The 113810-nt window shown below is 73.5% G+C and carries 108 protein-coding genes, 1 tRNA gene and 2 pseudogenes (2 of these 111 running past the window's edge); 37 read left to right on the top strand and 74 right to left on the bottom strand.

Going from position 1 to position 113810, the window contains the following annotated elements; genetic code table 11:
* From pstS to ACIG47_RS17615, 3 genes are all read right to left on the bottom strand, one after another.
* Positions 1–31, bottom strand: partial view of a phosphate ABC transporter substrate-binding protein PstS gene (pstS, locus tag ACIG47_RS17625; RefSeq protein ID WP_397432289.1) — the start only. The gene continues 1103 nt to the left of window position 1, outside the view; 31 of the gene's 1134 nt are visible here — the first part of the coding sequence; the start codon lies at positions 29–31; its stop codon lies off the left edge, out of view.
* Positions 32–149: 118 nt separating this feature from the next.
* On the bottom strand, positions 150–848 hold the full coding sequence (locus ACIG47_RS17620; RefSeq protein WP_397432288.1) for a response regulator transcription factor: 699 nt from the start codon (positions 846–848) through the stop codon (positions 150–152).
* Positions 845–2092: a sensor histidine kinase gene (locus ACIG47_RS17615; protein WP_397432287.1), complete on the bottom strand. Its 1248-nt coding sequence runs from the start codon at positions 2090–2092 to the stop codon at positions 845–847. Before ACIG47_RS17615 ends, ACIG47_RS17620 begins: the two co-directional genes overlap by 4 nt.
* A gap of 275 nt (positions 2093–2367) precedes the next feature.
* Between ACIG47_RS17615 and phoU the strand changes: the two genes are divergently transcribed.
* Entirely contained in the window at positions 2368–3015 is a 648-nt protein-coding gene (gene phoU, locus ACIG47_RS17610; protein WP_397432285.1) for a phosphate signaling complex protein PhoU, read from the top strand.
* A 76-nt stretch (positions 3016–3091) separates the two neighbouring features.
* Here the strand turns inward: phoU and ACIG47_RS17605 are convergent, their stop codons facing one another.
* From ACIG47_RS17605 to ACIG47_RS17565, 9 genes are all read right to left on the bottom strand, one after another.
* Complete coding sequence (locus tag ACIG47_RS17605; RefSeq protein ID WP_397432284.1) at positions 3092–3832, bottom strand: phosphoglyceromutase; 741 nt, start codon at positions 3830–3832, stop codon at positions 3092–3094.
* Between the two features lie 63 nt (positions 3833–3895).
* On the bottom strand, positions 3896–5212 hold the full coding sequence (mshA, locus tag ACIG47_RS17600) for a D-inositol-3-phosphate glycosyltransferase (protein ID WP_397432282.1): 1317 nt from the start codon (positions 5210–5212) through the stop codon (positions 3896–3898).
* Positions 5212–6312 (bottom strand): lactonase family protein, encoded by a 1101-nt coding sequence (locus tag ACIG47_RS17595; protein ID WP_397432280.1) that lies wholly within the window; start codon positions 6310–6312, stop codon positions 5212–5214. The genes mshA and ACIG47_RS17595 overlap by 1 nt, the downstream gene beginning before the upstream one ends.
* A 125-nt stretch (positions 6313–6437) precedes the next feature.
* The gene (locus ACIG47_RS17590; RefSeq protein WP_397432279.1) at positions 6438–6770 is read right to left on the bottom strand and encodes an Lsr2 family protein; all 333 of its coding nucleotides are present in this window, start codon (positions 6768–6770) and stop codon (positions 6438–6440) included.
* Positions 6771–6943: 173 nt separating this feature from the next.
* Complete coding sequence (locus ACIG47_RS17585; protein ID WP_397413343.1) at positions 6944–7129, bottom strand: hypothetical protein; 186 nt, start codon at positions 7127–7129, stop codon at positions 6944–6946.
* A gap of 39 nt (positions 7130–7168) precedes the next feature.
* On the bottom strand, positions 7169–8695 hold the full coding sequence (lysS, locus tag ACIG47_RS17580; protein ID WP_397432278.1) for a lysine--tRNA ligase: 1527 nt from the start codon (positions 8693–8695) through the stop codon (positions 7169–7171).
* 43 nt (positions 8696–8738) lie between these two features.
* Positions 8739–9674: a carboxylating nicotinate-nucleotide diphosphorylase gene (gene nadC, locus ACIG47_RS17575; protein ID WP_397432277.1), complete on the bottom strand. Its 936-nt coding sequence runs from the start codon at positions 9672–9674 to the stop codon at positions 8739–8741.
* Positions 9671–10339 carry a GntR family transcriptional regulator gene (locus ACIG47_RS17570; protein WP_397432276.1) on the bottom strand — a complete coding sequence of 223 codons (669 nt, stop codon included), beginning with the start codon at positions 10337–10339 and terminating at the stop codon, positions 9671–9673. The genes nadC and ACIG47_RS17570 overlap by 4 nt, the downstream gene beginning before the upstream one ends.
* 86 nt (positions 10340–10425) lie before the next feature.
* A complete protein-coding gene (locus ACIG47_RS17565; RefSeq protein ID WP_397413339.1) occupies positions 10426–11964 on the bottom strand; it encodes a hypothetical protein in 1539 nt (512 codons plus the stop codon).
* A gap of 214 nt (positions 11965–12178) precedes the next feature.
* Between ACIG47_RS17565 and ACIG47_RS17560 the strand changes: the two genes are divergently transcribed.
* Genes ACIG47_RS17560 through ACIG47_RS17545 form a run of 4 tightly spaced genes read left to right on the top strand, consistent with a single transcriptional unit; the run spans position 12179 to position 17962 of the window.
* Positions 12179–13456: an NRAMP family divalent metal transporter gene (locus ACIG47_RS17560; RefSeq protein ID WP_397432275.1), complete on the top strand. Its 1278-nt coding sequence runs from the start codon at positions 12179–12181 to the stop codon at positions 13454–13456.
* Between the two features lie 35 nt (positions 13457–13491).
* The gene (locus ACIG47_RS17555; protein WP_397432273.1) at positions 13492–14274 is read left to right on the top strand and encodes a LamB/YcsF family protein; all 783 of its coding nucleotides are present in this window, start codon (positions 13492–13494) and stop codon (positions 14272–14274) included.
* The gene (locus ACIG47_RS17550; RefSeq protein WP_397432318.1) at positions 14274–16142 is read left to right on the top strand and encodes a carboxyltransferase domain-containing protein; all 1869 of its coding nucleotides are present in this window, start codon (positions 14274–14276) and stop codon (positions 16140–16142) included. Before ACIG47_RS17555 ends, ACIG47_RS17550 begins: the two co-directional genes overlap by 1 nt.
* Positions 16139–17962 (top strand): acetyl/propionyl/methylcrotonyl-CoA carboxylase subunit alpha, encoded by a 1824-nt coding sequence (locus ACIG47_RS17545; protein WP_397432271.1) that lies wholly within the window; start codon positions 16139–16141, stop codon positions 17960–17962. The genes ACIG47_RS17550 and ACIG47_RS17545 overlap by 4 nt, the downstream gene beginning before the upstream one ends.
* Before the next feature lie 137 nt (positions 17963–18099).
* Here the strand turns inward: ACIG47_RS17545 and ACIG47_RS17540 are convergent, their stop codons facing one another.
* The 17 genes and pseudogenes from ACIG47_RS17540 to dacB all read right to left on the bottom strand — a co-directional run bounded on the left by ACIG47_RS17540 (position 18100) and on the right by dacB (position 36773).
* Positions 18100–19857 carry an L-aspartate oxidase gene (locus ACIG47_RS17540; protein ID WP_397432269.1) on the bottom strand — a complete coding sequence of 586 codons (1758 nt, stop codon included), beginning with the start codon at positions 19855–19857 and terminating at the stop codon, positions 18100–18102.
* Complete coding sequence (gene panD / locus ACIG47_RS17535) at positions 19854–20360, bottom strand: aspartate 1-decarboxylase (RefSeq protein ID WP_397413332.1); 507 nt, start codon at positions 20358–20360, stop codon at positions 19854–19856. Before panD ends, ACIG47_RS17540 begins: the two co-directional genes overlap by 4 nt.
* A 4-nt stretch (positions 20361–20364) precedes the next feature.
* The gene (gene panC / locus ACIG47_RS17530; RefSeq protein WP_397432316.1) at positions 20365–21219 is read right to left on the bottom strand and encodes a pantoate--beta-alanine ligase; all 855 of its coding nucleotides are present in this window, start codon (positions 21217–21219) and stop codon (positions 20365–20367) included.
* Positions 21220–21326: 107 nt separating this feature from the next.
* Complete coding sequence (locus ACIG47_RS17525; RefSeq protein ID WP_397413331.1) at positions 21327–22301, bottom strand: Rossmann-like and DUF2520 domain-containing protein; 975 nt, start codon at positions 22299–22301, stop codon at positions 21327–21329.
* A gap of 3 nt (positions 22302–22304) precedes the next feature.
* Positions 22305–23885 (bottom strand): PH domain-containing protein, encoded by a 1581-nt coding sequence (locus ACIG47_RS17520; protein ID WP_397432267.1) that lies wholly within the window; start codon positions 23883–23885, stop codon positions 22305–22307.
* The gene (locus tag ACIG47_RS17515) at positions 23882–24364 is read right to left on the bottom strand and encodes a PH domain-containing protein (protein WP_397413329.1); all 483 of its coding nucleotides are present in this window, start codon (positions 24362–24364) and stop codon (positions 23882–23884) included. Before ACIG47_RS17515 ends, ACIG47_RS17520 begins: the two co-directional genes overlap by 4 nt.
* A gap of 55 nt (positions 24365–24419) precedes the next feature.
* A complete protein-coding gene (locus ACIG47_RS17510) occupies positions 24420–24905 on the bottom strand; it encodes a DUF3180 domain-containing protein (RefSeq protein WP_397432265.1) in 486 nt (161 codons plus the stop codon).
* Position 24906: 1 nt separating this feature from the next.
* Positions 24907–27675, bottom strand: coding sequence for a 2-amino-4-hydroxy-6-hydroxymethyldihydropteridine diphosphokinase (gene folK, locus ACIG47_RS17505; protein WP_397432263.1), 2769 nt, complete (start codon positions 27673–27675; stop codon positions 24907–24909).
* Positions 27672–28631: a dihydropteroate synthase gene (folP, locus tag ACIG47_RS17500; protein WP_397432314.1), complete on the bottom strand. Its 960-nt coding sequence runs from the start codon at positions 28629–28631 to the stop codon at positions 27672–27674. Before folP ends, folK begins: the two co-directional genes overlap by 4 nt.
* Positions 28632–28717: 86 nt before the next feature.
* The gene (gene folE, locus ACIG47_RS17495; protein WP_397413326.1) at positions 28718–29341 is read right to left on the bottom strand and encodes a GTP cyclohydrolase I FolE; all 624 of its coding nucleotides are present in this window, start codon (positions 29339–29341) and stop codon (positions 28718–28720) included.
* A gap of 26 nt (positions 29342–29367) precedes the next feature.
* Positions 29368–31404, bottom strand: coding sequence for an ATP-dependent zinc metalloprotease FtsH (gene ftsH, locus ACIG47_RS17490; protein WP_397413325.1), 2037 nt, complete (start codon positions 31402–31404; stop codon positions 29368–29370).
* Positions 31405–31587: 183 nt separating this feature from the next.
* Positions 31588–32142, bottom strand: a complete 555-nt coding sequence (hpt, locus tag ACIG47_RS17485) for a hypoxanthine phosphoribosyltransferase (protein ID WP_397413324.1) — start codon at positions 32140–32142, stop codon at positions 31588–31590.
* 3 nt (positions 32143–32145) lie between these two features.
* The gene (locus tag ACIG47_RS17480; protein ID WP_397432313.1) at positions 32146–32526 is read right to left on the bottom strand and encodes a TilS substrate-binding domain-containing protein; all 381 of its coding nucleotides are present in this window, start codon (positions 32524–32526) and stop codon (positions 32146–32148) included.
* Between the two features lie 597 nt (positions 32527–33123).
* Positions 33124–33927: pseudogene (locus ACIG47_RS17475) on the bottom strand (ATP-binding protein); the annotation flags it as partial.
* Between the two features lies 1 nt (position 33928).
* Positions 33929–34183: a hypothetical protein gene (locus ACIG47_RS17470; RefSeq protein WP_397432261.1), complete on the bottom strand. Its 255-nt coding sequence runs from the start codon at positions 34181–34183 to the stop codon at positions 33929–33931.
* Between the two features lie 13 nt (positions 34184–34196).
* Complete coding sequence (locus ACIG47_RS17465) at positions 34197–35276, bottom strand: zinc-dependent metalloprotease (RefSeq protein ID WP_397432260.1); 1080 nt, start codon at positions 35274–35276, stop codon at positions 34197–34199.
* A gap of 33 nt (positions 35277–35309) precedes the next feature.
* Entirely contained in the window at positions 35310–36773 is a 1464-nt protein-coding gene (dacB, locus tag ACIG47_RS17460) for a D-alanyl-D-alanine carboxypeptidase/D-alanyl-D-alanine-endopeptidase (protein ID WP_397413320.1), read from the bottom strand.
* A 257-nt stretch (positions 36774–37030) separates the two neighbouring features.
* Between dacB and ACIG47_RS17455 the strand changes: the two genes are divergently transcribed.
* Positions 37031–37531, top strand: a complete 501-nt coding sequence (locus ACIG47_RS17455) for an inorganic diphosphatase (protein ID WP_119141774.1) — start codon at positions 37031–37033, stop codon at positions 37529–37531.
* 158 nt (positions 37532–37689) lie between these two features.
* Here the strand turns inward: ACIG47_RS17455 and ACIG47_RS17450 are convergent, their stop codons facing one another.
* Positions 37690–39105, bottom strand: coding sequence for a C40 family peptidase (locus tag ACIG47_RS17450; RefSeq protein WP_397432259.1), 1416 nt, complete (start codon positions 39103–39105; stop codon positions 37690–37692).
* A gap of 433 nt (positions 39106–39538) precedes the next feature.
* Between ACIG47_RS17450 and ACIG47_RS17445 the strand changes: the two genes are divergently transcribed.
* The 7 genes from ACIG47_RS17445 to ACIG47_RS17415 all read left to right on the top strand — a co-directional run bounded on the left by ACIG47_RS17445 (position 39539) and on the right by ACIG47_RS17415 (position 48005).
* Positions 39539–40873 (top strand): bifunctional o-acetylhomoserine/o-acetylserine sulfhydrylase, encoded by a 1335-nt coding sequence (locus tag ACIG47_RS17445; RefSeq protein WP_397432258.1) that lies wholly within the window; start codon positions 39539–39541, stop codon positions 40871–40873.
* Between the two features lie 137 nt (positions 40874–41010).
* Positions 41011–42309 (top strand): homoserine O-acetyltransferase, encoded by a 1299-nt coding sequence (locus ACIG47_RS17440; RefSeq protein WP_397413314.1) that lies wholly within the window; start codon positions 41011–41013, stop codon positions 42307–42309.
* A 40-nt stretch (positions 42310–42349) separates the two neighbouring features.
* On the top strand, positions 42350–42787 hold the full coding sequence (locus ACIG47_RS17435) for a VOC family protein (protein ID WP_397432257.1): 438 nt from the start codon (positions 42350–42352) through the stop codon (positions 42785–42787).
* A 79-nt stretch (positions 42788–42866) separates the two neighbouring features.
* Positions 42867–44099: a YncE family protein gene (locus ACIG47_RS17430; RefSeq protein ID WP_397432256.1), complete on the top strand. Its 1233-nt coding sequence runs from the start codon at positions 42867–42869 to the stop codon at positions 44097–44099.
* Between the two features lie 9 nt (positions 44100–44108).
* Positions 44109–45068, top strand: coding sequence for a zinc-binding dehydrogenase (locus tag ACIG47_RS17425; RefSeq protein ID WP_397413310.1), 960 nt, complete (start codon positions 44109–44111; stop codon positions 45066–45068).
* 135 nt (positions 45069–45203) lie between these two features.
* Positions 45204–46886, top strand: coding sequence for a discoidin domain-containing protein (locus tag ACIG47_RS17420; protein ID WP_397432254.1), 1683 nt, complete (start codon positions 45204–45206; stop codon positions 46884–46886).
* Between the two features lie 114 nt (positions 46887–47000).
* Positions 47001–48005 carry a LacI family DNA-binding transcriptional regulator gene (locus ACIG47_RS17415; RefSeq protein WP_397432253.1) on the top strand — a complete coding sequence of 335 codons (1005 nt, stop codon included), beginning with the start codon at positions 47001–47003 and terminating at the stop codon, positions 48003–48005.
* Between the two features lie 21 nt (positions 48006–48026).
* Here ACIG47_RS17415 and ACIG47_RS17410 read toward each other — a convergent pair whose 3' ends face one another.
* Both ACIG47_RS17410 and ACIG47_RS17405 read right to left on the bottom strand, forming a co-directional pair.
* Entirely contained in the window at positions 48027–50102 is a 2076-nt protein-coding gene (locus ACIG47_RS17410; RefSeq protein ID WP_397432252.1) for a hypothetical protein, read from the bottom strand.
* Positions 50103–50228: 126 nt separating this feature from the next.
* The gene (locus tag ACIG47_RS17405) at positions 50229–50552 is read right to left on the bottom strand and encodes an MTH1187 family thiamine-binding protein (protein WP_397413305.1); all 324 of its coding nucleotides are present in this window, start codon (positions 50550–50552) and stop codon (positions 50229–50231) included.
* A gap of 48 nt (positions 50553–50600) precedes the next feature.
* Here ACIG47_RS17405 and cofD point away from each other — a divergent pair, with 48 nt between their 5' ends.
* From cofD to ACIG47_RS17390, 3 genes are all read left to right on the top strand, one after another.
* Positions 50601–51554, top strand: a complete 954-nt coding sequence (gene cofD, locus ACIG47_RS17400) for a 2-phospho-L-lactate transferase (protein WP_397432251.1) — start codon at positions 50601–50603, stop codon at positions 51552–51554.
* Positions 51551–52210: a 2-phospho-L-lactate guanylyltransferase gene (gene cofC / locus ACIG47_RS17395; protein ID WP_397432250.1), complete on the top strand. Its 660-nt coding sequence runs from the start codon at positions 51551–51553 to the stop codon at positions 52208–52210. The genes cofD and cofC overlap by 4 nt, the downstream gene beginning before the upstream one ends.
* A 68-nt stretch (positions 52211–52278) precedes the next feature.
* Positions 52279–53421, top strand: a complete 1143-nt coding sequence (locus tag ACIG47_RS17390; protein ID WP_397432249.1) for an FAD-dependent monooxygenase — start codon at positions 52279–52281, stop codon at positions 53419–53421.
* A 4-nt stretch (positions 53422–53425) separates the two neighbouring features.
* Here ACIG47_RS17390 and ACIG47_RS17385 read toward each other — a convergent pair whose 3' ends face one another.
* Entirely contained in the window at positions 53426–54979 is a 1554-nt protein-coding gene (locus ACIG47_RS17385) for a PLP-dependent aminotransferase family protein (RefSeq protein WP_397432248.1), read from the bottom strand.
* Positions 54980–55069: 90 nt separating this feature from the next.
* Between ACIG47_RS17385 and ACIG47_RS17380 the strand changes: the two genes are divergently transcribed.
* On the top strand, positions 55070–56053 hold the full coding sequence (locus ACIG47_RS17380; RefSeq protein WP_397432247.1) for an aldo/keto reductase: 984 nt from the start codon (positions 55070–55072) through the stop codon (positions 56051–56053).
* A gap of 55 nt (positions 56054–56108) precedes the next feature.
* On the opposite strand, the gene ACIG47_RS17375 is transcribed toward ACIG47_RS17380, so the two are convergent.
* From ACIG47_RS17375 to ACIG47_RS17345, 7 genes are all read right to left on the bottom strand, one after another.
* Entirely contained in the window at positions 56109–56714 is a 606-nt protein-coding gene (locus tag ACIG47_RS17375; RefSeq protein ID WP_397432246.1) for a nitroreductase family protein, read from the bottom strand.
* Between the two features lie 58 nt (positions 56715–56772).
* Positions 56773–58080: a serine hydrolase domain-containing protein gene (locus ACIG47_RS17370; protein WP_397432245.1), complete on the bottom strand. Its 1308-nt coding sequence runs from the start codon at positions 58078–58080 to the stop codon at positions 56773–56775.
* 108 nt (positions 58081–58188) lie between these two features.
* Positions 58189–61359, bottom strand: a complete 3171-nt coding sequence (locus tag ACIG47_RS17365) for an FAD-binding and (Fe-S)-binding domain-containing protein (protein WP_397432312.1) — start codon at positions 61357–61359, stop codon at positions 58189–58191.
* 184 nt (positions 61360–61543) lie between these two features.
* Positions 61544–61987 (bottom strand): OsmC family peroxiredoxin, encoded by a 444-nt coding sequence (locus tag ACIG47_RS17360; protein ID WP_397413295.1) that lies wholly within the window; start codon positions 61985–61987, stop codon positions 61544–61546.
* A 78-nt stretch (positions 61988–62065) separates the two neighbouring features.
* Complete coding sequence (locus tag ACIG47_RS17355) at positions 62066–63064, bottom strand: hypothetical protein (RefSeq protein ID WP_397432244.1); 999 nt, start codon at positions 63062–63064, stop codon at positions 62066–62068.
* Positions 63065–63131: 67 nt separating this feature from the next.
* Positions 63132–63671 carry an RNA polymerase sigma factor gene (locus ACIG47_RS17350; RefSeq protein WP_397432243.1) on the bottom strand — a complete coding sequence of 180 codons (540 nt, stop codon included), beginning with the start codon at positions 63669–63671 and terminating at the stop codon, positions 63132–63134.
* Positions 63672–63768: 97 nt separating this feature from the next.
* A complete protein-coding gene (locus tag ACIG47_RS17345; protein ID WP_397432242.1) occupies positions 63769–65460 on the bottom strand; it encodes a glycosyl hydrolase family 18 protein in 1692 nt (563 codons plus the stop codon).
* A gap of 331 nt (positions 65461–65791) precedes the next feature.
* Here ACIG47_RS17345 and ACIG47_RS17340 point away from each other — a divergent pair, with 331 nt between their 5' ends.
* On the top strand, positions 65792–67996 hold the full coding sequence (locus ACIG47_RS17340; RefSeq protein WP_397432240.1) for a LuxR C-terminal-related transcriptional regulator: 2205 nt from the start codon (positions 65792–65794) through the stop codon (positions 67994–67996).
* 10 nt (positions 67997–68006) lie between these two features.
* Here ACIG47_RS17340 and dtd read toward each other — a convergent pair whose 3' ends face one another.
* From dtd to ACIG47_RS17305, 7 genes are all read right to left on the bottom strand, one after another.
* Positions 68007–68432, bottom strand: coding sequence for a D-aminoacyl-tRNA deacylase (gene dtd / locus ACIG47_RS17335; protein ID WP_182619549.1), 426 nt, complete (start codon positions 68430–68432; stop codon positions 68007–68009).
* Positions 68429–69490 (bottom strand): asparaginase, encoded by a 1062-nt coding sequence (locus ACIG47_RS17330; protein ID WP_397432311.1) that lies wholly within the window; start codon positions 69488–69490, stop codon positions 68429–68431. The genes dtd and ACIG47_RS17330 overlap by 4 nt, the downstream gene beginning before the upstream one ends.
* Positions 69491–69513: 23 nt before the next feature.
* Entirely contained in the window at positions 69514–69840 is a 327-nt protein-coding gene (locus ACIG47_RS17325; protein ID WP_397413289.1) for a DUF2516 family protein, read from the bottom strand.
* Positions 69841–69849: 9 nt separating this feature from the next.
* Positions 69850–69990, bottom strand: coding sequence for a hypothetical protein (locus ACIG47_RS17320; protein ID WP_397432239.1), 141 nt, complete (start codon positions 69988–69990; stop codon positions 69850–69852).
* Positions 69991–70042: 52 nt separating this feature from the next.
* The gene (locus ACIG47_RS17315) at positions 70043–71158 is read right to left on the bottom strand and encodes an aromatic acid exporter family protein (protein WP_397413287.1); all 1116 of its coding nucleotides are present in this window, start codon (positions 71156–71158) and stop codon (positions 70043–70045) included.
* Between the two features lie 103 nt (positions 71159–71261).
* Positions 71262–72422: a YgfZ/GcvT domain-containing protein gene (locus ACIG47_RS17310; RefSeq protein ID WP_397432238.1), complete on the bottom strand. Its 1161-nt coding sequence runs from the start codon at positions 72420–72422 to the stop codon at positions 71262–71264.
* 54 nt (positions 72423–72476) lie between these two features.
* The gene (locus ACIG47_RS17305; RefSeq protein ID WP_397413285.1) at positions 72477–73097 is read right to left on the bottom strand and encodes an FABP family protein; all 621 of its coding nucleotides are present in this window, start codon (positions 73095–73097) and stop codon (positions 72477–72479) included.
* A gap of 152 nt (positions 73098–73249) precedes the next feature.
* Between ACIG47_RS17305 and ACIG47_RS17300 the strand changes: the two genes are divergently transcribed.
* Complete coding sequence (locus tag ACIG47_RS17300; RefSeq protein WP_397413284.1) at positions 73250–73609, top strand: DsrE family protein; 360 nt, start codon at positions 73250–73252, stop codon at positions 73607–73609.
* Positions 73610–73634: 25 nt separating this feature from the next.
* On the opposite strand, the gene ACIG47_RS17295 is transcribed toward ACIG47_RS17300, so the two are convergent.
* Positions 73635–74078 (bottom strand): DUF4395 domain-containing protein, encoded by a 444-nt coding sequence (locus tag ACIG47_RS17295; RefSeq protein WP_397413283.1) that lies wholly within the window; start codon positions 74076–74078, stop codon positions 73635–73637.
* A complete protein-coding gene (locus tag ACIG47_RS17290) occupies positions 74075–74524 on the bottom strand; it encodes a thioredoxin family protein (RefSeq protein ID WP_397413282.1) in 450 nt (149 codons plus the stop codon). Before ACIG47_RS17290 ends, ACIG47_RS17295 begins: the two co-directional genes overlap by 4 nt.
* A 273-nt stretch (positions 74525–74797) precedes the next feature.
* On the opposite strand from ACIG47_RS17290, the gene ACIG47_RS17285 reads away from it, so the two are divergent.
* Complete coding sequence (locus ACIG47_RS17285; protein ID WP_397432237.1) at positions 74798–75403, top strand: YceI family protein; 606 nt, start codon at positions 74798–74800, stop codon at positions 75401–75403.
* A 50-nt stretch (positions 75404–75453) separates the two neighbouring features.
* Here ACIG47_RS17285 and ACIG47_RS17280 read toward each other — a convergent pair whose 3' ends face one another.
* Complete coding sequence (locus ACIG47_RS17280; protein WP_397413280.1) at positions 75454–76200, bottom strand: hypothetical protein; 747 nt, start codon at positions 76198–76200, stop codon at positions 75454–75456.
* Positions 76201–76481: 281 nt separating this feature from the next.
* On the opposite strand from ACIG47_RS17280, the pseudogene ACIG47_RS17275 reads away from it, so the two are divergent.
* Both ACIG47_RS17275 and ACIG47_RS17270 read left to right on the top strand, forming a co-directional pair.
* A pseudogene (locus ACIG47_RS17275) lies at positions 76482–77189 on the top strand (winged-helix domain-containing protein); the annotation flags it as partial.
* A gap of 235 nt (positions 77190–77424) precedes the next feature.
* Entirely contained in the window at positions 77425–78384 is a 960-nt protein-coding gene (locus tag ACIG47_RS17270) for an alpha/beta fold hydrolase (RefSeq protein ID WP_397432236.1), read from the top strand.
* On the opposite strand, the gene nth is transcribed toward ACIG47_RS17270, so the two are convergent.
* Positions 78365–79144, bottom strand: a complete 780-nt coding sequence (gene nth, locus ACIG47_RS17265) for an endonuclease III (protein WP_397432235.1) — start codon at positions 79142–79144, stop codon at positions 78365–78367. The two genes, ACIG47_RS17270 and nth, sit on opposite strands and share 20 nt — an antisense overlap.
* A gap of 158 nt (positions 79145–79302) precedes the next feature.
* Between nth and ACIG47_RS17260 the strand changes: the two genes are divergently transcribed.
* The 4 genes from ACIG47_RS17260 (at position 79303) to ACIG47_RS17245 (ending at position 83808) form a co-directional block, all read left to right on the top strand.
* Positions 79303–80835, top strand: coding sequence for an MmgE/PrpD family protein (locus ACIG47_RS17260; protein ID WP_397432234.1), 1533 nt, complete (start codon positions 79303–79305; stop codon positions 80833–80835).
* The gene (gene prpB, locus ACIG47_RS17255; RefSeq protein ID WP_397413276.1) at positions 80835–81740 is read left to right on the top strand and encodes a methylisocitrate lyase; all 906 of its coding nucleotides are present in this window, start codon (positions 80835–80837) and stop codon (positions 81738–81740) included. Before ACIG47_RS17260 ends, prpB begins: the two co-directional genes overlap by 1 nt.
* Before the next feature lie 31 nt (positions 81741–81771).
* Positions 81772–82887 carry a bifunctional 2-methylcitrate synthase/citrate synthase gene (locus ACIG47_RS17250; RefSeq protein ID WP_397432232.1) on the top strand — a complete coding sequence of 372 codons (1116 nt, stop codon included), beginning with the start codon at positions 81772–81774 and terminating at the stop codon, positions 82885–82887.
* Positions 82888–83130: 243 nt separating this feature from the next.
* On the top strand, positions 83131–83808 hold the full coding sequence (locus tag ACIG47_RS17245; protein ID WP_397413274.1) for a Crp/Fnr family transcriptional regulator: 678 nt from the start codon (positions 83131–83133) through the stop codon (positions 83806–83808).
* 122 nt (positions 83809–83930) lie between these two features.
* Here the strand turns inward: ACIG47_RS17245 and ACIG47_RS17240 are convergent, their stop codons facing one another.
* Positions 83931–84869, bottom strand: coding sequence for a metallophosphoesterase (locus ACIG47_RS17240; RefSeq protein WP_397432230.1), 939 nt, complete (start codon positions 84867–84869; stop codon positions 83931–83933).
* A 5-nt stretch (positions 84870–84874) separates the two neighbouring features.
* Positions 84875–87250: a transglycosylase domain-containing protein gene (locus tag ACIG47_RS17235; RefSeq protein WP_397432228.1), complete on the bottom strand. Its 2376-nt coding sequence runs from the start codon at positions 87248–87250 to the stop codon at positions 84875–84877.
* Positions 87251–87358: 108 nt separating this feature from the next.
* On the opposite strand from ACIG47_RS17235, the gene ACIG47_RS17230 reads away from it, so the two are divergent.
* The 6 genes from ACIG47_RS17230 to ACIG47_RS17205 all read left to right on the top strand — a co-directional run bounded on the left by ACIG47_RS17230 (position 87359) and on the right by ACIG47_RS17205 (position 91299).
* Complete coding sequence (locus ACIG47_RS17230) at positions 87359–87526, top strand: DUF4177 domain-containing protein (protein ID WP_020017885.1); 168 nt, start codon at positions 87359–87361, stop codon at positions 87524–87526.
* Positions 87523–87990: a RidA family protein gene (locus ACIG47_RS17225; RefSeq protein ID WP_397413264.1), complete on the top strand. Its 468-nt coding sequence runs from the start codon at positions 87523–87525 to the stop codon at positions 87988–87990. The genes ACIG47_RS17230 and ACIG47_RS17225 overlap by 4 nt, the downstream gene beginning before the upstream one ends.
* 133 nt (positions 87991–88123) lie before the next feature.
* Positions 88124–88200: transfer RNA gene (locus ACIG47_RS17220), tRNA-Pro, on the top strand.
* 115 nt (positions 88201–88315) lie between these two features.
* Positions 88316–88660: a DUF4333 domain-containing protein gene (locus ACIG47_RS17215; protein ID WP_397432227.1), complete on the top strand. Its 345-nt coding sequence runs from the start codon at positions 88316–88318 to the stop codon at positions 88658–88660.
* A gap of 65 nt (positions 88661–88725) precedes the next feature.
* The gene (locus ACIG47_RS17210) at positions 88726–89961 is read left to right on the top strand and encodes an NAD(P)/FAD-dependent oxidoreductase (RefSeq protein ID WP_397432226.1); all 1236 of its coding nucleotides are present in this window, start codon (positions 88726–88728) and stop codon (positions 89959–89961) included.
* Positions 89962–90048: 87 nt separating this feature from the next.
* Complete coding sequence (locus tag ACIG47_RS17205) at positions 90049–91299, top strand: ATP-binding protein (protein ID WP_397432224.1); 1251 nt, start codon at positions 90049–90051, stop codon at positions 91297–91299.
* Positions 91300–91358: 59 nt separating this feature from the next.
* Here ACIG47_RS17205 and ACIG47_RS17200 read toward each other — a convergent pair whose 3' ends face one another.
* The 11 genes from ACIG47_RS17200 to ACIG47_RS17150 form a co-directional block, all read right to left on the bottom strand.
* On the bottom strand, positions 91359–92468 hold the full coding sequence (locus tag ACIG47_RS17200; protein ID WP_397432222.1) for a 3-deoxy-7-phosphoheptulonate synthase: 1110 nt from the start codon (positions 92466–92468) through the stop codon (positions 91359–91361).
* Between the two features lie 284 nt (positions 92469–92752).
* Entirely contained in the window at positions 92753–93484 is a 732-nt protein-coding gene (locus ACIG47_RS17195) for a glutamine amidotransferase (protein WP_397413258.1), read from the bottom strand.
* Between the two features lie 19 nt (positions 93485–93503).
* The gene (locus ACIG47_RS17190) at positions 93504–94436 is read right to left on the bottom strand and encodes a bile acid:sodium symporter family protein (RefSeq protein ID WP_397413256.1); all 933 of its coding nucleotides are present in this window, start codon (positions 94434–94436) and stop codon (positions 93504–93506) included.
* An 84-nt stretch (positions 94437–94520) separates the two neighbouring features.
* Positions 94521–95327, bottom strand: coding sequence for an ABC transporter permease (locus tag ACIG47_RS17185; protein WP_397432221.1), 807 nt, complete (start codon positions 95325–95327; stop codon positions 94521–94523).
* Positions 95324–96307 carry an ABC transporter ATP-binding protein gene (locus ACIG47_RS17180; protein ID WP_397432219.1) on the bottom strand — a complete coding sequence of 328 codons (984 nt, stop codon included), beginning with the start codon at positions 96305–96307 and terminating at the stop codon, positions 95324–95326. The genes ACIG47_RS17185 and ACIG47_RS17180 overlap by 4 nt, the downstream gene beginning before the upstream one ends.
* Before the next feature lie 41 nt (positions 96308–96348).
* Positions 96349–97203: a hypothetical protein gene (locus tag ACIG47_RS17175; protein ID WP_397432218.1), complete on the bottom strand. Its 855-nt coding sequence runs from the start codon at positions 97201–97203 to the stop codon at positions 96349–96351.
* Between the two features lie 12 nt (positions 97204–97215).
* A complete protein-coding gene (locus tag ACIG47_RS17170) occupies positions 97216–98013 on the bottom strand; it encodes a hypothetical protein (RefSeq protein ID WP_397432216.1) in 798 nt (265 codons plus the stop codon).
* The gene (locus tag ACIG47_RS17165) at positions 98013–98960 is read right to left on the bottom strand and encodes an ATP-binding cassette domain-containing protein (protein ID WP_397432215.1); all 948 of its coding nucleotides are present in this window, start codon (positions 98958–98960) and stop codon (positions 98013–98015) included. Before ACIG47_RS17165 ends, ACIG47_RS17170 begins: the two co-directional genes overlap by 1 nt.
* Positions 98957–99340 (bottom strand): GntR family transcriptional regulator, encoded by a 384-nt coding sequence (locus ACIG47_RS17160; RefSeq protein WP_397413244.1) that lies wholly within the window; start codon positions 99338–99340, stop codon positions 98957–98959. The genes ACIG47_RS17165 and ACIG47_RS17160 overlap by 4 nt, the downstream gene beginning before the upstream one ends.
* A gap of 144 nt (positions 99341–99484) precedes the next feature.
* A complete protein-coding gene (locus ACIG47_RS17155) occupies positions 99485–100591 on the bottom strand; it encodes an aspartate-semialdehyde dehydrogenase (protein WP_397432213.1) in 1107 nt (368 codons plus the stop codon).
* Position 100592: 1 nt separating this feature from the next.
* Positions 100593–101870, bottom strand: coding sequence for an aspartate kinase (locus tag ACIG47_RS17150; RefSeq protein ID WP_397432211.1), 1278 nt, complete (start codon positions 101868–101870; stop codon positions 100593–100595).
* Positions 101871–102114: 244 nt separating this feature from the next.
* Between ACIG47_RS17150 and ACIG47_RS17145 the strand changes: the two genes are divergently transcribed.
* Entirely contained in the window at positions 102115–102867 is a 753-nt protein-coding gene (locus ACIG47_RS17145; protein WP_397432210.1) for an SDR family NAD(P)-dependent oxidoreductase, read from the top strand.
* 31 nt (positions 102868–102898) lie between these two features.
* Here the strand turns inward: ACIG47_RS17145 and ACIG47_RS17140 are convergent, their stop codons facing one another.
* Entirely contained in the window at positions 102899–103678 is a 780-nt protein-coding gene (locus ACIG47_RS17140) for a sulfite exporter TauE/SafE family protein (RefSeq protein WP_397413236.1), read from the bottom strand.
* A 138-nt stretch (positions 103679–103816) separates the two neighbouring features.
* Positions 103817–104566 (bottom strand): YqjF family protein, encoded by a 750-nt coding sequence (locus ACIG47_RS17135; protein WP_397432209.1) that lies wholly within the window; start codon positions 104564–104566, stop codon positions 103817–103819.
* Between the two features lie 54 nt (positions 104567–104620).
* Between ACIG47_RS17135 and recR the strand changes: the two genes are divergently transcribed.
* Complete coding sequence (recR, locus tag ACIG47_RS17130) at positions 104621–105226, top strand: recombination mediator RecR (RefSeq protein ID WP_397413232.1); 606 nt, start codon at positions 104621–104623, stop codon at positions 105224–105226.
* A gap of 12 nt (positions 105227–105238) precedes the next feature.
* Positions 105239–105808, top strand: coding sequence for a DUF5063 domain-containing protein (locus tag ACIG47_RS17125; protein ID WP_397432310.1), 570 nt, complete (start codon positions 105239–105241; stop codon positions 105806–105808).
* A 3-nt stretch (positions 105809–105811) separates the two neighbouring features.
* Here ACIG47_RS17125 and ACIG47_RS17120 read toward each other — a convergent pair whose 3' ends face one another.
* Together ACIG47_RS17120 and ACIG47_RS17115 are read right to left on the bottom strand one after the other, a co-directional pair.
* Positions 105812–106936 (bottom strand): ABC transporter permease, encoded by a 1125-nt coding sequence (locus ACIG47_RS17120; protein WP_397432207.1) that lies wholly within the window; start codon positions 106934–106936, stop codon positions 105812–105814.
* Positions 106933–107853 (bottom strand): ABC transporter ATP-binding protein, encoded by a 921-nt coding sequence (locus tag ACIG47_RS17115; RefSeq protein ID WP_397432205.1) that lies wholly within the window; start codon positions 107851–107853, stop codon positions 106933–106935. Before ACIG47_RS17115 ends, ACIG47_RS17120 begins: the two co-directional genes overlap by 4 nt.
* Positions 107854–107964: 111 nt before the next feature.
* On the opposite strand from ACIG47_RS17115, the gene ACIG47_RS17110 reads away from it, so the two are divergent.
* Positions 107965–108438: a nitroreductase family deazaflavin-dependent oxidoreductase gene (locus ACIG47_RS17110; protein ID WP_397432203.1), complete on the top strand. Its 474-nt coding sequence runs from the start codon at positions 107965–107967 to the stop codon at positions 108436–108438.
* 21 nt (positions 108439–108459) lie between these two features.
* Here ACIG47_RS17110 and ACIG47_RS17105 read toward each other — a convergent pair whose 3' ends face one another.
* From ACIG47_RS17105 to ACIG47_RS17090, 4 genes are all read right to left on the bottom strand, one after another.
* Positions 108460–109890 (bottom strand): serine hydrolase domain-containing protein, encoded by a 1431-nt coding sequence (locus ACIG47_RS17105; RefSeq protein WP_397432202.1) that lies wholly within the window; start codon positions 109888–109890, stop codon positions 108460–108462.
* A 107-nt stretch (positions 109891–109997) separates the two neighbouring features.
* A complete protein-coding gene (locus ACIG47_RS17100) occupies positions 109998–110576 on the bottom strand; it encodes an NADAR family protein (protein ID WP_397432200.1) in 579 nt (192 codons plus the stop codon).
* A gap of 118 nt (positions 110577–110694) precedes the next feature.
* On the bottom strand, positions 110695–111099 hold the full coding sequence (locus tag ACIG47_RS17095; RefSeq protein WP_397432199.1) for a VOC family protein: 405 nt from the start codon (positions 111097–111099) through the stop codon (positions 110695–110697).
* On the bottom strand, positions 111096–111569 hold the full coding sequence (locus ACIG47_RS17090; protein ID WP_397432309.1) for a MarR family winged helix-turn-helix transcriptional regulator: 474 nt from the start codon (positions 111567–111569) through the stop codon (positions 111096–111098). Before ACIG47_RS17090 ends, ACIG47_RS17095 begins: the two co-directional genes overlap by 4 nt.
* A 170-nt stretch (positions 111570–111739) precedes the next feature.
* On the opposite strand from ACIG47_RS17090, the gene ACIG47_RS17085 reads away from it, so the two are divergent.
* Positions 111740–111916: a hypothetical protein gene (locus ACIG47_RS17085; RefSeq protein ID WP_397413218.1), complete on the top strand. Its 177-nt coding sequence runs from the start codon at positions 111740–111742 to the stop codon at positions 111914–111916.
* 5 nt (positions 111917–111921) lie between these two features.
* Here ACIG47_RS17085 and ACIG47_RS17080 read toward each other — a convergent pair whose 3' ends face one another.
* Positions 111922–112338, bottom strand: coding sequence for an NUDIX domain-containing protein (locus ACIG47_RS17080; RefSeq protein WP_397432198.1), 417 nt, complete (start codon positions 112336–112338; stop codon positions 111922–111924).
* On the bottom strand, positions 112335–113810 hold the 3' portion of the coding sequence (locus ACIG47_RS17075; RefSeq protein ID WP_397432196.1) for a DNA polymerase III subunit gamma and tau. Its footprint extends 1290 nt past the window's final position; the window shows 1476 of its 2766 coding nt (coding positions 1291–2766); its start codon lies beyond the right edge, outside the window; it ends in the stop codon at positions 112335–112337. Before ACIG47_RS17075 ends, ACIG47_RS17080 begins: the two co-directional genes overlap by 4 nt.

Below are 113810 nucleotides of genomic sequence, written 5' to 3'. Positions count from 1 at the left end.
CAGCGACGAGACGGGTGTAGTGGGTGCTCACGGTTCGCGAAACTACTCACGGGCGCCGTCTCGCGAGCAAACTCCAGGTGAACGGAAGGTGACCGCCCGCGCGCCCCGCCCGTGACGTGCGACACGCGGGCGGGCGCGCCGGAGTCGGGTCAGCCCTCGTCGTCGGCCAGCTTGTAGCCCAGGCCACGCACCGTGAGCAGGTACTTCGGTGTGCCCGGGTCCGGCTCGATCTTCGAGCGGATGCGCTTGACGTGGACGTCGAGCGTCTTGGTGTCGCCCACGTAGTCGGCGCCCCAGACCCGGTCGATGAGCTGGCCGCGGGTCAGCACCCGCCCCGCGTTGCGCATCAGTAGCTCCAGGAGGTCGAACTCCTTGAGCGGCAGGGCCACGTTCTGGCCCGACACCGCGACGGTGTGCCGCTCCACGTCCATCCGGACGGGGCCCACCTCCAGGACGCCGTCCTCGTCGTTCTCCGCCGGGTCGCTGGGCTGGCGCCGGCGCAGCACCGCCCGCACGCGGGCGAGCAGCTCGCGGTAGGAGTACGGCTTGGTCACGTAGTCGTCGGCGCCGAGCTCCAGGCCCACGACCTTGTCGATCTCGGAGTCCTTGGCGGTCAGCATGATGACCGGCACGTCACCGCGGGCCCGCAGCTCCCGGCACACCTCCGTGCCCGAGAGCCCGGGCAGCATCAGGTCGAGCAGCACCAGGTCGGCCCCCTCGGCGTCGTACGCGGCGAGCGCCGAGTTGCCGTCGGCCGCCTCCACCACCTCGAAGCCCTCGCGGGTGAGCTGGTACGTCAGCGGGTCCCGGTACGACTCCTCGTCCTCGACCACCAGGATGCGCGTCACGCACCTACCTCCTCGTTCCTCGTGGCCCCGTCGTGCGCGGCCGTGTGCTGGTCCTGCTCCCCCGCCTCGGCGGCCGGGACGTCGTCCCGGGCCGCGCGGTCGGCGCCGTCGGGCCGGTCCGCGGACGGGATGCGCAGGGTGAAGGTGGAGCCCCGCCCGGGTTCGGACCACATCGTGACGTCGCCCCCGTGGTCGGCGGCGACGTGCTTGACGATGCTCAGGCCCAGCCCGGTGCCCCCAGTGTCGCGCGAGCGTGCCGGATCCACCCGGTAGAACCGCTCGAAGACGCGGTCCTGCGCGTCCTCCGCGATGCCCACGCCCTGGTCGACGACGGCGATCTCGACGAGGCCGGCCCGCTCGTTCACCCCGACGCCCACCCGGCTGGCGGGCCCGGAGTACGCGACGGCGTTGTCCACCAGGTTGCGGACCGCGGTGACCAGGAGGTTGTGGTCGCCGTAGACCTCGGTGTCGAGGTCGCCGCCCATGGTGATCGCGATGTTCTTGGCCTGCGCCGTGGTGCGGGCCCGGTCGACCGCCTCCTCCACGACGTCGCGGATCGGGACGGGGGTGAGCTTCGGCACGGCGCCCGCGCCCTGCAGGCGCGAGAGCTCGATGATCTCCTGCACCAGCGCGGACAGCCGGACGGCCTCGCGCTGCATGCGTTCGGTGAACCGGCGGACGGCGACCGGGTCGTCCGCGGCGTCGGCCACGGTCTCGGCCAGCAGGGCCAGTGCGCCGACGGGCGTCTTCAGCTCGTGCGACACGTTGACCACGAAGTCGCGGCGGATCGCCTCGACGCGCCGGGCCTCCGTGCGGTCCTCGGCGAGCACCAGCACCCGGTCCAGGCCCAGCGGGGCCACGCGCACCTGCAGCAGCACCGTGCCCTGGCCCACCGGGCCGCGCGGCAGCTCCAGCTCCTGCTCGCGGATCACGCCGTCGCGCCGCACGAGGGCCACGAGGTCCGTGATCGCGGCGTGCACGAGCGCGTCGTTGCGCACCACGCCCAGGGCGTAGGCGGGCGGCGAGGCCCGCACCACCTCGTCCTCGCCGTCCAGCACGACGGCGGCGGAGCGCAGCACGGAGAGCACACGGACGAGGCCCGCGTCGAGCTCGTCGGGTTCGGTCTGAGGAAGGGCGTGCTGCTGCCGCTCGGAGACGCGGAACGCCAGGGTGGCGACCACGCCGACGATCACGCCGAAGATTCCGGCGACCAGCACCGGTACCCCGGAGATGATTCCGTCCACGCCTCCAGGGTAGGTCGATGTTTCAACCGCTGATCGACGTCGGTAGGCGCTCCGACCATCGCGTCGCCTAGTGTTCATGTCGGGGAGGAAGAGCGTTAACCTCCCGGTACACCGCGCCGTCGAGCCTTGGCGGGTGCGGGCGGTAGCTGTGCCGCGCGCCGTTCCGGGACGTGTCCGGACGGCGGGCCCGGCCGTGCGTCGGCCCGCCCCGCCCCCGCGGCGGCGCGACAGCGGACGCGAAGCCGTCCGTGCGCCCCGAGTGCGAGAGGAAACCGATGCGACAGATCTTCGAAGCTGAGCTCCAGCAGGTCGGCGAGGACCTGACCGAGATGAGCAGGCTCGTGGAGTCCGCCATCACCCGAGCCGGTACGGCACTGCTGGAGGCTGACCTCCAGCTCGCACAGGAGGTGATCGCCTCCGACAAGACCATCGACTCGATCGAGGACTCGCTCGACGAGCGGTGCGTGCACCTGCTCGCGCAGCAGGCCCCGGTCGCCACCGACCTGCGCGTGGTGGTCAGCGCACTGCGGATGAGCGCCTCCCTGGAGCGCATGGGCGACCTCGCCCGGCACATCGCGCAGGTGGCGCGCGGCCGCTACCCGGCGCAGGCGATCGTGCCGGAGGCGCGGGAGACGTTCGCGCAGATGCACGACGCGGCCGTCCGCGTGGCCCAGCGCACCACCCGGCTGCTCGCGTCGCGCGACCTGGAGGTGGCGGAGGCCATCGAGCGCGACGACGACCTGCTCGACGAGCTGCACCAGCAGACCTTCAACACGCTCCTGGCGCCCGAGTGGCAGGGCACGGTCCAGGAGGCCGTCGACGTGACGCTCGTGGGCCGCTACTACGAGCGCTTCGGCGACCACGGCGTCTCGGTGGCCCGCCGCGTCACGTTCCTGGTCACGGGCGACTTCCCGGAGGACTAACCGCGACCGTCGCTGAGTGCTGGATGTTCGCCCTCCCGACACACGGGAGAGGGCGAACATCCAGCACTCACGTGTTTCAGCGGCCCTGGTTCGCCACCGCGGCGATCGCGTCCTTCGCCGCCTCCGGGTCCAGGTACGTGCCGCCAGGCTTCACCGGCGCGAGGGTCTCCTCGTCCAGCTCGTACACCAGCGGGATGCCCGTGGGGATGTTCAGCCCGGCGATCGCCTCGTCGGAGATGCCGTCCAGGTGCTTCACCAGGGCGCGCAGCGAGTTGCCGTGCGCGGCGACCAGCACGGTCTTGCCGGCCTTGAGGTCCGGGACGATCTCGCTCTCCCAGTACGGCAGCGCGCGCTCCAGCACCAGCTTGAGGGCCTCCGTGCGGACGACGGGGGCGTCGGCGTAGCGCGGGTCGGCGTCCTGGCTGAACTCCGAGCCCAGCTCGATCTCGGGCGGCGGCACGTCGTACGAGCGGCGCCAGAGCATGAACTGCTCCTCGCCGAACTCCTCCAGCGTCTGCTTCTTGTCCTTGCCCTGCAGGGCGCCGTAGTGGCGCTCGTTGAGGCGCCAGCTCCGCTTGACCGGGATCCAGTGCCGGTCGGCGACGTCGAGCGCCAGGTTCGCGGTCATGATCGCGCGGCGCAGCAGCGACGTGTGCAGGATGTCCGGGTTCACCCCGGCCTCCTTGAGGAGGGCGCCACCGCGCTTGGCCTCCTCGACGCCCTTCTCGGAGAGGGCGACGTCCACCCAGCCGGTGAACAGGTTCTTCGCGTTCCACTCGCTCTCGCCGTGGCGGAGCAGCACGAGGGTGTAGGTCATGCCCCCCATCCTGCCCCAGTTTCCGCCGCGCGCCGACGGCGGTCCGGCGTGCGGGCGACGCCGCTACCGTGCGGCGTGACGCTTGCGCGCCCGCTCGTAGACGTCCAGCGTCTCCTCCGCGGTGCGGTCCCACCCGAAGCGGGCGGCGGACGCACGGGCGCCGGCCGCCAGCCGCTCCCGCACCGCGTCGTCGTCGAGCAGGGTCTTGAGGGCCAGGGCCCAGCTCCCGGGCTCGTGGTCGGGCACCAGGACGCCGGAGACGCCGTCCTGGACCACCGTGCGCAGGCCACCGACCGCCGCCGCGACCACCGGCGTCCCGGCCGCCTGGGCCTCCGCCGCGACCAGGCCGAACGACTCGTTGTGGGACGGTACCGCCACCAGGTCCACGGCGCGGAAGTAGTCGGCGAGGATCCCCTGCGGCACCGGCGGCCGGACCCGCACGTGCCGGGCGACTCCCTCCTGGTAGGCGAGTGCCTCCAGCTCGCGCACCGCCGTCGGGCGGCCGGAGGCACCACCCAGCACCACGAGCAGCGGCGGCCGGCCGTCCCACACGCGCTCCCCGAGCGCGCGGACCAGCACGTCGGGGCCCTTGAGCAGCTGCACCCGGCCGGCGAACAGCACGATCCTGCGGTCGGTGGGCAGGGCGAGGCGCTCGCGCAATTCGTCGCGCGCACGGTCCCGTCCGGCCGGGTCGCCCTCCGTGCCCCCGGGCAGCGGCGAGAACACCCCGAGGTCCACGCCCGGCTGCACCACGTGCACCCGGGCGGGGTCGGCGTGGTAGTCGCGCACCAGGTCGGTGGCCTCCTCGTCCGTGTTGGCGACCAGGGCGTCCGCCTCGGCGACCACCTGTTCCTCGCCGATCACGCGACCGTGCGGCTCGGGCGAGTCGCCCGGCGCGAGGGCCGCGTTCTTGACGCGCGCCATCGTGTGCATGGTGTGCACCAGCGGCACGTCCCAGCGCTCGGCCGCCAGCCAGCCCACCTGGCCCGACAGCCAGTAGTGGGTGTGCAGCACGTCGTACCAGCCCTCCGGGCGGTGCGCCTCGGCGCGCAGCACGCCCGCCGCGAACGCGCAGAGCTGTCCGGGCAGGTCGTTCTTGTCCAGGCCCTCGTACGGCCCAGCCGCCACGTGGACCACGCAGATCCCGGGCTCCGGGTTCGTCACCTTCGGCTGGGCCGACGACGTGGCCCGCGTGTAGATCTCGACCTGCGCCCCGCGGCGGGCCAGCGCCCGGGAGAGCTCCAGGACGTACACGTTCATGCCGCCCGCGTCGCCCGTGCCCGGCTGCTCCAGCGGAGAGGTGTGCACGGAGACCATCGCGATCCGCAGCGGGCGCGTCTCACCCGGGTCCGCGAGGTCGGGCGGCAGGCTGTCGCGCATCACGCCACCAGGACGCACGCGGGCGCGGGCAGCTCCAGCCGGCCGGTGATCTCCCCCTTGCCCGACGCACCGTCGAGACGCACCGCGATCAGCTCGTCCGTGTTCTGGGCGGCCACGACCACCACCTCGCCGTCGGCCAGGACCGCGTGGTGCCGCGGCCAGGCACCCGCGCCCAGGTCGACGTCGGCCACGTTCTCGATCGTGAGGTGCCCGGCCTCCTGCGCTCCCCGCGCGGGCCCGGACGCGGGCGCGGACGGCGTCTCGGCCGCCCCCGCCTCGCGTACCCGGAGCACGGACAGGACGTCGGGCCCGCGCACGCCCACGTGCACCAGGTCGCCGGCGACGGTGATGTGCGAGGGGTACCCGGCGGCGCCGTCGGGCAGCGTGCGGGTGGTGATCGCCACGGAGCCGGCGTGCTCCAGGCGGCCGGGGCCGGCGGGGACCAGCACGTGCAGCCGGCAGTCCAGCTCCCCCGCGACCAGGATCGTGCCGTCGGCGAGCTCGACGAGATGGCGCGGGCCCGCCCCGGGCGGCAGCACGGCAGCGACGGTGCCCTCCGCCGGGCCGGAGCCGTCGAGCGGGTAGGAGCGCAGCTCGTCGGTGCCGAGGTCGCAGACCAGCACCCGGTCGCCCCACGGGTGCACGAAGTGCGCGTGCGCGGCCTCCTGCCGGTCCGGCACCGGTCCCGACCCGGCGTGCGGGTGGGTGCGCGCCGCGCCGAGCTCGCCGTCCGGGCCCAGCGACAGGCGCGCGGCCACGCCGTCGCCGTAGTTCGCCACCCAGGCGGCGGCGCCGGTCGCGACCACGTGGCACGGGCTCGCCCCGCCCGAGGGGCCGCTCGCCGCGCGGGTCAGCGCGCCGGCGTCGGACACGTGGAAGGTGGTGACGGTGCCCGGTTCCGTCTCCGTGACCGCGACGAGCGTGCGGCCGGAGGGGTCCAGCGCGAGGAACGAGGGGGCCGCGACCGGGGCCACGAGCTCGGCGCCGGTGAACGTCCCGCTCGGGTCGAGGCCCGCGCGCCAGATTCCCTCACCGGAGCCCGGGGCCGCGCCCGTCGTCGGATAGGTGCCGATCCACAGGGCGGCGGTGGGGATGCTCATGCCGCCAGCCTAGTTCCGCGTGGCGCGTGCTCCGGCCGGGGCGGGCGTTCCGGCCCGGGACGCGCGACGCCCCGGTTCCCCAGGACGGGGAACCGGGGCGCGACATACCTCGTGCCGCGCTCGCGTCAGCCGTTGGCCTTCGCGTAGGCGTCCTGGACCTCCGCCGAGATACGACCGCGGTCGCTCACGGTGTAGCCGTTGGCCTTGGCCCATTCACGGATCGCCGCGGTGTCGCTGCCGGACCGCGAACGGCGCGTGGTGGTGGTACCACGGACGACAGGCGACTTCACCTTGCGCGCGTGGCCGACCCACGAGGCGAGCGCGTCCCGAAGCTGGGTCGCGTGCTCGGCATTGAGGTCGATCTCGTAGGAGACGCCGTCGAGGCCGAAGTTCACGGTCTCGTTGGCGGCACCGCCGTCGATGTCATCTTCGAGAACGAGCTGAACCTTCTGAACCATACGGGTACTTCCCTTCCGCGCCACAAATTCCGGGGTTAGTTCGTGAGCATGCCTCACCCAATATTGACATGTCAATAATGGGCATGTGACCCCGATCACCAAAACTTCACCCGGCGCGGTGAAGACGCGGATTTGATCTGCCGGACCCGCGGGGATAACCTCAGCGGCGCTGATCAGCGCGAAGGGGAATTCTCTGCCTTTTTCGCTGCCGCAGCGATGGCGGCCTCACGATCCATTCGGTCCAGCGCCTCACGTTCGTGCCGGTCCGCGCGAAGGATCTTGCGCATCGCAAACCAGAACAGCAGGCCGACACCCACCGAGGGCGTGAGCCCGGCAAGCACCGCAAGCGTCGTATCCATCACAAGATCCTCACAAGCTCGTCCACGCGGTTCATTTCCTCAGGCCTGCGGCTTCACCAGCGGGAAAAGGATGGTCTCGCGGATGCCCTGACCCGTCAGCGCCATGAGCAGGCGGTCGATGCCCATGCCCATTCCGCCCGAAGGCGGCATCGCGAATTCCATCGCCGTCAGGAAGTCCTCGTCCAGCAGCATGGCCTCGTCGTCGCCCGCCGCGGCCATCCTGGCCTGCGCCGCGAAGCGCTCGCGCTGGATCACCGGGTCGACCAGCTCGGAATAGCCCGTGGCCAGCTCGAACCCGCGGACGTACAGGTCCCACTTCTCAACCTGCCCCTTTTCCGTGCGGTGGTCACGCGTGAGCGGTGACGTCTCCACCGGAAAGTCCCGCACGAACGTCGGCGCCGTCAGGTGGTCGCCCACCCGGTGCTCCCAGAGCGTCTCGACGAGCTTTCCATGGTTGAGGATCTTCTTGTTGCCCACCTCGACGTCGAGCCGGGCCGCGATCTTCTCGAGCTCCTCGACCGAGGTTCCCGCGGTGATCTCCTCGCCCAGGCTTTCCGAGAGCGAGGTGTACATGCGCAGGTTTGTCCATTCCCCGCCCAGGTCGTACTCGGAACCGTCCGCGAGAGTAACGAGCGTGGTACCAAGAACGTCCTGCGCGGCGGTCTGCACCAGGTCCTGGGTGAGTGCGCCGATGGTGTTGTAATCCCCGTAGGCCTCGTAGGCCTCCAGCATCGCGAACTCCGGGGAGTGCGACGAGTCGGCACCCTCGTTCCGGAAGTTCCGGTTGATCTCGAAGACCTTCTCGACGCCGCCGACGACGGCCTTCTTGAGGAAGATCTCGGGCGCGATGCGCAGGAACAGCTCCAGGTCGTACGCATTCATGTGCGTCGAGAAAGGACGTGCCGCCGCACCCGACGCAATGGTCTGCAGCATCGGCGTCTCGACCTCGAGAAAGCTGCGGCGGTGGAAGTTCTCGCGCAGCGAGCGCACCACGCCGGCACGCAGGCGCACCATGTCCCGGGCCGCGGGACGCGCGATGAGGTCCACGTAACGCTGGCGCACGCGGGCCTCCTCGGACAGGTCCTTGTGCAGCACCGGCAGGGGTCGCAGCGACTTCGCCGCGATCTGCCACCCGTCGGCGAACACGCTCAGCTCGCCGCGGCGGGAGGAGCCCACCCGGCCGTGCAGGAAGAGGTGGTCGCCCAGGTCCACGTCGGTCTTGAAGGCCGCGAGCGCCTCCTCGCCGACCTCGGCGAGGCTCAGCATGCCCTGGAGACGGTTGCCCTCGCCGTCCTGCAGCGTGACGAAGCACAGCTTGCCGCCGATGCGCACGAAGACGACCCGCCCGGCGACGCCGACGACGTCGCCCGTCTCCTGGCCCGCCTCGAGGTGCCCGTAGGCCGCGCGGACCTCCGCGATCGTGCTGGTGACCGGCACGGTGACCGGGTAGGCCTCGACCCCGGCGGCCAGCAGCCGCTCGCGCTTCTCGCGCCGGACCCGCAGCTGCTCGGGCAGGTCGTCGGTCGGCGGGGCAGCGGGATTCTCGGCTGCGGGGTTCTCGGTCACGAGGGCGATTCTATCGGGGCCGCACGACCTGATATCCCCGGGCTCATTTCCCCGGGCGGAGGTCCAGGGCCAGATCGAGGATGGGGGCGCTGTGGGTCAGGGCCCCCACCGAGAGGTAGTCCACACCCGTGGCGGCGACCTCTCGCGCCACCGGCAGCGTGAGGTTGCCCGTGGCCTCCAGCTCGACGTGGGCGGGTACGCCGTCGCGCCCCTCGCGCGCGCGGACGGCGGCGACCGTCTCGGCCAGCAGGCCGGGCTCCATGTTGTCGAGCAGCAGGAAGTCCGCTCCCGCGGCGAGGGCCTCCAGCGCCTGGCCAGTGGTGTCGGCCTCGACCTGGACCGGTACGTCCGGGAACCGCTCGCGGACGGCGCGGACCGCCGCGGCGACCGACCCGGCGGCGACCACGTGGTTGTCCTTGACCATGGCGACGTCGTACAGCCCCATGCGCTTGTTGGTGCCGCCACCGGCACGCACGGCGTACTTCTGCAGGGCGCGCAGGCCCGGTGTCGTCTTGCGGGTGTCGAGCACCTGCGCGCCCGTGCCCGCCAGCTCGCGGGCGAAGGCGCGGGTCGCGGTGGCGACGCCGGAGGCCCGGCTCGCGAGGTTGAGCAGCGTGCGCTCGGCCACGAGCAGCACCTGGGTACGACCCTCCAGCGCGGCGAGCACCTGGCCGCGGGTCACGGCGTCGCCGTCCTGCGCGTGGAAGGTGACGGCCGGGGCGGGCAGGCCCAGGCGGGCCGCGACCCGGTCCAGGACCTCGCGCACCACGACGAGGCCCGCGACGACGCCGTCCTCACGCGCCACGAGGTCCGCCACGCCGGTCGCGGACGGCGGGATGGTGGCCTGCGAGGTGACGTCCCGGCCGGGCGCGGGGCCCAGGTCCTCGTCGAGGGCCACCTCGACGGTACGGGCCACCCAGGCCGGGTCGAGGGCCGGGCTGACCGTGGTGGGGGTGGTGAAGACGGGGAGGGTGCTCACGGGCTCACCGTATCCGGCGCACCCGCCGCACCGGCGCGGTCCACCATGTCCTGGAGCATGCGCTCGGAGTCGGTGAGGTACCGGTTCAGGTCGTCGGCGGCGCCGGCGGCGTCACCCGCGAGGAAGCGGCGCAGGAGGCCCGCGTTGCGGTCCACGAAGCCGTCGAAGAACGCGCCGTTGTCGCCGAGCAGGCCGAACGACAGGCGCAGCTCGGCGGAGAGGTTGGCGTGCACGCGGTCGAGGCGCGGGCTGCCCGCCAGCGCCACGATCCCCGCATGGAAGCGCATGTTGGCGGCGGCGATGTCGCGCCAGTCGCCGCCGAGGCGGGCGGCGAGGGCGGCGTCGACGGCGTCCCGCATGGTGCGCGCGCCCGGGTGCGCGGGGTCGCCCGCGGCGAGGACGGGCACCTCGATGAGGCGGCGGACGCGGTAGATGTCGACGACGTCGGCGAACGTGGGTCGCGCGACTGCGACGCCCGCGTTGGGCCGGCGGACCAGGAGGCCCTCGTGCACCAGGATCCGGAAGGCCTCGCGCAGGGTGTTGCGGGAGACGTCGAGGGTCTCGCTCACGGACTGCTCGGAGAGCCGCTGCCCGGGGGCCAGCCGGCCGCTGACGATGAGCTCGCGGATGGCGTCGGCGCTCCGCTCCGCTCGATCGACTGTCACTCCCCCATCCTACGGACGGGTCGTCGAGTGCTGGATATCTGCCCTTCTCAGCGTGCGAGGAGGGCAGATGTCCAGCACTCGACGGGTCAGTCGACCGTGTCCAGGACCGCGTGGACCAGGTTGCGGGTCTGGGCGGCGATCGAGGTGCGCCAGGCGTCGAACGTCGGGTCGCTCACGCCGAAGTCCGTCTCGAAGTGCTGCATGTCCGGGGTGTGGATGTGCCCGGCCGGGATGTCGAGCCCGGCGCGGTCCCGCAGCAGCGTGTTGCGGTAGGCGCTCTCGTTCGACAGGTAGTTGCCACCGCCGCCGCTGTACGAGCAGGAGCCCTCGGCCGGCGGCACCGGCGGCGTGGCCGGCGGGTAGGTGACGGACGGCGGGCTGTTGAAGGTCGTCAGCGCGGGCGAGGTGCAGTCGGTGAACTGCGTGTAGCTCGTGTTCCAGACCACCCCGAAGGCCACGGACGGGTCGGGCCAGGTGTCGCCCGGCGGGCGGGGCACGTCGGCGCCGGTGTCGGCGGCGATCATCTCGGCGACGGGCAGGCTGGCCGAGGTCCACTGCGGCGGGTCGGTGAGGCCGTCACCACCGCCCCAGCGGTCGACCACCTGGGAGTTGCAGCCCGGGTTGTCGAGGGCGAGCTGCGGCACGCCGCCGACCCGCGGGCACGGGGCGAGCCGGTCGTTGCCGAGGGAGACGCCGTGGTAGCGCGCGTTCCACTGCTCCAGGTTGAACTGGGACCCGCCGGCCTGGCTCACCGTGATCGAGGCGTCGACCTGGCGCGGTCCGGGCTCCATGAACGGGCCGACCGTGTCCTCCAGGTAGCCCTCGGCGAACTCGCGGTAGCTCACGGGCAGGGTGTAGGCCTCCACGTACGCGATCCGGCCGTCGTCGGTGCGGTAGCGGGTACCGTCCAGCGACAGCGCGGTGGCACCCGACGGGTTGCCGTGCCGGATGTTGTTGCCCACCGTGCCCGGGGCGGACCCGGTGGTGCCGCCGTCGAGCGTGTAGACGTCGAACCCGCTCACGATCACGCGCAGCACGTCGCGGCCGCGCGGCAGGTCGATGTCGAGCATGCCCCGGGACGCCTTGTCGAACCGCTCGATCAGGCCGGCCCGCTCGGCGTCGGTCAGGCCGCCCCGGGGGTCCCACTGCCGCAGCACGGCCATGGTCTCGACCCGGGTCCAGTACAGCGGGCGGTCGTCGCTCGCCGGCAGGTCGCCGCGCACCGCGTCGTCGTCGGACTGCGCCCGGCGGACGGCGGCGTCCCACAGGGCCTCGCCCTTGCGCTCGGCGAGCGCGGTCGCGTCCTTCAGGGTGCGGGTGCGGCACAGCTCGGCCGTGAAGGCCGCCGTGTACCCGCCGAACCCGCCGCCCTCGATCACCGTGCGGGCGTAGGTCCGCGCGGCGGGCACGGTGGGGTCGGTGGCATCGGGCAGGTAGGCGGCCAGGCGGCTCTCCTCGGCCGAGAGCGGGATGTCCGGGTCGAGGCAGGCGGCCTGCGTGCCGGCCGCGGCGGGACCGCTCGCCGGGTCCGCGGCGGCAGCAGGGACCGCGAGCGCGGTGGTGGCACAGAGCGCGAGGGCGACGGCGCCCGCGCGCATCCTGGCCGGAGGTCGTGATGTCGGCATGGTTCTCCCCTCAGAGATGCGTTCGTCACCGACCGTAGAGGTTCGTTGAACAATCCAACAGGGCTCGGGGCGTAAACATCTCGTGTCCCGGGCTATCCACCAGTGCTGTTGCCGTGTCATGATCGACAAGGTCCCGCAATGCGGCGGTAACAACTGGGCGGGACGATCCTGACTGTTGAACAATCCGGCTCATCCCAACGACCAGGAGGACACGATGTCCGACACGAGCCACGAGCCTGCGACGGTGCAGGCCGACACCGCACCGGGCGGCCCGCCCGGTGGCCTCAAGCGGTACGTCTCCGCACGCGGCCGCTCCCTGCTGGGTGCCCTCTTCCTCATGGCGACCTCCGCCATCGGACCCGGCTTCATCACCCAGACCGCCACGTTCACCCAGCAGCTCGGGGCCGCCTTCGCGTTCGGCATCCTCGTCTCGATCCTCCTGGACCTCGCCGTCCAGATGAACGTGTGGCGCATGATCACGCTGACCGGCAAGCGCGCGAGCGTGCTCGCGAACGAGGCCCTGCCGGGCAGCGGTTACGTGCTCGCCGTGCTCATCGTGTTCGGCGGGCTCATCTTCAACATCGGCAACACGGCCGGCGCCGGTCTGGGCCTGAACGTGCTGTTCGGCCTCGACCCCCGGCTGGGCGGCGCGATCAGCGCCGTCATCGCCGTCGCGATCTTCCTCGCCAAGCGGGCCGGGGCGGTCGTCGACCGGGTCGTCATCGTGGCCGGCCTGGTGATGATCGTGCTCACCGTGATCGTCGCCGTCCTGTCCGGCCCGCCGGTCGGCGAGGCGCTGCGGCAGACCGTGCTGCCCGACACGGTCGACTTCGCCACCATCACCACGATCGTGGGCGGCACCGTCGGCGGGTACATCACCTACGCCGGGGCGCACAAGCTGCTCGACTCGGGCACCGCCGGGCCGGAGCACGTCCGCGAGGTCAACCGGGCCGCCGTCAGCGGCATCATCGTCACCGGGATCATGCGGTACGTGCTGTTCCTGGCGGTCCTCGGCGTCGTCGCCTCCGGTGTCGTGCTGGACGTGGCCGGCAACCCGGCCGCCGACGCGTTCGGCGCCGCGGCGGGCGAGGCCGGCCTGCGCATCTTCGGCGCCGTGTTCTGGATCGCCGCGATCACGAGCGTCATCGGGTCCGCCTACACGTCGGTCTCGTTCCTGCCGGTGTTCTCAGCCCGTATCACCGGCCGCGCCGCCGACCTGTGGACGGTCGGGTTCATCCTGGTCTCGCTGGTGGTGTACCTGGTGATCGGCACGGCACCCGCGACGCTCCTCGTGTTCGTGGGCGGCGTGAACGGCCTCATCCTGCCCATCGGCCTGACCCTGTTCATGTACATCGGCTGGTTCCGCGGCTCCCTGCTGGGGGCGGCGCGATACCCGCGGTGGCTCCTGGTGGTCGGCACCCTGGCCGTCGTGGTCACCTGGTACATGGCGATCAACGCGGTGGGCCCGATCTTCGACCTGCTGTCCGCCTGACCCCCGGGTCACACCACCGAAGGAGAAACTGCACCATGAGCGCCGTCGACCTGAACAGCGACCTCGGCGAGGGCTTCGGCCGCTGGAGCCTCGGCGACGACGAGCAGATGCTCGGCATCGTCTCCAGCGCCAACATCGCCTGCGGGTTCCACGCCGGCGACCCGGCCGCCATCCGCCGCACCGTGCGGTCCGCCGTCGCGCGGGGCGTCACGATCGGCGCGCACGTCGGCTACCGGGACCTGGCCGGGTTCGGCCGCCGGGAGATGCACGTGCCGGACGAGGAGCTGGAGGCCGACGTCGCCTACCAGATCGGTGCGCTCCGCGGCCTCGCCGACGCCGAGGGCGGCGTGGTCACCTACGTCAAGCCGCACGGCGCGCTCTACAACACGGCGGCGGTCGACGAGCGCGTGGCGGCCGCCGTCGCCCGCGCCGTCGCCGCCGTCGACCCGGGGCTCGTGCTGCTGGGGCTGCCCGGCAGCACGGCCCTGGCCGCGGCCTCCGCGGCAGGCCTGGCGACCGCCACCGAGGCGTTCGCGGACCGCGCCTACACGCCCGAGGGGCGCCTGGTCTCGCGGCGCGAGCCGGGCGCCGTGCTGCACGACGCCGACGACGTCGCCCGCCGCATGCTCCGCCTCGTGACCGAGGGCGTGGTGACGGCGATCGACGGGTCCGACGTCGCCGTGCGCGCCGACTCCGTGTGCGTGCACGGCGACTCCCCCGGCGCCGTGGCCATGGCCCGCCGGATCCGCGAGGTCTTCGACGCCGAGGGCATCCGCCTGCGGTCGTTCGCGCCGGTGACGGGCGGCGCCGCGGCGTGATGCGGGTACTGACCGCCCGCGACGACGCTCTCCTGATCGAGCTGGACGACCTGGACCAGGCCGTCGCGCTGTACGAGTCCCTCCGGGCCGAGCCGGTGCGCGGCGTCGGCGTACCCGTGCCGGGTGCGCGGACGCTGCTCGTGCCGTTCCGGCCCGCGGCGATCACCGCCCACGACCTGGCCGCCGAGCTGCGCCGCCGCCCCCTGGTGCGGCGGGCGGCCACCACCGCCCGCACGGTCGAGATCCCCGTGCGGTACGACGGCGAGGACCTCACCGAGGTGGCCGGCCTGCTGGGCTGGAGCACCGAGGCGCTGGTGCACCGGCACACGGGCGCCGCGTGGACCGTGGGCTTCGTCGGCTTCGCGCCCGGGTTCGCCTACCTCACCAGCGACGACGCCGAGCTCGTGGTACCCAGGCGCCCGACCTCCCGCGTCCGCGTGCCCGCCGGGTCGGTGGCGCTCGCCGGGCCGTACAGCGGGGTCTACCCCCGGGAGAGCCCGGGCGGCTGGCAGCTCCTGGGCCGCACCGACGCGCCGGTGTGGGACGTCACGCGGGAGCGGCCCGCCCTGATGCTGCCCGGGGACCTGGTGCGGTTCGTCGCGGTGCGGGAGCAGGCCGCGGGCGCTGCGGGCGGGGGGCCTGCCGGCGGTCACGCGGACGCGCCGCAGGGTCGTCCCGGGGCCGCGGAGGGTCCCGTGACGCGGGGTCGGTCCGGGGCCGTGCCGGACGGTGGCCCAGCGGGCGGGACGGGCCTCGGGGGCGGCTCCCGGCCGGGTGTCGAGGTCGTCGGGGCCGGGGTGCTGGCCCTCGTGCAGGATCTCGGGCGGCCCGGGTCCGAGGGGGCCGGGGTGTCGGCGTCGGGGGCGCTGGACCGGCCGAGCCTGCGCGCGGCCAACCGCGCGGTCGGCAACCCGCCGGACGCCGCCGTCGTCGAGTCGGTGGGCGGGCTGCGGCTCCGTGCCCGGGGGGCGCAGGTGCTGGCGGTGACGGGGGCCGTCGGTGACCTCGTGGTACGCCCCGGTCCCGGGGGAGCCGGGTCCGGCGGGGCACCCGCCGACCGGCCGGAGCGCCGGCCGCGGCGCGGGGAACCCTTCGCGCTGGACGACGGCGACGAGCTCCGGCTCGCGCCGCCGGCCCACGGGGTGCGGGCGTACGTCGCCGTGCGCGGAGGGATCGCCGTGCCGCCCGTGCTCGGCAGCCGCGCCACCGACGTGCTCGCGGGCCTGGGACCCGACCCGGTACGGCCCGGCGACGTGCTGCCCGTCGGGACGCCGCAGCGGGGACTGCCGGCGACGGCGCTACCGGCGACCGGGTCTCCGGCGACCGGGTCGGCGGCTGCTGGGTCTCCGGCCACCGGGTCGGCGGCCACCGGGTCGGCGCCTGCCGGGCGGGCGGCTGCCGGGCGGGCGGCTACCGGGCGGGCGGCTATCGGGTCGGTGGAGCCCGGCGTGCTGCCCGCGCCCGGCGAGACGACCGTGCTGCCGATCGTGCTCGGCCCCCGGGACGACTGGTTCGGCGCCGCAGCGCTCGACCGGCTGACCGGCCAGGACTGGCTGGTCACGCCCCGCTCCAACCGCGTCGGCCTGCGGCTCTCCGGGGAACCCGTGCTCCGCTCCCTCGCCCTGGCGGGCACCGAGCTGCCGAGCGAGGGGTGCGTGACCGGCGCCATCCAGGTGCCGCCCGACGGGCTGCCCGTGCTCTTCCTCGCCGATCACCCCCTGACCGGCGGTTACCCCGTGATCGGGGCCGTCGTCAGCGACCACGTGGCACTCGCGGGGCAGCTTCCCGCCGGTGCCCGCATCCGTTTCGTCGTCCGGGCCGCCCGTCCCGCCGACACCGTCCCGAACCCCGCAGGAGGCACCCCATGATCCGCACCGTGCTCGTCGCGAACCGAGGCGAGATAGCGGTGCGCGTCGTCCGCGCGTGCGCCGACCTGGGCATCCGCTCGGTGGCCGTGTACGCCGACGGCGACGCGGACGCGCTCCACGTCCGCCTGGCCGACGAGGCCTGGGCGCTGGAGGGACGCACCGCCGCCGAGACGTACCTCTCGGTGGAGAAGCTGCTGGACGTCGCACGCCGGTCCGGGGCGGACGCCGTCCATCCCGGCTACGGCTTCCTGTCCGAGCGGGCGTCCGCCGCCCGCGCCGTCGAGGCCGCGGGGCTGGTCTGGGTGGGGCCCACGGCGGACACGATCGAGCTGCTCGGCGACAAGATCGCGGCCCGTGACCTGGCCCGGAAGGTAGGCGCCCCCCTGGTGCCCGGCTCGGACGGCCCGGTGCCCGACGCCGCCGCCGCGCTCGCCTTCGCCGAGGAGCACGGTCTGCCGCTGGCCATCAAGGCCGCGCACGGCGGGGGCGGTCGCGGCATGCGCGTGGCACGCACCCTGGAGGAGGTGCCCGAGCTGTTCGAGGCGGCGCGGCGCGAGGCGGAGGCGGCGTTCGGGCGGGGCGAGTGCTTCGTCGAACGGTTCCTGGAGCGGCCCCGGCACGTCGAGGCGCAGGTGGTGGCCGACAGCCACGGGAACGTCGTCGTCGCGGGCACGCGCGACTGCTCCCTGCAGCGCCGCAACCAGAAGCTGGTCGAGGAGGCCCCGGCCCCGTTCCTGGACGACGCGGTGCGGGCGCGTGTGCACGAGTCCGCCCGCGACCTGTGTGCCGCCGCCGGGTACCGCGGCGCCGGGACCGTGGAGTTCCTGCTGGGCGCGGACGGCACGCTGTCGTTCCTGGAGGTGAACACCCGGCTCCAGGTGGAGCACCCCGTCACGGAGGAGACCACCGGGCTGGACCTCGTGGCCGAGCAGCTCCGCGTCGCGAGCGGCCTGCCGCTGTCGGTGACGCAGGACCCCGCACCGCGCGGGCACGCGATCGAGCTGCGGCTCAACGCCGAGGACCCGGCTCGCGGGTTCCTGCCCGGGCCCGGGCGCGTCGACCGGTTCGTGCCGCCCGGCGGTCCCGGGGTCCGGGTGGACACCGGGATCGAGAGCGGCTCGGTGGTGCCCGGCGAGTTCGACTCGCTGTTCGCCAAGGTCGTCGTGTGGGGTCCCACGCGGGAGGTGGCGCTCGCACGGGCACGGCGGGCCGCGGCCGAGACCGTGGTCGAGGGCGTGCCGACGGTGCTGCCGTTCCACCGCGCCGTACTGGCCGACCCGGCGTTCACGGGGGCTCCCCGCGGGGGCGCGGACGAGCAGCCCGGGTTCTCCGTCCACACGCAGTGGATCGAGACGGAGATGCTCGCCTCCGTCGACCCGCAGTCGCTCGCCGCACCCGTGGCCGAGCCCGGGGTCGTCGAGACCTGGATCGAGATCGACGGACGACGGCGCCGGGTGCGGACACCGGGCGGGTTCGGGTTCGGCGTCGTCGCGCCGGGGGGCGCGGGCGTTCCGGGCGGGTCGGGCGGCGGGGGTGCCGTACCGTCCGGCGGAACACCGGCGGCGGGCGGAGCGGCGTCGTCCCCGGGTTCCGCGGTGGACGACGGGCGCGTCCCGCTGCTCGCGGCCATGCCGGGCACCCTGGTCCGCTGGCTCGTGGACGACGGCGCCGCCGTGGCCGACGGTCAGCCGGTCGCCGTCGTCGAGGCGATGAAGATGGAGTCGCAGCTCGTCGCGGAGTCGGCGGGTGTGCTGGAACACGTCGCGGCGGAGGGCGCGCAGATCGCGGCGGGCGACGTGCTGGGCCGTCTCACGCCCTAGGGGATGTTCTACCCAGTCATTGCGCCCAGAAACCACCCCGGATCCAGGCGCAATGACTGGGTAGAAGCGCACTTCACGTGGGCGGCGGCGCGCGGCACCCGCCGTCGAGCCGCCGTCAGCCCGTCGTCAGGCCGCCGTCAGCCCGTCGTCAGGACGCCCTCGTCGTCGAGCCAGATCCGGACGCGGCGGCGCCAGGCGTCGTCGGGGCGGGGGAAGTCGGTGCGGTAGTGGCCACCGCGGGTCTCCTCGCGCACCCAGGCGGCGCGGGTCAGCGCGCGGGCGACCATGTGCACGTTGGTGGTCTCCCACTCGGCGGCCTGCGGCTCGGCGACGACCTCGGCCGCCACGTGCGCGTCGGCGCGCACCGCGTTCAGCCGTTCGTCCGCCTCGGCCAGCGACCGCGCCGAGCGGATCACGCCCGCCCCGCCCGAGGTCACCTTCTGGATCCGGGAGCGGGCGGCCGCGGCGACGAGCGCGGACCCGCCCGGACGTGCGGCCGGCTCCCCCTGCTCCAGCTCGCCCGCGTCGAACCGCGCCGCCACGTCCCGGGCCGCCCGGGAGGCGAACACGATGCCCTCCAGCAGCGAGTTGGACGCGAGCCGGTTGGCGCCGTGCACACCCGTGCACGCGACCTCGCCGACGGCGTAGAGCCCGTCCACCGACGACCGTCCGTCCAGGTCGGTCACCACGCCGCCCGAGTGGTAGTGCTGGGCGGGCGCCACGGGAACGGGCTCCTCGGACCAGTCGATGCCGGCCTCCAGGAGCCGCGCGTTGATGGTCGGGAACCGCGTGCGCAGGAACTCGCGGCCCAGGTGCCGGGTGTCGAGCAGCACGTTGTCGGCCCCGGTGGCCGCCATCTGCCGCACGATCGCGTGCGCGACGACGTCCCGCGGCGCCAGCTCGGCCATCTCGTGCACGCCCGGCATGAAGCGGTGGCCGTTGACGTCGAGCAGCAGCGCGCCCTCGCCCCGCACGGCCTCCGAGATGAGCGGGAGCTGGCCCTTGGCACCCGAGCCGAGCCACAGGACGGTCGGGTGGAACTGCACGAACTCCAGGTCGCCCAGCACGGCACCGGCCCGGAGCGCCGCGGCGATGCCGTCGCCCGTGGCCCCCGCGGGGTTGGTCGAGGACCGGAACACCTGCCCGATCCCCCCGGTCGCGAGGATCACCACGGGCGCGAGGACCGCGCCGACGCCGTCGCGCGACCCGGTGCCGCGCACGTGCAGCGTCACCCCGCAGACCCGCCGCCCGTCACCCGCACCGCGTCCGGCCACCGCGAGACCGCCGCCTCCGGCGCCAGGACTGCCCGCGCCGCCGGCGGCAGGACCGCCGGGCGCCGTCGTCAGCACGTCCAGCACGAGCGCGTTCTCCACGACCTCGATCCCGGGGTCGTGCCGCACGGCCTCGATCTGCGCCACCAGCGCCCGGGAGATCTCCGCGCCCGTGGCGTCCCCGCCCGCGTGCGCGATCCGGTCGGCGTGGTGGCCGCCCTCCCGGGTGAGCGCGATGTCGCCGTCGGCGGCCTTGTCGAAGACGGTGCCGCGGGCCACGAGCTCGCGGACGCGCTCCGGGCCCTCGGTGACCAGCACCTGCACGGCCGCCGGGTCGGACAGGCCGCCGCCCGCGGCCAGCGTGTCCGCGAGGTGCGCCGCGGGCGAGTCGGACGGGTCGAGCGCCGCGGCGATGCCGCCCTGCGCCCACACGGTCGACCCGGACGACAGCCGCCCCTTGGTGACGAGCAGCACCCGCGGCACGCGCGTGCGCAGCTCCAGCGCCGCCGTGAGGCCCGCGATCCCGGAGCCGACCACGACGGCGTCGGCCTCCGCGGTCCAGCCGGGTGCCGGGGCGGCGAGGGAGCGGGCGAGACGTGGTCCGGGTCCGGGGGTGGCGCTCACGCCCGGCCCGACGCCGTCCGCACGAGCCCGGCCTGCTGGAACGGCTCGATGGCGAGCCCGCTCTCCTCGAGGCCGTACCCGTCCGGGACGTGCCCGGGCTCGTCGTTGATCTCGACGATGCGGTTCGCCTCGTCCACGAAGACGACGTGCGGCAGGAACGTCCGCGCGTCGTGGTCCGACAGCATGCCGTAGGCGATGAGGATGACGACGTCGCCCGGGCTGACCAGGTGCGCGGCGGCGCCGTTGATGCAGATCTGGCCGGAGCCGGGCTCGCCGGGGATCACGTAGGTGGTCAGGCGGGCACCGTTGGTCACGTCCACGACGTCGACCTGCTGGCCGGGGACCAGGTCCGCGGCGTCGAGCAGGTCGGCGTCCACCGTGATGGAGCCGACGTAGTGCAGGTCCGCCTGCGTCACCGTGGCGCGGTGGATCTTCGCGATCATCATGGGCCGCTGCAGCGATGCGGGACGGCCGACGGGCGGGCGGTGCGGGGTGGTGCTCATGACGTTACCTCTGGACCTCGGGCGAGACCTCGACGGCCTGGTTGTCGATCAGGCGGGTCGTCCCCACCCGTGCGGCCACGAGCAGCAGCGCGCGGCCGGAGAAGTCGTCGGGAACCGCATCAGCGGTCTCCGGATCGACGAGCGCCAGGTAGTCGACCACGACGCCGTCGGCCCCGTCCAGCACTTCGCGCGCGTCGTTGATCACACCCGCCGGGCCGCGGTCGGCGGCCGCCGCCCCGGCGCGCAGCGCGCGCGACAGCGCCAGGGCGCGTTCCCGCTCGTCGGCGGACAGGTACGCGTTGCGCGAGGACCGGGCCAGGCCGTCCGGCTCCCGCACCGTCGGCACGCCCACCACGTCGACCGGGACCTCCAGGTCACGCACCATGCGGCGCACGGCCAGGAGCTGCTGGGCGTCCTTCTCACCGAACAGCGCGACGTCGGGCCGCACCAGGTGCATCAGCTTGAGCACCACGGTGAGCACGCCGTCGAGGTGCCCGGGGCGGGACGCGCCCTCCAGCACCTCGCCGATCCGGCCGGCGGACACGCGCACCACCGGGTCGCCGTCGGGGTAGACGACGTCGGGCGTGGGGGCGAAGACGACGTCGGCGCCGACCCCCGCGAGCTTGGCGACGTCGCCGTCCAGGTCGCGCGGGTAGGTGTCGAGGTCCTCCCCCGCGCCGAACTGGAGCGGGTTCACGAAGATGGTCACGACGACCTGGCCGTTCGGCCCGGCCTCGGCACGTGCCCGGCGCACGAGCTCCAGGTGGCCGTCGTGCAGCGCGCCCATGGTCATGACGACGGCGCGGCGCCCCGGGCCGTCGTCGGCCGCGTCCAGGGGTCCCGCCAGGGCCCAGCGCATCTGCGCGTCCCGCAGCTCGGAGCGGGTGCGGACGACCAGCGGCGCGCGCTGCCCGGGCTGTGCGGCGGAGGGGTCCTGGGCGAACGGGGTCTCGGCGGGCGTGGTGGTCACGGGGTCTTCCTTCCTGCGCGCGACGAACCGGTCGCGTTGTCCAGGGCGTCCAGGAGCGCCTGGGCCGCGGCGTCGTCGATGCGGTGGCTCGCCAGCGCACGGCGCGTGGCCCCGCGGGCGAGCTCGGTGTAGCTGTCGGGCACGTCCGTGGCGCCGCTGGCGGCGGCCAGCGCGCTGAGGTCGGTCAGGTGGCGGCGCACGGTTCCGACGTCGCCGCGCGAGACCGGTCCGGTGAGCGCGGAGATCGCCCCCGGCCCGACGCCGTCGCGCACGTCCGCCGACCGGGTCGCCGACTCCAGGGCCGCCGAGAGCAGCGGGGCCAGGACCCGGCCGGGCGCGGCGATGCCGGCGGCCTCCAGCGCCTGCGCGGCCTGCGCCACGAGCACCACGAGGTGGTTCGCCCCGTGGGCGAGGGCCGCGTGGTAGAGCCCCCGGGCCTCCTCGTCGACGATCACCGGCTCACCGCCGATCTCGACCACCAGCGCCTGCCCGATCGGCAGCACGGGCGCCGGCCCGGTCACCGCGAACGTGCAGCCCTCCAGGCGCGCCAGGTCCAGGGAGGTACCGGAGAACGTCATCGCCGGGTGGATCGCGAGCGGGATCGCGCCGCCCAGCCGGGCGGGTTCCAGCACGGCCGTCCCGAAGCGGCCCGACGTGTGGATCGCGAGCTGCCCCGGCTGCCAGGCGCCGGTGTCGGCGAGGCCGGAGACCAGGGGGGCCAGGGCGTCGTCGGGCACGGCCAGGAGCACGAGCTCCGCGCGCTCGACGACGTCGGGCACCTCGAGGTTGGGGACGCCGGGCAGCAGCGTCTCGATACGTTCCCGGGAGTCCTCGGAGATGCCGCTCGCGCCGACGACGGCGTGCCCCGCCGCGCGCAGGGCGTTGCCCAGCACCGCGCCCACGCGTCCCGCACCGACCACTCCGACACCCAGCCGGCCGGGCCTGCGGCCTGCCTCGTCGGGCTCAGTCACCGGTCACTCTCCCTGTCGTTCCATCCAGCGTTCGGGGCCCGCCGCCGCGCGGGCGGTGCGGGCGCGGCGCGCCTGCTCGGCCATCAGCCGCGCGGCGTCGGCGGCGTCGAGGTGCGGCGCCTCGGGGTGCACCGGCCCCTCGGTCGAGTGCACCTGGAACGACGCGACGCCCAGCCGGCGCTGCCACGGGCCCTGGCTCAGGCCCAGCGACTGCGTCCGCTCGTGCGGCACCACGTCCAGGATCTTGACCATCCGGCCCCGGCGCAGCAGCAGCGCGCGGCCGGTGACGGTGAACCCGTTGCGACGCCATGCCACCGGATCCAGTATGCGCGTCCGCCGGGGCGCCGTGACGTACGCGCTGGGTGTGCGGGAGTCGCCGTCGAGGCCGGCGTCGAGGACCCGGCGCGGCTCGTCCACGCCCAGGTCGGGCAGGACGAGGGACAGCACGGTCAGCGCCTCGTCCCGCGTGCCCACCGGCAGGAGCACGCTGTTCTTGTCCTCGCTGTCGCCGCCGTACCCGGCGACGTTCACCTGGACACGCCACCAGTCGCGGCCGCGCCAGAGCACGCTCTGCACCAGGCGGACGGCCTGCACGCGGCCCGGCGGGATGGTCTGGGAGCGCGTCTCCAGCATCCCGTGCCGCAGGCGGACGCCGTCGGGCGAGATGGCCACCCGGAAGTCGAACTCGCCGGTGAGCCGGCCGAACAGGTAGCCGCCGGCACCGAGCACCGCGGGCAGCGAGGCCGAGAGCACCGCCCACTCGCCGGTCGCGAACATGACCACCACGACGGCCAGGGCCCACACGAGCAGCGTGATCATCGCGCCCGAGCGCACCACCGAGGCGATCAGGCGGCCGACCGGCACGGTGAGGACGGGCACCTGGGGCGCCTCGAGCGTCACGGACGCGCCGGGCGCCGCAGCGGGGCCGGGCTCCGGGGCGGGGTGCGTCCCGTCCGGTCGCGGCGCGGCCGGCAGGACGGCGTCCTGCGGCGCAGCGGTTCCGTCCGGCGCCGGGGCCGGGACCGCCCCGCCGGCCCTGGCCACCTTGAGACCCGCCGCACGCGCGAGCAGCTCGGCACGCAGCTCGTCGGCGTCCGAACCCTTGAGGAAGCCGATCGCGACACCCGAGTCGGTGCCGCCGGCGGTCTCCAGCGTGAGCTCGCACAGCCCGAAGAAGCGCGCCACCAGCGGCTGCCGGATGTCCACCGACTGCAGCCGGTCGAGCCGCGCGTGCCGCTGCTGGCGGAACAGGATGCCGCGGCGCAGGTGCACCGTCTCCTCGCCGATCGCGAACGACGTCATGCGCCACGCCAGCACCGAGTAGCCCCAGCCCACGAGCGCGACGGCGGCGAGCGCGGCGAGCAGCGTCCACCAGTACTCGCCGGACAGCAGGGCGATGAGCCCGCCGCGCGGGCCGCCCTCCAGGCTCTGCTGGCCCAGGATGACGATGGCGGCGCCGACCACGGCCCAGCCCCGCACGAGCGGCGTCACCGGGTGGACGCGCCGCCAGTGCAGCTCGTCGGCCTCGGGCTCGACGGGCTCCGGACCGGCCGGTCCCGGCTGCGCGGGCTCGTGGGTGCTCACAGGCCCGCCAGACGTGCCTCACCACGGGACGCCAGACGGTCGCGCAGGCGCGCCGCCTCGTCCGGGGGCAGGCCGGGGATCTGGGCGTCCGTGCCCACGGAGGCCGTGTGGAGCTGCACCTTCGCGAGGCCCAGCCGGCGGTCCAGGGGCCCGGCCTCGACGTCCACGTACTGCATGCGGCCGTAGGGCACCACCACCAGCGACCGGAACATGACCCCCTTGCGGATCAGCAGGTCGTCGTCGCGCTCGGCGTAGCCGATCGCCCGCACCTGGCGCGGGATCAGCAGGACCGACCACAGGAGGAGGGCGGCCGGGATGCCGCCGAGGAACCAGAACCAGGGGCTGACGGTCAGGGACAGCACGACACCCACGACGGCCGGGATGCCGAGCCAGAAGGCGGCCGGTACCAGCATGGCCGTCACGAGGCGCGGGGACACGCGGTTCCAGGTCACGTCGTGCGGTTCGAAGGGGCTGGTCATGAAGCCATTGTTCCGCAGTGTGCAAGTGCGGGCGGCACGTACCCGCCGACCGGCCTCAGGCCGGTGCCGGGGACTCGCCCTCGTCCGAGCTCGTGCGGTCCTTGTCCGACGGCGGCAGCTCGCAGAACTTCTCCACGACCAGGCCGACGACGGCGAGCGCCACCGAGCACAGCACCGCGACACCCGCCGCCACAGCACGGTCGCGCCGCGGCTCGATCGCGAGGTCGCCGAGCACCAGCAGCACCTGGGCCAGGTACCACCCGCCCAGCAGCGCACCGGTCAGCGCGGCGGCCTTGGCCAGGACGAGCGTCCGGGCGGCGCGGATCCCGTCGAGGGTCGGCCGCTTGCCCTTCTGGTAGGCCCGCACGCCCCAGCCCGCCCAGAAGATCGCGCCGGCGAGCGCGAGGATCGCGACGTCGACCAGCCACGGCACGACCGGCAGGTACACGCCGCGTCCCTCCAGGGAGCGCAGCACGAGCCAGCCGACGACCGCCACGGCCACGAGAACCGCGACCAGGGAACCGATCGGCGTTCTGCGCATGTCAGGCGTCGCGCCCCCGCTCGTCCCGGACCGGCGCCCACGAGGGCACGGAGTCGATCGGACCGTCCACCGGTGCCGAACGCTGCTCGCCCACGAAACCCGGCACGCGGATCACCGTGTGGTCGCTGTCGTAGGCGGCAGGGTGACCGTTCGAGTGCCCGTTCGAGTGCCCGTTCGGCGCGTGCCCCTCCTGGCCGGTGCCCGACACCCCGTTCGGCGGCGTCCCGACGGGGGCGAACACCGGGGCGGCCGGCTCCTGCGGGGCGGCGCCACCCGTCGGGGGGAACACGCTCCCCGACTGGCGCGACGGGTTGACCGGCGCGAACACCGGCTTGGCGGGCGCGGCCGGCTGGGGCAGCGGCTCGTGCTCCGGGGGCTCGTGGGCGGTGTCCCGCACCGCGCGGGGCGCGATGGGCGACGGAGCCGGCACGAGCGCCTCCTCGGGCGGCGGGACGGCGGAACCCGGCATCCCGTTCTGTGCTGCGCCACGCGGAGCGGCAGGTGCCGCCTGCTGCGGCGGGATCGGTACGGAGCCGCCCGGTCCCGGCGTCGGGCCGCTCGGGTAGGCCTGCGGGTGCCCCCCGCCGCCCGGGACCTCCACCACGGGACCGCCCGGCGAGGCCTGCGGGCGACCGCTGGGCGGGAGCGACGGCGGCAGGGCCGGGGGCATCTCGGCGGCAGGTGCGTCCTGACCCGGCTGGGCACCGTCGTCGGGAGTACCCGGGGCACCACCGGCCTGCTCGGGAGCCGCGTCGGTCAGCCAGTCCAGCGCGAGCCAGCGGATGCCGGTACGGTCCGGGGCCGTCGCCGCGAGCTGGGCCACCGGGCCACCGCCCAGGCCGGGCAGGACGGCGTCCGGCGCGATCTGCGACCACGGCTCCAGGACGAACGCGCGCTCGTGGGCGCGGGGGTGCGGCACCTCGATGTCGTCGGCCGAGTCGGTCAGGGTGCCGTAGGTGATCAGGTCGACGTCGAGCGTGCGCGCGCCCCAGCGCTCGTCGCGGGTGCGGCCGTGCAGGTTCTCGATCTCCAGGCACGCGTGCAGCAGCGCGCGGGCCGGGAGCGTGGTGCGGGCCAGCAGCACGGCGTTGAGGTAGTCGGGCTGGTCCTCGGGACCGCCGACGGCGGCCGTGCGGGCCAGCGGCGACACGTCCGTGATCTGCAGGCCCGGCATGCGGTCCAGCTCCGCGACCGCCGACCGCATGGTCGCCTGCGGGTCGCCCAGGTTGGCCCCGATGGCGATGACGACGTCCACGTACCCGGCCGGCACCTCGTCGAACCGGTCGCGCGGCTCGTTCAGGTACTCCTCGGCCTGGTACTGCTCCGCCCGGTACTCCCCGGAGGAGTACTGCTGCTCCTGCCCGTACGGCTGCTCCGGCTGCCCGACGGCGGCGTCCGGCACGGCCCCCGCCACCCGGGTCCGCTCCATGTCGGCCTGGTCGTACTGCTGGTCGAAGAGCTGGTCGTAGTGGTTCTGCTGCGGGTCGGGCTGCTGCTGCGGCGGCTCGTAGCCGGCCTGCTCGAACTGCTGGGGCTGCTGGTCGAAGGACTGGCCCGGCTGGTCGAAGGGCTGGCTCTGCTGGTCGAAGGGCTGGCCCGGCTGGTCGAAGGGCTGCGCCTGGTCGAAAGGCTGCGCCTGGTCGAAAGGCTGCGCCTGGTCGAACTGCTGAGCCGGCTCGAACTGCTGGGCCGGCTGCTCGAACGGTTCGAACGGCTGGGTCTGCTGCACCGGTTGGTCGCGCTGCGCGTCCGGCTGGGCGAACTGGTCGTACGGCTGCTGCTCGAACCCGCCCGGCCGGTCCTGACCCTGGCGTCGCTCGAGGCTCGGCCGCTGCTCCAGCCCCTGCCGCTGGTCCAGGTCCTGGAGCGGCTCGTACTGCTGGACCGGCTCGAACACGGACTCGGACCGGAGCTGCTCCTCCGGCTGGAACACGGGCTCCTTGGCGGGCTGCTCGGACGGCTCGGGCTCGGTCTGCAGGTCCCATCCGGCGGGGATCACCTGGAGCGGCTCGGGCGCGATGAGCTCGGGCACGGGCAACGGCTCCGGCACCTCCGCGTGCTGCGTGGGCGCCGGCGCGGCGGCCGGGACGCGCTCCACCAGGGGCTCCGCCTCGAACGCCTCGGCCCGGTGCGCGGGCTCGGTGGGCTCGGGAAGGTACGACTCGGTCCGCACCGGCTCCTGCGGGAGCAGCTCCGGCTCCTCGGCCGCCTGGCCCAGGGGCTCGAAGTCCTGCGGCTCGGGATCGGCCGCGTACGACTCGTAGGCCGTCGGCTCGGCGGCCGGCTCCGGCTGGAAGTCCTGCACGCCCGCCACGGGCTCCACCGCGCCCGCCGTCGCGGGGGCGGCGACCACGGGCCGCACCTGCGCGCGGTCCCGGCGGATGGCCACCTCGACGTCGGCGAACGGCACCGGGATCGGCGCGTGCGGCTTGTGCACGCACACGTCGACCGCCTCGACCTGCGGGCGGGTCAGCACCGCGGCGGCGATGCGCTCGGCGACCGTCTCGACGAGGTCGGCGGGCTCTCCGGTCAGGATGTCGTGGACGTCACGCGCCACGTCGGCATAGCTCACCGTCCGTGCGAGGTCGTCACCGGCCGCGGCCTGGCGGGTGTCCAGGTACAGCACGACGTCAGCCCGGAACTCCTGCCCGGTCTGGCGCTCCGACGGCAGCACACCGTGGTAGCCCCGCGCGCTCACGCCGGTCAGCCGGACCTGGTCCAGCGACCGGCCGTCCGGGCCTGTGACGCCCGTTCCGAACGCTGTGGTCACCGTGGTCCCCCTCCATCGTCATTGCGTGCACCGGAATCCTGCCAGGTCGGCATGTCCTGTTCCCCGGCCGTCCACGATTCTGTGGTCAAGGCCACGGTGGAAGTCAATGCCTCCGGTGCCGATCGGGGAGAAGTACCCGGTGACCCTACCCGGGGCTCCTGCCCCGCGGCGGTCCACGCGGCGGCGACCCGGACGGCGTCGGCGCTCGCCCGGACGGTGTGCACGCGCACGCACCAGGCGCCCGCCGCGGCCGACAGCGCCGAGATCGCGGCGGTCGCGTCGTCCCGGGCGCGCGGCGGGGCGGGGTGCCCCGCGGAGTCCGCCAGCAGGTGGCCCAGGAACCTCTTGCGGGACGCGCCCACGAGCACCGGCCGGCCGAGCTCGTGCAGCGCGTCGAGATGGGCCAGGAGGGGCCAGTTCAGCGCCCCGGCCTTGGCGAAGCCGAGACCCGGGTCGAGGATCACCTGCTCGGGGCGCACCCCGTCGTCGTGCAGCGCGGCCAGCCGGGCCGCGAGCTCGTCCCGGACGTCGGCCACCACGTCGTCGTACTCCTGGTGGTCGTCCATGACGTCCGCGTGCCCGCGCCAGTGCATCGCCACGTACGCCGCGCCGGTCTCGGCGACCGCCCGGCCCATCGCGGGGTCCGCGAGGCCCCCCGAGACGTCGTTCACGATGCGCGCGCCCGCGGCCACGGCCCGCTCGGCCACGGCCGCACGCGTGGTGTCCACGCTGACGATCGCGCCCTGCGCCGCGAGCCGCTCGATCACGGGCAGCACCCGGGCCAGCTCCTGGTCCTGCGGGACGCGCGCGGAGCCCGGGCGCGTGGACTCCCCGCCCACGTCCAGCACGTCCGCACCCTCGCCGAGCAGCTCCAGCCCGTGCGCGACGGCGGCCGACGGCTCGAACCACTCCCCGCCGTCGGAGAAGGAGTCGGGGGTCACGTTGACCACGCCCATCACCAGCGTGCGCCCCACCCCGGACAGCTCCGGCAGGCCGAGCACCCGGGCGTCCCGGGCCCGATGGCCGGTGGTGGGGGCCACCGTCACTTCCCCGCGATGAGGCTCATCGCCTCGGCGCGGGTGGCGGCGTCGCGCATGACGCCGCGCACCGCGGACGTGATGGTCCGCGATCCGGGCTTGCGGACGCCCCGCATGGACATGCACAGGTGCTCGCACTCGACCACGACGAGCACGCCGCGCGGTTCGAGGATCTCCACGAGGGAGTCCGCGATCTGGGTGGTCATGCGCTCCTGCACCTGCGGGCGGCGCGCGTAGACCTCGACGAGCCGGGCCAGCTTGCTCAGGCCCGTGATGCGCCCGTCGACGTTGGGGATGTAGCCCACGTGCGCGACGCCGTGGAACGGCACCAGGTGGTGCTCACAGGTGGAGTACACCTCGATGTTCTTGACCAGCACCATCTCCTCGTGCCCGAGGTCGAAGGTGGTGGTCAGCACGTCGCCGGCTTCCTGGCGCAAGCCGGCGAAGATCTCCTGGTACGCCCGGGCCACGCGGGCCGGCGTCTCGCGCAGGCCCTCGCGGTCCGGGTCCTCGCCGACCGCGAGGAGGAACTCCCGCACGGCCGCCTCGGCCCGTGCGGCGTCGTACGGCGGGATGTCCGCCGGACGCCGCACGGGCGCCGTCACGGGGGTGACTGACCTGTCGGTCATGGTGCTGCTCCGGTCGTCGTTCGTGCTCAGTTCGGCGAGTCCGTGGGCGCCGCGTCCGTCGGGGGCGCCACGTCCAGCACCGCCTCGTCCTGCGGCACCACGGAGTGGCCGTTCTGGGCGGCCAGCTCCTTGGGCGTCAGCACCGGACCACGCGTGTGCACGGTGCGCTGCTCGCTGGACAGCCAGACGTCGCGCGCAGGGCGCTTCTGGACGGGCCGGAAGACCTCCTCCAGCTCCTTCTGGTTCAGCGTCTCCTTGTCGAGCAGCCGCAGCACCAGGTCGTCGAGCACGTCGCGGTGCTGGGTCAGCACCTCCCACGCCTCGTCGTGCGCGGCCTCGACGAACTTGCGCACCTCCTCGTCGATGGTGCCGGCCACCGACTCGGAGTAGTCCCGCTCGTGGCCGTAGTCGCGGCCGAGGAACGGCTCACCGCCGCTCGTGCCGAGCTTGATGGCGCCGATCTTCTCGCTCATGCCGTACTCGGTGACCATCTTGCGGGCGATGGCGGAGGCCTTCTCGATGTCGTTCGACGCGCCCGTGGTGGGGTCGTGGAACACGATCTCCTCGGCCACCCGGCCGCCCATCGCATAGGCGAGCTGGTCGAGCAGCTCGTTGCGCGTGGTCGAGTACTTGTCCTCGAGCGGCATGACCATGGTGTAGCCCAGGGCCCGGCCGCGCGGCAGGATCGTCACCTTGGTCACGGGGTCCGTGTAGCGCATCGCGGCCGCCACCAGGGCGTGGCCGCCCTCGTGGTACGCGGTGATCTTCTGCTCCTTGACGTTCATAACGCGGGTGCGCTTCTGCGGCCCGGCCACGACGCGGTCGATCGCCTCGTCCAGCGCGCGGTCGTCGATGAGCTGCGCGCCGCTGCGGGCGGTGAGCAGCGCGGCCTCGTTGAGCACGTTCGCCAGGTCGGCACCCGTGAAGCCCGGGGTGCGCCGGGCGACGGCCGCGAGGTCCACCTCCGGGACCATCGGCTTGCCCTGCGCGTGCACATGGAGGATGGCCTCGCGACCCTTGAGGTCCGGGGCCTCCACGGCGACCTGGCGGTCGAAGCGGCCCGGCCGCAGCAGCGCCGGGTCGAGGATGTCGGGACGGTTGGTCGCGGCGATGAGGATGACGTTCGTCTTGACGTCGAAGCCGTCCATCTCGACGAGCATCTGGTTCAGGGTCTGCTCGCGCTCGTCGTGCCCGCCGCCCATGCCGGCACCGCGGTGGCGGCCGACGGCGTCGATCTCGTCCACGAAGATGATCGCCGGGGAGTTCTGCTTGGCCTGCTCGAACAGGTCACGCACACGGCTGGCGCCCACGCCGACGAACATCTCGACGAAGTCCGAGCCGGAGATCGAGTAGAACGGCACGCCGGCCTCGCCCGCGACGGCGCGCGCGATCAGCGTCTTACCGGTACCGGGCGGACCGTACAGCAGCACGCCCTTGGGGATCTTGGCGCCGACGGCCTGGAACTTCGCCGGCTCCTGCAGGAACTCCTTGATCTCCTGCAGCTCCTCCACGGCCTCGTCCACGCCGGCGACGTCGGCGAACGTCACCTGCGGGGTGTCCTTGCTGGCGAGCTTGGCCTTGGACTTGCCGAAGCCCATGACCCGGTTGCCGCCGCCCTGGGCCCGCGAGAGCAGGAACCAGAACACGACGCCGATCAGGAGGAACGGGATCAGCACCGACAGCATGGAGGACCAGAAGCTGGGCTGCGGCACCTCCGAGTTGAACCCGTCGGCCGGGTCGGCCTTCACGATCGCGTCCTCGAGGCGGTCGCCCTGGGGCTGCGTGTAGAAGAACTCGACCGTCTTGCCGTGGTCGACCTCCTCGGCGTCCTCGCCCTCACCCTCGGTCGACTTGTACGCCTTGGTGAGCTCGAGCTCGACCCGCTGCTCGCCGTCGACCATGAGCGCGTGCTTGACCGTGCCGCCCTCGAGCAGCTCGATGCCCTGCGACGTCTCGATGCGGGAGACGCTGGGCTGATTCAGTGCCGAGATGGCCAGGGTCACCACGACCAGGGCGACCAGGATCCAGATGACCGGCCCACTCAGAAGCTTCTTGATGTTCATCGGCGACGGGGACCAGGCCCCGTTTCCCTCCGCTCGCGCAGTATGTTTCCGTCGAAACTACATGGTCTCCCTGGGAGGAGCCCCGAGTGTTCGCCCAGAGCATGTGATGCCTGGGCCACACCTCGCCCAGACGTGACGAACCGCCCGGGACGGGCACTCGCGGGGTCGTCAGGTGCTGGTATCTCAGCCCCCGTAGACGTGCGGTGCCAGGGTGGCAACGAACGGCAGGTTCCGATAGTTCTCGGCGTAGTCGAGGCCGTACCCCACGACGAACTCGTTGGGGATGTCGTACCCGAGGTACTTGACCTCGACGTCGGCCTGCGCGGCGTCGGGCTTGCGCAGCATCGAGGCGATCTCGACCGACTCCGGACCGCGCGAGCGCAGGTTCGACACGAGCCAGGACAGCGTGAGCCCCGAGTCGATGATGTCCTCGACGATGAGCACGTTGCGGCCCGTCAGGTCGGCGTCGAGGTCCTTGAGGATGCGGACCACGCCCGACGACTTGGTGCCCGACCCGTACGACGACACCGCCATCCAGTCCATCTGGACCGGGTGGTGCAGGCGCCGGGACAGGTCGGCCATGACCATGACCGCACCCTTGAGGACACCGACCAGGAGCAGGTCCTTGCCCGCGTAGTCCGCGTCGATCTGGGCTGCCATCTCGTCCAGCTTCTTGGTGAGCTGCTCCTCGGTGAGCAGCACCTCTGCGAGGTCGGTGCCGACGTCGGACTGGTCCACGGGTCACTCCTGGGTTGTGCTGGGGGGCCGGACGCCGGTCCTGCCGTCCGGTACGTCGGTCGGCGCGGCGCGCAGGAAAAGCCTGCCACACGCGCGACGGGCCCGTGCGCCACCCGGCAGGTGGACCGGCCCCTGACCGGCCCACGCCACGACGAGCGCGTCCAGGGCGTCCACGTGCCGCGCGGAGGTGTCCGACGGCGGGCAGCCGACGGCGAGCGCGGCAAGCCGCAGCGCACGACGGCGCAGCGCGGGGTGGGCGTCGTGGAGCAGGGTGGCGTCGAGGGTCAGGTCCTTGGTGTGGGCGGGTTCCGGGGTGTCGCGGGCGCGTGCCGAGGTATTGCGGGTGGGTGTGCCGTAGGTGGGTGTGCCGTGGCCGGGCGTCACGGTGTCGAGGGCAGGTTCCGGGGCAGCGTGGGCAGGTTCTGCGGTGCCGTGGGCGGGTTCCGGAGCGTCGACACCAGCCCGCTCCAGGAGGTCGGCGGCGAGCGCGTCCAGCAGGTCGGCGTCGTCGCGGAGCTGGTCCGCGGTGCGCGCGAGAGCCTCTGCCACACCGGGGCCCAAGGTCTCCTCCAGCACGGGAAGCACCCGCCCGCGCACCTGCGACCGCAGCGGCACGAACGCCCGGTCCGCACTGCCCGGTCGGTCCCTTGCTGGCAATTGCGTGCGGCTTCGGTCCCTTGCCTCGAGATCGGTCGCCCGATGGACCGATCTCGAGGCAACCGACCGATCTGACCGTGGAGAATCAGCAAGGGACCGATCGGGGCGCGAAGCATCGCCGGCCCCCGGCGGGAAGTCAGCAGCGTCACCGGTTCCCGGCGAGAAATCAGCAGCGTCACCGGCTCCCGGCGAGGAACCAGCAACCTCACCGGCTCCCGGCGAGGAACCAGCAACCTCACCGGCTCCCGGCGAGGAACCAGCAACCTCACCGCCCCCCGACGGGAAGTCAGCAGCGTCGCCGGCCCCCGGCGGGAAATCAGCAGGGGGCAGCAGGTTCGTCGGGTCCGTCCAGAAGTCCAGCCCGTGCGCGGCGCACACCGCCTCGGTCTGCACCCGCCGCAGACCGAGGAACGGCCGACGGAAGATGCCGCGCTCGCGGGGCATGCCGGCCAGCGACCGGGCTCCGGCGCCCCGGGCGAGGCCCAGCAGCACCTGTTCCGCCTGGTCGTCGAGGGTGTGCCCGAGCAGCACGATCCGCGCCCCCACCTCCCCGGCGACTCCCTCGATGGCGCCGTACCGAGCTTCCCGGGCCTCCCCCTCGGGTCCGTCCGAGCCGAACGTAGACACCGTCGCCCCATGAGCCGCCATGGAGCGAGCTTCCCCACGTTCGACACCAGCCCGGTCCACACGAGCCCCGTCCGCACCCGCCCCGTCCACACCAGCCCCGTCCACACCAGCCCCGTCCGCACCCGCCCCTTCCACACCAGCCCGGTCGGCGGCCGCCGGGGCAGACCCAGCCGGCGGCGGGCCGGGCCGCCAGGCCGCGGGGCGGATCAGCACCGGGGACAGGCCCAGGGCGCGGCACTGCGCGGCCGCGCGCTCGGCAATCTGCGCGGAGCCCGGCTGGAGACCGTGGTCCACGATCACCGCGCCCGCCCGCACGGCGTACCCCCGCGAGCGCACGGAGCGGCCGACCCGCCGGGCCTCGTACGCCGTGACCGCCGCGAGCGCCAGACTGTCGGCCCCGCCGGAGCACGCCACCAGCACGAGCTCGTCCGGGCCGAGCTCCGCCAGCACCGCCCGGACAGCGTTCCGGGCCGCGGCGACGGCCGGGTCGACGCGGGCCACGTCAGCGCCTCCCGCCGTCGGGCACGACCCGGCGGACCGGCGCCCGGCCGGCCGCCGCCACCCGGCGGACCGGCGCCCGGCCCGCCGCCGCCACCCGGCAGTCCGGCGCACGGCCCGCCGCCGCCACCCGGCGGACCGGCGCCCGGCCCGCCGCCGCCACCCGGCAGTCCGGCGCCCGGCCCGCCGCCGCCACCCGGCAGTCCGGCGCACGGCCCGCCGCCACCCGGCAGTCCGGCACGGCGCCCCGAACCCTCATCAGCGCCCCCTCGTCACCCGTGCACCCGCCGCACCCATGCCCGGGCGTCGGCGATCTCGCGGGCGCTCGGCAGGTTCTCCGGGGCGGCCCACACGGCGTTCAGCCCGTCGCGCCCCACGGCCCGTTCCACGGAACGCACGAACGCCGCCCCGTCGCGGTACTGGGCGAGCTTGGCGTCCATGCCGAGCAGCTTCTGGATCACCACGTCGAAGGTGTTGCGCCCCTCGCCGTCGCGCCGGCGCTCGAACCGTGCGCGGATGCGCCGCACCGACGGCACCACGCGCGGCCCGACGGCGTCCATCATCACGTCGGCGTGCCCCTCCAGGAGGGCCATGACGGCGGTGATGTCGGCGAGCTCGGCCTTCTGGTCGTGGGTGAGCATGCCGTCCATGAGGGTGCCGCCGTCGCCTCGCAGGGCGTCCAGGACGGACCGGCCGATCGCCACGACCTTCTTGTCGAACCGGGCCTTGGCCAGCTCCGCGGACGTGCGCGCCATCCCGGCCACCAGGTGCCGCGTGCGGCCGCTGAGGTGCTCGGCGAGCCAGGGCGCCGCGGCGAACTGCAGGGCGTGCGTCTGCTCGTGGAGGCACACCCAGAGCCGGAAGTCCCGGACGGGGACGTGCAGTGCGCGCTCGGCCTGGAGCACGTTGGGCGCGACGAGCAGGAGCCGGCCGGGACCGGAGTACGGGTCGAACTGGCCCAGGACCCGGCCGCTGAGCAGCGCGAGGACCGCCCCGATCTCCGCGGCGCCGGCGAGCTGGGCCCCGGCGGAGGTGGCGCCCTTCGAGATCTCGGCGACGACGGCGCCCAGCCCGTCGGTCATGACGGCCATGGACTGCGTGTTGGCGCGTGCCCACGTGGCGCGGTCCACGACGGCGACCGGGCCCAGCGCCTCGCCCGCTCCTGCAGCCGGTTGCATGCGCGTGGTCTCCAGCACGTGCCCGACGGCGTTCCCCGCTGCCGAGCGCAATCCGCTCACCAGGGCGGCGAGCTCCTCCCGGGGAGCCCGGGGACCGGGCGGCGAGAGGCGCCCGGCGATCTGTGCTGCCGCCGTCCAGTCGACGACCTGCGGGGCGGTGGAGGCCTGGGTCACCGGACCACGGTAACGGTCACGGCCCGGGCCGCGTCAGCCGCCCTGGGCCGGGAGCGCGCTGTAGCTCGCGAGCTGACCCACGAAGTCGTCGTAGATCCAGGTGGCGCCCACGGTCTTGTCGGCCGGGATGGCGTCGGCCAGGATCGAGAAGACCAGGAGCCGGTCGTCGGCCGTGACCACCGTGCCCGCGAGCGCCCGGACCTTGGGCAGGCTCCCCGTCTTGGCGCGGGCCAGGCCGCGGGCGGGGTTGTCGCCGGAGAACCGGCCGTGGCTGGTGTCGAGCGTGCCCGACAGGCCCGCGACGGGCATGCCCACCGCCTCGCTGCGCAGGGTCGGGTGGGCCGGGTCGACCATGACCTCCAGCAGGTCCACGAGCTGTTCGGAGCTCAGGTAAGAGCCGTCACCGAGCCCCGAGCAGTCGCGCAGCCGCGCGCCCGTCATGTCGACGCCGAGCCCCTTCGCGGCGGTGATCACGGCCTGCGTCGCGCCGTCGTTCGAGCCGGGCAGCCCGGCGTCCACGGCGACGAGGCGCCCGAGCACCTCGGTGATCGTGTTGTCCGAGTACTGCATGGCGAACCCGACGACGTCGCCCAGCGGCGCCGAGCTGACCTGGCCGAGCACCTGCGCGTCGGCAGGCGCGGTCTCGTCGACCACGGCACCCGCGGTCGTGAGGCCCTCGTCCTCCAGCGCCGCGGCGAAGGCCTCGGCGGCGTACTTGCCGGGGTCGGACGCGCGGGGCCCGTTGTCGCTGTACCCGTCGGACAGCAGGCCCACGTTGACACCCAGGGAGGAGACGGGGGCGATGTACCCGGCCGCGATGTCGGGGCTGGCCACGGTCGGCGCGATGTCGTCGCCGGTGAAGAGCGTGTCGTCCAGCGCGACGCGCACCTGGGTGGTGCCGGTGACCTTGACCCGGGCGGCGACCTGCTGGGCGAGGTCGGCGAGCCCGGCGCGGCCGTTGACGGCGTCCGGGTCGCCGTGGCCCGCCGCGAGCATCATGTCCCCCGCACCCACGAGCACGACGGTGTTGTCGCCGACGAGCACCGCCTTGGTGTCCAGCGTGGAGTCCGCGGGGAACGCCGACAGCGCGGCGACGCCGGTGAACAGCTTCTGCGTGGAGGCAGGGGTCATCAGCTTGTCGGGGCTGGAGGAGCCCAGCACCTCGCCCGACGCCCCGTCGGCCACCACGACGCCGACGCGCGAACCCAGCCGCTTGTCCTTGGCCAGGCCCGAGACCAGCCGCTGCATCTCCACGCTGTCGGGCACGGGGGCGTCGTCGGGCAGGCCGCTCAGGAGCGCGGCGGGGGCGGGACCCTCGACCGCTCCGGGAGCCGTCGGGAAGGGGTTGGGCTCGGGCCACGGCTCGGCCGTGGTGAGCATGCCGGGGACCATGTCGTAGGCGTCGGCGACGAGGTACCCGCCGAACAGCGCGACGACCGCGGCGACGGCAGCGCCGGAGCGCAACCCCCACTCCATGGGCATCCTCTCGATCGTCACGTAAGAGCCATCTGCAACTCTAGTCGCGGCAAACCGGGTGACCGGTACGGCGAGGTCGATCCGCGGGAAATTTCACCCGCTCGCGCGCGTGGCTCACGCGCGCGACGCGCACGCTGCGAATTATGCCCAACACGGAGAGTGGTCCTGACCACAGGTCACGGTCGGGACACAGGACCCGTGGCACACTGGACGGGCGCAAGGCCGCCGCCGCGGTAAGTCACTTCGGCGACCATCTTCGAGAACTGGAGCACATCGGCGTGGAGTTCGACGTCACGATCGAGATCCCCAAGGGTCAGCGGAACAAGTACGAGGTGGATCACGAGACCGGACGCATCCGCCTCGACCGCATGCTCTTCACCTCGACGCGCTACCCCGACGACTACGGCTTCATCGAGGGCACCCTCGGCGAGGACGGCGACCCGCTGGACGCACTGGTCCTGCTGGAGGAGCCGACCTTCCCCGGCTGCCTGATCAAGTGCCGCGCGCTGGGCATGTTCCGCATGCGGGACGAGGCCGGCGGCGACGACAAGGTGCTGTGCGTGCCGACGGGTGACCAGCGTGCCGCGTGGCGCCAGGACATCGACGACGTCTCGGACTTCCACCGCCTGGAGATCCAGCACTTCTTCGAGGTCTACAAGGACCTCGAGCCGGGCAAGTCGGTCGAGGGCGCCCACTGGGTGGGCCGCGCGGACGCCGAGGCCGAGATCGTGCGCTCGATCCAGCGCGCCAAGGACACGGGCTACTACGACAAGCACTGAGCCCGACGCGCCGAGACGGACCTGGGGCGAGACAGGACCGGGGCGAGACAGAGCTGGGGCGGAGCGACCGAGCGGGTCGCTCCGCCCCAGCTCTGTCTCGGCGGGGCCGGCGGGGCCGGCAGGCTCGGCGGGCCGGCAGGCTCGGCGGGGTCGGCGGGTTACGGGCGGCCCGCGTAGGGCATCGCGCCGGACAGGCGCAGCGGGTTCTCCGCGAGCGGGTAGCCGGGCAGCGTTGCCTCGATCATCATGCCGCCGCCCGAGTACATCGCGACGTGGTAGATCGACGACGGGTCTGCCGGGTTCGAACCGTAGAAGATGAGGTCACCCGGCCGGAGGGCGTCGTACCCGACCTTGCCGACCGCGAGGTACTGCGACCGCGACGTCCGCGTGATGTCCACGCCCTGGCTCGCCCACGACATCATGGTCAGGCCCGAGCAGTCGTAGGCGGTGGGCCCCGCCGCCCCGAGCAGGTAGGGCGCCCCGATCCGGGTCCGCGCCCAGGCCACCGCACCGTAGCCGCGGTCCGCGGACCCGGTGGACACCCCGGACGTGGGCGGGCCGACGAGGACCGGCGGCGCCGGCGGGGCGACCGATCCGCCCGACGAGCCCTCCGCCGAGGAGGCCGTGTCACCCGCCCCGGGGCCGTCCGGGCCCTCCGCACCGGAGGCCTCCTCGTCCCCCGACGATGCGGCAGCCTCTTCCTGGGCCGCCGCCTCCGCCGCCTCCGCGGCCTCCCTGGCCGCCTGCTGCCGTTCGAGCTCCGCCTTCGCGGCGGCCTCCCGGGCGGCAGCCTCGGCCGCGGCCCGCGCCTCCTCCCGCTGCCGCTCGATCTCCACGCTCGTGCGCCGCAGCTGCGCGAGCCGCTCGACGAGGGCCTGCCGCTGGACCTCGGCGGCCTGCGTCCGCGCGGCGAGGTCGGCGGCGGCCGTCTGCGCCGCGTCGAACGCCGACTCCGCCTGGGCCGCGGCGGCGTCCCGGTGGGCCTTGGCCGCCGTCCACCGCGCGTCGGCGGACTCCGAGGCCGCCCGCGCCTCCTGGTACTCGGCCAGCGACCCCCCGAGCTTGCGCTGCACCGCGCGCTCGGCGGCGCTGCGCCCCACCATGTCCGGCACCGACTCGGCCTCGAGGGCGACACCGAGCGACCCCAGGCCGTCGTCGCGGGCAGAGGCGCGATAGACCTCCGCCAGGCTCCCGCGGGCGGCCACCTCGCCGGCGTGCGCCTTCTCGGCCGCCGCGCGGGCCTCGGCCACCTCCCGCTGTGCCTCCTGGACGGCCTGCTGCGCCTCGGCATAGTCGGCCGCGGCCATCTGCACCCGCACCTGGGCCGCCTCGAGCTCGGTGCGGAGCGCGACGAGCGCCGCCTCGGCCTGCCGGACGTCGAGGGTCCCGGCCGCGACCGCGTCACGGGCGGCCTGCGCCTCCTGCTCGGAGGGTGCCGACGGCGGGTCCGCGGGCGGATCGGCCTTGGCCACCGGGCCCCAGGGGATCACCAGCCCGAGTGCGAGCACCGCCGCCGCGAGCGCACGGATCACCAGCACCGCGCCGTGGCCGCTCCCGTGTCGAACCTGTCCCATGATCCCCCTTCCGATCGGCGCGCTCCCGGCGTGTCGCCTTGCGCAGATCCTGTGAATCACTCCGATGTCATCGACCAATGTGACCCACGGCGCCGGTTCGCGCTACCGGAAGGCAAACGGTGCACCAAGGGCGCGCCAGCACCCGCGAGCCGGCAACTGTCTCATTTTCGAATCTCAAAATACAAGACACGGGTTTCGGCCCCGCTCGCGGCCGTCTACGGTCTCACCCATGACTCGTCGAATGTGTTGTTGACCCAGCGCACGTTCGCCTGCCCTCGGCCGCTCGGCCGGACATCCGCGTGCGCGCCAGCCCGCCGCGGACCCACCTCCTGATGCGCAGGCCCCCTGGGGGCACGCCGCGGCACGTCTCTGCCAGTCCGCCAGAAGCAGTCCGCCCGATGCACCGCCACCTCGTCCAGGAAGCAGGAGAGCCATGACGCAGCCCCAGTGGTCGTTCGAGACCCGCCAGATCCACGCCGGCCAGGAGCCGGACCCCACCACCGGCGCCCGCGCGCTGCCGATCTACCAGACGACGTCGTTCGTGTTCCCCGACGCGGGGGTCGCCGCCGACCGGTTCGCACTGAAGGACCTCGGTCCCATCTACACCCGCATCGGCAACCCGACGCAGCAGGTGGTCGAGGACCGGATCGCCAGCCTGGAGGGCGGCGTCGGCGCGCTCCTGGTGGCGTCGGGCCAGGCCGCCGAGTCGCTCGCGATCCTCAACCTCGCGCAGGCGGGCGACCACGTCGTCGCGTCCGCCAGCCTGTACGGCGGCACCTACAACCTGCTGCACCACACGCTGCCGAAGTTCGGCATCGAGACCACGTTCGTGGACGACCCGCACGACCTCGACGCCTGGCGCGCCGCCGTCCGCCCGAACACCAAGGCGTTCTTCGGCGAGACCATCCCGAACCCGCGCTCCGACGTGCTCGACATCGAGGGTGTCGCGGCCGCGGCCCACGAGGCGGGCGTGCCGCTGATCGTCGACAACACCGTGGCCACGCCGTACCTCATCCGCCCGTTCGAGCACGGCGCCGACATCGTGGTGCACTCCGCGACCAAGTACCTGGGCGGGCACGGCAGCGCCATCGGCGGCGTGATCGTCGACGGCGGCCGGTTCGACTTCGCGGCCGACCCGGAGCGGTTCCCCGGCTTCAACACGCCGGACCCGAGCTACAACGGCCTCGTCTTCGCGCGCGACCTCGGCGTCGACGGCGCACTGGGCGCCAACCTGGCGTTCGTGCTCAAGGCCCGCGTCCAGCTCCTGCGCGACCTCGGCGCGGCCATCTCCCCGTTCAACGCCTTCCTGCTGGCCCAGGGTCTGGAGACCCTGTCCCTGCGGGTGGAGCGGCACGTCGCCAACGCCCAGCACGTCGCGGGATGGCTGGAGGCCCGGGACGACGTCCGCGGCGTCCACTACGCGGGCCTGCCGAGCTCGCCCTGGTACGGCAACGCCCAGAAGTACGCGCCGAAGGGTGCGGGCGCCGTGCTCGCCTTCGAGCTCGACGGTGGTACCGAGGCGGGCCAGGCCTTCGTCTCGGCTCTGCAGCTGCACTCCAACGTGGCGAACATCGGCGATGTCCGCTCGCTCGTGATCCACCCCGCGTCCACCACGCACTCCCAGCTCACGCCGGAGGAGCAGGCCCTGTCGGGCGTGACGCCCGGCCTGGTCCGCCTCGCGGTGGGCCTGGAGAACGTGGAGGACATCCTGGCCGACCTGGAGCTCGGCTTCACCGCCGCGAAGAACCTCCTCGGCGAGGAGCGCTGATCGACCCGTCCACGCCCGGGGCGGGCACCGGAGAACCCTCCGGTGCCCGCCCCGGGCGTGTCCCGCGAGCACGACCGCGAGGCACCCACCCCGAGCTCACCACCCTGGGCTCACCATCCCGAGCCGCAGGAGGAGCCATGGCCATCACCACCCCGGAGGCCGCTCACGGTGCCCTGGACGCCGACGTCCACGATCCCGAGGTCCGCACGGCGCGCGTACCGTTCCCCGTGCCCGAGGGCACGTCCGGCGGTGACGTCACGGCACCGCGCCCGGCAGGACCGGTCGAGACCTCGCGCTCCCGGAGCAAGCCCCCGGTGCCGCCGAGCGGCGCGTGGCGCGAGGGCGACGACCCGGGCCGCCGGCAGTTCGCCGACGTCGGCACGTTCGAGCTCGAGGCCGGAGGGCGGCTGCCCGACGTCCGCGTGGCCTACGAGACGTGGGGCACCCTGAACGCCGACGGCTCGAACGCGGTGCTCGTGCTGCACGCCCTGACCGGCGACTCCCACGTCGTGGGCGACGCCGGTCCCGGTCACCCGACGGCCGGCTGGTGGTCGCAGATGGTCGGCCCGGGCCGGCCCATCGACACCGACCGGTACTTCGTGGTGGCACCCAACGCGCTGGGCGGCTGCCAGGGCACCACGGGGCCCTCGTCCACGGCGCACGACGGGCGCCCCTGGGGCGGCCGCTTCCCGTACGTGACCACCCGGGACCAGGTCGCCGTGGAGATCGCTCTGACCCGGGAGCTGGGCATCCGCTCCTGGGATCTCGTCATCGGCGCCTCGATGGGCGGGCTCCGCGTGCTGGAGTGGGCGCTGCTGGGGCCGGAGGCCGGCATCGAGGTGCGCAACCTCGCCGCCATCGCGACCACGGCGCAGACCGGCGGTGACCAGATCGCCTGGGCACACCCGCAGCTCGCCGCGATCCGCATGGACCCGCGCTTCCGCGGCGGCGACTACTACGACGCGGCCGACGACGACGGCCCCCACGCCGGCCTGGGCATCGCCCGGCAGATCGCGCACACGACGTACCGCACGGGCTACGAGCTGGACCAGCGCTTCGGCCGCCTGCCGCAGGGTGGCGAGGACCCGTTCTCGGGCGGCCGCTTCGCCGTCCAGTCGTACCTGGACCACCACGGCGACAAGCTGGCCCGCCGGTTCGACGCCAACTCCTACCTGGTGCTCACGGAGTCGATGCTGTCCCACGACCTGGGCCGGGACCGCGGCGGCGTCGAGGCCGCACTCAGCCAGGTCACCGCGCGGACGCTCGTGGTGGCCGTGGACAGCGACCGGCTGTTCCCCCCGCAGCAGTCCGCGCGGCTCGCCCAGTGGATCCCGGGCGCGGAACCGCTGCGGATCGTGACGAGCGACGTGGGCCACGACGGGTTCCTGGTGGAGGCCGACCAGATCGGCCCGATGGTCGGTGAGTTCCTCGGGTAACCATCCGGCGGCCCGGCGGCACCAGGCTTAGCGTGGACGCATGGCAAAGCTCAATCCGTACCTCAGCTTCCGGTCCGAGGCCAAGGATGCTCTGGCCTTCTACCAGTCCGTGCTCGGCGGCGAGCTGGACGTCAGCACCTTCGGTGGAACCCCGATGGAGGGGATGCCCACACCCGACGAGGACAAGGACCTCGTCATGCACGGCCAGCTCGACACCCCGGGCGGGCTCACCATCATGGCGGCGGACACGCCGTCGTTCATGGAGTACGTGGCGCCGTCCGCGGGCGTGACCGTCGCCCTGACGGGCGGCCCGGACGACCACGAGTACATCAAGGGCGCCTTCGAGAAGCTGTCCGACGGCGCGACGCCGGGCCAGCCGCTCGAGCTCGCGCCGTGGGGCGACTACTACGGGGCGCTCACGGACAGGTTCGGCATCTCCTGGATGTTCGACATCGCCACGGAGCAGTCCGCCGGGTGATCTTTCGTTACTGAACCTGACTCCAGTAACCTTCGTCGGGCCGGTCGGAGCCGACCGGCCCGACGAAGAGGAGCGTCCAGTGACACAGCGCCGTGCACTCTCCATCCTTACCTCGCTCGGCCTCGCGGTGTCCGCCGCGGCCACCGCCTCCGCACCCGCGCACGCCGACCCGCCCCCGCGCGAGGTGCTGTTCGTCGCCAACAACTGGGACGGCACGGCCTCCGTGCTGTCCTCCGGCGCGGACCTCACCCCGGTCGGCGAGATCGACGTGATCCCCGACCACGAGCAGCGGATGCGCGAGATCTACCAGGACCCGATCCGGCTGGCGGCGTTCCTGGTCATCCGGGAGACCGTCGGCGAGGGCCACGACCAGTTCGCCGACGACATGTACACCACTCCCGACGGCACGTCCCTGGTGGTGTCCCGGCCGAGCTTCGCCGACGTCGTCTCCATCAGCCTCGCCACGGGCGAGGTCGAGTGGCGGTTCCCGGTGTCGGGCCTGCGGGCCGACCACATGGCGGTGTCGCCCGACGGGACGCAGGTCGCCGTCTCGGCCTCGACCGGCAACCGGGTGCACGTGCTGGACATCGAGACCGGCGAGGAGGCCGGCTCGTTCCCCACGGGCGACAAGCCGCACGAGAACGTCTACACGGCCGACGGCCTGATCTGGAACATGTCGATCGGCGAGGTGAACAACGACCTGGACGACCCGGCGCTCGACTTCCTCAAGGGCGACCGCGTCATCACCGTCGCCGACGCCGAGACGTTCGAGGTGGTGCGCGAGATCGACATGCGCGACCGGCTCGACGACGCGGGGCTCGGCCACCTGTCCGACGCCGTCCGCCCCGCCACGTTCAGCCCCGACGAGTCGACGCTCTACTTCCAGGTCTCGTTCTTCGGCGGGTTCCTGGAGTACGACGTCGCCGCCGACCGCATCACGCGGGTCAAGACGCTGCCGCGCGTGTTCGACGGCCGCCGCGACGAGATGGTCAACGACTCGCGCCACCACGGCCTGACGATGCAGCCCACGGGTGAGCACCTGTGCGTCGCGGGAACCATGGACGACTACGCGACGGTCGTCGACCGCGCCACGCTCGCCGAGGGGCCTTTGATCGAGGTCGCGAAGCCGTACTGGTCCACCGTGACCGGCGACGGCGCGGCGTGCGTCGTCTCGGAGTCGGCGGCCGACCAGGTGACCTCCATCGACTTCGCGACGGGCCGGAAGATCACGTCCGTGCCCGTGGGCGACCACCCGCAGCGGGTGCGGCTCGGCACGGTGCCCGCCGGCTGGTCCGGCACCACCGGCGAGTAGGTTGAGAACATGCTCGCCGCCTTCGTGACCCGCTTCTCGCCCGACAGCCCTCTCGACGGCCTGGAGGTGGGCGACCGCCCCGAGCCGGCCGCCGTCGAGCACTGGACCACCGTGGACGTCCGGGCCGCGAGCCTGAACCACCACGACCTGTGGTCGCTGCGCGGCGTCGGCCTGCGCGAGGAACAGCTCCCGATGATCCTCGGCACCGACGCCGCCGGCGTGGCCCCGGACGGCTCCGAGGTGATCGTGCACGGTGTCATCGGGGCCGACGGCCACGGCGTCGGGCCGAAGGAACCGCGCTCGCTCCTGTCGGAGCGCTACCCCGGGACGCTCGCCGAGCGGGTGGCCGTGCCGACGGCGAACCTCGTGCCGAAGCCCGCCGAGCTGTCGTTCGAGGAGGCCGCGTGCCTGCCGACGGCATGGCTCACCGCGTACACGATGCTGTTCACGAAGGGCGGCCTCGCCCCGGGCGACCGCGTGCTGGTGCAGGGCGCGGGCGGCGGGCTCGCGACGGCGGCGATCACGCTCGGCGCGGCGGCCGGGCTGGAGGTGTGGGTGACCTCCCGCTCCGCGGAGAAGCGGGAGCGGGCCGTCGCCCTGGGCGCGGCGGGCGCCGTCGAGACCGGTGCGCGACTGCCCGCGCGCGTCGACGCCGTGCTGGAGTCGGTGGGTCAGGCGACGTGGGCGCACTCGGTCCGCTCGGTACGTCCGGGCGGCACGGTGCTGGTCTGCGGGGCCACGTCGGGCGACGCCGCCCCGGCCGAGCTGACCCGCGTCTTCTTCCAGGAGCTCCGGATCCAGGGGGTCACCATGGGCACCCGCGAGGACCTGGGCGCGCTCGCCCGGTTCTGCGCGCGCACGGGCGTGCGCCCCGTGATCGACGCCGAGGTGCCGCTCGCCAAGGCCGCGGAGGGCCTCGCCCGGCTGCACGAGGGGGAGCAGTTCGGCAAGGTCGTCGTCCGGCCCTGACCTTCCTCACTGACAGCCCGGTCAGCAAACTTCGCCGAAAGCCTTGACCCGGGTCCGGAATGTCCGCGACAGTGTCAGAGAGCGCTCTCTCACACTGCCCGAAGTGCCAGACCGACGTTCGAAGGAGCACGTCAGATGCGCAGACACCTCCGCCTGCTCGCGGCAGCGACCACCGCCGCGGCCCTCCTCGCCCTGGGTGCGATCACCCAGGTCACCACCGCCTCGGCCGCCGCCGAACCGCTCTCCCAGGGCCGGCCCGTCACCACGTCCAGCACCGAGTTCGACTGGAGCACCGGCGCCGCTGCCGTCGACGGCGACCCCGGCACCCGCTGGTCCAGCGCCGCCGCCGACAACCAGTGGATCCGCATCGACCTGGGCTCCGTCCAGGCGATCGACCGGGTCGTGCTCGACTGGGAGACGGCGTACGCGTCCGGCTTCCGTATCGAGACCTCGGCCGACGGCGCGGCGTGGTCCACGATCTACTCGACCACCACCGGTACGGGCGGCGACCAGAGCCTCGACGTCGACGGCTCCGGCCGCTACCTGCGGCTCTGGGCCACCCAGCGCGCCACCCAGTGGGGCGTCTCCCTCTGGGAGCTGCAGGTGTTCGGCACCGGGGGCGGCACGCCCACCGACACCTCGCTCCTCTCCTACGGCAAGCAGGGCAGCGCCTCCAGCTCGCAGAACGACGGCAACTGCTGGCTCTGCTCCCCCGACAAGGCCTTCGACCTCGACCCGGCCAGCCGCTGGGCCGTCAGCCCCGACACGGGCTGGGTCGACGAGGGCTGGATCGCCGTGGACCTCGGGGCCGCCGCGCACGTGACCAGCGTGGTGCTGCAGTGGGACCCGGCGTTCGCGACGACGTTCGACATCGAGGTCTCCGACAACGGCTCGACGTGGCGCACCGTGCACACGACCACGAACGGCACCGGTTTCAAGCAGACCATCCCGCTCGACGCGAACGGCCGGCACGTGCGCGTGCACATGCGCGACCGGAGCGGCCCCTACGGCTACTCGCTCTGGGAGTTCCAGGTCTACGGCACCGGCGGCGCGCCCACCGCTCCCCCGGCCGAGCCCGCCGACCCCGACTTCGACGACCTCGACCTGGTGTGGAGCGACGAGTTCAACGGCCCGGCGGGCACCGCGGCCGACGGCTCGAAGTGGCACATCGACGCGGGCCTGCCGCAGAACAACGAGCAGCAGGTCTACACCCCGAGCGGCAACGGGTTCCAGGACGGTCAGGGCAACTTCGTGCTGGAGGCCCGGCGGGAGGACCGTGACGGCCGGCAGTACACGTCGCACCGGATGAACACCTCGAACACGTTCCACGCGCAGTACGGCCGGTTCGAGGCCCGCGTGAAGGTGCCCGAGGGCCGCGGCCTGTGGCCCGCGTTCTGGATGATGGGCTCCGACTTCCTCGACGGCCGCCCCTGGCCGTACAACGGGGAGATCGACATCATGGAGTTCATCGGCCAGAACCCGACCCAGGCCCACTCCACGCTGCACGCCCCCGCGTACAACGGCGGGGGCGGCTACGGCGGGGCGTACGCCCTGCCGGACGGGTCGAAGATCTCGGACGGCTTCCACACCTGGGCCGCCGAGTGGGACAGCGAGGGCATCCAGTTCTCGCTCGACGGCCGCGACGTGTTCTACGCGGACAAGGACACGGTCGAGTCGACGCGCGGGCCGTGGGTCTACGACCACGAGTTCTACCTGATCCTCAACCTCGCGGTGGGCGGTGACTGGCCCGGCCCGCCGGACGCGAGCACCCCGTTCCCGTCCCGCATGCTCGTCGACTACGTCCGCGTCTACCAGTAACCCTTCGTTCGTCGAGTGCTGGGTTCTCGCCCCTTCGAGGCACGAGAAAGGGCGAGAACCCAGCACTCGACGAAGCGGGGTGGGGGGTATAAAGGGCGGGTGCAACGTCCTACCTTGGAGGTCGTCGCCTCGGTGGCCGGGGTCTCGCGCGCGACCGTGTCGCGGGTGATCAACGAGGTGCCCACCGTCGACCCCGAGATCGTCGAAGTGGTGCGGCGGGCGATCGAGGAGACCGGGTACGTGCCGAACCTCGCGGCCCGCTCCCTCGTGACGCGACGCACGGGCTCGGTGGCGCTCGTGGTCTCCGAGCCGCCGGAGCAGCGTTCGCCGCTGCCGTTCCTCGAACGCCTCTTCACCGACCCGTACCTGGGCCGCGTGACGGCGGGCGCGCAGGAGGTGCTGCGGCCCCGCGACATCCACCTCGCGATCATCCCCGCCGACCCGCCCGCCCACGACCAGGTGGTGCGGTACGTGCGGCAAGGGCACGTCGACGGCGTCCTGCTCATCACGTCCAGCTCCGCCGACCCGCTGCCGGGGCGGCTCGCCGGCCTCGCCGTGCCGCTGGTGCTGTCCACCCGCACCGACCTGGCGGACGTCGCCTGGGTCGACCTGGACCAGGCCGCCGGCGGACGGCTGGCGGCCGAGCACCTCGCGGGCGCCGGCCGCACCCGGCTCGCGGTGGTCGCCGGGCCCGCCGACGCCCCGTTCGGGCACGCCCGGCTCCAGGGTTTCCTCGACGGCGTGCGCGCCGCCGGCCTGCGGGAGCCCGAGGTGGTCCCCGCCGACTTCACGCGCCCGGGCGGCGAGGCCGCGGTCCGCGCCCTCCTGGCCGCCCGGCCGGACATCGACGGCGTCTTCGCGGCGAACGACCTCATGGCGGACGGCGTCTCGACGGCTCTGCGGGCCGCCGGCCGGGACGTGCCGCGCGACGTCGCCGTGGTGGGCTTCGACGACTCGAGCGTCGCCGCCCAGGCCCACCCACCGCTCACGACCGTGCGGCAGCCCGTCGAGGACATGGCCAGCGCCATGGCGCGGCTGCTGCTCGCCGCACTGGACGGCGCGAGCACGGGCGGCTCTGCGACCTTCGTGCCCGAGCTCGTGGTGCGCGCCTCCGGCTGACCGGCGGTCCGGCCCGCCGGCTCAGGCGAACCGGCGGGAGAACTCCTCGACCAGCGTCGGTCCGGTGTCGCCGATGCGCCACACGTTCCAGCCGTCGGCCGTGTACGAGCCGGACGCCGCCGTGGCCGCCGAGTCCGGGTGCCGGTAGCGAGCGCCGTTGGTGAGCTCGATGGCGCCGTCCGGCAGGAGCATCGCCTCGAAGTGCTGGTTGCGGCGCGGACGCGACCACACGATGCGCGTGGGCGTGCCGATGCTGCGGGCCAGCGCCTCCAGGTCGGGGTCGTCCTCCTCCTCGAACAGCATCGGGGTGCTGGCCCGGATGCTCTCGTTCGGCGGCACGGGGCGCGCGGGCGCCTCGGGAGCGCTCGACGGGTAGGGGTCCGCGTCGAACGTCGGCCCGCCGAAGCCGGTGTCGGGTCCGGACAGGTAGCCGCCGGACTCCCAGGGTGCCCGGTCCGTGGCGACGGACGCCGCCGGATCCGCGTAGGAGTCCTGGTAGGCGGTCGGCTCGCCGTACCCGTATCCGCCCTGGTCGTAGGCCGGGGCGTCAGCCGTGTAGCCGTACGAGGACGGGGCGGGCGCGAAGCTGGACTCGCCCTGGTAGCTCGGCTCGGGCGTGTAGCGCGGCTGCGTGATGTCGAGGTCGGCCGGCTCGTCCGCGACGTACGGGGTGCCGTTGTCGTACGACGGCGGCTGCCACAGGTTCTCGTCGGGCTGCGGCTGCACGCCGCCCCCCGGGTACGCGGGCGCGGCCGACGGCGTCGGGTTCGACGGCGGGTAGGCCGACGTCGGCTCGTCGGGCTGCGACGACGCCGCGAACCGGTCGGTGCGCGAGCGCCGCCGCATCGCGGGTGCCGGAGCGGGCGCGGAGTCCGGGGCCGGGACCGACTGGACGGGCACGGAGGGCATGGTGGCGTCGCCCAGCGAGGAGCGGCTGGCCGAGAGGCGCGGGGGCGTGGTCGGCGTCGGGCGGGACTCGGCGCCCGGGCGGACCGGCGAGACCTGCGCGCCGCTCGGGGGCGGCGGGACGGGGCTCGGCGCGGCCGGCGGAGCAGGGACCGGTGCGGCGTCGGACGAGCTCGCGGCGGCCTGCGCCCGGCGCGAGGCACGGGTGCCGCCCGCGCGCTCGGCGGCGCCGGACCGGGCACCGCCCGAGCGGAGGCCGGCCCGCAGGCCGGTCGCGGCGTTGGTCGGGCCCGAGGGCGGGTTGTCGGCCAGCGGAGCCGGCGCCGCGGTGCGGTTGGACCGCTCGGCCTGCTTCGCCGCCCGCTCGGAGCGCGACTGCAGCGCGTGCGGCTCACGGTCGGTGCGGGACTGCGGCGTCTGCGCGACGACCGGCATCTTGCCCGTGAGGGCGTACCCGACCTTCACGCCCTCCTCGAAGGCGTCCTTCGGTGCGGACCCGCCGCCCGTGACGCCGCCGGTGACGCCCGCGTCCATGGACGTGCTCACCGAGCTGTCCATCGAGGCCGTGATGGTGCCGCCGATCGGCGCCGACTTCGGGGCCGGCAGGCCCGGCGGGAGGTGCACCACGAGCGGTGAGACGTCGAGGAACTTGCGGCCGTCGTCCGAGTTCACCACGCCCATCTTCAGCACCTCGACGGGCATCGAGGGCTGGCGCAGGAAGTCGACGGCGTTGAGGATCTCGTCGGGGGCGTTCTGGCAGATGATGATGAGCCGTGCGCCGGACCCGCCGTTCTTGCCCGCCTGCGTGCGGGTGATCGGCACGCTGTCGTAGAACGCCGCGACGTCGTGCTGGAACGAGCTCGCGCCGCCGCTGTAGCGCGCGGCGAGGTCGGCGCGCGTCAGCCGGCCGGCCGCGCCCGCGTGGTCGAGCGCCTTGGCGAGGTTCTCCCGGTCGAGGTCGGCGACCAGCTCGACGACGACGGGCGAACCGGACGCATCGAGCGCGAGCAGGTGCGGCTCGTCCGGGCCGGACCCCTGCGCGATGGGGAAGACCTCCTCGCCGAGCAGGCCGTCGATGTGGGAGTCGACCACCTGGTTCGCCGTCGTCTTCAGGCCCGGCTCCGAGCCGCCCTTGCCGCCCGCGGACGTCACGAGGAGGGGCCGCTGGGTGTCGACCTCGAACAGTGGCATCTCGTGATCTCCCCGGGTCTTGCCGCATTGGTCCGCCTTAGCCTAAAGGCCGGGCGCAAGAGACCGGAAACACGCGAGTGAAGGGATCGTGAGGCTTGGCCTCACCCGGGGATCAGCACCGCTCGATCAGGAGTGGCCCGTCTCCGACTCGTCGGCGGCCAGGCGCTCCTCGACCCGGGCGATCTTGCTGTCGATCTGCCCGGCCGGGGCGCCGGGGCGGATGTCGGCCTTGATGACGAGCGAGACGCGGTGCCCGCCGCGGGCCACGGAGTCGGTGGCCCGCTGGATCACGGGCATCACCTCGTCCCACGAGCCCTCGATCTCGGTGAACATCGAGGTGGTCCGGTTCGGGAGCCCGGACTCCCGGACGATGCGGACGGCCTCGGCGACGGATTCGGCCACGGACTCGCCCGCGGTCATGGGGGCGACGGAGAACGCGAAGACAGCCATGCCCCCAGTCTGCCCCTGACGGGTTCGCGGCGGACGTAGGCTCGACGCGTGAACGTCACCCTCCTCGCCGGCGGGGTCGGCGGTGCGCGGCTCGCGCACGGCCTCGACCTCGCGCTCGGCGCGGCCCCCACCAGTACGACGCCCGTCGACGACGAGCCCGCGCTGACCGTCGTCGTGAACGTCGGCGACGACACCGATCTCCACGGCCTCGCCATCTCCCCCGACCTCGACACCGTCCTCTACACGCTCGCGGGCCTGAACGACGAGGACCGGGGCTGGGGCCTGCGCGGCGAGTCGTACGCGACCCTCGGCGCGCTGCAGGACCTCGGCGAGGACACCTGGTTCACGCTCGGCGACCGCGACCTGGCGACCCACATCGTGCGCACCGCCCGTCTGCGCCGGGGCGAGCCGCTGTCCGCCGTCACGGCGCACCTGGCGCGGTCGACGGGCGTGCGCCCCCGGGTCCTGCCCGTCACGGACGACCGGCTCGCCACCCTCGTCGACACCCCCTCGGGCCGCCTCGGCTTCCAGGAGTACTTCGTGGGCCGGCAGCACGCGGACGCCGTCCTCGGCCTGCACTTCGACGGGGCCGACGCCGCACGCCCGGCCCCCGGCGTGCTCGACGCGCTGGCCGCGGAGCTCGTGGTGGTCGCGCCGTCCAACCCGTTCCTGTCCATCGAGCCGCTGCTCGCGGTGCGCGGCGTCCGAGAGTCGCTGGCGACCGCCCCCGGCCGGCGTATGGCGGTGAGCCCGATCGTGGGCGGGCAGGCGATCAAGGGCCCGGCCGCCCAGATCCTGGAGTCGCTCGGGCACGAGGTGTCGGCCCTGGGCGTGGCCCGTATCTATGCGGACCTCGTCGACGTGATGGTGATCGACGAGCGCGACGCGGGCCTCGCCGGACCGGTCGCGGACCTCGGCCTGACGGTGCACGTCACCGACACGATCATGGGCGGCCCGCCCGGCCGCGAGCGCCTGGCCCGCGAGCTCCTGGCCCTGGCGTGACGGACGGTTCCCCGAGCACGACGGCGGTGGTGCCACTGCGCGACGGCGTCTCGGGCAAGTCCCGGCTCGCCGCGGTGCTGGACGCCGCCTCGCGACGCCGGCTGGTCCGGGTGCTGGCGCGGCACGTGGTGGCGACGCTGCTCGCGTCCGACGGGATCGGGCGGGTGGTCGTGGTCACGGCCGACCCGGCCTTCGCCCGGGACACCCTGGCCGGGCTGGAGGTGGAGGTGCTGGAGCAGCCCGCCGGCCGCCCGGGACTGAACCCGGCCCTGGAGCACGCCCGGGCGCACCTGCTCGCGGAGTCACCGCGGTCCGCCCGCCTCCTGGTGGCCCACGCCGACCTGCCCGCGCTCACCCCGGCCGACGTGACCGCCCTCCTGGCCCAGGACGCGCCGGTCGTGGTCGCCACCGACCGCAACCGCTCGGGCACCAACCTGCTCCTGCTCCCGTCCGGAGCCGGGTTCCGGTTCCGGTTCGGGACCGGATCGCTCGCCGCGCACCTGGCCGAGGCGGAGACCCGGGGGCTCGCCGCGACGGTGGTGGACCGGCCGGGGACCGCCGTCGACCTGGACACCGCCGACGACTGGTCGCAGCTCCCGGACGAGGTGCGGGCCGTCGTGGGGCAGCAGGTGCCGGGTCTGCGCGCTTCCTGCTGACGGGTGGCTCGTCCGGTCTGATGTACTTTGCGCGGTATTGCGAAGGACATCTGCCCCAGGGAGTCACCGTGAGCGCTGTGCAGAACGTCGGGGTCGTCGGCGCGGGGGTCTCGGGCCTCGCGGCCGCCATCCTGCTGGCCGAGGCCGGGATCCGCGTGGTCGTCTACGAGGCGAAGCCCGACCTCGGCACGCTGGGGTCCGGGATCACGCTCCAGGGGAACGCGCTGCGGGCCCTCGACCGGCTCGGGGTGTGGGACCAGGTGCGCCGGCGGTCGTACTCGTTCGACGTGACCGGGATCCGGGCGCCGGGACCGGAGGCGCCGCTGGTCGCCGAGATGCACGACAACGCCATGGGCGGCCCGGACTACCCGGCCACGGCCGGCATGTACCGGCCCGACCTGGCCGAGATCCTGCTCGCCCGCGCGCGGGCCGTCGGCGCCGTGGTCCGCTCCGGCACCCGGGTCACGGCACTCGTCCAGGACGACGACGCCGTCACGCTCGACCTCGCCACGGCCGGCGGACCGGACCGCGCGACGCACGACCTCGTGGTCGGGGCGGACGGCCTGAACTCCACGGTCCGCGAGCTGATCGGCATCGCGACCAGGCCCGAGCCCAACGGCATGGGCATCTTCCGGGCATTCGTCCGGCGCCCTGCGGGAGCCGACCACACCGAGCTCGTGTTCGGGGGGCCCTCGTACATCGCGGGCTTCTGCCCCACCGGCGAGGACACCATGTACGCCTACCTGGTCGAGGACAAGCAGGACCGGCAGGGCCTCACCCCCGCCGAGGGCTCCCGCCTGATGGCCGAGCTGGCCCGCCCCTACGGCGCCCACTGGAACGACATCCGCGCCCAGCTCGAACGCGGCGCCGAGCACGTCCACTACACCTGGTTCACCAGCCACCTGGTGCCCGCGCCGTGGAACCGGGGGCGCGTGGTCGTCATCGGCGACGCCGCGCACTCCTGCCCGCCGACCGTCGCACAGGGCGCGGCCCAGGCGGTGGAGGACGCCGTCGTGCTGGGCGACGTGCTGGCTCGGCACGACCGCCTGGCCGACGCCCTGTGGACCGAGTTCCACGAGCGCCGGGTGCCGCGTGCGGCCGCCGTCGTCGAGGTGTCCGACCAGATCGCGTCCTGGCTCCTGGCCCACGAGCGGGGCGACGTACCAGGCCTGCACCGCACGATCTCCGACCTGGTCTCCCGCGAGCCCTGACCGGTCAGCGCGCGGCGGCCTCGACCGCCGCGCGCAGGCCGCGGACGGCCTCGCCCAGCCGCGCGTCGGCGAGGTTCCCGTAACCCACCACCAGCACGGTCGACCGGGCCGGCGGCACCGCCCGGTACCGCCGCACGTCGACCAGCGCTACCTCCCGCGCCGCCCCCTCGCGCACGACGGCGGCCACGTCGAGCGCCCCGGGGTCGACACCGGGCAGGTCCACGCCGGCCAGGTCCACCGTGACGTGCATCCCGGCCGCGATCCCGCCGACCCGCGCACCGGGCAGCTCGCGGCCCAGGGCCGCCAGGAGCGCGGCGCGGCGCCGGGAGTACCGGGCACGGGCCGCACGCAGATGACGTGCGTACGCGCCGTCGCCGACGAACCGGGCCAGGGTGAGCTGGTCGAGCGTGCTCGGGCCCGGCGCGGGGCCGCGGCGTACGGAGACCCCCAGCACCGCCGCGCGCCAGCGTTCGGGGACCACCATCCAGCCGATCCCGAACGCGGGCGACAGCGTCTTGCTCGTCGAGCCCAGCAGCAGCACCCGGTCCGGTCCCCGGCCCTGGAGGGTCGGCACCGGGCGCCGGTCGTAGCGGAACTCCGCGTCGTAGTCGTCCTCGACCACGAGCCCGTCCACCTGCCGCGCCCAGTCGAGCACGTCCGCCCGCCGGCCGTCCGGCAGCACGGCGCCGAGCGGGAACTGGTGGGCGGGTGTGAGCAGCAGGGCCCGGGCACCCGTCCGGGCCGTCGCGGCGTGCAGCCCGTCCACCGTGATCCCGTCGTCGTCGACCGGCACGGGGACCGGGGTGAGGCCGGCGTCGGCGGCCACGTCCCGCAGCGCGGCCCAGCTCGGGTCCTCGACGAGCAGGTGCGTGTGCCCGGCGTCGGCGAGCGCGGCGGCGATGCGCGACATGCCGTCGGTGGCACCCCGGGTGAGCACGACGGCGCCGTCGGGGGCCGACACCACCCGGGCCCGGCGCAGGTGGGTGGCCACGGCGGACCGTGCGCCCGGGTGCCCCGCGGCCGGCTGGGCCCCGAGGTCCAGGTTGCTCGCCTCGGCGAGCGCGTCGCGCGCCGCGCGCAGCCAGGCCTGGCGGGGCACGTGCCGCAGGTCCGGCACACCGGGGGCGAGGTCGTGGGTGGCCCGGTCCGGTGCGCGCTCCGCGACGGGGCCCGGCGCCGGCCCGCCCGGCACCGGCCCCGCCCGTCCGTTCACCCGCACCGGGCGCGCGACGCGGGCCGGGCTCCCCGCCGACGGTCCGGTGTCCGGCCGGCTGCCCGCGGCGTCGTCGGGCACCGCGGCCGCCACGCGGGTGGCGGACCCGGTGCGCGCCTCCAGGATCCCCTTGTTCACCAGGTGCCCGTACGCCTCGGTGACCACCCAGCGCGAGATCCCGAGGGCGTCGGCGAGCGCCCGGCTCGGCGGGAGCGCCGTGCCCGGCGCCAGGCGGCCGGAGGCGATGTCCTCCAGGAGCGCCGCCTCCAGCCGGTGCCGCAGCGCCCCCGGCCCGGGGGCGAGGGCGATCAGCACCTCGGCGGAATTGGTCTGGCCCTTCGGCATGGCATTGGACCGTAGCACCAGACCGATCGCTGCCTAGCGTGGTGGGTGCCGGGCGCGGGCCCGGGACCATGCAGGCCGAAGGAGCAGACCATGCAGTACCGCACGCTGGCAGGCGCGCACACGTCGTTCGAGGTGTCCACGCTGTGCCTGGGCACCATGTTCATGGGCACGCGCACGGACGAGGAGACGTCGTTCGCGATCCTGGACCGGTTCGTCGAGGCCGGGGGCACGTTCCTCGACACGGCCAACAACTACAACGCCTGGGTCGGCGGCTACGGCCGAGACTCCGAGGACGTGCTCGGCCGCTGGCTCGCCGCGCGGGGCAACCGCGACGAGCTGCGGATCGCGACCAAGCTGGGCGCGGCGAAGAAGGACCCGGCCCTGCCGCTGTCCAACACGCCGCCCACCAACTACCAGGGGCTGGCCGCCACGACGATCGACCGGGAGGCGCGCGAGAGCCTGCGCCACCTGGGCATCGACCACATCGACCTGCTGTACGGGCACGTGGACGACCGGGAGACGCCGCTGGAGGAGACGGTCGGTGCCTTCGGCAAGCTGGTCGAGGAGGGGATCGTCGGCATCCCGGGCATCTCGAACGTCGCGCTGTGGCGCCTCGTCGAGGCCCGCGAGACCGCCGCGCGGCTGGGGGTGGCGCCGTACGGCGCGGTGCAGCAGTGCTACAGCTACGTGTACCCGCGGCCGCAGCCCGTCCGCACCAACTGGGCCACGCCCGAGCTGCTGGACTACGCCCGGTCCACCGGCACCGACGGCCGGCCGGGGCTCGCCGTCATGGCGTACTCCCCGCTGCACCAGGGCGTCTTCGTCCGGGACGACAAGCCGTACTACGACGGTTCGGACCACGCCGGGTCGCGCGAGCGCGTCGCGGTGCTGCGCGCCGTCGCCGCGGAGATCGGGGCCACGCCGAACCAGGTGGCGCTCGCCTGGCTCCTGGGCGGTGAGGTGCCGGTGATCCCGGTGTTCGGGGCGAGCAGCGTGGCCCAGCTCGACGAGGCCCTGGCCGCCGTCGACCTGGTCCTGGACGACGAGACCCGCGCCCGCCTCGACGCGGCCTGAACCAGGGGCCGGGCGCTCGGGTCACCGGGTGACCCGAGCGCCCGGCGGGTGGGCGTCACCAGCCGCCGTGCCGGATCACCTCGGACTCCGGCTTGCGGGGCCGGCGCGTGGGCGAGCCCTGCGCCCCGCCGTCGGCCGGGTGCCCGACGGCGACGACCCCGGTGATCTCGAACTCGTCCGGGATGCCGAGCTCCGCCCGGACCGCCGCCACCCGGGGCGGCGCGACGCCGAAGAAGCAGGCACCCAGCCCCTCGTCGACGGCGGTCTGCAGCATGAGCAGCGATGCCATGCCGACGTCGACGTGCCAGAACGGGACGGGCCAGCGCGCCTCGTCGAGGTCCGCCCAGCCCTTGTCCCGCTCGGCGTACCGGTTCAGGTAGGCCGCCTTGGACGCGAGCGCCAGCACGATCACCGGGGCGGTCCGCATGCCGTCGAGCCAGGCGGACATGTCCCGCTCCGAGTCGTCCGGGGTCGACGCGGCCCAGAACCGGTCCCGGTCCCCGGGCTCCTGCAGCACCACGAACGCCCAGCCCTGGCTGAACCCGGCGCTGGGCGCGCGCACGGCGTTGCGGGTGATCCGGTCGACGGCCGCGGCCGGCACGGGCTCGTCGGTGAACTTCCGATGCATCCGCCGCTTGCGCACGACGTCCTGAAACTCCATGTCGCGCATTCTGCCCCGCTGCGGGGTGCCGTCCGGCACCCCGCGCCCGGCCGACCCGTCAGCAGCTCTCCTGCATCATCAGCGTGAGCAGCTCGCTCGGGTCGTACAGCGGCTCGTCGGTGTAGTACGGGTAGGCCAGGTCCCGTCCGGTGATGCCGATCACGACCTGCCGCGCGCCGTCAGGCGACGTCAGGTTGATGGACTGGGTGCCGTACGAGGCGCCGTCGTGCCCGTAGAGCCAGGCGCCGGGCTCGCACGGGTCCGGGACCCGGTACACGCCCAGGCCGTAGTCGGGGAACGTCTCCTGCCCGACGGTGCGCGGCTCCAGCATGTCCGCAGCCGTCTCCTCGTCGACCAGCCGGCCCGTGACCAGGGCCTCCGTGAAGTCGGCGAGGTCCTCCGTGGTGCTGGTGACGGCCCCCGCGGCGGCGAACAGGCTCGGGTCCCAGTGGTCCAGGTCGTACCAGCCGGCGCCCTCGGGCCCCGTGTACGCCGACTCGTGCAGGAACGGCCCCCACGCGCCCGGGTCGTCCGGGTAGGCGCTCTGCCACATGCCCGCCGGGGCGAACACCCGGTGCCGCAGCAGCGACTCGACGCTGCGCCCGGTGACCTCCTCCAGCATCATGCCGAGCACCACGTACCCGGCGTTCGAGTAGGAGAACCCGGCGCCGGGCTCGTTCATCCACGGCGCGGACTGCAGGGCCTCGACGTGGTCGGCGTCGGTGACCTCCTGGCCCATCACCGCGAAGACCTCGTCCAGCGACGTCGGGTCGGTCACCCGGGACGTCAGGATCCAGTCGGTGGCGGTGGGCGCCCCCGACCGGTGGCTCAGGAGCTGCTCGATGGTCACACCCGCCGGCATCACGCCGGGCAGCACGTCCTCCACGGGAGTGTCGAGCGTCCAGGTGCCCTTCTCCACCTCCTGCATGACCAGGGTCGCGATCATCGGCTTGGTGTTGCTCGCCACGCGGAACCGGTCGCGCTCCCGGGCGGGCGCGCGGCCCTCGCGCTCGCGGGTCCCGGCGGCACCGCTCCACGTGCCCGACGCCGTCTCGACGCGGGCCGTCACCGCGATCGCACCGTCCGCCACGAGGGCGTCGAGGGCGGCGTCGAGCTCGGCACGGGCCGGTGCCCCTGGTGCCGTCGTCCGGAGGCGTGCCTGGTCGCGCTGGGCCGCGCGGGCGGCGTCGGCCACCGTGGCGGACAGGGTCTCGGGCGCGTCCAGCACGGGGGCGCCGGGCCCGGACGCCGTCGCGGACGGCCGGTCCTCGCCGGCGGCGTGCGCGGAACCGGCGACGGCCAGCGGCGCGGCGAGCGCCAGGGTCGCGCTCAGGGCAAGCGCCGCCCTGCGGGTGGTGCGATCCATGGGAGTCTCCTTCGTCTCGGCTGTGCTCCCATCCTGGCGAGCAGCGCCGGCACCCGGATCACCCGGCCGGTGGAGATGCCTCCGACCTGCGGCGGAACCCGTCTCCGCCTACAGCCGGTCCGCGATGACCTCCAGCAGGGACTTGCCCTCGACGCCCATCAGGTCCAGCGCCTGGGTGCGGCACGAGAAGCCGTCGGCCAGGTAGGTGGTACCCGGTGCGGCGTTCCGGAGGGCCGGCAGCAGCGCGTTCTCCGCCACGGCCACCGACGTCTCGTAGTGCCCCTTCTGCATGCCGAAGTTCCCGGCCAGGCCGCAGCAGCCCGCCAGCACCTCGATCTGCGCACCACCCTTCTCCAGCAGCGCCTGGTCGGCCTCGTACCCCATCACGGAGTGCTGGTGGCAGTGCGGCTGCACCACGGCGCTGACGTCGGCGAGCGACGGCATGACCCACTCGGGCGGCGTGTCGTCGGAGGTCAGCAGCTCGGCCGCCGTCCGCGTCATGCGGGCCACGGCCTGCGCGCGCGGGTCGTCGGGGAACAGGTCGAGCAGGTCGGAGCGCAGCACCGCCGTGCAGGACGGCTCCAGGCCCATGATCGGGATGCCGTTGACCGCGTACGGCCCGAGCACCTCGAGGAGCTTGAGCAGGCGACGCCGGGCCCCGTCGAGTTGGCCCGTGGAGATCCAGGTCAGGCCGCAGCAGGCCTGCTCGTCGGGCACGATGACGTCGAACCCGGCTGCGGTGAGCACCTTGAGCGCCGCCTGCGGCACGGTGGGCGACAGGGCGTCGCTGAAGGAGTCCGTCCACAGCACGACCTTGGGCTTGGTGGCGAGCCGGGCAGCGGTCGCGCCCTCACGCCCGGGCAGGCCGAGACCCTCCTCGGCGATCACCCGCAGCCCGGGCACGCCGTGCGTCGCGCCGCCGCGGGCCCACCACTGCCGGAACGGCACCTCGGCGAACTTCGGCATCGACCGGCGCGTGTCCATGCCGCCCGCCCACAGCACCGTCTTGCCGATCCACTTCACGCCCAGCAGGCGGTTGACCAGCTCGGGGACGGCGCCCGCGAGGCGGGCCCAGCGCGGCAGCCAGCCCAGGGCGTAGTGGTCGACGGGCCGCAGCTTGCCCCGGTAGGTCCGGTACAGCACCTCGGACTTGTACTGCGCCATGTCGACGCCCGCCGGGCAGTCGCTGGAGCACGCCTTGCAGGACAGGCACAGGTCCAGCGACTCGCGCACCTCGGGGGCCGACAGCCCGCCCACGAGCGTGCCGTTCACCGCCTCCTGCAGCACCCGGGCGCGCCCGCGCGTGACGTCCTTCTCGTCCTTGGTGGCCTGGTAGCTCGGGCACATGAAGCCGCCCGACGCCGACGTGTCCGCCCGGCACTTGCCCACGCCGACGCAGCGGTGCACCGCCGTGGTGAGGTCGTTGTGGTCGTGCGCGAACGAGAACCCCTCGTACCCGGCCTTGCGCCGCACGCCGTGCCCTGCGCCCTTGCCGACCAGCGGAAGCTTGGTGCGCACGGCGGCCGCGGCGGGCCGGCGCAGGTCGTCGTCCACGGCCCGCGGCCGCACGACCACACCCGGGTTGAGCAGGTCCTTCGGGTCGAACAGCGCCTTGAACCGCTCCATCAGGGCGATCGCCTCGGGCGAGTAGATGAGCGGCAGCAGCTCGGACCGGGCGCGGCCGTCCCCGTGCTCGCCGGACAGCGACCCGCCGTAGCGCGCCACGAGCTCGGCCGCCTCCATCATGAAGGTGCGCAGCACCGACCCCGACGTCTCCAGCGGGATGTCGATCCGCAGGTGCACGCAACCGTCGCCGAAGTGCCCGTACGGCAGCCCGTCCACGCCGTACCGGTCCATGAGGGCCTGGAGGTCACGCAGGTACGGGCCCAGCTTCTCGGGCGGCACCGCGGAGTCCTCCCAGCCGGGCCACGCCTGCTCCCCGGCGGGCGTGCGGCCGGCCAGACCGGCGCCGTCGGCCCGGATCTGCCACATCTTCGTGGCATCGGGCCCGGCGGGCAGCACCAGGGAGTCCAGGGCCGAGGCCGCCGCGACGATCGCGTCCGCCCGCCCCAGGGCCTCGGCCTGCGACGAGCCGCCGACCTCGATCATCAGCCAGCCCGACACGCCGTCGACGTCGGCACCCGGCAGGGGCGGCACCGACGTCGCACCCTTGGCCCGCCGCACGACGTCGACCAGGCGTGCGTCCAGCCCCTCGATGGCGAGCGGCTTGTGGTCCAGGAGCCGGGGCACGTCGTCGGCGGCCGTGGCCATGTCGGGGTAGCCGAGCACGACGAGCGTGGGGGCGCCCGGGGTCTCGACCAGGTCGAGCTCCGCCTCCAGGACGGTGACCAGGGTGCCCTCGGTGCCCACGAGCGCGCGGGCCAGGTTCGAGCCGTTCTCGGGCAGCAGGTGCTCCAGCGAGTAGCCCGAGACCTGGCGCCCGAACCGGCCGAACTCGGTGCGGATCAGCGCGAGGTTCTCCCGGACCAGCTCCTTCAGCCCCGGCACGGCGGTGAAGTCGGGGTCGCCCGAGCCCGCGGTGAACCGGCGGCCGTGGCCGTCGACCACGTCGAGCGAGACGACGTTGTCCGCCGTGCGGCCGTAGGCGACGGCGTGCGGCCCGCACGCGTTGTTGCCGATCATGCCGCCGAGCGTCGCGCGGTTCTGCGTGCTCGGGTCGGGGCCGAACCGCAGGCCGTGCGGCTTCGCCTCCGCCTGGAGCGTGGACATGACGGTGCCCGGCTGGACCCGCGCCGTGCGGCGCTCCGGGTCCACGCTCAGCACCTTGTTCAGGTGCCGCCCCAGGTCGAGCACGACGCCGGGGCCCACCGAGTTACCGGCGACCGACGTGCCCGCACCGCGCGCCGTGATCGGCACGCCGAGCTCGCGCAGCACCCCGAGCGCGGCGACGACGTCGTCGGTGCTCTCCGGGAACAGGACCCCCTCGGGGACCACGCGGTAGTTGGACGCGTCCGTGGAGTACTCGGCGCGCCGCCGTGTGCTGATGTCGACCGCGCCGCCCACCGCCGTGCGCAGCGCGTCGGCGACCGCCTGGCGCGCGGCCTCGGCGGCGTGGTCCGCCTCGCGGAGCGCGGCCCTGCGCCGCTCCTCGCTCTCGGCCCGCCGGCGTTCGCTCTCCTGGGCCGCCCGCGCCTCCGCCTCCTCGCGTGCCGCGCGCGCCGCGTCCGCGGCGTCGGCCGTGTGGTTGCTGTCGGGCACGTCACCGGATCCCTGGGCGCGAGCGCCCTGGTGTCCGCGCGCTCGGTTCTCGTGGTTCATGCCGTTCCGGGCTCGGGCGTCGGGGGTCTGCGATGGCACCTCGCGATTCTCGCACCACACGCCCCGGATTCCCGGCAACCATCCACACTCCAGCAGCCCCGCTGTCGCTGAGTGCGGGATATTTGCGGGCCCTTGGGCAGGAAACCCGCAAATATCCCGCACCCAGCGACGGCGCGTACGAGGGTCAGCCCTCGTACGTGACGTCCAGCGTGATCTGGCCCACGCCCGTCAGCGCCTTCGAGATGGGGCACCCGACCTTCGCGGCCTCGGCGGCGGCCTTGAAGCCCGCCTCGTCGATGCCCGACGCGTAGCCGCGCACGGTCAGCGCGCTCCGGCTGATGTAGAGCCCGCCGGCCGGGTCCGGGCCGAGCGTCACCTCGGCGGTGACCTCGATCTGTTCCGGCGTGGCGCCGGCCTGGCCCAGCTCGTTCGTGAAGGCCATCGTGAAGCACGACGAGTGCGAGGCGGCGAGCAGCTCCTCGGGGCTGGTGACGCCGTTCGCCTCGTCGGCGGCGCGCGCCGGGAAGGACACGTCGTACGTGCCCACGCCCGACGACGAGAGCTCGACCTGGCCCGACCCCTCCTGGAAGGTGCCGTTCCAGGCGGTGCGGGCGGTACGTGCTGGCATGTTCGCTCCTTGAAGATCGCGGTGTGACCGGATGGGTCCCTGCCCGCCCGACCCTACGACGCCCGCACGGCAGTCGCGTCACGGCGTGAGGTCGAGCAGCTCCTCGTCCACGGCCATCACGGTCCAGCCCGAACCCGTGGCGTCGGCGAGGTGGTAGGCGGGCACCACCAGCACCGTGCCGTCGGGCAGGGCGTACCGCACCTCGGTGCGGGTCGCCGCCACGATGGTCACGTCCTCGACAGGCCACGCGATCGCACCACCCGGCGCCGGCACACCGCCCGAGGACCCGGCCGTCCGCTCCGGCCGCTGCCCCAGCACCGACCCGGCGAACCGCGGGTCGCCGAGCCGCTCGACCGCCGCCACCTCGCTGATCACCGGGTACGTGCCGAGCCCCTGCCCCGTGTCGGCGACCCGCACCTCGCCGGAGCCGGGCGCCCGGGACAGCCCGGCACCCGCGTGGAACACGATGCCGGCCGCCGTGGGGAGCTCGCCGCCCGCGTCCAGGGGCTCCACCTCCTGCGACGTGGCGCGCTCGGGCATCCCGAGGACCGACGGCGGCTCGTCGCCCGTCGCGGTGCCGTCCTCGACGCTGCTCTCGGACGCGGGCGCGGCAGCGGTGTCCGCGGCCGGCCCGGCACCGAGCCCCGACTCACCGGCCAGGTACCCGCCGCCGCCCACCACGACGACACCGGCCACCGCGGCCGCCACGAGCCACGGCGTCCGGCGGCGGTGCCGCCGCACGGCGAGCTCGTCCACCGTGCGACCGCCCTCAGGGCGTCCGCGGTCGGAGCCACCGTGCCCGGAGCTGCCGTGCCCGTAGCTGCCAGGACCGGAGCTGCCGCGGCCGGAACCGTCCGGGCCGTCCTCGTCCCGCCCCGCCGCGGCCGCGCGACCACCCGCCGTGTCGTCGCCGTCCGGCCGCCGCGAGGCCGTGACCGGCCGCTCGCCCGAGGCGGCGATCAGCGCGTCGACCTTGGCCCGGAGGACGCCCTCGACCGGTCCCGGCGCGTTCCGCGCGGGATCCGCCGCCGTCAGGCGGTCGAACGCCGGGTCCTCCGGCCGCTCGTGCTCGTTCATCGCCGTCCCTCCGTACCTGGCCCGGTCGCACACCGTGCCCGCTCGCCGACCCACCCCGTACATGTGCTCATGCGTCCACCGCTTGCTCGTGGGCGTCCCACGCGTCGCGCAGACGGGCCCGGGCACGGGAGAGCGCGGCATCGGCGCCCCCACGCGAGACGCCGAGCACCTGGGCGAGGTCGTCCCCCGACAGGCCGTCCCAGGCGACCAGCAGCAGGATGCGCCGGTCGCGCGCGGAGAGGCGGGCCAGCACGCTGCGCACGGCGTCGTCGGACGTGGCCAGCAGGGCCGGGTCCACGTCGTCCGGCTCGTCCGGGACGACGGCGACCGGCAGGGCCCGCATCTTGCGCCGGTGGTTGGCCAGCACGTAGCCGGCGGTGCGGTACAGCCACGGCAGCTCGGCGCCGTCCGGCACGTCGTCGCGGCGGCGCCATGCGGTGGCGAGCACCTCGGCGGCGAGGTCCTCGGCGTCGGAGGCGCGGCCACCGTCGGGCAGCCTGCGCACGAAGTAGGAGTAGAGCGCACGCGAGTGCGCGTCGAAGAGCGCGCTGAACCAGGCCTCGTCGTGCGCGGGCCGGTCGTGCGGGCGGCCGGGGCTGTCGTCCACGCCCCTACTCTGTCGTGGACGCGGCCCTCCTTGCACGTGCCAGACCCTCAGGTCCCGGAAGGTGACCTGAGGGTCTGGCACGTTGCCGCGGGTCGGGTCAGCAGGCGCCCAGGTCCTGCCACACGCCCCATTCGCCCGTGGTGCCGGGGGTCTCACCCTGGGTCCACCACTTGGCGCGCCACTCGTGGCCGGCGTACGAGACGGTGTTGCCGCCCACGTAGACCGCCGACGAGCTCCAGGCGGCCGAGGCGCAGGCATCACCCGGCGGATCGGTCGGCGGGTCGCTCGGATCGGTCGGTGGGTCGCTCGGGTCCGTGGGCGGGTCGCTCGGGTCGGTCGAGCCGCCGTCCTCGACGGGGCCCGGCGTGCCGGAGCCGAGCACGTTCCACAGCGCACCGGTCAGCGCACCGGACCGGTCACCCGACAGGTCCCACCACATGGCCCCGCCCAGGCCCTGCGACCGGATGTACTCGGCCTTCTTGGTCACCGACTGGTTGTTGTCGTACGACCACCACGTGCTGCCGTCGTGGCGCCAGGCCGCGCCCAGGTTCGCGTCGTAGTACCCGGTGCCGACGTTCTTGATCACGTCGTAGTCGTTGATCCCCGCCTCCCACTGGCCGGGGGCCGCCCCGGTCGCGGTGCCCCAGGCCGCGGACGACGACGCCCCGGTCCAGCCGCGCCCGTACATCGCCAGGCCGAGGCCGAGCTGTGCCGGGTCGATCCCGGCGTCGGTGTACTCCCGCACCGCGAGGTCCACGCTGAACTGGCGCGCGGCCTCCCGCGGGTCGGCCGGGTCGTGGTAGAGGTTGCCCTGGTGGCCGGTGAGCGCCGGGTCCCAGGCCCCGTGCAGGTCGTAGCCCTGGACGTTGCCGAAGTCGAGGGACTCGAAGATCTCCGGGTCGTTCCAGCCGCCGTCCTCGATGTCGGCGGGGTTGGCGGGCAGGAACGCGGACAGCTCGTAGTGCTTGCCCGTCTGGGCGCCCACGGCGTCGAGCTGCTCACGGAACTCGGCGAGCAGGAGCTTGAAGTTGCGCGCGTCGTTGACCTCGTCGACGTGGTTGCCCACGTTGCCGTTCTGCGAGCCGGGCCACTCCCAGTCGATGTCGAACCCGTCGAAGACGCCGGCTGCGGCGCCGGTGCCGCCCCGGCCGTCGATGACGGGCAGGTTGCCCTTGATGAACATGTTCACGCAGCTGGAGACGAACTTCTCGCGCGAGGCCTCGGTCGCCGCGGCGAGCGAGAAGTTCTTGGACCAGGTCCACCCGCCGATGGACATCATGACCTTGAGGTCGGGGTGCTTGGCCTTGAGCTGCTTGAGCTGGTTGAAGGAGCCGGCCAGCGGCTGGTCCCACGTGTCGGCGGTGCCGGAGACCGAGTTGGCGGCCGTGTAGCCCATGCCGTAGTCGGCCCAGGCGTCGCCCGCGCCGTCGGAGCCGTTCGGGCCCTCGCCCTGCGCCTTGTTGGCCTCGAAGCACTCGAGGTTCTGGTGGTGGATGTTGGCGAACGCGTAGTTGATGTGGGTCAGCTCGTCGGCCACGCCGGAGGTGTCGATCTGCTTGACCTGGTAGCCGCGCCCGTACACGCCCCACTGGGCGAAGTAGCCGACGCTGCGGAAGCCGTTGATGGCGGAGCTGGTGCCGGCGGCCGCGGTGGCGGCGTCGGGCTCGGCCGCGCTGGCGACGCGCAGGCCCACGGCGGCGGAGGCCACCACGGCGAGCGCGGCCACCCCCGCGAGGATTCGTCGGCCCGTCCTGCTGACGCCCGACGGCGGTTCGTACGTGGAGTCCATCGTCTTCCCTCTCTGATCCGGCACTGGTCCGGTCTCCCGGGTGGGACACGTTCCGTTAAAAGTAAGGAAACCTGCGTTAACGGGAAATAAGGGAATTCCACACGGTGGGACTACGTAGTGGAACCCGGCGAACTGCGCGGTCTTGTTACGGGGTGAAACCTTCGACACCGGAACAACCTCGTGCGGTACCAGGTACATCGAGCGACGCAGCGGGGCAGGATCGCACGTCAGACGCCACATCGCAGCAAAAATCGTGCGCTCAGGTTGATGCGGGTGAAACCTCTGGCGGTCATACTTGCGAGCACCGTGAACGAATCCGGGAGGCTCGACGATGACCGCGCTGCCGCAGCAAGTCGCTTTTCCGCTCGCCCTCGGTGACCGCACCGTGGCACCCCACGTCGCGTGCGAGCTCAGCCGGGTGGTGGGTGACGAACCTGGATGTGTGGACCAGACGGCCCGGATGCTCGACGACGAGCATCTCCTCGGGACGGCGCTGATGCCGGACCCGCTCCCCGCCGCGCGCGCCGTGCGCGAGGCGGTCGGCCCGCTCGGCCTCGACGACGACGCGCGCCGCGTGCTGCTCGTCGCCTCCGTGGCCGTGGTGGACCGCACCGACGTGCTCCTGGCCGCGTCGGGTACCGACATCGACACCCTCATGGCCGGTCCCGCCGGCCGCCACCTGCACCTGGTGGGCGGCCGGTTCCGGTTCCACCATCCGCGCATCCGCTCGATCGTGCACGACGACGCCGATCTCGCCACCCGCACCGCCGCCCACGTCGCGCTCGCCGACGTGCACCGCAGGGCCGACGAACCGCTCGTCGCCATGTGGCACACGGCCCTGAGCACGCTGGCGGGCGACCCCCTGCTCGCGGACGGGCTGGTCGAGCTCGCCGAGCAGCACCTCGCCCGCGGCGACGTGCACCGCGCGCACGAGGTGGCCCGCGAGGCCGCGAGCCACGGCACCGGCCGGGTCCGCGCCCGCGCCTTCGCCGTGGCAGGCCGGGCGGCGCTGTGGGCGGGCCACATGCACGACGCCGTCGCGCACCTCCGCCGCGCCACCCACCCGTCCGACGCGGACTCGTCCGCCGCGGGCGCCCCCGACGCCGCCCGCCCCCTCGGCATCGCGCTCGCCCTCCTGGAGGGACGGCCGGACGCCGTGCTGCCCGACGACGCGACCGGACCCGACCGGGCGGCCATCGCCGCCGCCCGCCGGACCATCCGGCTGCTCGACGGCGCACCCGCCGACGCCGCGGCGATCCTGTCGGAGGTGGCCGAGCTGTCCCCCGCGCGCCAGGCCGGACGCTGGTTCGACGGCCCGGACGAGGCCATGACCCCACTCGCCGAGGCGCACCTGCGCGTCGCGCAGTCCTACCTGGCGCTGCGCGTCGGCGACATCACCGGCGCCGCGTCCGTGCTCGACGACGCCGTCGAGCGGCTCCCCGTGGCCCTCGCGTTCGGCGGGCTCGGCATCGCCCTCGCCCGCCGGCTCGACCTGGTCCGGGAGGGCCACCTGACGCGGCCGACCACGGCGCTGGAGGCGTCCGTGCCAGGGCAGGTCTCCCCCGTCGTGCGGGCCGCGACGCTCGGCGACCGCGCCCAGACCGCCGTGTTCGCCGGTCGCTGGGTCGAGGCGGCCACCCTGCTGGGACTCGCCGCCGAACGCGGCGGCGACGACCTGCGACGACTGTGGCTGCCCACCCCGGACCCGGTCGAGCTGCTGGTCCTCGCCGGGCAGGACCGGGCGGCCCGGCGCTCGCACGAGCGGCTGCGCCTGCGCGTGCTGCCGTCGGTCGGACCCGACCCGGCAGGCGGGCACCCCGGCGTCACGCCCGGGCTGTCCGGGGTCGCCCCCGCGGCGAGCGGCCTGCCGGGTGGCGCCGGGATCTCCGGCGGGCCGGTGCGCCGACGCCGGCTGGACCTGGCCCGCGCGGAGCTCGCCCTCGCGGACGCCTCGGGCGTCAACCGGGCCCGGGAACGAGCCGTCGAGGCCTCCCTCCGGGTGGGCTCCACGTTCGAGCGCGGCCTCACCGAGCTCGTCGCCGCACGTGCCTTCGCCCGCCTCGGTCTGCCCGGTGACGCGGCGGCGCACCTGCTCGGCGCGCACGAGCTGTTCCAGGAATCGGGCGCGAAGGCCTGGGAGCACCTCGCCGAGCAGACGCTCAAGGCACCGCCCCTCGCGCCCGTCGCCCGCCGCGGGCCCGGCGGGCCGTCCGCCGAGGCGCCGGGCCGGGACGGCGGGGTCGCCGACCTGGCCGCAGCCGGACGCCGGGAGCCGGGCGCGCCGCCCCCGGCCGACATCCCCGGCGAGTCCCCTCCGGCCGCCGGGCAGGAGGAGCTGTGCGGGCAGTGGGACGGCCTGCTCACCGAGCGCGAGCTCGACGTGGCGCGGCTGGTGGTGCAAGGACGCACCAACCGGCAGGTGGCCGCGAGCCTCTACGTGTCCGTGCGCACGGTCGAGGTGCACCTGGGCCGGGTCTTCCGCAAGCTCGGGGTGCGTTCCCGCACGGAGCTGGCGGTGCTGGCGCTGCGGGGCTGACCCCGCGGCGTCACGCCTCCAGCAGGATGGTCACCGGACCGTCGTTGACCAGCTCCACCTGCATGTCGGCGCCGAACCGGCCGGTCTCGACCGTCAGGCCGCGCTCCCGCAGCGCGGCCACGACGGCGTCGACGAGCGGTTCGGCGACCGGCCCCGGCGCCGCCTGGTTCCACGTGGGGCGGCGCCCCTTGCGGGCGTCGCCGTAGAGGGTGAACTGGCTGACGACGAGCACCGGCGCGCCGACGTCGGCCACCGACTGCTCGTCGTGCAGGATCCGCAGGTCGGCGATCTTGCGCGCGATGGTCTCGACCTGGGCCGGGCCGTCGTCGTGGGTGACGCCGACCAGCGCGAGGATGCCGGGCTTGTCGATCGCGCCGACCACCTCGCCGTCGACCACCACCGACGCGCGGGTGACGCGCTGCAGCACGGCCCTCATCGCCGCACCTCCCCGTACGCGCCGGCGAAGACCGCGCGCACCTCGCCCACCGGGCGGCCGCCGCCCAGCACAGGCACCCGGCCGAGCGCGTCGAGCCCTCCGGGGTAGACGCCGGGCAGGCCCGCCGCGCCCGCCGCCCGCAGCGCCGCGGCGAGGATCACGGGGCGGGCCCGGGCGGAACCGTCGAGCACCTTGAACGCCAGGGCGGAGCCGTCGGGCAGCCCCGCGGCATAGACACCCTCCGCGCCGTCCTTGGCCACCAGGCCCGGGACGGCCTGCATGGCGAGCGTGACGTCGCGGCCGGTGCCGCCCACCATGTCGGGGTGCGCGGAGATCGCGCGGGCCACCCGTGCCTCGTGCGAGCGGACGTCCTGCGTCGGCGCCGCGCCCAGCACCGAGAAGGCCCGCGCCAGGCCCAGCAGGGTCGTGGAGAACAGCGGCGCTCCGCAGCCGTCGACCGTGGTGCGCATGACCACCTCGGCGTCGCCCGTCGTCTCCAGGACGGTGCTGCGCACGGCGCGCTGCAGCGGGTGCTCGGGCGACAGGTACGTCTCGATGTCCCACCCCTGCGCGAGGCAGGTCGCGAGCATCGCCGCGTGCTTGCCCGAGCAGTTCTGCGTGAGCGACGCCGGCCCGGGTCCGCCGGCCAGCGGCGCCATGTGCCACTCCAGCGCGGCCAGCGGGTGGAGCGGCAGGTCGGGCGTGTTATGCAGCGCGTCGATCCCCAGACCCACGGAGCCGAGGATCTGCAGCACGCCCTCCAGGTGGAAACGCTCGCCGTTGTGGCTCGCGGACGCGAGCGCCAGCAGACGGTCCGGCAGCTCCAGGCCTGCGCGCAGCATCGCGAGGAGCTGCACCGGCTTGAGCGAGGAACGGGGCCAGATCGGCGTGGTCGGGTTGCCGACCTGGAGCACGGGCCGCCCCGCCGGGTCGAGCACCACGAGGTGCCCCAGGTGCACCGACTCGACGAGGTCGCCGCGGATCACCTCGGCCAGCGGTGCGGCGTCGTCGAGCACGCTGCCCGACGCCGTGCCACCGGTCCGGGGCGCCGGCGCCATCCGGCCGGTGGCCGCCTCGGCGGTCACCATCCGCCCTGCGGGCCGCGCGGCTTGTTGCCGGTGCCGTACGGCTGGAGGCGCGGCCGCACGTCGGCCCAGTAGACGATGGCCGGGACCACGGCGATCACGTTGAGGAACGAGCCCGCCGTGATGTAGCTCGGCGGCAGGCCGAGCAGGCCGAAGACGGCCGCGGCGCCGAGGATCACGAGCCAGATCGGCTTGGAGAGCTTGCCCTCGGACCGGTAGGCGTGGGCAGGGCGACGGATCGCGTCGACCAGGGCGACCACCTGGACCGCGAAGACGATGACGCCCAGCACGATGAAGACGAACTGTTGGAGTGCTCCGAACACGGGACGAGCCTACGGCACGGAGGTGACGGATCCCCTGGTCGGACGGCACGATCCCGGGCGGACGTGCCCGGCCGGGCCGGGCAGCACGGCGAGCAGCGCCCAGAGCCGGCTCACGGCGAACCCGACCGCGAGGAACACCGCGGCCGTCACACCCCGCACCTGATGACGACGACCTGTTGTCCCCAGCCTGTGGACGGTCGAGCTACAGCTCCGGCAGCGCCTCGCGCGCCTCGCCCGGGGTGGCCCCCGCGGCTTCCAGCGCGTCCACCACGGGCGAGCGCAGGAGCATCACCAGCGACTGCACCTGCCAGTCGCCCTCACCCACGGTCCGCGGGTCCACGCGGGCCGCCACGGCGGCCAGCGCCTCCCGTCCGCGCGAACCGTCGCCGCCGGAGCCGACGTCGGACGCGAGCTGCCGCACCCCCGTCGCGAAACCCTCGACCAGCCCCGCGACCGGCTCGACATCGTGGTCGCCCTGGATCACCGGCAGCACGCGGCGGGCCAGGACCCGCACCGAACGCATGGTCCGGTCCACGAGCACCGCCTGGCCCTCCAGGCGCGCCAGCTCGCCGCGATGCACCCGCCCCACGGAGATCCGCGCCAGCTCGCGGGCCCCGCGCGCCGCCTCCTGCCACTCCGCGAGCACCGGCTCGGAGGCGCGGCCCCGCACGAGCGCGGCGCCGACGTCGTCCACGTCGCGGGACCGCAGGCCGCGGGCGAGCGTCTCCAGGGTCTCGGCCAGCTCGGTCACGGCCTGCTCGGCGAGCGCCCGGGGCCGCCGCCGGGTGTCCCCCGGAGTGAGCAGCGCGACGAGCAGGGCGACGGCGCCGCCCGTCAGGGCGTCGGTCCACCGGCCGAGCGGCCCGCCCGACACCGACGGCAGACCCACCACGATGATCGCCTGCACGCCGGCCTGCGTGACCAGGAGCGCGCCCCGGTCGATGAACCGTGCCGCGACCGCGGAGAGGAAGAGCACCAGGCTGAGCTGCCACCAGCCGGACCCGATGAGGTGCACGATCAGGTCACCGATCGCGACCCCGACGGCCACGCCCACCGCCATCTCGGACACCCGCCGCACGTCCCGCTGCGCGGTGAAACCGAGGAGCACCCATGCCGCGACCGGCGCGAAGAACGGCTGCTCGTGCCCGAGCAGGTACCGCGCCACCAGGTAGGCGATGCCCGCGGCGAGCGACGCCTGCGCGATCGGGATCAGGCTCGCGCGGGCCCGGGTCCAGCCCTGCCGCAAGCGGGTGCGCAGCATCAGCGTGCGCATGGCCTTGTCCCACATCTCGTCGGCCGCCCCGGGCAGGTTGCTCACGAACGCATCCTCCCATTCACCCCCGGCAAACAGCTGAGTGCGGGATATTCGCCCTTTTCTGTGTGTCAGAAGGGCGAATATCCCGCACTCAACGGGGCCGGGGTCAGATGAGGCTGGAGGGGGCGCGGAGGCCCGGGGTCAGGGGGCCGTGCGCCTCCGGGCGGTCGGGCGACAGGCCGTCGCCCGGGACGATCGTCTCCTGGGCCGCCGTCACCTCGATCGGCTGGCCGGAGACCTCGCCGGCGACCACCAGCTCCGCCTCCTCCGGGACGTTCCGCTTGAGCACCGCGAGGCCGATGGGGCCCAGCTCGTGGTGCCGCGCCATCGAGGTGAGCGTCCCGACCACCTTGCCCGCCCCGCCGTCCGACGCCGGCAGGCGCACCTCGGCGCCCGGCTCCGGGAGCAGGTGCTGCGACCCGTCGAGGTGCAGCATCACGAGGCGGCGCGGCGGCCGGCCCAGGTTGTGCACGCGTGCGACGGTCTCCTGCCCGCGGTAGCAGCCCTTGTTGATGTGCACGGCGGTGCGCAGCCAGTCCAGCTCGTGCGGGATGGTGCGGCCGTCGACCTCGCGCGCGAGCCGCGGGCGCCAGGCCTCGACGCGGAGGGCCTCGGTGGCCCAGGTACCGACGAGCGGCCAGCCCGCCGCCTCCCGCGCCGCGACCTCGGACTCCAGGTCCGCGCGCGGCACGAGCACGAGGCGCCAGGGACGGTCCGCGCCAGGGTGCGCGGTCTCGGCCGGGCCGTAGCGCGTTCCGCCGCCGACCACGTGCGGCCAGGCGTCGTGCCACGTCAGGGGCTCACCCTCGGCGCCCTCGGCGGCCACCGGCTCGCCGATCGCCGCCCACTCGCCGGTCACGTCCGCGACCTCGACGCGCAGCGTGAACCGCATACGGTCCAGCCAGGCGGTCAGGCCCGGCGCCGACGCACGCTCGGTGACGAGCCACGTGGCCTCGCCGTCGTCCACCACGCCGGCCGCGTGCTCGACGTGGCCCTGCGGCGACAGGACGAGCAGCTCGGTGCTGGTCCGGGGCAGCAGGCCCTCGAGCTGCTGCGAGGTGATCGAGTGCAGCCAGCTCAGGCGGTCCGGGCCGGCGACGCGCACGACGCCGAGGTGCGACTGGTCCACGACGGCGCCCCCGCGGGACAGCGCACGCTGCTCGGCGGTCGGGTCGCCGTAGTGCCAGGCGACGCCCGCGTCCGGCCCGGCCGCGGCGACCGCGCCGTGCCGGCTCAACAGGGGGCTCTGGTAGTCCGTGCTGTCCATGCTCACCTCAGGTGCAGCGTCGTGGGCGGGCGAGTCATTCCCGCCCGCGGGTACCTACTGGCGGTCCAGCTCCGCGGAGGCGTAGGAGCGCAGCGGCTCCCCGAACGCGGCGAGCTCCTCGACCCACAGCAGCCGGCCCTGCACCAGGCCGTACAGCCGTTTCGACGCGCGCACCTCCGCCGCCGTCGACGTCCGCGCGATCGCGTCCGACGCCAGGTCGATCCGGCCGTTGCCCGCGGCGCCGACATAGACGGTGATGCGCCCGGAGGCGTCGGCGACGAGCACCTCGAGCGCGTGCTTGTCGTCCTCGATCCCGTCCGGCCGGTCGGTGGAGACCCGCCAGTAGCCGGTCTCGGTGGACCAGACGGTGCCCGCCTCGCCGACCTCGGCCGCCTCGGGGGCCTGGGCGGTCTCGGACGCCTCGGTCGGGTCCGGCACGGGGGCCGGCCACTCGCCGTCGGCCGGCAGGGCGTCCGGCACGGCGCCGTCGAGCACGCGCAGCGTGGACTCGAACCGCAGGTAGGGGCCGCCGTCGTGGTCGAAGACGAGGTCCTGCACGAAGGTCTTCTTGCCGACGGTCGGGTACTCGATCACACCCTCGCCGCGCCACCGGCCGACCAGCCAGGCCAGCGGGTACACCTCGGGCGACAGACCGTCCGGGAACGTGAACGTCATCAGCGCTGGCCGGTGTACAGCTTGTAGACGACGTAGCCGGCGAACCAGGCGACCGCCACGGCGACCGCGACGATGAGGCCGGTGAAGATGATCTCGAGGGCATGGATCGACATGTTCTTGATCCTAACCGGCCACGGCTTACAGTCGGCGGCATGCGCCAGCTCGTGATCAAGACCACTGCAGGCCTGGACCGGCCCGAGGCCACCAACCAGGCATTCACCGTCGCCGCCGCCGCGGTCGCGTCCGGGGCCGAGGTGAGCCTCTGGCTCACCGGGGAGTCGGCCTGGTTCGCGCTGCCCGGGCGCGCGGCGGACCTCGCGCTCGATCACGCGACGCCGCTGCCCGACCTGCTGGACGTGATCCTGGCCGCGGGTACCGTCACCCTCTGCACCCAGTGCGCGGCGCGCCGCGACATCACCGAGGCCGACGTGCTGCCCGGCGTCCGCATCGCGGGCTCCGCCCTGTTCACGGAGGAGATCCTCCGTGACGGCGCCCAGGCGCTCGTCTACTGACGGTGCCCGGGCGCCGAGCCCAGGATCACGCCCGGACGAGGCCCGACCGGCGCATCAGCAGGTAGAGCTCGCAGCCCAGGCACAGGCCGATGACAGCGTTGAGCGCGGCGGCGACGAAGGCCACGGCCGCCGCGATCGGCACGGCGGGAAGCACCCCGAACGCGCCGAGGATCACGCCGACCGCGGTGACGAAGAGGCCGATGCCCTGCGCGAACCGCGGCGGGCGCCGGTCCTCCATCTCCGCGGGCGGCCCCAGGCGCGGGCGGACGAACCGCTTGTAGACGAAGCCCTGCCACGTGCCCTCGGCCCCGCGCAGCGTGCCGAGCAGGAAGCTCAGCATGATGAACACGAGCAGCCACAGCCCGGCCGGGCTCGCACCGAGCAGCACCACCGCGGCCAGCAGCACCGCGGTGATGCTGGCCCCCACGCGCGGCCCGCGCGGGTCGATCATTCCCTTGCTCATGGTCATGACTGCCCTTCTCCGTCAGCTTCGGCCACCGCGGCCGGGACCCGGTTGAGCGCCTGCCGGGCCTGGGTGTCGGACACGACGCCGCTCATCCGGGCCACCTCGCGGCCTCCGCCGTCGACCACGAGGACCGTCGGGGTGCGGAGCACGCCGAGGGTGCGCACGAGGTCGAGGTGGTCGTCCACCAGCACCTCACGATGGCCGACGCCGGAACCCGCCCCGGTCAGACCGCCCAGGACACGGGCGGTGGACCGGCACGCGGCACACACCTCGGCCGAGAACTGCACGAAGGTCACGCGGTCCTCGAGCGCGATCCCGGAGGCCGCCCAGTCGATCCCGGCCGGCGTCTCCCGGGGAGCGCGCACGGCACCCTGACGTGCCGACCACCACACTCCGAGCGCCGCGGTGCCCAGCACGAGCACGACCAGCGCAATCACCTGTCCCAGCATTTAACCCACGATGCCGTGACTTGCTCGTCCAGACAAGTCTGCGCCTGTGATGACGCCCGTCACAGTGCGGTCGATCCGTCTTCTCGCGCACCCGCCCACGTGCTTTCCTTGACCGGACCCCCTGCCGCACCTGGATTTCGTGTGCCGAAATATCACCCAACACCCTGACGTCGCGGTGGTAACGTGCATGCATCCGCATATATGGGAGAAAATGCTACGATGGAAGTTTTGCCAACTCGCACCTGGAATGGAATTACCATCCCAGCGGCCGGGGTGTACGCACTCGACCAGAACCACAAGCGGCTCGGCTTCCTCGCCATGCACATGATGGTCAGCCCGGTGCGGGGTGAGTTCGCCGAGGGCGAGGCCACCGTCGAGGTCGGAGAGGACCCGCTGGCGTCCCGCGTGACCTGCACCATCCAGGCGGAATCGATCGACACCCATGTGGCGGACCGGGACACCCACCTGAAGAGCGCGGACTTCCTGGACGTCGAGAACCACCCGACCATCGAGTTCCACAGCACCGGCTTCCGCATGCAGGCCGAGGTCGACCCGATCTTCTCCTGGGCCCGCCTCAAGGCCGGCACCGTGGGCCGTCGCCCCCACGACCCGCTGCAGCCCGACGGCTCGTTCACCAAGTTCCTCATGGACGGCCAGCTCACCGTGCGCGGCGTCACGCGCCCGGTCACGCTCGACTGCGAGTTCGGCGGCGTTGGCCACGACCCCTACGGGCAGGACATCTTCGGCTTCCACGGGAGCTGCGAGATCGAGCGCGAGGAGTGGGGGCTCCTCTGGAACGTCGCCCTGGAGGCCGGCGGCGTCCTGGTCGCCAAGAAGGTCCGGATCGAGATCGCCGGCGAGATGATCCGCCAGTCCTGACCGGGGCGCGCCCACCCTGTCCCGCCCTGTCCGACGGCGCCGTGGTCACCTCACAGGATGACCATGCGCCCCACGACGAACACCAGGATCCCGCACACCACCACGGGCAGCGCGCTCGCCGAGATCCCGGCCAGCCGTGCACCGCGGGCAGGCAGGCGCTCCAGCAGCAGGTGCAGCGCCCCGACGGTGAGCCCCGCGACGAGGCCGCACCACAGCCCGCTCACGGTGTCGATGTTCGGCAGCAGGGTCCCGGCGGCGCCACCCACGAGCACGGCGGCGACGGCGGAGATCGCCAGCGCCACCCAGCCCCGCACGGGCAGCGCGGACACGGCGGCGGCCACCGCCAGCGCGACCGCGCTCGTCACCACCAGCGCGGCCCCGGCGTCCGACCGGGCGGCCGCGATCCAGCCGGAGGCCGCGATCGCGGCCACCACCCCCGCCACGGTGCCCGAGACGGACTCCGTGAGCTGGGGCCTGCCGTCGCGGCGCAGCATCTGCGCCACGAACGCGAGCACGACCGCACCGGCCAGCACCGTCGGCAGGTGCCGCAGCACGGGCTCGCCCGGCGTCACGTAGGTGACGGCCGCGCCGCCGATGCCGCAGAGCGCCACGACCACGCGGGTGCTTCCCGGCGCGGGCAGCCGCAGCAACGAGGGCCAGCCCAGCGCCACGAGGACCACCAGGACCACGACGGCGGCCGCGAGGGGCAACGGCCGGGGCTGTACGTAGGACGCGGCGGCGACGAGGGCCGCGAGCGCGGCGGTCGTCACGGCCCGGGTGGAGACGGACACGACCATGAGTTTTCCAGAGTCTGTGCCCGTTCCCTCAATTTCGGTCGCCCGAACCCGCCGGGCCGCCAGTTACCGGGCCTGCGGGAGGCCGGCAACACCCGCGTCATGTGAGCGTCACGGGTCCTGACCAGCATGGTGGTGGCCAGGAAAAGGACGTGTAACATGCACGCAACAAGCAACAGGGCAGACTTCCGCAGAGCCAGTTGGACGCGACGGGACGTCTCGCTACCCGCGGGACCCGAGCCAGGGACGGTTGCAAGGCGCCGGTTCCGAGAGGAGGTGCGTCAATGGCAGAGCTGTTGATCCTCACGCCCGTCACCGGCGGGTCGGCCGAGGTACTGCCCGCACTGGGGCTGCTGTCGCATCGGGTGCGGGTGCTCCCGATGGAGCCGTCGGCGCTGGTCGACGCCCCGGATGCGGACGTCGTCCTGCTCGACGCCCGGCGGGACCTGGTCGCCGCCCGGACCACGTGCCGGCTGCTGCACGCGACGGGTCTCACCGTGCCGCTCGTGCTGATCCTCACCGAGGGCGGCCTCACGGTCGTGACCCACGAGTGGGGCGCCGACGACCTGCTGCTGGAGTCCGCGTCGCCCGCCGAGGTCGAGGCCCGCCTGCGCCTCGTCGTGGAGCGTTCCGCGCGCGGCCCCGCCGAGGAGTCCCAGCAGGAGATCTCCGCGGGCGAGCTCGCGATCGACGCGGGCGGGTACACGGCACGGCTGCGCGGCCGCCCGATCGACCTCACCTACAAGGAGTTCGAGCTCCTCAAGTACCTGGTGCAGCACCCCGGCCGCGTGTTCACGCGCGCCCAGCTGCTGCAGGAGGTCTGGGGCTACGACTACTACGGCGGCACCCGTACCGTGGACGTCCACGTGCGGCGCCTGCGCGCCAAGCTCGGGCCGGAGCACGAGCAGCTCATCGGCACGGTGCGCAACGTCGGCTACCGCTTCGACCCGCCCAAGGAGCAGCGCGCGAACGAGGAGCTCGCCGAGCCGGCGCGGCCCGAGGCCGGCGCGGTCCCGGGCACCGACGCCGGCGCCGGGACGACGTCCGCCACCCCGGCCCCCGGCCCGAGAGCCACGGACGACCCGAGCGCGGGTTCGACGGGACGCCGGGTCGCGCAGACCGGCCCCTGAGGGCCGGCTGACACGCCGGGACGCCGAGCACATGGTCCGCGGGAACCTGCGCCGGGGTGCCGCGCGGACCGGGGACCGAGCGCGTAGGTTCGTACCCGTGACCGCACTCTCGGCCCGGCCGGCCGTACGCACGGCAGCCACCAGCGACTACACGTGCGCGCTGGTCGACGGCCCGTGGCAGCACGAGTTCGTCTCGTCCGGCGGCTCCCGGTTCCACGTGGCTGTCGCCGGGCCGGACCACCGCACGGCGCCCCTGGTGCTCCTGCTGCACGGGTACCCCCAGTTCTGGTGGGCCTGGCGCGCCCAGATCCCCGCCCTGGCCGATGCCGGCTACCGCGTCGCCGCGATGGACGTGCGCGGCGCGGGCGCCTCGGACAAGCCGCCGTCGGGCTACGGGATGCCGCCGCGCGCGGCGGACGTCGCCGGCGTCATCCGCTCGCTCGGACGTGAGCGGGCGGTGGTCGTGGGCCACGGCACGGGTGGTGCGCTCGCCTGGGCGGTGGCCGCCCTGCACCCCGGCACGACGTCGGCCGTCGCCGTGCTGGCGAGCCCCCACCCCGCCCGTGTGCGGCTGCGCAGCCGGGCGGCGTACACCACGGCGGCCCTCCGCGAGCTGGCGTACCTGCAGGTGCCCACGCTGCCGGAGCGGGCACTGACCCGGGGCGACCTGGTGGAGCGCACGCTCGCGCTCGGCGCGGCCACACCGCTGCCGGACGACGTCGTCGACCGGTACCGGAACGCCATGCGCATCCCGTTCGCCGCCCACTCGGCCGCCGAGGCGATGCGGTGGGCCGTGCGGTCGACGCCCCGGATGGACGGCCGGCGCTTCGGTGTCGCGCTCCGCCGGCCGCTCGACGTGCCCGCCCTGCAGCTCCAGGGCGGACGCGACGGCTTCGTCCGCCCCGAGCGGGTCGACCTCGACGCGCTCGCCTTCGCCCGTGACCTGCGCTTCGAGCTGATCCCGGACGCCGGCCACTTTCTCCCCGAGGAGGCGCCGGACCGGGTCAGCGGGATCCTGCTGGACTGGCTGGCCCGCGTCAGCCCTGTGCCGGTGTAGCGCGCTTCGGCGCCGCCACGACGAGCGGCAGGCCCGCCGACGCCGGGCGCTCCGGCGCGGGCCGCACCAGGGCGGCGGCCTTGTCGGGGTCGGTCTCCCCTGCCCCGTACGACGGGCACAGGTGCGCGATGCTGCACGCCCCGCACGCCGGCGTGCGGGCCAGGCAGACGCGCCGGCCGTGCCACACGAGGTGGTGGCTGAGCATGGTCCAGTCCTTCTTGGGGAACAGCTCCCCGACCTCGGCCTCGACCTTGACCGGGTCCTCCTCCGTGGTGAAGCCCAGGCGCCGGGCCAGCCTGCCGAAGTGGGTGTCCACGGTGATCCCGGGGACCCCGAAGGCGTTGCCGAGCACCACGTTCGCCGTCTTGCGGCCCACGCCGGGCAGGGTCACCAGGTCCTTCAGGCGGCCGGGGACCTCGCCGTCGAACCGTTCGACGAGCGCCTTGCCCAGGCCGATCACGGCCCGCGCCTTGGCCCGGAAGAAGCCGAGCGGGCGCAGGATCTCCTCGAGCTCCTCCGGGTTCGCCTCCGCGTACGCCCGGGCGTCGGGGTACATGACGAAGAGCTCCGGCGTGGTCTGGTTGACCCGGACGTCGGTGGTCTGGGCGCTGAGCACGGTCGCGACCAGCAGCTCCAGCGGCGTGGTGAAGTCGAGCTCCGCCCGGGCGTCCGGGTAGGTCTCCCCCAGCACGCGGTTGATGCGCCGGGCCCGGCGCACGAGCGCCAGCCTGCTCTCGGGCTCGTTCCTGGTGGTGGTCACGTCGTCACACTAGCGACCGCCACTGACACCGTCCGGTGGGAATCGGCCGCCGCGCTCGCCCCCGGCGGATGGCCACGTGTACCTAGGACGCGGAGTATGAGAAGGTCAAGGGCGCCCCGGACCTCACGACGGTCCCTGTGAATCGAGGAAGAGTCACCATGCCGTACACGCACCACCTGCGCGTCTACCCGTCCGCCGAGCCGCTCAAGCGCACCGACCAGCTCGCCTGGAAGCTCGCGGAGCTCGCCACCGACACCGTCGAGCCCACGGCCGAGGTCACCGACATGGTGATCAACCGCGTGATCGACAACGCCGCGGTCGCGGCGGCCAGCCTCACGCGCGGCCCCGCCGTCGCGGCCCGGTCGCAGGCCCAGGCGCACCCGTACACGCCCGGCTCCACGGTCTTCGGCCTGGCCCCGGAGGCCACCAGCAGCCCCGAGTGGGCGGCCTGGGCCAACGGCGTCGCCGTCCGCGAGCTCGACTTCCACGACACCTTCCTCGCCGCCGAGTACTCCCACCCGGGCGACAACATCCCGCCGGTCCTGGCCGTGGCCCAGCACGCGGGCCGCACCGGCGCCGAGCTGGTCCGGGGCATCGTGACCGGCTACGAGATCCAGGTGGACCTGGTCCGCGCGATCAGCCTGCACAAGCACAAGATCGACCACGTGGCGCACCTCGGCCCGTCGGCGGCGGCCGGTATCGGCACGCTGCTCGGCCTGGACACCGAGACGGTGTTCCAGGCGATCGGCCAGGCCCTGCACACCACCACCGCCACGCGGCAGAGCCGCAAGGGCCAGATCTCCACGTGGAAGGCGCACGCGCCGGCCTTCGCGGGCAAGCTCGCGGTCGAGGCCGTGGACCGCGCCATGCGCGGCCAGACGTCCCCCGAGCCCATCTACGAGGGCGAGGACGGCGTGGTCGCGTGGCTCCTGGACGGCCCCGACGCCGCCTACTCCGTGGTGCTGCCCGAGGCCGGCGAGGCCCGGACCGGGATCCTCGACACGTACACCAAGGAGCACTCCGCGGAGTACCAGGCGCAGGCGATCATCGACATGGCCCGCGCGCTGGGCGCCGAGCGCCCCGAGCTGCGCGACCCGGCGAACGTCGCCTCGATCGTGCTGCACACCAGCCACCACACGCACCACGTGATCGGCTCGGGCGCGAACGACCCGCAGAAGTACGACCCGACGGCGTCGCGCGAGACCCTCGACCACTCGGTGCCGTACATCTTCACCGTCGCGCTGCAGGACGGCGGCTGGCACCACGTGGACTCCTACGCCCCTTCACGGGCCCAGCGCCCGGACACCGTGGAGCTGTGGCGCAAGGTCACCACCGCCGAGGACCCGGAGTGGACGCGTCGCTACCACTCGACCGACCCCGCGGAGAAGGCGTTCGGCGGCCGCGTCGAGATCACGCTCACCTCGGGCGAGGTGGTCACGCGCGAGATCGCCGTCGCCGACGCCCACCCGCTGGGCGCCCGCCCGTTCGTCCGGGCGAACTACGTGGCCAAGTTCCGCACGCTGGCGGCGGGTGTCCTGGAGGACGCCGAGATCGAGCGCTTCCTCGGCCTGGCCGAGCGGCTGCCCGAGCTCACGCCCGCCGAGGTCCGTGAGCTCACGATCGTCGCCGCCCCCGGCGTCCTGGGCGCCGTCGCGGCCCCGACGGGCCTGTTCGAGCTGGGGCGTGCCTGATGCTCTACTCCCACCTCACCCCGGCCGCGAAGCGCCGCGCCTTCCGCGAGGCCCTCGCCGGCCCGGAGATCCTGCGCCTGCCGGGCGCCTTCAACCCCCTGAGCGCCACGCTCATCCAGGACAAGGGGTTCGACGGCGTCTACGTCTCCGGTGCGGTCCTCTCCGCCGACCTGGGCCTGCCCGACATCGGCCTCACCACCCTCACCGAGGTGGCCGGCCGCGCCGCGCAGATCGCCCGGGTCACCGACCTGCCCGTGCTGGCCGACGCCGACACCGGGTTCGGCGAGCCCATGAACGTGGCTCGCACGGTCCAGACCATGGAGGACGCCGGGGTGGCCGGCATCCACATCGAGGACCAGGTCAACCCCAAGCGGTGCGGTCACCTCGACGGCAAGGAGGTGGTCGGGCTCGGCGACGCCGTCCGGCGCATCCGGGCCGCCGTCGACGGCCGCCGCGACCCCGACTTCCTGATCATGGCGCGCACCGACGTGCGCGGCACGGAACCGGGCGAGCGCGGGCTCCGGCTCGCGATCGACCGCGCCAAGGCCTTGGTCGACGCCGGGGCGGACGCGATCTTCCCCGAGGCGATGAAGGATCTCGCGGAGTTCGAGGCCGTCGCCTCGGCCCTCGACGTGCCGGTGCTGGCCAACATGACGGAGTTCGGCAAGTCCGAGCTCTTCACCACGCAGCAGCTCCAGGACGCCGGCGCCCGGCTCGTCATCTACCCCGTCACCCTGCTCCGCATCGCGATGGGCGCCGCCGAGCGCGCGCTGGACCAGATCGCGGCGTCGGGCACGCAGGCGGACCTGGTGCCGCAGATGCAGACCCGCGCGCGGCTCTACGAGCTGAACGACTACGCCGCCTACAACCACTTCGACTCGAACGTCTTCACCTACCAGCCCTGACCTCGTCATGCCAGGACACGAAGGAGTGCCAATGCCTGAGACCACCGAGATCCGGAAGGGTCTGGCCGGCGTCGTCGCCGACACGTCGGCCATCTCGAAGGTCAACCCGGAGACCAACTCGCTGCTGTACCGGGGCTACCCCGTGCAGGAGCTGGCCGCGAAGAAGTCCTTCGAGGAGGTCGCCTATCTGCTGTGGCACGGCGAGCTGCCGACGGCCGCGCAGCTCGCTGAGCAGACCGCCGTCGAGCGGGTGCACCGCGAGCTGCCGGACAACATCCGGGACGCGATCCTGGAGCTGCCCACCGACTGCCACCCCATGGACGTGTGCCGCACCGCGGTGTCGATCCTGGGCGCCCACGACCCGCAGGCCGAGGACTCCTCGCCCGAGGCGGAGCTCGCCAAGGCGCTGCGGCTGTGGGCGGTCCTGCCCGCCGTCGTCGCCCTCGACCAGCGCCGCCGCCGGGGCCAGGAGATCGTGCACCCCCGCGAGGACCTGGGCTACTCCGCCAACTTCCTGTGGATGACGTTCGGCGAGGAGAAGGAACCTGCCGTCGTGCAGGCCTTCGAGGCGTCGATGGTGCTCTACGCGGAGCACTCGTTCAACGCGTCCACGTTCACCGCGCGCGTCATCACCTCGACGCTCGCCGACCTGCACTCGGCCGTGACGGGCGCCATCGGCGCCCTCAAGGGCCCGCTGCACGGCGGCGCGAACGAGGCCGTGCAGGCCACGTTCGAGGAGATCGGCTCGGCGGACCGGGCGGAGGCGTGGCTCGAGGACGCGCTGGCGAACAAGAAGAAGATCATGGGGTTCGGCCACCGGGTCTACAAGAACGGCGACTCCCGCGTGCCGACCATGCGCGCCGTGCTCGGTGACCTCGCCGAGCACTACGGCGACACCGAGGTGATCGCCCTGTACGACACGCTCGAGAACGCCATGGTCAGCCGCAAGAACATCAAGCCGAACCTGGACTACCCCGCCGGGCCGGCGTACCACCTGATCGGGTTCGACACGAACATCTTCACGCCGCTGTTCGTGGCCTCCCGGATCACCGGGTGGACGGCGCACGTCATGGAGCAGCGGGCCGCGAACTCGCTGATCCGGCCGGTGTGCGAGTACGTCGGACCGGAGCAGCGCGAGGTTCCCTGAACCGTCAGGTAGGGCGCCCGTTCCGTACTCCCAGGTGACACCCCTAGGATTATTGGACGGGCGTCCTACTTCGCACTGGGCAAAAGCCGACATCCCGCACGAGGCGGACGATCGCGTCGGGCCTGCACGCCACGCGGACGCCACGAGAGAGACCGATGACCCGGCAATCTCGTGACATTGAGGCAGACTGAGAGGTGGAAAAGACTGATGGACGAAAGTCCCCGACACGTGAGGACACCACTGGTGGACGACGAAGTCGTACTCTCTGCCCCCCTCTTCGCGGACATGGAAGGCGATGAGACACGCGCGCTCTTCGAGTCCATGGTGCCCGTGGAGCTGGTCCGGGGTGACGTGCTCTTCCGCGAGGGCGAACCGGGCGACCGCCTGTACGTCATCGCGCAGGGCAAGATCAAGCTGGGGCGCCGGTCGAGCGACGGCCGCGAGAACCTGCTGTCGATCCTGGGCCCGGGCGAGATGTTCGGTGAGCTGTCCCTGTTCGACCCGGGCCCCCGCACGGCGTCGGCGTCCTCCGTGTCGGACTCCGTGGTCTACGAGCTGCGGCACGAGTCCCTCGTGCGGTGGATCGCGGACCACCCCGGTGTCGCCACCCAGCTCCTGGGTGCGCTGGCACGCCGGCTGCGCCGCACCAACGAGACGCTGGCGGACCTCGTCTTCTCCGACGTCCCGGGCCGCGTGGCCAAGGCGCTGCTCGACCTCTCGACCCGCTTCGGCGAGCCCAACGACGACGGCATCCGCGTGGCGCACGACCTCACGCAGGAGGAGCTGGCACAGCTCGTCGGCGCGTCGCGCGAGACCGTGAACAAGGCGCTTGCCGACTTCGCGACCCGCGGGTGGGTCCGGCGCGAGGGGCGGGCTGTGGTGCTGCTGGACCTTGACCGGCTGGAGCGGCGGGCGCGCTGATCTGACGGAGGTCCGTGATCGGCAAAAGGTCAGGTGGTCGGCAACTCGGGTTGCCGACCACCTGACCTTTTGCCGATCACGGACCTCCGACGGACGGTCACCGCGTAAGAAAGGGACGCTGTTCACACACCCCGCGCCGTCAGCGTCATCAGCGTCGCCTCCGGCCGGCACGCGAACCGCACCTGGGCGTACGGGGACGTCCCGGCACCCGCCGAGACGTGCAGCCACGTCGAGTCCTCGCCGCCCTCGCGGTCGGGGCGCGGTCCCGGCCAGCCGTGCAGGCCCGAGGCCCGACCACGGTCCAGGTCGCAGTTCGTCACGAGCGCGCCGTAGTACGGCAGGCAGAGCTGCCCGCCGTGCGTGTGCCCCGCGATGATCGCGTCCACGCCGTCGTCCTTGAGCTGGTTCAGCACGCGCTGGTAGGGCGCGTGCACGACGCCGAGGCGCAGCACCGCGTCCTCCTCGCCCGGCACGCGGCCGGGCTCCGGCATGACGTCGCGGTCGAGGTGCGGGTCGTCCATCCCCACCAGCCCCACGGTGCGCCCGTCGCGCAGCTCGACGAGACCGCGACTGTTGTCGAGGTCTACCCAGCCGGCCTCCGTGAACGCCTTGGCGAGCGAACCGGAAGGGAGCTCCACCTTGTCGTCACGGTCCACCCGGGCGTCCCGGAGCAGGTACCGGGCCGGGTTCTTGAACGTCGGCGCGTAGTAGTCGTTCGACCCCATGACGAACGCGCCCGGCACGTCCATCAGCCGGCCCAGGACGTCGAGCAGCGGCGCCAGCGCCTGCGGGTGCCCGAAGTTGTCGCCCGTGTTGATGACGAGGTCGGGTTCGAGCTCGGCGAGCGACCGCACCCACGCCTGCTTGGTGTGCTGGCTCGGCGTGAGGTGCAGGTCGGACACCTGCAGCACCCGGATCGGCCGCTGCCCCGGCGGCAGCAGCGGCACCGTCACCCGGCGCACGCGGAACAGCTTGGTCTCCAGGTGCGCGTAGGCCAACCCGGCGACGGCGAGGCCCCCGGCGATCCCGAGCGCCTTGCCGACGTTACCCAGCGTGCCCATCCGGATCAGTCGTCCCCGCCGCGGTCGCCGCCGCCCGGACCGCCCGGACCACCGCCCGGACCGCCGGTGTCGCCTCCGCCGTCGCCGGAGTCGCCGCCGTCGGAGTCACCACCACCACCGTCGGAGTCACCACCGTCGTCGCTCTTGTCCGGCTTCGGGGCAGCCGGCTTCTTGCCCACGAGGTTCGGGTCGGCTGCGGGGAACGGCGTCGTCGGCAGGCCCACCATGGCCTGGTCCATGTACCGGCGCCACGTGGGCGCCGCGGCGGTTCCGCCGTACAGCGGGCCCACCTTGGCCGAGGCGTTGTACCAGGTGGTCGACGGCAGGATGACGTTCATGTGCTCGACCTCGCCGCTGGCCTCACCCACCCACACGGAGGTGGACAGCTCGGGCGTGTACCCGGTGAACCAGCTCTGGGTGGCGCCGTTGGTGGTACCGGTCTTGCCCGCCACCTGCCGACCGTCGGCGAGACCGGGCGCGATCGACCAGGCCGTGCCCCACGGGCTCGTGCTGAAGACCTTGGTCATGGCGTAGGCCACCGTGTTGGCGACGTTCGGCTCCAGGGTCTGCTTGCAGTTGGCCGACGGCACCTTCATCTTCTTGCCCTCGTGGTCCTTGACCTCGAGGATCGCGATGGGCTCGCAGTAGGTCCCGCCCGAGGCGAAGGTGGCGTAGGCGGCGGCCTGGTTGAGCGGCGTCGAGGCCTGGGTACCGAGCGTCATCGACGGGAAGACGTCGATGTCCTTCTGCTGCGGCTCGTCGATCGTCCGGAACGTGCCCTCACCCTCGTAGGTCAGGCCCGACGTCATCGGCCGGAAACCGACGTCCCACGCCGTCTTCTGGAGGTCGCACAGGTTGATCTGCTGCGACATGCGCGCGTAGACGGTGTTCAGCGACTGGAACGTGCCCTGGAGCACGCTGATGTTGCCGGACGTCGAGCCCTCCACGTTACCCACCTCCCACTGCGTGTGGGGGAGGTTGGCCACGCAGCCGTCGGCCGTGAACTCCGTCTGGTACGGCGCGTAGGGGCCGGCGCTCACCGAGTCGTAGAGCTGATGTCCGCTGCGCAGCCACTCGGCCAGCACGAACGGCTTGAAGTTCGACCCCACCGGAAAACCGCGCGAGTTGCCGTGGTTGTAGTCCGCCGAGTAGTTCTGCGCGGTCGTGCCCGCCGCGGGGTTCGACGTCGCGTCGTACGGGACGTTCTGCGCCATCGCCCGGATCTCGCCGGTACCCGGCACCACGGACGTCACAGCCGCCTCCAGCCCGTACGCGTTGTCCCCGGGCACACCCTCGACCACGGTCTTCTCGGCCGCCCGCTGCATCTTCATGTCGAGCGTCGTCACGATCCGCAGGCCGCCGCGGTAGAGCAGGTCGTAGCGGTCCTCGCGGGTCTTCCCGAACTCGGGGCTCGCCATGACCTCCTTGATGACGTAGTCGCAGAAGAACGCCGCGCCCTGCGCCGCGTCGCAGCCCACCTCGAGGGGCTGGACGTCGAGCGTGTCCGCCAGGGGCGTCGCCATGGCCTCGTCACGCTCGTCGGTGGTGATGTAGCCGAGCTGCCACATCTTGCCGATCACCAGGTTGCGGCGGACCTCCGCCTCCTCCGGGTTGGCGACCGGGTCGAACGCGCTCGGCGACTTCGTGATGCCGGCGATGGTGGCCGCCTCGACCACCGACAGCTTGCTCGACGACTTGTTGAAGTAGTACTGCGCCGCCGTCTCGACGCCGTAGACGCTGCGGCCGAACTGCGCGATGTTGAGGTAGCCCTGGAGGATCTCGTCCTTGGACATCTTCTTCTCGAGCGCGATCGCCAGCTTGGCCTCGCGGAGCTTGCGCGTGAGCGAGCTCTCGCTCGCCTCCAGGACGCCGAACGCGTCGTTGTCGCGCACCGCCTCCTCGATGAGCACGTTCTTCACGTACTGCTGCGTGAGCGTCGAGGCACCCTGCGTGTCGCCCCCGCCGAAGTTCTGCACCGCGGCGCGCGAGATGCCCTCGGGGTCCACTCCGCCGTGCGTGTAGAAGCGCTCGTCCTCGATGGCGATGACGGCGTGCTTCATGTTGTCGGCCACCTTGTCGAGCGGCACGACGATGCGGTTCTGGGCGTAGAACGTGGCCAGCTTGGTCTTGTTGTCGCTCGCGTAGATCACGGACTGCTCGGACAGCGGCCCGGGGACCATCTCGTCCGGCACCTCGTTGAACACCTCGACGCCCGTGTCCACCGCGGTGTCCACGCCCGAGGCGAGCGGGATCACCAGACCGGCAGCGATCACACCGCCGGCACCGGCGGTGAGCACGAAGGCGAGGAGGAGTCCGATGAGCTGGGCCGCTGGGATGGTCCGAGTGATCCGGCGCGGCTCGCGAGGGTTAGCCATGGCCATGCGCCCAGGTTACGGGGTGTCCCTGACAGGGCACGCCGAAAGGGGCGGCCCGCGGTGTGCAGGTCTCGTGCGGAATCGCCGGGGCCCGGAGCGGGCTAACATCACGGCATGGCAACGAAGTGGGAGTACGCGACGATCCCCCTCCTCATTCACAACACCAAGGCGATCCTCGACCAGTGGGGCTCGGACGGCTGGGAGCTCGTGCAGGTGGTCCCCGGACCCGACGGCACCGGGCTCGTCGCCTACCTGAAGCGGCCCACGGGCGGTGACGCATGAGCCACGAGCAGCGCCTCGCCGAGCTGGGCATCACGCTCCCCGAGGTCGCGGCCCCGGTCGCGGCCTACGTGCCGGCCGTGCAGACCGGCCGCCACGTCTACACCTCCGGCCAGCTCCCCTTCACCGCGGGCACCCTGGCCGCCACCGGCAAGGTGGGCGAGGGCGAGGGCCTGGTCTCCCCCGACGACGCCGCGGGCTACGCCCGCATCTGCGCCCTCAACGCGCTGGCCGCCGTCCGGTCGGTCACCGGCTCCCTCGACGCCGTCTCCCGGATCGTCAAGGTCGTCGGCTTCGTCGCCAGCGACCCGTCGTTCACCGGACAGCCCGGCGTGATCAACGGCGCCTCCACGGTGCTCGGCGAGATCTTCGGCGACGCCGGCCTGCACGCGCGCTCCGCCGTCGGCGTGGCGGTCCTTCCGCTGGACGCGCCGGTCGAGGTGGAGCTCGTCGTCGAGCTGGTCTGACGCCCGCAGACGTGGCCCGGAACGGGAGTGATCGGACCCACTCCGCATTCGGTTTCCGTTCCGGGCCATGCGTCGGCTATTCTGAGCAGGCTTCCGCGGACGGGCTTCGTGCTTGACGTGCGGTGGGCTCCATCGGGGTGTGGCGCAGCTTGGTAGCGCGCTTCGTTCGGGACGAAGAGGTCGCAGGTTCAAATCCTGTCACCCCGACCATGTGAAAGGCCCTCTGACCAGCAGAAATGCTGAGTCGGAGGGCTTTTTCGCGTCCGCAGGCCAGCGCTCGGCGCGGGGCTTGTCGGCCGGCGAGGTTCCCGATAGGAATGAGCACGTGACCGAACAACGCCGCGCCTCCGACGCCGTCACGGCGACGTCCCTCGCGGTACTCGCCTGCTGCGTGCTGGCCCTGACCGTCAAGGTGTTCGCCGGTAGCCCCTTCGAGATCGACCAGCCCAGGGTCCTGGAGCAGCGAGCCCTGGAGCAGCATGTGGTCGACGCCGTCAGCTACGGCGCGCGCACGCCCGTCCGCACGCAGGACGTGATCTGCCCCGCGTCGGTGGTGGTCGAGGTGGGCCGGACGTTCGAGTGCCGGGTCGACGTCGACGGCGACTCGACCTGGGTCGACGTCGAGATCAAGGACGAGCTGGGGTCGCTGTCCGCGACCGAGCAGGAGTAGACGCCCCCTGCACCGGCCCCGCCTGGTGCGAGACTGGACGCCTACCTTGATCCGGGAGGCACCTGATGGATCCGTTCGTTCTGGTCGGCGGCGGCCTGACCACTGCCCGTGCCGCGGAGGCACTGCGCACCGAGGGGTACGACGGCGACCTGGTGGTCGTCACCACCGAGCCCCATCACCCCTACGAGCGCCCACCGCTGAGCAAGGACTACCTGCGCGGCGAGGCGGAGCGCGACGCCGTCTTCCCGCTGGAGGAGGCCTGGTACGGCGAGCACGGCGTCGACGTCCGCACGGGCGAGACCGCCGTGGGCCTCGACCCCGCGAGCCGCACCCTCACCCTGTCCGACGGCGCCACCCTCACCTTCGCGAAGGCCCTCCTCGCCCCGGGGTCGACGCCGCGCACGCTGAGCGTGCCGGGGAGCGATCTCGCCGGCGTGCACTACCTGCGCACGATCGACGACTCCGACCGCATCTCCGCCCAGCTGCTGGAGGCCTCGCTGGAGGGCGTGGGCCGGCTCGTCGTGGTCGGCGACGGATGGATCGGCCTGGAGGTGGCAGCGTCCGCGCGGACCCTCGGCCTGGACGTCACCGTCGTGGGCCGGGGCACACACCCGCTCGGCCGGGTGCTGGGCACCGAGATGAGCGACTTCTACGCGAGGGTCCACACCGAGCACGGCGTCCGGTTGCAGCGCGGCGTGTCCGTCACCGGCCTGCGGGGCGCCGACGGCCGCGTAACCGGCGTCGACCTGTCCGACGGCACGCACCTGGGCGCGGACGTCGTCGTGGTCGGCGTGGGCGTCACGCCGAACATCGGCCTGGCCGAGGCTGCGGGCCTGGATCTGCGGGACGCCGCGCTCGGCGGCGGGGTCGCCGTGGACGGCACGCTGGCCACCTCCCACCCCGACGTGTTCGCCGGCGGCGACATCGCGAGCATCCCGTCGCCGCACTACGGGCGCCCGCTGCGCGTGGAGCACTGGGCGATCGCCCAGGAGACCGGCACCCATGCCGGCAAGGCGATGCTCGGTGCCGCCGACCCGTACGACAAGCTGCCGTACTTCTACAGCGACCAGTACGACGTGGGCATGGAGTACACCGGCTGGGTGGACGTCCGGGCCGGGTACGACGACGTGGTGGTCTCCGGGGACGCCGACAAGCGCGAGTTCGTGGCGTTCTGGCGCGTCGACGGCCAGGTCGTCGCGGGCATGGCCGTGAACGTCTGGGAGCAGATGGAGCGAGTGGAAGAGCTGATCCGGTCCGGCCGCAAGGTGCCGACGACGGAGCTGGAGGGCTTCGTCGGCTGAGATGGGGGCGTGGAACCTTCTGCGATCACTAGCGCAGCAACCCTGCTAACGCGAGCGTAGAATCCCTGCTAACGCTAGTGTAGATCCGTGGCAATCTACGAACGGCGGCTCTTGGACGAGCGGCTCGATGACCGCCAGCCTCGCTTGCGCGCCATCGCGCTGCAGGGTCCCAAGGGAGTTGGGAAGACGGCGACCGCGACCGAGCGCGCACGGACGGTGCTCTCGCTCCAGCGGGCAGAGATTCGCGAGCAGTTCACCGCAGACCCGGACGTCTTCCGCACTTTGCCCGGCCCCGTGCTGATCGACGAGTGGCAGCGATGGCCAGAGTCGTGGGATCGCGTGCGGGAGGCGGTCGACGACGGTATTCCGCACGGACATGTGATCCTCGCGGGAAGCTCGGCCCCGCGAGGAGCGACAGTCCACTCGGGGGCGGGCCGGATCGTTCCATTCAGAATGCGCCCGCTGAGCTTCGAGGAACGCCAGGTCGAACAGCCGCACGTGAGCCTTGCCGCGTTGCTCACGGGCGAGAAGCCCGAGGTCAGCGCATCGACTGACGTCACGCTCTCTGACTACGTCGAGGAGATCGTCGCGTCAGGCCTGCCCGGGATCCGGCCTGAGGACTCAGAAAGTCGCCTGGACCTGCTGGACGCCTACGTGGACAACATCGTCCAGCGCGAGTTTCCCGAGCAGGGGTACGCAGTGCGGAGACCGGACACACTCCGCCGTTGGCTCACCGCGTACGCGGCCGCGACCTCGACGACGACCAGCTACAACCGCATCATCGACGCGGCTACGCCCGGCGAGTCGGACAAGCCAGCGCTGTCGACGACCATCACGTACCGGGACGCGCTCACGGGACTGTGGCTCCTGGACGCGCTGCCAGCCTGGTCTCCCAGCCGCAACTCCTTCGACAGGCTCGTCACCTCACCCAAGCACCAGCTCGCTGACCCCGCTCTCGCCGCGCGGCTCCTCGGCGCCACCCAGGACTCGCTGCGACTCGGTCGGCACAGCGCGCTCCTCGGGCCGCTCTTCGAGCACCTCGTGGCGCTGAGCGTCCAGACGTATGCCGACATCAACCGTGCGCGGACTTATCACCTCCGCACCCGCAACGGCGATCACGAGGTCGACCTGGTCGTCGAACGCCGAGACGGCGCCGTCGTCGCTCTGGAGACCAAGCTGGCCGCGAGCGTGAGCGATGCCGACGTCAAGCACCTGCACTGGCTCCGGGAGCGCATCGGCGACGAACTCCTGGACGCCGCAGTCATCACGACCGGCGGGCATGCCTACCGTCGTCGCGACGGGATCGCGGTGGTGCCGCTGTCCTTGCTCGGCCACTGACGGCAGTATCGGTGTGCCCTGACTCGGCAGAACGAGCACGCCGAGTCAGGGCACCGAGCTCAGCCCCGCCGCTCCCGCACGGCCTTCGCCAGCTCGCGCAGCAGGTCCTCGGTGGTGTCCCAGTCCATGCACTTGTCCGTGACCGACTGGCCGTAGGTGAGCTCGGACAGCGGGCCGGGCTTCTGCGCCCCGGCCACCAGGAAGCTCTCCATCATGAGGCCGGTGATGCCGTGCTCGCCGTCGGCGATGCGGTTGGCGATCTCGTGCACCACGCCCGCCTGGCGCACGTGGTCCTTGCCCGAGTTGCCGTGGCTCGCGTCGACGATCACGCCGTTCTCGACGGCGCCGCCCAGCCCGGAGGTGCGGGCCACGCGCAGCGCGGCGGCGACGTCCTCCGGCGAGTAGTTGGGGCCGGAGCGACCGCCGCGCAGGATGACGTGGCAGTCGGGGTTGCCGGTGGTCTCGACGGCGGCGGCACGGCCCTCGCCGTCGGCCCCGAAGAAGGTGTGCTCGCTGGCGGCGGTGATGCAGCCGTCGACGGCGATCTGGACGTCGCCGTCGGTCGCGTTCTTGAACCCGACCGGCATGGACAGGCCCGAGGCGAGCTGGCGGTGCACCTGCGACTCCGCGTTGCGCGCGCCGATGGCGCCCCAGGTGACGGCGTCGGCGATGTACTGCGGGCTGGTCGGCTCCAGGAACTCGGCGGCGGCGGGGACGCCGGCGTCGAGCACGCCGAGCAGCACCTCACGGGCCAGGCTCAGGCCGTGCCGCACGTCGTGCGTGCCGTCCAGGTGCGGGTCGTTGATGAGGCCCTTCCAGCCCACCGTGGTGCGCGGCTTCTCGAAGTACACCCGCATGACCACGACCAGGTCGTCGGACAGCTCGCGCCGGAGCGTGGCGAGCCGGGAGGCGTACTCCAGCGCGGCGGCCGGGTCGTGCACGGAGCACGGGCCGACGATCGTCAGCAGGCGGTCGTCCTCGCCGGTCAGCACGTCACGCACCTCACGGCGCGAGGTGGTGACGAGGTCGCTGCGGGCGGTACCGAGCGGCATCGACGCCAGCAGGGCGTTCGGCGCGGGCAGCGGGTCGAGGGCGCGGATGCGCAGGTCGGAGGTGCGGGTACCGAGGTCGGTCGCCTCGGTGCTGGGTTCCGCGGGGGTGATGCTCATCGGGATCGGGGCTCCAAGTTGGCGGGGATCTGGTTCGAGGAACCGGACGGCCCGCCACCGACTCCTGGTCCGGAGCGGCCCGTCTGGTAAAGACGAAGGGCCTGGACGCGATCGGCGTCCCAGGCCCTGGCTCCGGGTGGAAAGTTGGTCAGGCGCGCGCCCGCCGGGCTCCACCAGGAGCCGACGTAAAGCGCCAATACCAACGGATGTCCACGGCGAAAACGGTAGCCGCACCCCCGGCGGCTGTCCACCGGTTCCCACGATGCGGTCGATCACAGTCGCCGCTACCGGGCGTAACGCTCCACGAAGGCCCGCAGCACGCGCATCGGCTCGGTGACCGGCACGGAGGCGCACCGCTCCCGGACGAGCTCCGCCTCCGCCGGCGGGAAGTACCCGTAGTCCCGGTAGACCGCGATGCGCTGCTCGATGCCCGGGACGTCGAGCTCCGGGTGGAACTGGGTGGCGTAGAGGTTCTGCTTGATCCGGAACATCTGCACCGGGCACCCCGCCGAGGAGGCGAGCAGCACGGCGTGGTCCGGCAGCTTGCGGACGGCCTCCTTGTGCCCCACGTACGCGGCGAAGGCCTGCGGCATGTCCGCGAGCAGCGGGTCCGACGCCGCCTCCGGCGTCAGCTCCACCGTCACCGGCCCCACGGGCTCCGCGTACGTCGCGTCGATCACCGCGCCCTGGTGCGCGCCCAGCGTGCCGACGCCGTAGCACGCGCCGAGGAACGGGAAGTCGCGCGCCACGATCTGGTCGAGCAGCCCGCCGAGCTCCGCCTCCACGCGGCGCTGCGTGGCGCTCTTGCGCTCCGGTGCCTCCGAGGAGTTGAACGGGCCCCCGCCCACCAGCACGCCGGAGTAGTCGTCCAGGTCCACCGGCGGCAGCGGGTCGCGCTCGAGGCGGACGCGGTGGAGCTGCTCCGGGGCGAGGCCCCCGTACCGCAGGAACGCCTCGTGCTCACCGTCCGCGGCGAGGTCTTCCGCACGCGTCGCGAGCAGCAGGAACGGCTTCATGACATGAGGGTAGGGGAGATCAGCGGGTCGTGGAGCGGCGCGCCCACCAGGTCGCGAGGGCGGCACCGGAGAGGTTGTGCCAGACCGAGAACAGCGCGGCGGGCAGGGCCGCGGCGGGGGTGAAGTGGGTCGCCGCCAGGCTCGCCGCGAGGCCCGAGTTCTGCATGCCCACCTCGATGCTCACCGCCCGGCGCGCGGGGCGGTCCAGCCGGGCCGCGACGGCGGTGCCGTAGCCGAGCAGCAGCCCCAGGAGGTTGTGCGTGATCACGGCGAGCGCCAGCAGCAGCCCGGTCGACAGCACGGTCCCGGCGTTGGCGGCCACCACGCCGAGCACCACCAGGACGATGCCGCCCACGGACACCAGGGGCAGGAACGGCAGCACCCGCTCCACGAACCGCCCGGCGACGGCGCGCACCACGAGGCCGGCCAGCACCGGCACGAGCACCACCTGGACGATCGAGCCGAACAGGTCGGCGAACCCGACGTCGAGGCTCTCGTCGGCCAGCCACAGGATGAGCAGCGGGGTGAGGAACGGCGCGAGCAGGGTGGAGATCGCCGTCATGGTCACCGACAGGGCGGTGTCGCCCTTGCCGAGGTAGACGATCACGTTGGAGGCGGTGCCACCGGGTGCGGCCCCGACCAGGATCATGCCGAGCAGGGCCATGCCGGTCAGCCCGTACAGCCCGCTCACGCCCCAGGCGAGGAGCGGCATGATGACGAACTGCGCGAGGACGCCGATGAGCACCGCCCACGGGCGCCGGGCCACGAGGGCGAAGTCGCTCCCCCGCAGGGTGAGCCCCATGCCGAACATCACGATCCCGAGGAACAGGGGGATGTGCGCCGCGAGCGGCGCGAGCTGGGCCGGCGCGAGCAGCCCGGCGATCCCGCCGATCAGCACCAGTACCGCGAACCAGCGTCCGGCCAGATCGGCGATCGTGCGCAGCGTCCTCATCGTGTGTCCCCCTCGGCGTCGGCATCGGCCGGGGGTCACCGTAGACCCGGCCCTGCGCTCGGCAGGGCCGGGTCCGAGGAGTGGTCAGGTCCAGCGGAAGAGCTTCACGCCGAGCGGGAAGAGCACCACGGTCCACGCGAGGAGCACGAGCACCTGGGCGAGCGGGAAGCCCTCGTTGCCGAACCAGCCGACGGTGAGGCCCTGGGCGGCCGCACCGAGCGGCAGGTAGAGGCCGATCCGTTCCATCCAGTCGGGCATGACCGACAGGGGCACCCACACCCCGGAGAACATCAGGGACGGGAAGTAGATCAGCATCCCCAGGCCGGACGCGGTGGTGCCCTTCTCGGCCCGTGCCGCCACGAGCAGGCCGAGGGAGAACATCGCGGTCGTGGACAGCACGAGCACCAGCAGCACGGTCAGCGGGTCGGCCGCGAACGGCACGCCCAGCACCAGCATGGCGCCGACGACGGCCGCGCTCGCCGACACGATCAGTGCGAGCACGTTGATCACCATGTGCGCGCCGATCAGGTTCTGCGGGGGCATCGGCGTGGTCGACAGGCGCTTGAGGATGCCCTTCTCCCGGAAGGTGGCGAACTGCACCGGCATGGTCGTCAGCGCGATGGTGCCCACGGCGAGGGCGATGACGGTGGGCAGGTAGCTGGTCACGCCGGGTGCCTCGTTCCAGGGCGGCGGCGCGTCGGTCATCGGCTCCGCGAAGGCCGGGATGGCCAGGCCGAGGCCGAGCAGGAGCATGGTGGGGAACACGAGCGCGAAGAAGACCGCGGTCGGGTCCCGCAGCCACACCTTGAGCTCGGTGGCGAGCAGGGTTCGGAAACCGCGGGCGCGGCGCCTGCCGACCCGGGTGGTCGTGGTGGGTTCGACGACGGTCACGCCGCCACCTCCTCGTTCTCCTCCGGGCGGTACTGACGCCCGGTGACCTGCACGAACACATCTTCCAGGGTGCGCTCGACGGTCCGCACGTCGTCGGGGACGACGTCGGCGGCAGCGAGCGCCTGCACCACCGCGAACAGCACCTTGCGGGTGCCGGTCACCTCGATCTCGACCCCGGCGGACGTGGCACCGGCGACGTCGTCGTCACGCTCCGACAGCGCGGTGAGGAGCTGGAGCGCGCGGGCGCGGGCGGCGTCGTCGGCGAACCGGAGGCGGACGCCCCGGTGGCCCTCCAGGCCCTCGATCAGGGCGGACGGCGCGCCCTGCGCGACGACGCGGCCGCCGTCGATGACGACGAGCCGGTCGCACAGCCGCTCGGCCTCCTCCATGAAGTGGGTGACCAGCAGGACGGTGACCCCGGAGTCGCGGACCCGCTCGACCAGGTCCCAGGTCGCGCGGCGAGCGGCGGGGTCGAGCCCGGTGGTGAGCTCGTCGAGGATGGCCACCTGCGGGCGGCCGACGAGCGCGAGCGCGATCGAGAGACGCTGCTTCTGCCCGCCGGAGAGCTTGCCGAACTGCTGGTCCCGCTGGGCGGTCAGGTCGAGGAGGTCCAGGAGCTCGGCGGGGTCGGCGGACCGGGCGTAGAACCCACCGAAGACGTCGAGCGCCTCCCCCACCGTGATCTTGTCGTGCAGGGCGGCCTCCTGGAGCTGCACGCCCACGTGCTCGCGCACCGACATCGGGTCGGCCTGGGGGTCGTGCCCCAGCACCCGCACGGTGCCGCCGTCCGCGTGCCGCAGGCCCGCGACACACTCGACGGTGGTGGTCTTGCCGGCCCCGTTGGGGCCGAGGATCCCGAAGATCTCGCCGCGCTCGACCTGGAAGCTCACGTCGGCGACGGCGGTCTTGGGTGGTGCGGCGCGCCCGGCGCCGGGATAGGTCTTGCGCAGGTTGCGGACATCGACGACTGGGGACGTCATGGTCGCTCCTTCGAGGCTCAGGGGGACGAGCAGGGCAAGGGTCAGCGGGGTCGGACAGGTGCGGTGCGGAGCAGGGCGTACAGCACGACGGCGGCGACCGCGGCAGCCAGGGCCGCCCCGCCGACACCGGTCAGCAGAGTGACGAGGCCCTCCGCCGGGGGTACCTCGGCATGGTCGATGTCGGGCCGGAGCTCGACGTTGGCGATGGTGCCGACCACGCCCGTACGGGTGGCGAGGTCGACGAGGACGGCGGGCAGGGCGAGCGGGACGATCAGGAGCGCGCCCCAGGCCCGGGCGTGCACGAAGCCGACCCCGATGCACGCCCCGACCAGCAGGTAGGTGGCCACGACGAGCCCCTCGGCCAGCGCGGTGCCGAGCACGGCCAGGGGCGCGTCGAACGGCAGGGCGCCGAGCCGTCGCCACGTCATACCCAGCGACGTGCTCAGCAGCCGCTCGCCCAGCAGCGCGAGGACGGTGACGACGCCGTAGCCGGCACCGAGCACGAGGGCGCCGCGGAGCACTCCCCCGGCCAGCGACCGGCGGCTGCCACCCGCGGCGACGTGCACGGCCAGCAGGGCTGTCGTGCCGACGACACCGAGCCAGAGCACCGCCCAGCGCTGCGCACCGAGCGTCGCGTCGAGCGCGCTGATCTCGAGGTCGCCGCCCGTCACGGCGTTCCCCACCGTGATGCCGACGGCGTACAGCGCGTAGATGCCCCAGAACCAGCACGCGACGACGGCGCCGGAGCGCCGCACCCACCGGTCGACGGCGGTGACGGCACGCCGGTGCCCGGCGCGGGCGAGGTCGGTACGGCTCATCACGGTCTCCTCGGTGGTGCGTGCGGCGGCCGACGTCGCGGTGGTCGCAGTGGTCGTCGCAGTGGTCGTCGTGGGCATGCGCGCTCCTCCTCAGGCGGCCGGTCGCAGCGCGACCGTCCGCAACGGCAGGCGGAGCAGCCAGGCCGCCGCCGCGACGGTCACGAGTCCGCCCGCCAGGGCCAGCAGCACCCCGCCGACGCCGCCGGGCAGGTTCCCCGGGCCGACGAGCAGGGCCGTGACGCCGGTGTGGGTCGCCAGGTCGACCACCGCTGCCGGCACGAGGGCGAGGGCGCCGTAGAGCGTCCCGGCGACGACACCGAACCGGCGGTACCCGGCCGCGGCCGCGGCCCCCGCCAGGTAGTAGGTGGCCACGACGAGCGACTCGGTCAGGACCGTCAGCGCGATGCCGGCCCAGCCGTCCACGGGCGGCCCGAACTCGCGGGTCCAGGTCTGGCCCAGCGCCCCGAGCAGGATGCGCTCACCGGTCAGGTAGACCGCCGTCATCAGGCCGATCAGCAGACCGCCCAGGAGGGCACCGCGGACCGTCCCGGCCACGAGCGTGCCGCGGTTGCCGCCCGCGGCAAGGTGCAGCCGCAGGTACGCGGCCGGGACGATGAGCCCCAGCACCAGCGCCACCCAGCGCGAGGAGCCGCCCATCTGGCTGTCGAGCACCGCCTCGTCGAGGCCCGACCCGTAGCGGGTCATGAGCACCGCGATCGTCACCGCGACGAGGGCGAAGATCGCCCAGTACCAGCCGCCGATGGTGCGGATCACGCGTACCGTCGCACCGGCGGCGGTGCTCACGGCACGTCGCTCCGCCGCGCGGACCAGCAGGTCCCGGTCCGTTCCCGCGGCTGCCGTGCCCGTCGCCGTACCCGCACTCGTCATCAGGGCACGCTCCTCGGGTCGGTGAGGCGGACGAACAGGTCCTGCACCGGCACGGCGCCGACCTCGACCCCCGCCGAACGGGCCTCGGCGCGCTCGGCGTCGTCGAGCGCGCCCTCCAGGGTCACCTGGACCGTCGCACCGAGCTGCTGCCGGTGCAGCACCCGCCGGTCGCCGGTGATCCGCTCGACGGCGTCCCGGCTCCCCGTGAGGCTGAACCCGCGGGCCCGCATCAGCTCGGCCGGCTCCGCCAGGAGCACCCGCCCTCGGTCGATGACCACCACGTCCTCGAACAGCCGCTCGACCTCCTCCACCAGGTGGCTGGAGAGCAGGATGGTGCGCGGATGCTCCGCGTAGTCGGCCAGGAGCTCGTCGTAGAAGGCGTACCGCGTGGGCGCGTCCATGCCGAGGTACACCTCGTCGAAGATCGTCAGCGGAGCCCGCGTGGCCAGGCCGATGGTGGCGCCGACCGCCGACCGCTTGCCGCGGGACAGCGCGGACGGCCTCTTGCGGACGTCCACCTCGAACAGGTCGAGCAGGCGCTCCGCGGTCTCGGCGCTCCAGCCGGGCCGCATGTCGGCGTAGTACCTGAGGGAGGTCGTCACCTTCTCGTCGTTCATCAGGTCACCGCTCTCCCGCACGAGCTGCGTGCCCGAGGTGACCCACGGGTTCTCCCACGGGTCCTCCTGCGCGCCCTCGGGCCCCACGACGACGCTGCCGCTCGTGGGCCGCGTGAACGCCGCCAGCAGGGAGAGCATCGTCGTCTTGCCCGCGCCGTTGCGGCCGAGCACCCCGGTGATCGTCCCGGGCCGGATCGTCAGCGAGGCGCCGTCGAGTCCCGTGCCGGCGTCCTCCCTGACCAGGCCGCCGTTGGGCAGCAGCCGGTGGCCGCCGCCGAACCGGACGACGACGTCGTCCAGCCGGGCGCCGAAAGGTGCGGTCGTCGTCATGACTCCTCCGTGGTCTGCGTTCGTCGGGCGTCGGGCCCCAGGACGTAGGCCACCACCTCGTCCCGCGGGATGCCGAGAAGGTCCGCCTGCTGCAGAGCGGGCGCCAGGACCTCCTCGAAGTAGCGCCTGCGGTGGTCGTCGAGCAGGCGCTCGCGGGCCTGCGGCGCGACGAACATCCCGAGACCGCGACGCTTGTAGAGCACGCCCTCGTCGACCAGCCCGGCGAACGCCTTCTGGGCGGTCGCGGGGTTGATGCGGAACGTCGTCGCGAACTGTGTGGTGGACATGACCTGCTCCTCCTCCTTCAGCTCACCGGCGAGTACCTGCGCGCGGATCATCTGCGCGATCTGCACGTAGATCGGCTCGGGCCCGTCGAACACCGGCCCACCCCCTCCGTTGGTTCATTACTTGACTAATGAACCATAGCCCGACCGGTGCGCGCAAGAAAAACGCCGGGGCAGAGCGCGTGTCGCTCTGCCCCGGCGTGTCGCCGGCCCTGTCGGCCGGACCACGAACCGGCCGGACTACGTGTCGGCCGCCTCCGCGGCGTCCAGGACCTCGAGCTCCGCGAGGTCGGCCGCGATGAGCTCCGCGATCTGGATCGCGTTCAGCGCGGCGCCCTTGCGCAGGTTGTCGTTGCTGACGAACAGGACGAGCCCGCGGCCGTCCGGCACGGACTGGTCCTGCCGGATGCGACCCACGAGGGACGGGTCGACGCCGGCCGCGGCGAGCGGCGTCGGCACGTCGACGAGCTGGACGCCGGGCGCGTCCGCCAGCAACTTGCGGGCCTCGTCCGGCGTGATCGACCGCGCGAACTCCGCGTGGATCGACAGAGAGTGCCCGGTGAACACGGGGACGCGCACGCAGGTGCCGGCCACGGCCAGGTCGGGCAGGCCGAGGATCTTGCGCGACTCGTGGCGCAGCTTCTGCTCCTCGTCGGTCTCGCCCGAACCGTCGTCGACCAGGTTGCCCGCCAGGGGCAGCACGTTGAACGCGATCGGCGCCGCGTAGACGGCGGGGTCCGGCAGGTCGACGGAGGCGCCGTCGTGCACCAGGCCCTCGATCTCCTGCCCGAGAGCCGCACGCACCTGACCGGCCAGCTCGGCCACGCCCGACAGGCCGGAACCGGACACCGCCTGGTAGGTGGCCACGCGCAGCCGCTCCAGCCCGGCCGCCTGCGCCAGGGGCGCGAGCGCCGGCATGGCGGCCATCGTGGTGCAGTTCGGGTTCGCGACGATGCCCTTGACCGCGTCGGCGATCGCCTCCGGGTTCACCTCGGACACGACGAGCGGCACCTCGGGATCGCGCCGCCAGGCCGACGAGTTGTCGACGACGACGGCGCCCGCCTCGGCGAACCGCGGTGCGTGCTCGCGCGACGTGCCACCGCCGGCGGAGAACAGCGCGATGTCGATCTCGGCCAGGTCCTCGGTGGAGGTGGCCGCGACGTCCTCGACCGGGACGTCCACGCCGTCGAACGACAGGGTGGTGCCCGCGGAGCGCGCTGAGGCGAAGAACCGGATCGAGGCCACGGGGAACTCGCGCTCGGCCAGCAGACGGCGCATGACGCCACCCACCTGGCCGGTGGCGCCGACGACGGCGACGTGCACGCCGTACTCGGAGATCTGGACCATGTCAGCGCCCCGTTCCTGCGTAGACGACCGCCTCGCCGTCCACGCCGTCGAGCTCGAACGCGGTGTGCACGGCGCGCACCGCGTCGTCCAGCGAGTCCGCGCGGGTGACCACCGAGATGCGGATCTCCGAGGTGGAGATCATCTCGATGTTGATCCCGGCGTCGCGCAGCGCGCCGAACAGCCGCGCGGAGACGCCGGGGTGGGACTTCATGCCCGCGCCCACGAGCGACAGCTTGCCGATCTGGTCGTCGAACTGCAGCGAGTCGAAGCCCAGCTCGCCCTGCACGGCCGTGAGGGCTGCCATGGTGGCGGGGCCGTCGCCGTCCGGCAGCGTGAAGGAGATGTCGGTGAGCCCTGTGGCCGCGGCCGACACGTTCTGCACGATCATGTCGATGTTCGCGCCCGCGCCGGCGACGACCTCGAAGATGCGGGCGGCCATGCCCGGCACGTCGGGGACGCCGATCACGGTGATCTTGGACTCGGACCGGTCGTGCGCGACGCCGGAGATGATCGGGGCTTCCATGACGTTCTCCTTCGACTTCTTCTCGGCCGCGACCACCCGCGTGCCGTCGTGGGCGCTGAACGAGCTGCGGACGTGCACCGGCACGCCGTACCGGCGCGCGTACTCGACGCTGCGCAGCGCCAGCACCTTGGCGCCGCAGGCCGCGAGCTCCAGCATCTCCTCGTAGGAGACCCGGTCGATCTTGCGGGCGGCCGGGACGATGCGCGGGTCGGCGGTGAACACGCCGTCGACGTCGGTGTAGATCTCGCAGACGTCGGCGCCGAGGCCCGCCGCGAGCGCCACGGCCGTGGTGTCGGAGCCGCCGCGCCCGAGGGTGGTGACGTCGTTGGTGCCCTGCGTGACGCCCTGGAACCCGGCCACGATGGCGACCTGGCCCTTGTTCAGGGTCTCGCGGATGCGGTGGGGCACGACGTCGACGATCCGCGCCCGCCCGTGCACGGCGTCCGTGATGACGCCGGCCTGCTGGCCCGTGTAGGACTTGGCCTTCACGCCCAGGTTGGTGATCGCCATGGCGAGCAGCGACATGGAGATGCGCTCGCCCGCGGTGAGGAGGATGTCGAGCTCCCGCTGCGGCGGGAGGGGGGTGATCTGCTGGGCGAGGTCGAGGAGCTCGTCGGTGGTGTCGCCCATGGCGCTCACCACCACGACCACGTCGTTGCCCGCTCGCTTGGCCTCGGCGATCCGCTTCGCGACCCGCTTCACGCTGCGCGCGTCGCCGACCGAGGATCCGCCGTACTTCTGCACGACAAGTGCCATGCGCCTGCCTTCCGTTGCCGGCCTCCGTCTGTCTCAACGGCCCGCCGGGTGGTTGGGTTTGCGGATCGATGGTACTGCGGCGGGCATCCCGGGCGATGTGGCGTTCATCGTGCGGGACGGTGAGGCGGAAGCCGCCTGGACGATACGTAAAGAATCGCGGACTGTGCGTTATGGAAGGTATCCCCGAACTCCCTGAGGATCGACACCGAACCGATCGGCACCGAGAGAGTGACGGAGACAACGCATGGGACACCTCGACGACAGGACAGCGGTCGTGACCGGGGGCAGCACCGGCATCGGCCTGGCCACCGCCGTACGGCTCGCGGACGAGGGCGCACACGTCTTCGTGACGGGCCGGCGTGAGGCCGAGCTGGAGGCCGCGGTCAAGACGATCGGGACCGACCGCGCCACGGGGGTGGCCGGCGACATCGCGCAGGCGGCCGACCTCGACCGCCTCTACGACGCGGTCCGCGCCCGGGGCAAGGGGCTGGACGTGCTCGTCGCGAACGCCGCGGTCGCGGAGTTCGTGACGCTGGAGCAGACCACCCAGGACCACTTCGACCAGACCTTCGCGGTCAACGTCCGGGGCACGCTGTTCACCGTGCAGAAGGCGTTGCCGCTCCTCAACGACGGCGCCTCTGTCATCCTGACCGGCTCCACGTCCGCCGACCGGGGCATGGCGGCGTTCGGCGCGTACGCGGCGTCGAAGGCGGCGGTCCGGTCGTTCGCGCGCACCTGGTCGACCGAGCTGAAGGATCGCGGCATCCGCGTCAACGTGGTCTCGCCGGGCATGATCGAGACGCCGGGCGGCACGGCCGTCAACGGCGGCGAGGAGGCCATGCCGGCCGTCCGTGCCGCCGCCGCCTCCTTCGTGGTCGCGGGCCGCATGGGTGAGCCCGAGGAGGTCGCCGCGGCGATGGCCTTCCTGGCCTCGCCGGAGGCCGGGTACGTCGTGGGCGCGAACGTCTACGTGGACGGCGGGGCGAACCAGGTCTGAGCCGCCGAGAGGGGTGGGGTCCCGCTGGACCTCACCCCTGGCCGGCGAAGACCTCCCAGGCCAGCCGCGCGATGAGGGCGCCCACCACGACGACGAACACGATGCGGACGAACCTCGACCCCTTGGCCACTGCCATGCGGGCGCCGATGTAGGCGCCCACCAGGTTGGCGAGCCCCATCGCCAGCCCGAGCGTCCACACGACGGCGCCGCTGGGCACGAAGAAGAGGAGCGCGCCCAGGTTGGTGGCGAAGTTCACGATCTTGGCGATCGCGGACGCCGGGAGGAACGAGTAGCCGAGGGCGCTGACGAGGCTGATCACCAGGAACGTGCCGGTGCCCGGGCCCAGGAGGCCGTCGTAGGCGCCGATCAGCAGGCCGATGAGGGCGGCGATCCGCTTGTGCCCGTTGCCGACCCAGCGCAGGTCGTCGTGCTGGCCGACGTTCGGCTTGAGCAGCGTCCAGACGAGCACGCCGACGAGCACCACGAGGATGATCGGCTTGAAGAGCTGGTCCGGGATGTGCGACGCCCCGATCGCACCCGCGAACGCCCCGGCCAGAGCCGCGAGCGCCATGGGGCCGGCGGTGCGCAGGTCGGGCTGGACGCGCCGGTAGTAGGTGATGGCGCTGGTGGAGGTGCCCATGATGCTGGCGAGCTTGTTGGTCGCCAGCGCCTGGACGGGGCTGATGCCCGGCACGAGCAGCAGCGCGGGGAGCTGGATCAGCCCTCCCCCGCCCACCACGGCGTCGACCCACCCGGCCGCGAGGCCGGCGAGCAGGAGCAGGACGATGGTCAGCAGATCGAGTTCGGGCACGGGTGCATTGTGCGTGAATCGGTTCGACGGCCCGGGAAGCGTCTCGTCCGGTGGTTCTCCGGCGGCGCGCTCAGACGGGCAGTCGGCGCAGTACGGCAGCGTGCTCAGGCGGGCAGGCGGCGCGGTACGGCGGCGTGCTCAGGCGGGCAGGCGGGCGCCGCGGCGGACGGTGACCGGGGAGCCGTCGGCGACGAACGCCGAGACCGGAGGGGCGGCCAGGCCGTCGGCGAAGGCTGCCCCGTAGACCTGTTCGACGTCGCACTCCAGGCCGGGGTCGCGCACCTGCCACACCTGCCAGCTCGGGTGCTCGACGCGGTACTCGACCGCGCCGCCGCCCCGCTGGGCGGCGTACCCCCAGTAGTGCTCGGTGACGAACTGCTCGTGGGAGCCGTCGACGAGCGGCTGCGGAGCTCCCACGGTCGTGGCGCGCACGCTGTGCCACGCCCCGGCGTCGCGCCACGAGTACTCGACGAGGCCGCCGGAGGTGACCGCGCCGTCGTGCAGGTCGACGCGGTGCCGCATGGGGCGCGCCACGTAGTTCTCGCCGTACGCGAGGCGCGCGACGGCCGCGAGCGCGGGGCGCGGCACGATCTCCTTGACGAAGACGACGCCGCGCCGCCAGCCGCCGGCGGTGCGGCGGCGCACGTAGAACCGCAGGTTGATCTCGTCGAAGTCGCGGTGGAACGGGACGGGCACGCCGAGCAGGCGGGTGCCCAGGAACCGGAATCCGACCATGCTGACCAGGTGGGTGCCGTCCCACGCGTCCAGCTCGACGCCGTGCGGCACGAGCGGGCGCAGGACGGCGGGGTCGACGGCGTAGTTGAGCAGCACGAGGTGGCGCCACTGCGCCGTGAGGAACATCCCCGTCCGCGGCTCGGGTCCGGTCACGCGGGGAACGTACCAGGGGCCGCGTGTGGGTGACGCCCCGTAGGCTGACCTCTTGTGTACGAAGGCGCGGTCCAAGACCTGATCGACGAGCTCGGCCGGTTGCCCGGCGTCGGGCCCAAGAGCGCGCAGCGCATCGCGTTCCACCTGCTCGCGACCGACAACCAGGAGGTCAAGCGGCTGGTCGACGCGCTCACCGAGGTGAAGCTGCGCGTCCAGTTCTGCGAGCTCTGCGGCAACGTCGCGGAGGCCGAGCGCTGCCGCATCTGCCTCGACCCGCGGCGCAGCGACGAGGTGATCTGCGTCGTGGAGGAGCCCAAGGACGTGGTCGCGATCGAGCGCACCCGCGAGTTCCGCGGGCGGTACCACGTGCTGGGCGGCGCCATCAATCCCATCGAGAACGTGGGCCCGGACGACCTGCGCATCAGCGAGCTCCTGGCCCGGCTGGCGGACGGGACGGTGCAGGAGGTCATCCTCGCCACCGACCCGAACGTCGAGGGAGAGGCCACGGCGACCTATCTTTCCCGACTGATGGGTCACATGGGTATCACTGTCTCGCGGCTGGCCTCGGGTCTGCCGGTGGGTGGAGACTTGGAGTACGCGGACGAGGTGACGCTCGGGCGCGCGTTCGAGGGCCGCCGGATCATCGGCAACGACAAGTAGGTGGGGATGACGATGAGCGAGATCACGCCCGGGTCGGACCTCCAGGAGGTCGCCGACCAGGTGTCCGCGCAGGCACGGACGTTCCTGTCGACGGTGACGCAGGTGGCGTCCGGCGGTATGCCGGGGGCCGAGCTGTCGCTCCTCGTCCTGGCGACGTCCGACCTGCTGGCGGCCGGGGCACGGCTCGCCGCGATCGTGGACGTGGTGCCCAAGGAGCGCTACGAGCCGGACACCGGCCCGGACACCGATCTCGACCCGCTGCGCGAGGCGCTGTCGAAGGTGTTCGACGGTTTCGACGACTACACCGAGGTCGTGGACCCGGTGCTGGGCGCGGAGGTCGGGTCGGCCTCCCTGTCGGGTGACCTCGCGTGCGTCGCCGAGGCGCTGGCCAAGGGCCTCCAGCACTTCGACAGCGGCCACGAGCTCGAGGCCCTGTGGTGGTGGCAGTTCTCCTACTTCTCGCTGTGGGGCGAGCGGGCGGCGTCCGCCCTGCGTGTGCTCCAGGTGCTCCTCGCGCACGTCCGCCTGGACGTGGAGGACGACGTCGCCGCCGAGGCGGAGTACGACGCCCTCCACTCCTGACGGTCAGGCGACGCGGGTGCCCTGCGGCAGGTGCGCCGTCGGGACGCGCAGGCGGTTCACCGCGACCACGACGCCGGCCGCGCCGAGCAGCAGGTCGAAGCCGAGGCCCCAGGGCCACACGAGCTGGTCGGTGACCCGGACGGGCTCGACGGGCGAGTCGGCCGAGTCGACCATGTAGCTGCACCAGTCCTGCTCACCGGTCTCGCCGGTGCGCGCGTACCGGACGCCGTACTGGAGCAGCGCGAGCAGGTTGCCGTCGTCGGCGAGCGTCTCCGGGTCCCCGGTCAGGGGCTGCGCGTCGGCGACCACCACGAACGGGTTGGGGGCCAGCAGCCACCAGGTGCGCTCGCTGTGCCAGACATCGACCTCGTGCGTCTGCCACTCGCACTCGGGCGCCTCGGTCTCCTCCCAGGTGTACCCGGGCTCGACATCCCAGACCCGGACCTCCTGCGGGCTGGTGGTCACCGGCACGAGCAGGGCGAACACGATCGGCAGCACCGCGGTGACCCCGCCGAGGGTGAGGTACGTCAGCACCGCGGACCCGGACGTCTTGCCGACCACCGCCGAGAAGCCGAGCCCGACGGCGCACACGACGCCCAGCACGAGCGCCAGCATGAGCACCGTGGTGAGCAGCGCGAGCCAGGACACGCCCCCGCCGACCAGTGCCCAGGCCAGGAACGGGATGCTCGCCACGAGGAAGGCGAGAGCCGCGATCCAGGCCGCCGCCAGCTTGCCGAGCACGATCTCCGCGGGCGACAGCAGCGTGACCTGCAGTGTCGCGAGCGTGCCCGCGTTCCGGTCGCCGTTGATCGCACCCGACGAGAGGGTGGGCGCCACCAGCAGCCCGAGGAACAGCACGAAGCCGACGACGATGCTGTAGACCATGCCGCCGAACGGCTCGCCGCTCGGGGCGTCCCCCGCGAGGATCGCGAAGGCGCCCGTGGTGAGCAGCGTGATCAGGCCGACCACGAGGAACCACACGACCAGCGCGGTCTTCCACCGCGTGGACCGCACGCGCTGGCGCAGCTCCAGCACCGTGACGGTGCGCAGGCCGTGCCAGGACAGGGACCACGTGCCACGCCCGCCGGCGCGCGGCGCGGCCGGGGCAACTTCCACGTCGACGCTCATCGCCGCTCCTCCTCCAGGGCCAGGTAGGCCTGCTCCAGCACGCCGCCCGCGGGCGCGAGACTCGACACCTCGACGCCGCCCTCGACCGCCGAGCGCAGCAGCGCCGCGGCCGCGGCGTCCCCGGCGAGCTCGACGAGCACCCCGGGCCCGTCGGTGTCCGGGCGGTAGGCCGTACCGTGCTGGTCCAGCCAGGCGGTGAGCGCAGCGGGGTCCAGACCCGTCAGCCGCCACTCGCGCGGCAGGTCGCCGTCGGCCACGGAACGCGTGGCGACCGTGCGCCCGCGCGAGATGAACACGGCGTCGTCGGCCATCTCGTCGAGCTCGGTGAGCACGTGCGAGGAGACCAGGATCGTCTTGCCCTGCGCCGCGAGACGCCGGACCAGCACGCGCAGGTCCACGCGGGAGCGCGGGTCCAGACCCGAGGCGGGCTCGTCGAGGAGCAGGACGTCGGGATCGTGCACCAGGGCCCGCGCCAGGCCGAGGCGCTGCTTCTGGCCTCGGGACAGGACGTGCGCGGGCTGGTCGGCGAGGTCGGACAGGTGCACGAGGTCGAGCAGCTCGCCCGCGCGGGCCCGGCCGGCGGCGGCGCCGATGCGGTAGGCCGCCGCGACGGTGGTCAGCACCTCGCGGGCGGTCAGGGAGTCCCACGTGCCGAACACGTCCGGCATCCAGCCGGTCCGCGAGCGCGCCGCATAGCTGTCGGTCACCGGGTCGGCCCCCGCGACGCTGATCGTGCCCCCGTCGGGCGTCAGGAGTCCGGCGAGCATGAGCAGGAGAGTCGTCTTGCCCGACCCGTTGGGCCCGATCAGCGCGGTGACACGACCTGGTGCGGCGACCAGGTCGACGTCGGCCACGGCATGGACCGGCCCGAAGGAACGCCGCACGCCCTGCGCGCGGATACCACCGTCTGGTGTCATGCCGGGACAGTAGCGCGGGACACGCTCGCGAACCGTCAGGCCGGGGGATGAACCCGGGTCCCACCTCGGGATGACATCGCAGGTCAGCCCACGCACCCCTACGGTGGAGCGATGACCACCACCCTGCCGCCCTGGCTGCGGACCGCCTTCGCCGCGCCCAACGCCCTGTACCGCCACGGCATGGGGCGGGTGCTCGGCAGGAAGTTCCTCCAGCTCACCCATGTGGGCCGTAAGAGCGGCACTGCGCACACCGTGGTGCTGGAGGTGCTGCGGTACGACAAGGACTCCGGCGAGGCGGTGGTGATCTCCGGGTTCGGCGCGCGGGCCCAGTGGCTCCGCAACCTCCGGGCGAACGGGGACGCCCGGGTCAGCTTTGGTCGCGCGCCGCGCCGGGCGGAGGTCCGGTTCCTGGAGGCGGACGAGGCGGTCGACGTCATGACCGCCTACGAGAGGCGCTACGGCGTGCTCCGGCCCGTGCTGCGCAGGACGCTCGGTCTGCTGCTCGGACAGGACTACCGGGGCACGGACGAGGACCGTCGCCGGCTCGTGGAGACGCTACCGCTGGTCGCCTTGCGCCCTGCGTGACGGCGGGCGGGGTGCTCCGGCTCAGGCGCGCCGGGCCGTGCCCGTCGCGTCCAGGAAGCCACGTTCGCCGAACGAGACGTTGCGGTCGACCACGACCGCGACCTCGTCCCCCGAGAAGCGCAGCGTCAGACGCCACTCGAACGGCGTACCCAGGAAGACGATCCGGCCCTGCAGCGTCGACTCGTCCGCCCAGGCGGCGGCCGTGGCGACGTCGGCCGGGGCGCCCAGGAGCGAGCAGGTGCCCTGGCTCCACTCCCCGTACCCGAACCGCACCGTGTGGTCCAGGCCGCCGATGGTCATCGTCACCTCCGTCCGGCCGTCGGGGGCGCGGCCCAGGAGGACGGCGCTCACGTCGCGCTCGTTCGGCGCCAGCACGAAGGTCGCACCGTCCAGGGCCGCCTCGACCGGGCTCGACGCCGCACCGGCCGGGGTCGGCAGCGCGGTCTCGACCGGGGCTGCCAGGTCGGGCGTGCCGCCCTCGGGAGCGACCCAGGCGTCGTCGGGCAGCAGCGTGTCCCAGACGACGTCGAGCACGGACTGGAGGTCCGCCAGGCCCGACGTCATGGTGATCACCAGGTCCTTCTCCGGCCACACGACGATGTACTGCCCGAACGCGCCGTCGGCCCGATAGGCACCGTGGCGGCACTGCCAGAACTGGTAGCCGTAGCCCTGGTTCCAGTCGGGCCAGTCGTGCGGGCCGTTCGGGACCTGCTGCGCCGAGGCCTGCGCCACCCACTCCGCCGGGACGAGCTGCTCGCCCGCCCAGGTTCCGCCCTGCAGGTAGAGCTGGCCGAACGCCGCCATCTCCTCCGTGGTGATCGACAGCCCGAACCCACCCGTGTCGATGCCGTCCGGGTCCTGCTCCCACGCGGCGTGCGTGATGCCAAGCGGGGCCAGCAGGCGAGGCGTCAGGTAGTCGAGCAGACGCCGGCCCGTGAGCCGGTGCAGGATCGCCGACAGCAGGTAGGTCGCACCCGTGTTGTAGACGAAACGCGTGCCCGGCTCGTGCTCCACCGGCTGGGCCAGGATGGCACGGGCCCAGCGTGCCCCGGGCAGCGTGATGGTGCGGTCGATGCCCTCCATGGTGGAGGCGCTGTGGCCGGTCGTCATGGTCAGCAGGTCACGCACCCGCATGGCGCGCAGGTGCTCACCCGGGTCGGCGGGGACGTCGTCCGGCAGCAGGTCGACGACCCGGTCGCCCAGGCTCAGGAGACCCTCGTGGACCGCGAGGCCGACAGCCGTGGACGTGAAGCTCTTGCTCACCGAGAACATCGTGTGCGGACGGTCCGCGGTGTGCGGGTGCCACCAGTTCTCGGCGATCACGTGCCCGTGACGCACCACCATCACGCTGTGCACGTCCTCCAGGCGGTCCAGGCGACCGACGAGTCGGCGCAGCGCCGTGGGATCCACACCCTGTGCGCGCGGGGTGGAACGGGGCAGGATCCGCGACATGCTGGAGCACGTCCTTTCGGTGGGGGACGCGACATTCTTGCGGACCGGACGCGGCGCCGGAAGCCGGGGTCGGCATCCGATACAGCCCCGTGGCCGGCCGGCCCTGCTCAGTCCTGGAGCCGTTCCCGGGCCTCCATCAGGGCGAATCCCAGCAGGTTGAGGCCACGCCAGGCGGCGGGCCGCTCCGCGTTCTCGTTCCGGGCGCCCATCCCGATGCCCCAGACGCGGTCGCGCGGGCTGGCCTCGACGAGCACCCGGGAGCCGGTGCGCAGCAGGAAGTCGCGCAGCTCGGGGCGCGAGGCGAACTTGTGCACGTTGCCGCGCACCACGATCTCGAACCGTTCGCGTACCCACACGGCATCGTCGAAGTCACGCACCGTGCGACCCGCCGCCTTCGCGAGCGCGGGGTTCGGCGCCTCGACCGCGGCCCGTTCGGCCTCCGGGTCACCGAACAGGCGGGCCTTCTGCGCCATCATCCAGTGCTCGGCGGTGCGGTAGTGCACGCCGTCCACGGTGAAGGGCGCTTCGAACCACTGGCTCAGGCTGCCCCTGCCGACCGAGCCGTCCGGCTCCGGCTGGTGCCCCCAGAAGTGCAGGTACCGGGGTGTCGCGCCCGCGTCGACGAGTGCCCGGAGCTCGTCGACGGAACGGGCGGAGGCAGGCCGGAGCGTGACGTCGTGGGACATGCCCGGAAGTGTGCCAGGAGCCTCTGACACGGCTCGCCGTCGGAGTCATCCCGTTCACGATGGCGTTCGCGACTCATCCGAGGTGCCGCCCGAGGTGCCGCGGCATCGAGCGCGCGTCTCAGCCCGCGTCTCCTACCGCGACGACCTCGACCTCGTAGCCGTCCTCGTCCTCCAGGTAGGCCGCGTAGTGATCGGGACCTCCCGCGTGCGGGTGCCGCTCCGGGAAGAGGAGAGCCCAGCCGTGCTGGGTGGCCTCGTCGACGAGCCTGTCCACGTCGGCACGGGTACCGCCCTGGAACGCGAGGTGGTTGAGCCCGGGCGCGAGGCGGTCGTGCGCCCCGGCCACCATGGCCGGGCTCTGCTCGACGACGACATAGGTGCCGTCCAGGATCCAGCTCACCCCGGCGCTCCACCGCTGGTGCTCGGCGTACCCGAGCGTGGTCAGGAGCCAGCCCCATGATCGCTCGGCACGCGCCAGCGACGGAACCCACAGCTCGACGTGGTGCAGCCGTCCCCGGGTCACGGTGCGGCCGCCGCGATCACGCGGGTCAGGCTGCGGTGCAGCAGCCCGAGCTCCTCCGCCGACATGCCCAGGCGCGCCATGATCGCCGGCGGAACCTCGAGGGCACGCTCCCGCAGCGCGCGGCCCTCGTCGGTGAGCTCGACGGCGAGCGCCCGCTCGTCGCGAGGGTCGCGCCCCCGGGACACGTAGCCGATCGCCTCGAGCCGCTTGAGCAGCGGCGACAGCGTGCCGGGGTCGAGCTGGAGCAGCCCGCTGAGCTGCTTGACCGAGAGGGGCGACTGCTCCCACAGCGCCAGCATCACCAGGTACTGCGGATGGGTGATCCCCATCGGTTCGAGCAGCGGGCGGTACAGCGCGATGACGCTGCGCGAGGCGACCGCGAGGGCGAAGCAGACCTGGCGGTCGAGGGCCAGGAGGTCTTCGGGCGCACTCGCCGCGGACTCGGCCGGGGCGTGGCTCCCGGCGGGCACGTCCGCCTCGCCGGCGGTCACCTTCGAGGTGGACTTCGAGACAGACGTCGAGGCGGACGGCGACGCGGCTCCCGTCCTGGGCGTGACGGCCATGGAGCTCCTCTCCGATCTTGACCAGGCTATCAGTTGGTGTGCAAACTATTGGTACACCAAATAAGTGGAGGCACACCATGCGCAACAGCGACGGCCTGACCCTGGGCTACCGCTTCAAGTGGCGGCTCAACTGGCTGCTGCTCCACGTGGCCGGCCCCGCCGAGCAGGCCGACGACACCGACCCCCGCCGCCGGATGGAGCGCGAGCGCGCCGCGCTCGTCGCCCGCAACCGTGCGGAGCGGGACGCCCGCTGAGCCGGTCAGTGCCCGGCCGCGGTGAGCAGGTCCCGGGACAGCGGGGCGAGCGGATAGCGTGCGACCGGGTCCGCCGGGTCGATCCACACGAGCTCCTCGAGCTCGGCCCGGACGGCGATCTCCACGCCAGGGCGCAGCCGCACGCGGTAGGCGTGGGCATCGACGACATGATCGGGCTCGTTGGCGGCGACCGCGCCGAACCGGCCCAGGCTCTCGACGTCGGCCGGGTCCAGCCGCAACCCGACCTCCTCCTCGAACTCGCGCAGCAGCGCGGCCAAGGGCTCCTCCCCCGGCTCGATCTTGCCGCCCACCTGCATGAAGGCCTGCGTCCCCCGCTTGCGGACCAGCAGGTGCCGCCCGTCGGCGCGCTCCACGACCGCCGCGACGATCCGCAGCGTCGTCACCGGGTTGTCCGCACTCATGCCTGCTCCACGATCTCGTCGATCACCGTTCCGCCCAGCACCTGCACCACGAGCGGCACGCCGACCAGGCCGGCCGAGGTGATGTCCGGGTCGTCGTCGGACGGTTCGTCGTAGAAGTCCGGCCCGCCACCCGTCCCGGTCTGCGGCTCGGGCCTGTGCACGGCCGCTCGCGCCTCGGGCGCACCACTCGCAGCGCGTGCCCGTCGCTCGTTCGCCTGCCGCAACGCCTCGCGTGCACTGCCCGCGCCCGACGTCGGAGCGCGGGTGGGCGCCGGAGCCTGCTCCTCGTACACCGGCTCGGGTTCAGGCATGTCGTAGTCCGCCGGGGGCTCGGACGCACTCGCCCCCGAGAGCCATGCCTCGTCGGCAGCGCTCGCCGCCGACGGCGGACGGGCCGCAGGACGGGTGGGCTCCGGGCGCGCCGCGTCGGGCCCGGACGGCTCCGGACGAGACGGCTCGGGACGGGACGGCTCGGGGCGTTCGGCGACAGCGACGCTCCCCGACGCCACAGCAACACCTGCGCGCGCGCTCGCCGGAGAGCTGCCCGACGCACCACCTGGCACAGCACCCGGTACACCACCCGGTGCAGGCGCGGTGACAGCCGCCGCCGAGGCGACCCCACCGCCGGGAGCAGGCACGTCCGGCCAGTCCGACACCGGCGGCGCAGCCGGGGCCGAAGCTCCGGCGCCCTCTGCCCCCGGTCCGGACCCGCCGCCGGGCGACGGCGTCGTACCGCGCCCCCCTGCGGAACCACCGGGTGCGCCACCGCCAGGGGCACCACCACCGGGTGCACCGCCACCCGACGGCCCCTCGTCGAGGGTCGCCTCGACCCGTACGCGGATGCCGAGCGTCTGGTAGACCGCTTCTTCCACGGCGCTGGTGTGCCGGGCGTTCGAGAAGGCGCGGGCGAGCCCAGGAGCCGCGAACCCCAGCTTCAGCGTGCCGCTGTCCAGCGCTGCGACCTGGGCGTTCGGGCCGACGAGCGACCACGTCACGCGGGCCGCGGCAAGCGCACCGAGCACCTCGGGCCAGCGCCGCCGGACGGTCTCCGTGGTGACCCCGGGCTCGACGCCGTCTGCCGCGGGTGCCTCACCGCCTGACCGGGACGAGACGGGGGCTGCCGCGGCCTCAGGCGCGGCAGGGGCAGCCGCTGCGGGAGCGGACGCGGTCGCCTCGGGCGTCGGTGCGGCCTCGGGCGCGGCCACGTCCGGTCGCGGCGTCTCTTCTGCGGGCGGCGTCTCCACCGGTGCGGGCGCCGCAGGCGCCGAGCCGGTCGACGCGTGGGCGACATCCGATCCGGCGGCTTCGGGCCCTGCGGCGTCCGACCCCGATTCCTGGAGGGGCTCCGCCGCGGCGGGAGCGTCCGGTGCGGCAGGCTCCGGAGCCGGCTCCGCCGTCGGAGCGGGGCGGGTTGCAGCCGGGGCCTGTGCCGGCGTCCGGCCCGGCTCGTCCCGCTTTCTGCGCGCGTCCAG

It is taken from the genome of Promicromonospora sp. NPDC052451 (assembly GCF_044547525.1).
Lineage (GTDB): Bacteria > Actinomycetota > Actinomycetes > Actinomycetales > Cellulomonadaceae > Promicromonospora.
The sequence above is the reverse complement of the archived record's forward strand: the minus strand, read 5'-3'. Positions and strand labels throughout refer to the sequence as shown.

Coding starts and splice junctions, on each gene's coding strand:
- phoU (WP_397432285.1), top strand. CDS start 2,368: ATGCGACAGATCTTCGAAGCTGAGCTCCAGCAGGTCGGCGAGGACCTG.
- ACIG47_RS17605 (WP_397432284.1), bottom strand. CDS start 3,832: ATGACCTACACCCTCGTGCTGCTCCGCCACGGCGAGAGCGAGTGGAAC.
- mshA (WP_397432282.1), bottom strand. CDS start 5,212: ATGCGCGACAGCCTGCCGCCCGACCTCGCGGACCCGGGTGAGACGCGC.
- ACIG47_RS17595 (WP_397432280.1), bottom strand. CDS start 6,312: ATGAGCATCCCCACCGCCGCCCTGTGGATCGGCACCTATCCGACGACG.
- ACIG47_RS17590 (WP_397432279.1), bottom strand. CDS start 6,770: ATGGTTCAGAAGGTTCAGCTCGTTCTCGAAGATGACATCGACGGCGGT.
- ACIG47_RS17585 (WP_397413343.1), bottom strand. CDS start 7,129: ATGGATACGACGCTTGCGGTGCTTGCCGGGCTCACGCCCTCGGTGGGT.
- ACIG47_RS17565 (WP_397413339.1), bottom strand. CDS start 11,964: ATGCCGACATCACGACCTCCGGCCAGGATGCGCGCGGGCGCCGTCGCC.
- ACIG47_RS17560 (WP_397432275.1), top strand. CDS start 12,179: ATGTCCGACACGAGCCACGAGCCTGCGACGGTGCAGGCCGACACCGCA.
- ACIG47_RS17555 (WP_397432273.1), top strand. CDS start 13,492: ATGAGCGCCGTCGACCTGAACAGCGACCTCGGCGAGGGCTTCGGCCGC.
- ACIG47_RS17550 (WP_397432318.1), top strand. CDS start 14,274: ATGCGGGTACTGACCGCCCGCGACGACGCTCTCCTGATCGAGCTGGAC.
- ACIG47_RS17545 (WP_397432271.1), top strand. CDS start 16,139: ATGATCCGCACCGTGCTCGTCGCGAACCGAGGCGAGATAGCGGTGCGC.
- panD (WP_397413332.1), bottom strand. CDS start 20,360: ATGAGCACCACCCCGCACCGCCCGCCCGTCGGCCGTCCCGCATCGCTG.
- panC (WP_397432316.1), bottom strand. CDS start 21,219: ATGCGCTGGGCCCTGGCGGGACCCCTGGACGCGGCCGACGACGGCCCG.
- ACIG47_RS17515 (WP_397413329.1), bottom strand. CDS start 24,364: ATGACCAGCCCCTTCGAACCGCACGACGTGACCTGGAACCGCGTGTCC.
- ACIG47_RS17510 (WP_397432265.1), bottom strand. CDS start 24,905: ATGCGCAGAACGCCGATCGGTTCCCTGGTCGCGGTTCTCGTGGCCGTG.
- folP (WP_397432314.1), bottom strand. CDS start 28,631: ATGGGCGTGGTCAACGTGACCCCCGACTCCTTCTCCGACGGCGGGGAG.
- folE (WP_397413326.1), bottom strand. CDS start 29,341: ATGACCGACAGGTCAGTCACCCCCGTGACGGCGCCCGTGCGGCGTCCG.
- ftsH (WP_397413325.1), bottom strand. CDS start 31,404: ATGAACATCAAGAAGCTTCTGAGTGGGCCGGTCATCTGGATCCTGGTC.
- ACIG47_RS17470 (WP_397432261.1), bottom strand. CDS start 34,183: ATGAGGGTTCGGGGCGCCGTGCCGGACTGCCGGGTGGCGGCGGGCCGT.
- ACIG47_RS17450 (WP_397432259.1), bottom strand. CDS start 39,105: ATGGGACAGGTTCGACACGGGAGCGGCCACGGCGCGGTGCTGGTGATC.
- ACIG47_RS17445 (WP_397432258.1), top strand. CDS start 39,539: ATGACGCAGCCCCAGTGGTCGTTCGAGACCCGCCAGATCCACGCCGGC.
- ACIG47_RS17440 (WP_397413314.1), top strand. CDS start 41,011: ATGGCCATCACCACCCCGGAGGCCGCTCACGGTGCCCTGGACGCCGAC.
- ACIG47_RS17435 (WP_397432257.1), top strand. CDS start 42,350: ATGGCAAAGCTCAATCCGTACCTCAGCTTCCGGTCCGAGGCCAAGGAT.
- ACIG47_RS17425 (WP_397413310.1), top strand. CDS start 44,109: ATGCTCGCCGCCTTCGTGACCCGCTTCTCGCCCGACAGCCCTCTCGAC.
- ACIG47_RS17420 (WP_397432254.1), top strand. CDS start 45,204: ATGCGCAGACACCTCCGCCTGCTCGCGGCAGCGACCACCGCCGCGGCC.
- ACIG47_RS17410 (WP_397432252.1), bottom strand. CDS start 50,102: ATGCCACTGTTCGAGGTCGACACCCAGCGGCCCCTCCTCGTGACGTCC.
- ACIG47_RS17405 (WP_397413305.1), bottom strand. CDS start 50,552: ATGGCTGTCTTCGCGTTCTCCGTCGCCCCCATGACCGCGGGCGAGTCC.
- ACIG47_RS17385 (WP_397432248.1), bottom strand. CDS start 54,979: ATGCCGAAGGGCCAGACCAATTCCGCCGAGGTGCTGATCGCCCTCGCC.
- ACIG47_RS17380 (WP_397432247.1), top strand. CDS start 55,070: ATGCAGTACCGCACGCTGGCAGGCGCGCACACGTCGTTCGAGGTGTCC.
- ACIG47_RS17375 (WP_397432246.1), bottom strand. CDS start 56,714: ATGGAGTTTCAGGACGTCGTGCGCAAGCGGCGGATGCATCGGAAGTTC.
- ACIG47_RS17370 (WP_397432245.1), bottom strand. CDS start 58,080: ATGGATCGCACCACCCGCAGGGCGGCGCTTGCCCTGAGCGCGACCCTG.
- ACIG47_RS17365 (WP_397432312.1), bottom strand. CDS start 61,359: ATGAACCACGAGAACCGAGCGCGCGGACACCAGGGCGCTCGCGCCCAG.
- ACIG47_RS17360 (WP_397413295.1), bottom strand. CDS start 61,987: ATGCCAGCACGTACCGCCCGCACCGCCTGGAACGGCACCTTCCAGGAG.
- ACIG47_RS17355 (WP_397432244.1), bottom strand. CDS start 63,064: ATGAACGAGCACGAGCGGCCGGAGGACCCGGCGTTCGACCGCCTGACG.
- ACIG47_RS17345 (WP_397432242.1), bottom strand. CDS start 65,460: ATGGACTCCACGTACGAACCGCCGTCGGGCGTCAGCAGGACGGGCCGA.
- ACIG47_RS17340 (WP_397432240.1), top strand. CDS start 65,792: ATGACCGCGCTGCCGCAGCAAGTCGCTTTTCCGCTCGCCCTCGGTGAC.
- dtd (WP_182619549.1), bottom strand. CDS start 68,432: ATGAGGGCCGTGCTGCAGCGCGTCACCCGCGCGTCGGTGGTGGTCGAC.
- ACIG47_RS17330 (WP_397432311.1), bottom strand. CDS start 69,490: ATGGCGCCGGCGCCCCGGACCGGTGGCACGGCGTCGGGCAGCGTGCTC.
- ACIG47_RS17310 (WP_397432238.1), bottom strand. CDS start 72,422: ATGGACAGCACGGACTACCAGAGCCCCCTGTTGAGCCGGCACGGCGCG.
- ACIG47_RS17305 (WP_397413285.1), bottom strand. CDS start 73,097: ATGACGTTCACGTTCCCGGACGGTCTGTCGCCCGAGGTGTACCCGCTG.
- ACIG47_RS17300 (WP_397413284.1), top strand. CDS start 73,250: ATGCGCCAGCTCGTGATCAAGACCACTGCAGGCCTGGACCGGCCCGAG.
- ACIG47_RS17295 (WP_397413283.1), bottom strand. CDS start 74,078: ATGACCATGAGCAAGGGAATGATCGACCCGCGCGGGCCGCGCGTGGGG.
- ACIG47_RS17290 (WP_397413282.1), bottom strand. CDS start 74,524: ATGCTGGGACAGGTGATTGCGCTGGTCGTGCTCGTGCTGGGCACCGCG.
- ACIG47_RS17280 (WP_397413280.1), bottom strand. CDS start 76,200: ATGGTCGTGTCCGTCTCCACCCGGGCCGTGACGACCGCCGCGCTCGCG.
- ACIG47_RS17260 (WP_397432234.1), top strand. CDS start 79,303: ATGCCGTACACGCACCACCTGCGCGTCTACCCGTCCGCCGAGCCGCTC.
- prpB (WP_397413276.1), top strand. CDS start 80,835: ATGCTCTACTCCCACCTCACCCCGGCCGCGAAGCGCCGCGCCTTCCGC.
- ACIG47_RS17250 (WP_397432232.1), top strand. CDS start 81,772: ATGCCTGAGACCACCGAGATCCGGAAGGGTCTGGCCGGCGTCGTCGCC.
- ACIG47_RS17240 (WP_397432230.1), bottom strand. CDS start 84,869: ATGGGCACGCTGGGTAACGTCGGCAAGGCGCTCGGGATCGCCGGGGGC.
- ACIG47_RS17235 (WP_397432228.1), bottom strand. CDS start 87,250: ATGGCCATGGCTAACCCTCGCGAGCCGCGCCGGATCACTCGGACCATC.
- ACIG47_RS17230 (WP_020017885.1), top strand. CDS start 87,359: ATGGCAACGAAGTGGGAGTACGCGACGATCCCCCTCCTCATTCACAAC.
- ACIG47_RS17225 (WP_397413264.1), top strand. CDS start 87,523: ATGAGCCACGAGCAGCGCCTCGCCGAGCTGGGCATCACGCTCCCCGAG.
- ACIG47_RS17210 (WP_397432226.1), top strand. CDS start 88,726: ATGGATCCGTTCGTTCTGGTCGGCGGCGGCCTGACCACTGCCCGTGCC.
- ACIG47_RS17200 (WP_397432222.1), bottom strand. CDS start 92,468: ATGAGCATCACCCCCGCGGAACCCAGCACCGAGGCGACCGACCTCGGT.
- ACIG47_RS17195 (WP_397413258.1), bottom strand. CDS start 93,484: ATGAAGCCGTTCCTGCTGCTCGCGACGCGTGCGGAAGACCTCGCCGCG.
- ACIG47_RS17190 (WP_397413256.1), bottom strand. CDS start 94,436: ATGAGGACGCTGCGCACGATCGCCGATCTGGCCGGACGCTGGTTCGCG.
- ACIG47_RS17180 (WP_397432219.1), bottom strand. CDS start 96,307: ATGACGTCCCCAGTCGTCGATGTCCGCAACCTGCGCAAGACCTATCCC.
- ACIG47_RS17175 (WP_397432218.1), bottom strand. CDS start 97,203: ATGCCCACGACGACCACTGCGACGACCACTGCGACCACCGCGACGTCG.
- ACIG47_RS17170 (WP_397432216.1), bottom strand. CDS start 98,013: ATGACGAGTGCGGGTACGGCGACGGGCACGGCAGCCGCGGGAACGGAC.
- ACIG47_RS17165 (WP_397432215.1), bottom strand. CDS start 98,960: ATGACGACGACCGCACCTTTCGGCGCCCGGCTGGACGACGTCGTCGTC.
- ACIG47_RS17155 (WP_397432213.1), bottom strand. CDS start 100,591: ATGGTCCAGATCTCCGAGTACGGCGTGCACGTCGCCGTCGTCGGCGCC.
- ACIG47_RS17150 (WP_397432211.1), bottom strand. CDS start 101,870: ATGGCACTTGTCGTGCAGAAGTACGGCGGATCCTCGGTCGGCGACGCG.
- ACIG47_RS17145 (WP_397432210.1), top strand. CDS start 102,115: ATGGGACACCTCGACGACAGGACAGCGGTCGTGACCGGGGGCAGCACC.
- ACIG47_RS17125 (WP_397432310.1), top strand. CDS start 105,239: ATGAGCGAGATCACGCCCGGGTCGGACCTCCAGGAGGTCGCCGACCAG.
- ACIG47_RS17120 (WP_397432207.1), bottom strand. CDS start 106,936: ATGAGCGTCGACGTGGAAGTTGCCCCGGCCGCGCCGCGCGCCGGCGGG.
- ACIG47_RS17115 (WP_397432205.1), bottom strand. CDS start 107,853: ATGACACCAGACGGTGGTATCCGCGCGCAGGGCGTGCGGCGTTCCTTC.
- ACIG47_RS17110 (WP_397432203.1), top strand. CDS start 107,965: ATGACCACCACCCTGCCGCCCTGGCTGCGGACCGCCTTCGCCGCGCCC.
- ACIG47_RS17105 (WP_397432202.1), bottom strand. CDS start 109,890: ATGTCGCGGATCCTGCCCCGTTCCACCCCGCGCGCACAGGGTGTGGAT.
- ACIG47_RS17100 (WP_397432200.1), bottom strand. CDS start 110,576: ATGTCCCACGACGTCACGCTCCGGCCTGCCTCCGCCCGTTCCGTCGAC.
- ACIG47_RS17085 (WP_397413218.1), top strand. CDS start 111,740: ATGCGCAACAGCGACGGCCTGACCCTGGGCTACCGCTTCAAGTGGCGG.
- ACIG47_RS17080 (WP_397432198.1), bottom strand. CDS start 112,338: ATGAGTGCGGACAACCCGGTGACGACGCTGCGGATCGTCGCGGCGGTC.